Genomic DNA, 115,343 nt, shown 5'->3' with positions numbered 1-115,343 from the left:
TTTCTGTGCTGACAAAGCGTCGTTTGCCTTGGAAACACGCTCTTCAGAAAGACCGAGTTTACTGGCCTGCTGGTTCAGTCCGTCAATTGCGGACTTGATGTTATTGACCGCGTCCATGGAAACCTGTTCGCGGATTTCAGGAGCGATATTGTCCTGAAGGAAGGTCATGGTGGTCATTGCCGTGAAGGCGAAGTAACGCATGCCCTTGGAATTGGCGTTTGTCGATGTTTCGACGACTTCCGTCTGGCTGATACGGCTTGTCATGTTTACATCGCTGGAATCCGAGCCAAAGGCGGTCCAAAAATCGTAGTCCGTACCAGCCGTCAACGTGGAGTGCGGTGGGTTGGTGACCTTGGTTTCGCCGTTGAACTTCTTTTCCATGTCGGACATGAACGTCGCGACCTGTTCCTTGGTCAACTGCGAAGCATCGCCAACTGCAGGCGATACCACGTTCGTCATGTAGTAGTTCAACTCGTCGTCATAGGCCTGCTTCAACTTGGAATCGTCAGCGAAGTAATCATCGACCGGCTTCACATCGGTGTTGATGCCGGAGAACAGGAACTCGCCGTTGACGGACGTATTGGCAAAGCCAATGAAGTTGTTGAATGCATTGGTGATCGTGTTGCGAACAGTGCTCAGCGTCGGTTCTTCCGCGCTGGTGTTCGGGACAAGCACCTTCTGAATTTCATTTGCCGCTTCCGACATGTTCTTCAGTGCCAGCTGCGATGCTTCCAGACGTTGGGTGGCAATCGAGTTTACGCCGATGATCGAAGTCAGGCGCTGCACATCACGGTTGAGGTCCAGGCTGCGTGCCGTGTTGGCACCCAGAGCCACGCCGAGATCAGCGTGCTTGCCTGTTGTCAGTTCCGTGGTCAGATCCGTCATCTCAAGCTGAGCCTTCAGGATCGTGCTACGCATGCTATTCTGCATTGCCAGTGAGGATATGAAAGATGTCTTCATGTTACTTCACCATGCTCATCAGAGATTGCAACATTTCATCAATCGTCGAGACCAGCTTCGTGGCAGCCTTGTAGGATTGTTCGATATCGAGCAGCAGAGACAGTTCCTCGTCCAGGCTGACGCCAGTCGTGTTTGAATAAACCTCTTCTGCGCGCTCATAAGCTGCAGTCTTCACATCGTTGGCGTTGGTCGCGCCCTGACGCATCTGCTCCAGCCAACCCATTGAGTTGGAAGCGTATTTTAGAAGGCTCGTGTCCGTGTCGATACGGGTCGTCGGATCGAAATCGATCGATGTGTCGAGTGCCGTTACATAGCTGCGGATAAGCGCGGAGTAGCCCGTGCCACCGCCATTCGACAGATCATTCTTGACGTAAGCTGCACCATTGATACCTCCATCACGAAGAAGTTCCGGGTTGCCACCTTGGGAAATAATCAGATCCGGGTGCACTTTAATGGCAGCCGCAAGACCTTTGGTGATGGTACCAGCGGCCGGGACCGTGGCTGTAGCAGGATCGTTGTAGGTGAACAGACCTGGCAGATCCGGATCAGTACCGGTGCTGTCTGCCTGCTTTTCAGCAAAAAGAGTGATCAGACCGCGAGCAATTTCGTCCAGCTGGTTCTGCATCGTCGGAACGACGTCGTCACGCAACTGCAGCAGACCGGAAAGGCTGCCGGATGCCGTAGTGTTGCTACCCTCACCGGCTTTGACTGCAACGCCGTCAATATACAGCGAATTGCCGTCCATCGATGCGGTGTAGCCGATCTTCGGTGTGAAGCTGACCTGGCGCGGAATGGTTTCGAACAGAGTGATACCCTGATCGCTGGTGTAAAGAGCCATGTCATTGTCACCGCGCGTCACAACGGACACGCCGACAATGCTTGAAATGTCTTTCAGGAGGCTGTCGCGGATATCAAGAGCGTCGTTTGGATCAGCACCGGATGCTGTTGCCGACTTCACCGCATTGTTTGCGACTTCAAAACGGGAGAGCAACTGATTGAGGCTGTCGACCTGAAGTGCCATTTCCTTGTCTGCACGGGTACGAATAGCCTGCAGTTCATTGGAAGCGGTGTTCAGAGAGGTCGCAAGGTCGGTTGCTGCGTTGACAACTGTTGCTGCGAGCGCAGAGTCACCGGGTTTGCCAGCATAAGTATCGAGGCTCTTCTGGAGCGCTCCGAGATATGCACTCGGAGAGCTTTCGTAGTCATTTCCACCAAAGATACTCTTTACTTCTTCGAGGCCGGTCAGAAGGACATTCTGACCGGAAAAAAGTGAGGACGAAGCAAGTGTCTGCCGCAGAAGACTGTCGTTCTGAACGCGGGCCGTCGTAACAACCGATGCGCCGTAAGCTGTTGCGCTCAGAATTGCAGTTCTTTTAACGTAATTTTTATTACCAACATTAGCGATGTTGCTTGAGACAACATCAGTTTGCTTGCCGGTATTATTAAAAATTGACTGTGCAGTAATCATTGCTGACGAAAGTGACATTCATCTGTCCTCGTGAGATCTATTATCTCTTCAGGTTGACCAGGACATCCAACAATTCGGAACCTGTCTGGAAAACCTTGGAGTTAGCACTGTAGATGCGCTGCGATTCAATCATCTCGGTCAATTCATTGGCGATATCGACGTTCGAGGTTTCCAGCGTCTTGGTCATCAGGTTACCAACGCCCTTTGTGCCGGGATCATTGGCGATCAGAATGCCAGACGTGTTGCTGGCGCTGTAAGCATTGCCGTTAACTGGATTGAGGTTATCTGGGCTGGTAACGGTCGCAAGCATCAGCCTGCTTTCCGTCAACACCTTGGAGCCGTTCTGGTACTGGATGTAGATGCTGCCATCTGTTTCGATGATGACATCCTTGACCGCCGAAGCGCCATTCCCGTTCAAGCCACCGCTCATGATGGTGCTGCCGGTGTTCTGTGTGACAGAGCCCGCGAGATCAACGGTGATGACACCGTTCTGATCAGCGACAGCAGGAATATCAAATGTGCCGGTCGGAGAGGTCAACTCACCAGTGACTGGATCGAACTCAACAGCGATGTCGGGCATAACTGCAGTGCCGGTCTTCGAATTGGTGACCTGCAAGGTCCACTCATTCGCAGCATCCTTGGTGAAGGTGAAATCATAAACGATTTCAACACCCTGGTAACCGAAGCCGGTCATGGACGTCTTCCATGTTGCACCGTCAGCTGTCTGGTTGTTCAGGTTGAACTTCATCGTACCAGCCGTTGTCGGTGTCGACTTGATATCGTTGCCTGGCATTTCAACAACACTGCCCGAGAAGCGGTTGCTGGACGCTGTGGCCTGAGAAGGCGTGAACAGGTAATAACCAGCCGCATTCTTAAGGAAAGTTTTGTAAACGCCCGAGCCTGATGGCTCTTCCACGGTTTCGCGAGCAAAGTTACCTGCACGGGTCAGGAACTGGGCTGCGTCCGGATCGCGGGATTCAGCGACGATAAAGAAGCCACTACCTTCAATGGCCATATCCGTAGCAGTCGTTGTGTAGGAATAACCGCCAGATTCAGAAATGCTGTAGCGAATGTTGGAGCTGACGCCACCGGAATTGTAGTTTCCACCCGAGGACGGAAGAACCATGGACGAGAACGCGGTCGAAGCGCGCTTGTAACCAATTGTGCTGGAGTTGGCGATGTTGTCACCGACTGTAGCCAAGCGGTTAGCCTGCGCATTCATACCGGAAACGCCGGTCTTCATCGTTCCAAAAATACTCATTAAAAGAACCCTCGTGGTGGTCGTTGAATAGCAACTTAAGAGATGGGCCTTGCGTGAAGCTGTCTCATTTGCCGCATTCCGATGAAATGCGGCAAAGGTTCAAAAAATCATTGCCAATCAATGCAATAGCCGAGGAAGCGCTTGGAATCGACAGGGTCGTAACCAAGCTTCTTACGGAGCTTTTTGCGCAGCTTGCTGATGTGGCTTTCGACGACGTTTTCTTCGACGTCATCATCAAAAATGCCGTAGATGGCATTGAAAATCTGTGTCTTGGAAACGCGACGGCCACGGTTGGCGACCAAATATTCCAGAATGCGACGCTCACGGCGTGGCAACGGGAAGACTTCGCTGTTGATTTCAGGATCACGACCATCCGAGAAAACGCGGATCGGGCCGATGTCCGTAAAATTGTTGATGACCTTCAGGCGACGGCGAATAGCCGCTGCACGTGCTAGGATCTCGCGTGGGTGAACCGGCTTACGCACGACATCGTCGACTCCGCTGTCGAACAATGCGAGAGTAGCCTCCAGCGAAGGCTGATCGCTTACCGCGATAACCGGCGCCATGGTTCTGTCGCGAATTGCCCGTGGCAAATTCGCGTACGCGTTACCTTGGCCGATGAGGAATGCCTCAACAGCTGCCAGATCTGTGTCTGCAGCCGTCGTGACCCATTCGCCAAACTCGCGCGGGTCGAAACCCGTCGAGGGAATGCCCTCACGCCCAAATAAAGATGTGTATCCGTTCTTAACAAGCTCGCGCTCATCAACCACTACGATCATTCGTCCGCCTCCGAATCAGTGTGGTGTTGCCAATGTTGGCATTGGTACGAATCGGGGGAATCAGCGACAACTGTGGAATGTTAACTATAGAAATTAATAATTGATTAACTTTTGAGTGCCGATTTGATCTACATTTAGTAGGCATTTTAACTAATCGGCACTATTTTAATGTGGAGAAAGGTACGATTCAATAAGAATCCCTCTTGCCGGACCATATTTGCGGCAAACGATCGCCACAATTCCAGATTCCGGCCACATATAGGGCAACTCAATTTATAGTTGTTATTGGTCGCAAAAATTCTTTGCGTTCGTGGTCCATTTTCCGTACCCGGTCGCGACCAGATTCGATATCACGCGGCACACATATTTCTTCTGTGCCGGATCGTTGTTTGGTCCTGCGTGATATCTGGCAACTGCCATCGTCCAGGTTTCATGCCTGTCGTGCAGATTTTTAAGGAACATCGCCGCATATTCCACGTTGCGCTTCGGGTCAAACATTTCCTGCGGAGAGCTGAAATTTTCTCCATGGAAGTACTGGTTGATCTGCATGCAGCCAAGGTCAATCAGTTTTGCGCCGTTACGTTTTGCCTCTTCAAATGCCGCCATTGCCTCATTGCGCGACGCGGAAAACACTGATTTTCCTTCGATATTCATCGCGTTGGGATCAAGGCGCCCCTTGCGGCCGGTTTCGGTCAAGCCAACGGAATACAAGATCCCCTCGGGCACGCCGTATTTGGCAGCCGCAGAACGGATCTCATTTTCACAAGCACCCTGCACGCCAACCGCTAATGCGTCAGAGGTAAATGCCAGAACTGTGATTACCGGAAGCGAGACCAGAATTCCCTTCAGCAATGACATCAAGTTCCCCTTCGTTGCCCTGTCCCGCGAACTGCCCGCGCTGGCTGCCTGACTCGCCCTGGTTGCGACCACTCAAAGCCTGCTGATTGTTTTGCTGACCTTGCTGTCCATTATTTTGCGAACTCGACTGATCACTTTTTTCTGTCGAAGAAATATTTAGCGTGATTTGATCGACCTGAAGGCCCTGAGCACGCAGCGCATCGACGATGCTTTTGCTGTCGTCACTCAATTTTCTATAGGCGGCAGTGTTCTGAACGGTCACATGGACGTTCAATTCGTCGCCAACCATGCGCAGTGACATCGTCACCATGCCGAGGTCGATCGGCGTCATTTGCAGCTTCAGCGTATGGACGACCCTACCTGTGCTGCTCTGTGCGGCTGCATTCGACAACTCGGAGCCGGGCTGCATGGCGCTGACCCATTCAGGGTCACCAGCGATCAGGCTGGTCAATGCGGACGCATTTGTCGACATGGAAAGGCCGATGAACCGGCGTGAATCGAGAACCGTGACGTTCTCCATCGCTCCACCCTTTGCATCACTGACCTTGAACTCGATACCATCGCTGCCCGAACGGATGGACATGTCCATGTCACGGCCGGAACTGGCGCGCGAGGAGGAAAAGCGAACTGTCAGTGGGTCGGCATTCACATCAACATCTTCGGCGTCACTGTCTGCCTTGGCCGAAGACAGCATGTCGATAGCATTGGATGCCTTTGACTTCGTTGTCGATTTTTCATCGCTGCGCGAGGTTACGCCGGGATTTTCCTTGGCAATGGCTTTTGCCAGCTCGTGCACGGCTGCATCGCCCGCATCAAGGACAGAAAGAACTGTCGGTACTTTCGTGTCGTCGGCAGCAAGATCAGCGTCGGCGACAGTCGCACCCTTGAGCGCGTCGCCTTCATCCATGTCCTTGAGGCGTTTCTTGACCTGGTCGGCCTTGCCCGGCTTGGCAGTCGATGTGTCATCGGCTGTTTTGGTCATCTTGTCATAGGCAGACAGATGGGCACGGAGATTTTCTGCCGAACCATTCAACTTGTTCTTCTGGCCATGTGCACTCACCTGATCTTCCTGCAGCCGGCCATTTGCCGAGTTCGCATCGTCTTCCGATGCGGCATCATCAGATCCACGGTCATTCGCCTGACGGTCGTACGCGTGCGGCCCGGAACGGTCGTTCCGTGCACCCGACATCGCGTCGTCAAACCCGCTCGGCCGAGAGTCGCCCTTGCTAACGCCCGCGCTCGCAGGTTTTGCGTCAGATACTGGTGGCGTCAGTGTAAATGCGCTCGTATCGATCATTGCAAGGAGCCTTCTTTCTTAAGCAGTGCGTCTATTTCATCCAGCTTTGACCGTCCGCTTGAGACGGTGCTCTTGTATTCAGGACTAAGGTCTTCCATGACAGGCGTCGGATTGCGCCAAACGCCAGTGCCCTCGGTGACCTGCGGTTCGCTGCCAGGCGCTTCCGCGACCGGCAGGGTCGCCTCTCCTTCCCAGCCGGCCGTACCGGGCTGCAAGGACACGGCACTCGCCACAGGTGGGCGCACGACCTCTTCAGCAATGGCCTTTGCAGCGTCCCGCAAAATCTTGTCGCGGTCAGATAGATGTTCGTCCGGGATGCTGGTGATGGTTTTGATCGCGCTGACGATATCCGGAGTACCGATGTTTGCGAGACTTTCGTAAAGATTTGCTGGTGCCCCATCCACAACAGGTAGACCCGTTGAAAGGTCCTTGGCTCTGGTTGCCGCCATGCGGGCCAGTTTTTCCTTGCCCGCGACTGTCGCCATGCGTGCCATACGCAAATATGTCTCGCGCTGCCGGTCTGCATCCATCAGGGCGACCGTATCGGTAATCGTCGCCTCTTCAATATGCTCATAACGACGCACAGAAAGGGCCACGATCAAATCAGCGAACTGGCTGGCATAGGGCGAATGCAGAAAACGACGTGCATAACGCTGGGCGTATTTGAAGCCCTGTGTTGCATCTCCGTCCTCCACGGCAATGGCCAGCGAGCGGCGCAACGCCGCTTCTTCAACAATCGTACCGGGCGCTTCAAGCCGGGCGATATCATAGAATTTCAACGCGGCTACCGGATCCTGCGCCAATGTCACGTTACCGCTGATCAAAGCCAGATAGGGTCCGATACGGGTCTTGCGATATTCCGGCACCATGGCGCCCAGACCCTTGGCGATCAGTGTACCTCGGCCGCTGAGATATTTCCTTAGCGCATCTGCAACGCGCGTGTCGAAATTGCCATCGACGTCCTTCGCGACCAGCAATTCCAACGTCGCTGGATTACCACCACTCATCGCATAGATCAGTGCGGCGTCCACGTTGCGTGGGTCAGCGAAAATTGACGGCGGTGCATCTCTTAGACGTTCATCGATGGTCGTCAGCATAAAGCGCTGCATCTCGGCCGCCGAATGGTCACCAAGTACAACGGAATCCTGCACGAACTGCAGTGACCGCAGCATCGAATAGGGCATCAGATTGTCAGGCGACTGGGCAAAGCTTTCGGCAGCACCAACAAAGGTGCTGACCGCAGCCAATAGAGATACCCAGCGTTTTGGAAGCCGCATCCGCATCATCCCCGATCCGCTTCCAGAAGAATTTCGATACGTCGGTTGGAATCAGCCAGAGGATCTGACGGAATCTGCAGTCTACGATCAGCAAAACCGGATACCTGCTTCACGCGGTTTTCCTCAAGACCGCCACGCACCAGCATGTAATAGGCGCTGTGGGCGCGGTCCATGGACAGACGCCAGTTGTCGTTTGAACTGCCCTTGAACTGGCGACCATCGGTATGGCCGCGAATGACAACGCTACCACCCTTGTCCTGCAACAACTGACCGATCTTTTCCATCGCCAGAACCATTTCACGGCGCGGGACCGCAGAACCGACATTGAACATCGGCGCCTGGCTCTGATCGGAAATCGTCACGAGCATGCCACCTTCGGCTGGCGTCACGATCAAGCCTTCTGCAAGCTTACCGCTGACACCACTGATCTGCGCCTCGATCTCGTCACGAAGCTCCTTGGCTTCCTTTTCCTCGAGAGGGGTTGGCTTGTGCTGAGCCTCTTCCGGATCCGGTGTTGGCTTGATCTCATTCGGATCAAAACCAGGTTTCTGCTGCGGGATAACCGCGGCAATTTCTTGCTGCTCGTGGTCATTCTGTTTCTGCTCGTTGAGTTTGGCGACGTCAGCAATGATGTCGTTGGACTGCGGAGCTTCGTTTTGCTGCTGGTTCTGCTGCGATGCAGCCGCCACCTGCTGGTTCTCGGTCGCCTGAGTTTCCTGCTGTGTGTCCTGCGGCTGGGTTTCGGAACGTTGATCAGCGCGGGTTATGCGTACCTGCTGTGTCCAGAAATCAGGGTCGAACGGATCTCGATATGCCTCACCACCGCTTGCACCGGTTGCCGGGCCGGAATCGGCAGCACCGCCCTCACCCTTCGCGCTGACATTGGCCTGCTGACCAACTTCCTGCGCGATTTCAGCAAGAACCGAATAGGGGTTTTGGAAGAAGTCGGCTTCCGAGTAGTTGGCCTCTTCACCGGTTTGCGATGTCTGATCTTCGCCGGTTGCGGCCGCAGACCCGACTGTCGCATTCTCCGCCTTAACCTTGGAGCGTTCGTTCTTCTCCAACCCATCCTTTTCATCGACAGGCTTTTCCAGGCCTTTCGTCGTCGGCTTTTCATCAGAGAGCTGAATCGGGTTGAAGTAACTTGCAACGGATGCCTTGGTTTCTTCGTTTGCGGCGTTAACCAGCCACATAACAAGGAAGAACGCCATCATCGCGGTCATGAAGTCAGCGTAAGCGATCTTCCATGCACCACCATGCGCGCCGTCGTGATCACCACCGCGGCGCTTGACAATAATGACCTCGTTTTTGCCGTGGTGGTGATTTTCGCTTTCACTCATTTCAACACCTTCCGGACGCTAGACGCCCACGCAGACATGCGGGTCACCAGCACGCTGTTGTCCATCTCAACGGATAGATCAACATCCGCGTTTTCAACAAAACGAAACGCCTTTTCATTGCCGCCAAGGACTTCAATCAAACGGTCGTAAAGTGGCTTTGGCCCTTTCACGGTCAAAGTCACGGCCTCTCCATCGGTCAATGATGGGCGAATAATGTCTGCCAACCCGGCCACAGCCTTCTGCGCCAGGGCATCACTCAGGACCGGTGCCAGCACAGCCGAAATCTGTTCATCGAGGTTACTGACCACCAGGTCGTGATTTTCCTGCAGACGGCTTGTGATGAAACCGGCCATCTCGGTATGATAACGCGCCTGAAACTCGGCAATTTCCGCCGCATGGCTTTCAAGCATGGCGCGTTTTTCAGCCTCGAATTGCTCGGTCAATGCCGCAGTCGCCGCTTCGTGGCCTTCGGCATAGGAGATGCGCTTTTCTTCATCGACATCGACAGGTGCAGGCATGGCAAAACTGTCGTCCTCGCCCATATCAAAATCTGGAAATGAGGACGGCAATGCTACGGTCTCATCCATCGCATGCAGGACAGGCTGGCTTTCGCCAAAGTCTTTCAGATAACGGGCAATGGACGCGCTCATCGTCTTCCTCCGCTCATGGCCATGAGTGTGGAGGCACAGTGCTGCCTCCAGAAGCCATGTTTTTTATGCGGTTGTGAAATCATTCCCGTCACCATGTTCGAAGATCGTCAATTCAAGCCTCTGCCTGGAAAAAAGCCGAGGATACTCACTCGAAACGCTAGAACTTCAAACTTGTGCGAGGATGAAGGAGCTCCCTCCTCGCCCTTAAAAATCACCGAACGCCAGCAAATACTTACTTGAAGAGCATCAGGATATTTTCAGCGTTGGAGTTCGCAATGGACAACGACTGGATACCAAGCTGCTGCTGGGTTTGAAGGGCTTTCAAGCGGGTGGATTCTTCGTTCATATCGGCGTCAACCAGACGACCGATACCCTTATCGATCACGTCCATTAGTGCCGACACGAAGTCGTCCTGCATGCTGATGCGGCTTTGCAGCGAACCGAGGCTGGATGCGGCGCTGGTCATGGCTTCTAGCTGGGTGTTCACGAACTGAACCATCACATCCAATGCTTCCGCATCGGTATAGCTTCCGCCTGTGACCATACCGTTCATGACGCCAGCAACCGAGTTGAGCTCGTTGATGTTAAGGGTCGTTACGGAGAACGAGAGCGAGCGGTCCGTCGCCAGAACCGGTGTCGCGCCAATATCGTAGTACCAGTCAGTGCCGGAGCCATCGGTATAGGCCACTTCAGTGCCGGCACCGGTAGACGGCGTACCGGCCATCTTGACCCAGCTGTTGGTCGCTACCTGATAATAGGTGTCCGTACCATCGCTGTAGATATTCGGATCAGTATTGGTATCCGGTGTTGCGGCATTGAGTGCTGCGATCTGTGTGTCGTTCAGCTTCTCGACAACGTAACCGGTTGTTGTCGTTGTGGTGCCTGCGGTGACCTTCACATTGACCTGCGCCTCGTTCGGGCCAACAAAGATCGCCTCCTTGTCCAGAATACCGAACTTGCCGCCGCTCAAATCGAACAGAACGGTCTTTGAATCGAGACTGTAATCAACGGTCGTAACTTCAACGCCACCTGATGATGTACGGATGAAAGACGCCACGATTTTTTTGACGATCGGCTCTTCGGCCGGCAGAGTGCCGCTATTGCCAATGCGCTCCTGGAGCCAGTTTTCACCGGAGAAGGACGCGGATTCGGAAATGCTCTTCAATTGCTCCTGCAACTGCTGCATTTCTTCCTGAATTTTCACGCGGTCGGCGCCAACGCTATAAGCAGCCACTAGCTTCTTCTTGATTTCCTTGACCACTTCAATGGCGCTCTCAAGCGCCTCATAGGCGGTATCAACCTTTGCTGCACCCAAGCCGAGCGCATCCTGCACAGCCGACAAGGCGCTGTTATCTGAGCGCATTGTGGTGGAGATTGACCAGTAGGCGGCGTTATCGGCTGCGGTTTCAACGCGGTATCCAGACGATACACGGCCTTGCGTTGTTTCCAGATTTCTGTCGATCATACGCAGGGTTTGCAGTGCTGCCATAGCGGCGGCATTCGTCATAATACTGGTCATAAATATGGCCTCGGTCGATATGCGTGGGAAATCCGGTTGCGAACCGGAAACGACCAGAGGGCATCATGCTCACCGCGGCGTAAACTCGCCAGGCGGCCTGTCGTTCGTTAACAAATCATTAACGAACAGGTAACAAACATCTGTGCCGTTATGCAAGCACTTGCCACATGCTAAATTGCACTTCCCGCGCGCATGGCAGGTTTCACGCAAGCTACATGGCATTTTCAAACGATTTCACCTGACTTAAGCGGCTCTTTCCATATCACACACGCCGGTCCTGGTGCCTCTTGGTCCGGTGGTCGTTAGTTTAATCGCCGCTGAAGATGCGAAAACCGCGCTCCTTGCGAAGCGCGGTTTCGTTTGCCTGTAACTGTTTTGCCAGGGCGGGACGAAGTCGTCCCCAGCCGGGACGCCGCTTACTGACGGAACAGTTGCAGGATGTTCTCTGCGGTGGAGTTGGCGATAGACAGAGCCTGAATACCCAGCTGCTGCTGTGTCTGCAGGGCCTTGAGACGCGTGGATTCTTCGTTCATGTCCGCATCGACCAAGCGGCCGATACCGCTGTCGATGGATTCCTTGAGGCGGTTTACAAATTCTTCCTGCAGGTCGATACGCATGGAGATCGAACCAAGTGCGGCCGCGGCACTGGTCATCGACTTCAGCACGCTCTCAACGTGGGTCAAAGCACCCGTCAGGTAATCGCCGGTGGTGCTTTCAACGTTCAGCGTATCGAGAGAGTAACCGACGGTGCCGATGGTCGATACCAGTCCAACCAGACCGGTTGTCGTCACGATTGCACCTGCAGTGTTGGTGCCGAACAGAACGTTACCCTGGGAAGATGTCGGGTCGAGGTAATAGCTGGTTGTTTTAACCGAAACATTGCCCGAGGAGTCGCGGATAAATCCGGTTACAACTGACTGCGTTCCAGCATTGCCAGCTACCCAGTTTTCGCCACTGAAAGACGCACCTTGTGCAATCGAGCGAAGCTGCTCTTGCAACTGGCGAATTTCTTCCTGGATCTTCGATTTGTCGACTGCGTTTTCGGTTGCAGCAACGACCTTCTTCTTGATTTCCTTAACGACGTCGATGGCGCTTTCCATTGCAGCGTAGGCGACGTCAACCTTGGCGGCGCCAAGACCAATTGCGTCGGATACGGCATCAAGAGCCATGTTGTCGGAACGCATGGTAGTCGCGATCGACCAGTAAGCGGCATTGTCTGCGGCTTCGCCAACACGCAAACCGGATGCGACACGCTCCTGCGCACCTTCAAGGTTCGTGTTGATACCACGCAGAGTCTGGAGTGCTGCCATTGCTGCGGTGTTTGTCAGAATGCTTGTCATTTTCGTTGCCCCTAAATTGGCTGATAAACAGGGACATTCCGGATTTCACCGGGAACAATGGAGCGGCTTGATGCCCGTTAACCATTTCTTCGTCTTGGTTAACCCATCGTTTCGATGTGGCCATTTAAGGAAGAAATGGTTAACAAAGGTTAAACGGTCGTTTACTAAAGTTAATAAAATCGTAAAAAATTGCTAGAGCAGTTGAAGTCGAAAAACCACGCGCTCGCGTGACAATATATTGTTTTATTAGAATAATTTTGAAATCGACAATGACTCCTCCAAAGAACCAATAAAAAAAGCCGCGCTTTTGGCGCGGCTTTCTTTTTGTGAGCGTTGCTCCGTTTATTAACGGAAGAGCGACAGAATGTTTTCCGAGTTGCTGTTTGCAATCGACAGCGACTGGATGCCGAGCTGCTGCTGTGTCTGCAGAGCCTTCAGGCGGGTAGATTCTTCGTTCATGTCAGCGTCAACCAGACGACCGATACCGCTTTCGATGGACTCGTTGAGCTTGGCAACGAATTCTTCCTGCAGGTCGATACGCATGGAGATCGAACCGAGGTCAGCAGCAGCGCTTGTCATCTGCTTCAGAGCGGTTTCAACGATATCCAGAGCGTTCTTCAGGTAGTCAGTTGCTGTGTTGGTAACATCCAGTTCGATAACCGAGAAGCCAACGCTGCCAACGGTCGTAACCTGACCGAGAATACCTGCTGTTGTTACCAGGCTGCCAGCTGTGTTGACGCCGAACAGAACGTTCGCATCCGTACCAGCGTTATTCAAAACATATTCGGTATGCTTGACGGTAACATTGTTGTTGCTGTCACGGACGAAGCCGGAAACAACAGACTGCGTGCCGGAGCCGATGACCCAGTTTTCGCCGCTGAAGGAAGCAGCTTCCGAAATCGACTTCAGCTGGTCCTGCAGCTGGTCAATTTCTTCCTGCACCTTCTTGCTGTCGACAGAGTTTTCCTGCGCAGTAACGAGCTTCTTCTTAATTTCCTTAACAACGTCGATGGCGGATTCCATCGCGGTGTAAGCGGTGTCAACCTTGGCGGCGCCCAGACCGAGTGCGTCGGAAACGGCGTCCAGAGCCATGTTGTCAGAACGCATGGTGGTCGCGATCGACCAGTAAGCGGCGTTGTCGGATGCTTCACCAACACGCAGGCCGGACGAAACGCGGCCCTGGGTTGTTTCCATGTTGGAATTGATGTTGCGGAGAGTTTCCAGCGCAGACATGGCTGCGATGTTTGTCAGAATGCTAGTCATTGGAAGTTGCCCCTTGAATTGGCTGATTTTAGGGAGGGGACATTCCGGGTACACACCGGTGAACAGCCGTCAGCATCATGCTTACTAACTTATTAATAAATATAGTTAACTGGCCGTTTCGTTGGCCACAGAAAACACCAATATGGTTAAAGAAAACCTAAGCGGATTTTAAAAAAGCGCTTCGGCAGAAAACACAGCATTCTGTTTGTGTGAAAGCAAACGCTGACATGCCTTTCACGCCAAGGCGTTACAGCCTTTGAGTGTATCTGCTATTTTTGGAGATTATTTTTTTGCGACCGCCTGCAGAGTAGCAAGACTTTGCTCTCTACACTTGGTGACACGCAGCGCCAGCCGGAGAAATTATCAAAATACAACGCGGCTCGAAAATCCCGTTCACGTGTCTAAAACTCAGCGAGATAATCACGGGTTTCGGTTTATACCCTAGTGTCAAACTACGAGGTTTTGGGGCACAAATCCGGTAACTGCTTCCGGACCAAGTTCCATCGACTACCGCAAACAGCATTTTTGTCAGCATTGTAGGCCGCGGCGGCTTTTTGTTGTAACTGCGCGGGAGCCGAATTCCACAGTGCAAACCGGCCGAGAATAATATTCTCCTCGGCTGGAGCGAGTTGTCGGGACAGCGATATCGAGTGCGCCAATTCGTCCAAATTTGACGTTCTGGCATAGCGAACCATTGCGAAACGTAACCAGACATTGCCATCAACAGGCAAACACTTCAGAGCATGACGGAGATATCGTTCGGCAAAAATCAAGCCGTTGGATCTGCTCGCAATTTCCTGCAATTGGTAGCGGTAGTCCAGATCCTTCAAAACGAGCGACATACCGGCCTTGACGATGTCAGAGCGGCATACATTGTCATCGACAATTTCTGAAAGACTGTCCATCGAAGCAAGCAGCGTTTCATTGGGAACGCTGCCATAGGTATCCACATCCTGCGCGATTGACAAAACATTCGCAAACCTGGAACTGTACCAAGTCTCCTTAAATGCATAGCTCAGCACCAATAAAGATGCCGCCATAACAATGGCGGCAGCAAAAATAGTCGCTCTCATAATCAGGTCTTTTCCTGGTAATATTCTGAGTAGCGCGAATAATAATATTCGGTCGAGCCGTAAGAGCGGTAAAGGTTCATCTTTTCCTGATCAACCTTATTCAGGATGACACCAAGGCACTTCTGGCGGATCAAAGGCTCAGTCTCGAGTGTCTGGCGTACGACACGCCGTGCCGTTTTGCCCCACTCTGCAACATAGACAAACCCATCGATACGGCTTGCCATGGCGCGTGCATCCACAACGGGCCCAAGAGGCGGTAGATCGATGATAATGTAGTCTGCACTGGAAGAAAGCGTGCTCAACAGCTTCCTCATCGCGACAGATGAGAGCAACTCAGAGGAATGCGGAACGCGATGCTTGACCACTGCTGGCAAGAAAGCCATACCTGTGCGGGCATTATAAAGGAAACAATCTTTCGGGCTCTTCCCGTCCAGCAGGGTTTCAAGAAGACCTTCCTGCGCGTGGCGACCAATGGCGCGCGTCGCACCTGGATTGCGCAAGTCGGCATCAATCAGGATAACACGGGATCCCTGGCTCGCCAGCAACTCCGCGAAATTGACTGAAACCGTGGACTTGCCCTCACCCGGCAACGTCGAAACAATACCTATGACCTTGCATTCCTTCTCAGAAATTCCAAGGTCAGCTGCAATCTTCGCGCTGCGAAGCGTCTCAGCGAACGATGATAGCGGATGGTCAATCACGTAATTGGTGACTTCAGTCGCCTTGCGAATACTGCGAGGATTGCTTTCCGTTGCGTTATCAACAACCCGCAGACCATCATTCATCAACGGAGCGATGCCAAGGAATTCAAGGCCAAGGATATCACGAACCTGCTCTCCCGTACGGAAGAACCGATCCCTGAATTCCCTGAATGCGCCAATACCAGCACCGATACCTGCACCCATTATACAAAATGCCGCCAGCAGAAGCATTTTGCGTGGTTGGCTTGGAGATGATGGCGGATTGGCACTTGAAATCACGCGTGCGTCGGTGACTGGGAACGACTGTTGCTGAACAGCTTCCTGGTAGCGCTGCAAGAATGTTTGGTAGAGATTCTTGTACGTCTCGGCCTCACGCTCCAGTTCGCGCAATTGAACCTGCGTTTCGTTGGCGACAGCGCTTACCCCAGTCGCCAACGAAACGCTATTTTGAAGAGAGGTTTCTCGTGCTTTTGCAATTGCGAGGTCACTCTTGTAGCTCTCAGCAATACGCCCCAATTCTTCAAACATCAAACGTCGATACTCTTCCATCTCTTTTCTGAGACGGATCGCCTGAATATGTTGTGCACCGAGACGAGAGGAAATTTCTGATTCAAGCTTGGATGCCGCAAGATACTTTTTGCGCATTTCGTTGACGATAGAACTATCCAGCGCGTCAGTTACAATAGCATCCGACTGCCCAGCGCTGATTACTTTTTGAATACCATCGAGTTTGGCAGCAGCTTTTGCAGAATCAGACTGTGCAACAATCAACGCACTATTCAACTCAGATAATTGCTGATCTGACACCAGCGAATTACCTGCAGTCACGAGGCCATTGGCCGATCTAAACTTCTGGACCGCCAAGTCCGTTTCCATCGCCTTCTGACGCAGTTCGTCAATTCGGTCCTGCAACCAAACACTTGCACGACGCGTGGCGTCATATTTTGAGTTCAATTTGTCTACGAGATATTCAGAAGCGATGCCGTTAGCCACCTTTGCCGCAAGTTCGGGAGATGGCGAGGTGTAGTTGATTTCAAGAACATAGGTCCGGCCTACACGTGTAACACGGATGTTCTTCAGTACTTTGCCGAGCGCGGAACGGCGCTTCGCCTCAATGGCAACGCTGTCTTCTGCGGCACTGGAAAACCACTGCGAAACGTTCACAACCGACCGGACAAAACGAACGACACTACCCAGGAGCGACGATTGATCCGCCATGAACTGAGCATCATTCGAAAGATCGAGTTTATCCACAACCGCCAATCCGATCGTTTCGGACTGTAACAATTCGACTTGACTGAGGACACTTGATTCATCGTCAAGCACGCTACCAATGGCAGATAACTGCTGGACCACCTGATTAGTATTGCGGTCCATGAGAACCTTGGCCGTCGCGGTATACAAAGGCACTGATGTTGTCGCGACGACAAGGCCGAGCAATGCGGCAAATGCTACACAAACTGCAACAACGATCCATTGACGACGCGCTGCGCCAAGCAATGCATCAATCTGAATGACATCGACACGGCCGTTGTCATCAACGTTCTCATGAGAAATGTTTTCTGAAATGTGTCTATTATGAAGCTGCAAACTTTCACCTCTGAAATACGATACTTCAGGATAATTCAGGCGACGAGAATACCATCCCTGACGTCTTAAAGCAGATGCCGAAAGTTCAAGGCCTAATTATGCCCCATCTTATAACTCGGCCTTTAACAGGCCAAAAGACGGGACATAATTTCAAATTTAGCCTGGGCTCACATCAACAACCGTCGTGGTATTGCCATCAGCAAAACCAGTTACGGTGCTGCCACCAGTTGGAGCAGTTGTCGAATTGGTCTGAGTGACCGGTGACGAGCCTTCGCCGAGACCACCAGTCCCGCCACCGACAGCACCTGCCGCACCACCAATTGCACCGCCGCCACCAGCGCCGGCACCACCTGCTCCTGCGCCACCGCCAGCTGCGGTCGCCGTGAAGTTATCAGAGAATGCCTGAGCGAGTAAACCAGCAGCACCTTCAACGCGAACACGGATCATTCGAGCAAGAGCTGCGTTGTTTGCGTTACTTGCCGCATTTGCAGCCAGCGCCAACCCGTCACCCACAGCTTCGGCAGATGGCGAATTCGCTTGGGCAAATGCAAGAACCTCGTCCACAATTGCACGCGTCGCGTCCGTTACTGTGGTTTCAGGTGGCAACAGCAGTGCAACCTGCTCTGCCATAGCTTCCTCTTGAACGCTTCCGCCAGCGATACCAGCCTGAATACGAGCGAGGAACGCACCGATAGCCTCGCCTTCCGCTCTTGAAACAGCAACTGGCGCCGGAGCACCCTGCTCAGCAGCAGGAGTATTAACTTGCTCAACTGCAGGAGCTTCAACTTGCGGTGCAGTTGCCTGAGCGATTGCCGAAGACTGCCCAGCCACTACAACGATGGCTGCAGCTGAGAGCAACCCAAGCATATGCTTGACAATAACCATGCAAATATCCCCGAAACAAATGGCTATAAGTATCTGTTTTCAATCCATCACACAGACGGACGATTAACGCAATATTAATAAAGAAAGCCTGACCGGCTTCCATTATTATGTTTAATTTTTAAGTGCCCGAACCGAAGTGCGGGTGGCAAGAACGTCACTCGAAACATCAGCTGCAGTTGCAGGTACAGAACCAACCAGATCAAGAACCTTGTACAGTTCGATTGCATCCGAATTGGTAACGTAGACAATGTCCTTGTCCTGCATCGGGAACTTCTGAACGGCAAAGAACGTGGCTGGATCTCTCAAGTTTGCCCGGAAGATCACAGGAACCTCGTCTTTGACGAACTTCGAAGTATCAAGGCCAAGCTTTACCAGCAGGTCGCGATTGACGACGCGGTACAGGAAGACCTGCGCCGGATCGGCTCTTGAATCCAGCAAGCCACCGGCCTTGCCGAGTGCATCAGACAATTTCAGTTCAGACTCTTCGAAATCGAAACGACCGTTCAGACCAGAAGCACCAAAGGCCATGAATGTACGACGTTCACGATCAACCATCACCACATCGCCGGGCATCACATAGATGTTTTCCTGCGGATGGCTGGTCAGATAGTCGTAATGAACCTTCGCAGAGCGACCATTACGAATAAGTGTGACATAAGATTCAATGCCCGGCGAACTCAAGCCCCCAGCTTCAGAGATCACGTCAAGAATACGCTCGCCAGCATCTGTCAGGTCAATTTTAGCTGCGGATTTGACATCCCCCAGAACGGAAACCTGCGCTGAGCGGCTACTGATCTTGTTGATCATGACCTGCGGCTCGATAGCACGGTTTGCCAGGCGCTCTTCGAGATCAGCTTGAACTTCTTCTACCGAGCGACCTGCTGCGCGTACACGGCCGGCGTATGGCACGCTCACGGTACCGTCGCGCGCAATCGTCTGGTTTGGAAGAGAAACATAGTTGCCTGGGCGGCTACCTGCGTCCTGTGGAATGAAAAGACCACCGGCTTGGGATTCAAAGACTGAGACTTGAACAACGTCGCCTACGCCAAGCGGCAGAGATGGAGGACCGCCGCGTCCACCGCCGAAGCCGGTCGCCATGCTACCACCCGTTGCACCACCGATATAACCAAGCACTCGGCTGTTGATTTCAATCAGCGCATAATCGATGCCTGCAACGCCCTTATTGCCACCCTTCTTGTCAGAGACAAGTTTGACGGATGCCTGAGATTCGATCGACCTAAAATCCGGCCCCGAAGAAGAGGTCACAGTGCAGCCAGAAAGAACTGCTGTGCTTAAAAGCAACACACTCGAAAAACGCATAATATAATCAAGTCCCTTTAAATCACAAACTCCATAAGCCACACGGCGTTATGGCGCAATACAGTAGGCTTAAAACAATAAACGCAGGCCTCTCCAACCCCTGGAAGCCGTCACATTTATATCACTCAATTTACCTGCCGAGCAGAAAATTCAATAAGCAAGCAAACTGTCGAGAATCCTTATGGCACTTATATGTCCAGATTGAGTAATTAAATTACAACCATTAAAATTTTAAATACACACTTAACTGGCCCGCAAAAACTACCTGATATCAAGCATCCAATAAAAACAATTCAGGTTGCAATGAAACGGGGCAAACATGCTTATCAAGAAAACAGCAACTGCAACATTCCTGTCTTTCGCTATGTTAATGACAGGTACCAGCAGCCTCGCTGCGGCACCCTTAAGTGGATTGGCGCGCAGCGCTGCACCGAAGCCGGATCAGCATATTTCGACCCGCCGCACAACCATTGCTCCATTTTCTTTCGCGAGTTTCTGCACAACCAACTCTGCAGATTGCGATGTTCAGGGCAGCGGTAAAAAGGTATCTTTGTCACCCGACAAGATGAGCCAGCTGAAAAACATCAATAGCAGCATCAACCGCGCCATAAAATACACGTCAGATCAAGATGATAATGACGCATGGGAGATTAATGTCACCCAAGGCGATTGCGAAGATTACGCACTGACAAAACGCCACAAACTGCTTGCTGCTGGCTGGCCCTCCGGCGCCCTGCGTATCGCGGTCGCTCGCCTGCCAAATGGCGTCGGCCATGCCGTACTTGTCGTGACAACAGACCAGGGTGACTATGTGCTCGACAACCGCACCAATGAAGTAAAGCCCTGGCACAGAGTCAATCTGAAGTGGCTGAAAATCCAGTCACCGGATTCACCGCGCAAGTGGCTCGCCATTTGAAATACGTGAAATTCCGTGACGATTGCGGCCCCGCATCGGGGCCGTTTTTATTTGAGTTGATCCTACCAGAAAAAATATACCAAAATGTCATTTTTTCTAATTATTCACCCAGCAGCACCATATGAGCTCAGGAGTTTGACGGCTGCGAACGCATGTTGTGGCAATAAACTGTGGTAGGCCATTCCATTTCTTTTGTTTTGCCGCATTCCACACCGCTTACCGCCTTGCAGCCGGAAAAATCGCTCCTTATATACGCCCCAGAACAGCAAAAATGCTGAACAGATATCAAGACAATCCAAGTCAAGGAGTTGTCAATGGAATGCCTACCGGGGTTCCGACAACTCGCTTCAAGGAGAGAGTAGAATGGCAAAAGTAATCGGTATCGACCTTGGCACGACCAATTCCTGCGTCTCAGTTATGGACGGCAAGGACACCAAGGTCATTGAAAATGCAGAGGGTGCACGCACCACCCCTTCTATGGTTGCGTTCAGCGACGATGGTGAGCGTCTGGTTGGCCAGCCTGCCAAGCGTCAGGCTGTAACGAACCCGACAAACACACTGTTCGCGGTAAAGCGTCTGATTGGCCGTCGTTATGACGACCCGACCGTCGCCAAGGACAAGGGCCTCGTTCCTTTCGAAATCGTCAAGGGCGATAATGGCGACGCATGGGTAGAAGCCCAGGGCAAGGGATATTCCCCATCGCAGATCTCCGCGATGATTCTTCAGAAGATGAAGGAAACCGCAGAAGCTTACCTTGGTGAGAAGGTCGAAAAGGCCGTTATCACGGTTCCGGCCTACTTCAACGACGCACAGCGTCAGGCAACCAAGGATGCTGGCCGTATCGCCGGTCTTGAAGTTCTGCGCATCATCAATGAACCGACTGCGGCTGCTCTCGCTTACGGCCTCGACAAGAAGGACGGCAAGACGATTGCTGTTTATGACCTTGGCGGGGGCACCTTCGATATTTCCGTTCTGGAAATCGGCGATGGCGTTTTCGAAGTAAAGTCCACCAATGGCGACACGTTCCTTGGTGGTGAAGACTTCGACATGCGTCTGGTCGAATATCTGGCCGGTGAATTCAAGAAGGATCAGGGCATCGACCTGAAGGGCGACAAGCTTGCGCTGCAGCGTCTCAAGGAAGCTGCCGAAAAGGCTAAGATCGAGCTTTCGTCTTCGCAACAGACCGAAATCAACCTGCCATTCATCACGGCAGACGCTACCGGTCCAAAGCACCTGACACTGAAGCTGACCCGCGCCAAGTTCGAAAGCCTGGTTGATGACCTCGTTCAGCGCACCGTTGCGCCGTGCAAGGCCGCTCTCAAGGACGCTGGCGTATCTGCCTCCGAGATCGACGAAGTCGTTCTGGTTGGCGGCATGAGCCGTATGCCTAAGGTGCAGGAAATCGTAAAGCAGTTGTTCGGCAAAGAGCCGCACAAGGGCGTAAACCCTGACGAAGTTGTTGCCATGGGCGCTGCCATTCAGGCTGGCGTTCTGCAGGGCGACGTCAAGGATGTTCTGCTTCTCGACGTAACTCCGCTGTCGCTGGGCATCGAAACACTGGGTGGCGTCTTCACCCGTCTGATCGACCGCAACACGACGATCCCGACAAAGAAGAGCCAGACCTTCTCGACCGCTGAAGACAGCCAGTCTGCCGTAACCATCCGCGTCAGCCAGGGCGAGCGCGAAATGGCACAGGACAACAAGCTTCTCGGCCAGTTCGACCTGGTTGGCCTGCCACCGGCACCACGCGGTGTTCCACAGATCGAAGTGACCTTCGACATCGACGCCAACGGTATCGTTCAGGTATCCGCCAAGGACAAGGGCACAGGCAAAGAACAGCAGATCCGCATTCAGGCATCTGGTGGTCTGTCCGACGCGGACATCGAGAAGATGGTCAAGGACGCTGAAGCCAATGCTGAAGCCGATAAGAAACGCCGTGCAGGCGTTGAAGCCAAGAACCAGGCTGAAAGCCTCATCCACTCGACCGAAAAGTCGGTGACGGAGTATGGCGACAAGGTTTCGGAAGCAGACCGCAAGGCTATTGAAGATGCAATTGCATCGCTCAAGACAGCCGTTGAAGCTTCCGAGCCGGATGCAGACGATATTCAGGCCAAGACCCAGACACTCATGGAAGTCTCCATGAAGCTTGGTCAGGCGATCTACGAAGCGCAGCAGGCAGAAGCCGGTGAAGGAAATGCTGAAGGCGCCAAGGACGATATCGTCGACGCAGACTACGAGGAAATCAAGGACGACAAGAAGTCTGCTTAATGATGGCTTCTGAACGTACTTGATTGAATGACTAAAATCCGGCTGCCTCGTGCAGCCGGAAATCCATTTTGGGGCGTGTTATCTTCATGGCGAAAGCAGACTTTTACGAAACCCTCGGTGTGAGCAAGTCCGCCGATGAAAAGGAGCTGAAAAGCGCCTTTCGCAAACTTGCAATGAAGTATCATCCGGACAAAAATCCAGATGACGCCGAATCTGAAAAAAAATTCAAAGAAATCAACGAAGCCTATGAAACGCTGAAGGACCCGCAAAAGCGCGCGGCCTACGATCGTTTCGGTCACGCTGCCTTTGAACAAGGCGGCATGGGTGGCGGTGGCGGCGGTGGTTTCGCCAATGGCGGTTTCTCCGACATTTTCGAAGACATCTTCGGCGAGATGATGGGTGGCGGTCGAGCACGCCGTTCATCCGGTGGCCGCGAACGTGGCGCTGACCTGCGCTACAACATGGAAATCTCGCTTGAAGAAGCCTTTACCGGCAAAACGGCGCAAATCCGAGTTCCGACCTCGATCACTTGCGACGTATGCACTGGTTCTGGCGCCAAGCCCGGAACGCAGCCCAAGACCTGTGGCACCTGCCAGGGTTCCGGTCGGGTACGCGCAGCGCAAGGTTTCTTCTCGGTCGAGCGTACCTGCCCTACCTGTCATGGTCGTGGTCAAACAATCACCGACCCGTGCGGCAAGTGCCATGGCCAGGGCCGTGTCACGGAAGAACGTTCACTTTCCGTCAACATTCCGTCGGGTATCGAAGACGGCACACGCATTCGCCTGCAGGGCGAAGGCGAAGCTGGTATGCGCGGTGGCCCAACCGGTGACCTGTACATATTCTTGTCTGTAAAACCGCACGAGTTTTTCCAGCGAGATGGTGCCGATCTTTACTGCGCCGTGCCAATTTCGATGACTACGGCAGCTTTGGGCGGTACATTCGATGTGACGACACTGGATGGCACAAAATCGCGTGTCTCCGTGCCTGAGGGCACACAGGCTGGCAAGCAGTTCCGTTTGAAGGGTAAGGGCATGCCGGTGCTGCGTTCTGCGCAGACGGGCGATCTCTATATCCAGATCCAGATCGAAACGCCGCAGAAACTCAGCAAACGTCAAAGAGAGTTGCTACAGGAATTCGAGCAGCTTTCGTCGAAGGAAAACAATCCAGAATCGTCGGGTTTCTTTGCCCGCATGAAGGAATTCTTTGACGGCTAAGCGTCTGACGTAACGGCATAAAATTGAAAGGCTGGAGATTGTGACAATCTCCAGCCTTTTTATTATCCGGCAAATCCACCCTCATCGAGAAACGCCTGTTCTTCTGGCGTCGTGTCGCGGCCGAGAATTCTGTTGCGATGAGGAAAGCGGCCAAAGCGCTTGATGATGTCACGGTGCTCGATGGCGTGGTGTAATGACGGGCCACCAATGATCTCTATCAGGCGGCAGCAGAACTCCTGATCATCCAACTCTTCCGAGTGCATGAGCGGCATATAGAAAAACACGCACAGCGCCTCATCGACCGCCGTATCAAGACCTTGTGCGATGGACTTATGGGCAAAATGTCGAGCAAGCGAATCCGTCGCATACATATGGCCCGTTCCGCGGAAACAGTTGCGTGGGAACTGATCCAACAATAGCAGAAGAGCAAGTGCACTTTCCGCATTGTTCAACCAGTCATCCAGTTCACGGGCAGCCGCTGCAAAATGCGCAGCTTTAAATCGATCATGGAACTCCTGGTCGAAATCCTCATCCTTGGCAAACCACTTTTCAGGACCTGCATTTTTCCAGAAGGTGATGATTTCGGCTGCTGTTGCTATCAATGCTGTTACCTCTGCAATGTGGGGATTTCAGTAATGTGGCGGCTTGGTAATGGCGGGCGCGTCCAATGACTGTTCTTCCAGGCTCAAAAACCGCTCAGTCAAACGGTCCAGTTTGGCACGCGTTTGTTCCACGACGCGCCATTGCTCCGCCAGTTGATCCGAGAGTTCATCAATAACACGGCTTTGATGGGCGACCGTTTCCTCCAGTGACACTACCCGTGCTTCCATATCAGTCGGCATGCATATCCTCATTTATTCCACAGTGCTGCATTCAACCCACACCGGCAGAATGTCAACCGACGGCATGATGTTACCTCACCTTTCCTTACGCCGTTTATACGGCATCAACATGATTGCGGATGCCGTCACGGCACCGGCAAAGGTTGTGACAAGAGGCAGAGAAATCAGCAACATCGGCAACAGCGGATTTTGGGAATGTTCAATCCGGGTTCCAAGACCGCCGATATCAAAGAACATCAAACCAGCCGCGATAAATAGGCCAAGGCTTGCCCCAAATCCGGCATTACGCGCTAGAAACCATAACATGTCCCAATGATCCTGCCGGGCTTCTTCCGGCGTCATCTCAAGGTCGTCGTCGTTTTTCATGGCGCATCCCTTCTGCGGGGTATTTTCAAGATTGTACAACAGCACCCACAAAATCGGAATTGATTTTCAGAATGCGCGCTATGACATGACGGGGCGGACGACACACTCACCAACGAAAAACCCGGCAAGGAATGCCGGGGTTGCGAGTAATGGAAGCTGATGAGGATTATTCTTCTTCCTGAAAAACCTGCTCACGCTTTGCCTTGACGCTTGGCAGGAAGACGACAACCAGAACCAAAGCTGCAATAGCCAACAGGATGGCGCTGATCGGCCGTGTGACGAATGTTGTCGGATCACCACGCGACAAGATCATGGCACGGCGCAGGTTCTCCTCCAACAGCGGCCCAAGCACGAAGCCGAGCAGCAGCGGCGCTGGCTCACAGCGCAATTTCACCAGCACGTAACCAATGAAACCAAAGAAGGCGACGGCGTAGAGGTCGAAGACATTGGAGTTCACGCTGTAAACACCGATAGCACAGAAGGCCATGATGATCGGGAACAGCACGTAATAGGGAATGGTCAGTAATTTGACCCAAAGCCCGATCAACGGCAGGTTCAACACCACCAGCATCAGGTTGCCAATCCACATCGACGCAATGATACCCCAGAACAAGGCAGGCTGTTCGCTCACCACATTTGGGCCGGGCACAATGCCCTGAATGATCATCGCACCAATCATCAGCGCCATAACGGGATTGGCGGGAATGCCAAGCGTCAGCAGCGGGATAAAGGATGTCTGCGCACCGGCATTATTGGCAGATTCTGGACCAGCCACGCCCGCAATCGCGCCGTGGCCGAATTCCTCAGGGTTTTTCGACACACGTTTTTCAACAGTATAGGACGCGAACGAGGCAAGGATTGCGCCACCACCGGGCAGAATACCCAAAGCCGAGCCAATGACGGTGCCACGTAGAATAGGTGCAATCATACGTTTGAAATCATCCTTGCTTGGCAATAGGCCGCTGACTTTGGACATCAGCACCGAGCGGGAATGTTCATCTTCGAGATTGCGCAGGATTTCCGCTATGCCGAAAACACCAACTGCTAGCGCCACGAAATTCAAGCCATCGGCATATTCACGGATGCCGAGCGTGAAGCGCGGTGTACCGCTGTAGATATCGGTGCCAACAAGACCCAGAAGCAGGCCCAGCACCACCATCGCCAGTGCCTTCACGATGGAGCCATGCGCCAGGGCAATGGACGACACCAGGCCGACGACCATCAGTGAAAAATATTCGGCAGCACCGAACTTTAGTGCAATCACCGTCAGTGGCGGCGCAAAGATCGCCACCAGGAATGTCGCAACTGTCCCTGCAAAAAAAGAACCAATTGCCGCTGTGGCAAGTGCTACACCCGCCTTACCTTTGCGGGCCATCTGATAACCATCGATGGCCGTTACGGCAGATGAGGATTCGCCGGGCATATTGATCAGGATAGCGGTGGTTGAGCCACCATACTGCGCGCCGTAATAAATTCCGGCCAGCATGATCAGTGACGAAACCGGCTCAAGCTGGAAGGTGATCGGCAACAACATGGCGATGGTTGCCGTTGCGCCAATGCCCGGCAACACGCCGATCAAGGTTCCCAGCAACACGCCAATCAGGCAGAAGAACAGGTTTCCAAGCGACGAAGCCGTGCTGAAACCAAGTGCGAGATTATCGAAAAGTTCCATCGAAACCTCTTAGAACTTGAGCCATGGACCAAACCGCTGGAACGGCAGGCCAAGACCATAATTGAACACGACGACCGAAAAGACAGTCAGCCCGGCCGCCAGAAGAACGGCGGTGTGGACTTTCATTTTACGGGAGGCGAAGGCGGCTATCAGCGCCGTGAAAAAGATTGCCGGCACAAACCCTAGCCCGCGAACGGTAAAACCGAAGAAGACTGGTGCGGGCAGAATAAGCAGCATGCCGCGCCAGGCGATAGCGCCCAGCGGTTCATGTGCCACCTTGCCGGAACGCAGGAAGATGACCGCACCTAACACGACGAGAACCAATGACAGGACAAAGGGGAAATACCCCGGCCCCATCCGAAATGTCGTGCCGAGATCGAGCTCGAAAGCCTGCCAACCGAACGCCACGCCGAGACCGACAAAGATCAACCCGCAAACGGCTTCGGACATATTGAAGGAAACTGATTTCATAGAAGCTCCGCTTCCGCGCATGCATCAGACGCTAGCGCACCATGGAAAGGGCTAAAGGGACCGGCGGCCTTGCCGCCGGTTCTTTCAGATAGAGGTATCAGTCGGCGTATTGGCCAGCAGACTCGATGACCGGCTTCCAGCGGGCGATTTCGCTTTCAAGCTTGGCCTTCAGCGCGGCTGGCGTACCATCTGCTTCCGGGGATGGGATGGTGCCAAGTTCAGCAAAGCGCGCTGCAATGTTCGGGTCCTTCAATGCGACCTGAAGCGACTTCGAGAGACGATCGACAGCCTCCTGCGGTGTGCCCTTTGGTGCATAGACACCATGCCAGATACCCACTTCAAAGCCGGGCAGGCCTGCTTCAACAGCAGTTGGTACGTCAGGCAGAACATCAAGACGATTTGGCGAGGTCACTGCGAAGGCTTTTACTGTTTTACCCTGGATCTGCTTGGTGGTGTTGGTTGTCTGGTCGCACATGATATCAACCTGGCCGCCGAGAAGGTCAGTCATCGCTGGACCAGTTCCCTTGTAAGGCACAGTCACCAGCGGTGTCTCAATCGCGCTCATGAACAGCATACCGCACAGATGCGAGGCGGCACCGATACCGGCATTGGCAACCGTTACTGTGTCCTTGTTGGCCTTGGCATATTCAATCAGGCCCTTGAGGTCCGTCGGCTCCAGATCCTTGCGTGACAGGATGGTCATCGGCACTTCAGTGACGAGGCCAACATATTCGAATGCATTGAGCGTATCATAGGCCAGCTTGCGATAGAGCGTGGCGCTGGTTGCCATGCCGATATGGTGCAGCAGGATCGTGTAACCATCAGGATCAGCAGCGGCGACGCGACCGGCACCAAGCGTGCCGCCGGCACCGCCAACATTTTCAACGACGATTTGCTGGCCAAGGTCTTTGGACATGGATTCCGCAACCAGACGGGCTACAGTATCGGTCGGACCACCGGCTGCAAAAGGCACCACCATGGTGATACCGCGATCGGGATAGGTCTGCGCAGAAGCAGACATCGCAATCAGCGAAACGGTTGCAGCCATGACGGCAGACGACAGTGTCTTAAAAAAATTCATCGGTTCCTCCCAGAATGTGACGATGATGTTCGCAAGAACCGACTCCTCAATCGGAACCTGCGGATACGTCATTTGCAGCGGGGGGAAACGAAACTGCAATCGGCTTCGCATGACGCCGCAGCATCTTTTGCTATGAACAAATGATAAATGGGTGGAATTCGAAACATTGCGGAAAAATGACGGGTGGAAATCCACCCATCTGGCCAGCTGGCGTTACAAAGCTTCTTCATCAAGTTGGGTCATACTACCCAAATGGCGTTTATCGAGGCCGTATTTCTGCATTTTTTCGTACAGCGTTTTGCGTGAAATGCCGAGCGCTTCATAGACAGCCTTCAGATTTCCGGCATTAAGGGCGATTGAACGGGCAATCAGATCGCGCTCATAAGACGCCACTTTATCCGCCAGACGATGTGGTTGCCTGTTATCATCATCGGTGACCACCTGCTCGGCATTTTCAGATGAAAGGCCAAGCACAAAACGGTCGGCAGCATTGCGCAGTTCACGCACATTTCCTGGCCATTCCCGCGTCGCTATATCCGCGATAACACTTTGCGGAACTTCCCTATCCTCGCGGCCATAACGAGCCGCCGCCTCACGCACCAGATGCAGGAACAGCAGCGGAATATCGGACCGCCTTTGTGCCAGCGATGGCACGTGCACGGTTGCGACGTTTAGCCGATAGAGCAGATCAGGCCGAAAACGGCCGGCAGCCACCTCTGCCTCAAGATCGACCTTACTGGTGGCAATAAAACGGACATCCAGTTCCACAATGTCGTTGGAACCAAGACGGGTAATAACCCGCTCCTGCAGTACGCGCAGGAATCTTGCTTGAATGTCGATTGGCATCGAACCAATTTCATCCAGCAGAATGGTACCGCCACGAGCGTGTTCAAATTTGCCGTAGCGGGCACGAATGGCCCCGGGAAAGGCGCCTGCCTCATGGCCAAACAATTCGCTTTCAATCAGGTTCTGTGGCAAGGCCGCACAATTGATCGCCACGAACGGACGATTGGCGCGGTTGCTGACATCATGCAGGGCACGCGCCACGACTTCCTTGCCGGCACCGGTTGCGCCAATAATCAAGGTATCGGCATCGGCGGCACCAATCGCTCGGATACGATAGCGAAGATCCACCATGACTTGGGTGCGCCCGGGAAGCCTCGTTTCAAGATCATCACGTTTGCCAGCGACGGCGCGCAGGCGTCTGTTTTCCAGAACCAGCGACCGTTTATCCATGGCGCGGTGAATGACACCTGACAGATATTGCGCAGTGAAGGGCTTTTCCATGAAGTCGTAAGCGCCATTGCGCATGGCATTAACGGCCAGCTGCACGTCCCCGTGGCCTGTTACCAGAATAACCGGAATTTCCGCATCAAGCTCCCGGACCTTTTGCAGCAATGTCATGCCATCCATGCCAGGCATTCTGATATCGCTGACGACAACACCATCAAAACTGTAACCGATCAGTTCAAGGGCATGTTCGGCACTGGACAGCATGGTCACGGAAAATCCGGACAGTTCCAGCGCCTGCGCCGTGGAAAGGCGAAGCTCTTCCTCATCATCGATCAGCAAGACACGGGCACCATTCATTCCGCAGCGACCTCCGCAATACGCTCAGCCACCGACAATTCGATAACGAACTCGGCACCGCCGCCGTCGGGGTTCCGTACGCGCAGTTCTCCGCCAAAATCCTTGATAATGTTGTACGAGATGGACAGGCCAAGTCCCAAGCCACGACCGACGCCCTTGGTGGTAAAAAACGGATCGAAGATACGTTCCATGATCGCGGCTGGCACTCCCGGGCCATAATCCCGCACCGAAATCAGGACCCTGCCATCATGCTGTTTCGCAGTAACAAAGATCCGGCGGTCTTCCAAAGTCTCCACCGCATCCGCAGCATTTGAAATGATATTCACCAGAACTTGCTGCAAACGGACGAGGCCCGCCTTGACGCTCAAGGGGTTGGTCCCAAAATCCAAGATAAGATCGGCGTTGGCGGCCCTCAATCGCGCATGCAGAATTTCCAGCGTGTCCTGCATTGCCTCTTCAAGCGAGACAGACGTCATCTTTTCATTCGGCTTGCGGGCGAAGTTACGTAAGTGGCGACTGATTGACGCCATGCGATCGATCAAAGCCGAGATCCTCTTGAGGTTGTCGCTGGCCTCCTCCACCCTGTCACGTCCGATAAGGAGGGCCGCACTGTCGGCGTAGGTTTTTGCTGCCGCCAATGGTTGGTTGAATTCATGCGACAGGGCGGCCGACATCTGGCCGAGACCGGCCAGCTTTCCGGCCTGAATGAGGTCCCCTTGCGTTTTTCGCAGCTGTTTTTCGGTTTGCCGGCGTTCGGCAATTTCACGCTCAATATGGCGGTTGACCCGCGCCAGATCTTGCGTGCGCTCCGCCACCCGTCGCTCCAGTTCTGCCTGTGTTTCAGCCTGCAGCACCATTCGTTCCTGCAATCGCGCCCGGCGCTGCAAAACTGCGGCAAGGATGAACCCTGCAAGGCAAAGGCAGAGCACCACCGCAATGACCGTCGTGCGTACCTGGTTGCGCACTGAACTGGTGTCCATCAACACCCGCACGGTCCAGCCGGCTTCAGGCATCAGTTGCGACAGGGCGAGATATTCCTGCTCCCCCTGCCCGCTGGCGATCTTGAATAGCCTATGTCCGTCACTGCTTTCGATGCTCAATGGCAATTCACGCAATGTCGCATCGGAGTAGCGGCGCGATGTTTCGGTCCGCAACAACCGATCCTTGGTTAGTGGCAGCAGCGAGGCATAGAGCCACTCCGGCGTACCAGTCATGAAGATGATGCCTTCAGGATCAGACACGATGATCCGGTTTTCACCATTGCCGAAGGAAGCCTCAATGCCTTCAATATCGACCTTAAAAACGATCACGCCCTTGATGGCATTCTCGAACAAAATGGGTGAGGAGAAATAATATCCACGCTTATGCGAGGTGGTGCCAAGAGCAAAGAACCTCGATTGCTGGCCTTTTGCTGCCTCTTGAAAATACGGCCTGTAGCTGAAGTTCTGGCCAATGAAGGTGGCCGGTCCATCGAAGTTGCTGGCAGCAATCGTTTCACCGTCCAGCGTCATGACATAGATGTCCGACGAGTGCAGAAGCGTATTGATCTCTTTCAGATAGATATTGGCGCGGTCACGCAGCAACTGGTTGGAAGGGTTGCTGACCAGTTCCTCAATATCGTCGTGATCGGCCATCAGGGCGGGTAAAGGCTCGTAGCGGCTCAGATGCCCACCGAGAGCCGAAAGGGCCAGCCTGAGCGTTGTATGAGCCTGGGAGGAGGCTTCATTCATGAAATGGCGGGAAACAAGTTCGCTGCCCTTGGTCATGGCGACAAGGCCCAGGACCAGACACACGACAGCCACGGGTATCCAGCGATGCTTCACCGGTCATTTCCTCCAATACAGTGCTTTCACGCAATCCCGAACAGTCGCCCGGGTCTCCATCCTCGATGGGAGTGTATGTGGAAGATTGCCGATTTCCAAGATGGCCAATACGCACTGTGCTGCCGTCTGAGTCGTCGGCCAATTGCAGGCACAAAAAAAGCTGGCACAAGGCCAGCTTTTTTTAATCAGTCAGTCAGAAAACGCTTATGCGCTTTCCTTCGGCGTCAGAACCTGACGGCCACGGTACATACCGGTCTTCAGATCGATATGGTGTGGGCGACGCAGTTCGCCGGAGTTCTTGTCTTCAACGTATGTCGAAGCCTTGAGAGCGTCAGCCGAACGGCGCATACCGCGCTTGGACGGGCTTGTTTTTCTTTTAGGTACAGCCATTTGTGTTACTCCACTTAACGGACGAAACGGAGCATGTTGCCACTTATGGCTGAATGCCGCATGTTTCGAAATCGGAAATTTGGCGCGCTTATACATGCCTTACTGGGTCTTGACCAGTCCCCACGCATATTTTTTCAGGTTTTGCAGGGTTATGCCTCACCCTCGGGAACAGTCCACGGCTCAACAATTGCCGCCTGATACCACTTTTGCCATGCAGGATGCGCCTTCATCACCTGCATATACTCCAAAGTATCTTCATTGGAAACCAGATCATAGACATCAAAACGGCAGACAACCGGTGCAAACATGGCGTCTGCAGCCGAAAAAGTCCCGAAAAGATAGGGGCCGCCAGAGCGGGCTCGCAATTCACGCCAGATGTTTTCAATACGCTCGACATCCTTACGAACCGCGTCGGATACCTCAAGTTTACTCTTTTTCCTGCGCATGTGCATTGGACAGGCATGTCGTAAAGCGCGGAAACCGCCCAGCATCTCCATGGAAACAGAGCGGGCGACTGCCCGGTCTTTTATATTTGTCGGCCACAGCTTTTTTTCAGGGAAGAGATCAGCCACATATTCGATGATCGAAAGTGATTCCCAGACACGCAGATCGCCGTGGTGCAGGACAGGAACCAGTTTGGTGGGCGAGATATCCTTGAACTTCGGATTGCCTGCCGCAAAGTCGAAGGGAATCAGAACTTCCTCAAAAGGGATTCCTGCTGCTTCCATGGCAAGCCATGGCCGCAAGGACCATGAGGAATAATTCTTGTTGCCTATATAGAGCGTCAATTTTTCCATTCGCTACTCCTGTCACAACGCTTTTAAAACACGCCTGTGGACAGGCGCGTTTTCAGCTTCTTCCATGACAGATACGCGATCGACTGACGATCCTTTGACGGTGATCCGGTTGATGAAGTTTTTTGATGGATGCCCCAGAACCGGGATTAGTGCGCCTCATCCCAGTTGGTCGCGGCTCTCGCATCAACCTTCAGCGGCACGGCCATGGATACCGCAGGCATTGCCGCGTTTTCCATGACAGACACGACAAGCCCCAACGCCTTGTCGATTTCCGCGTCTTCAACCTCGAATATCAATTCGTCGTGCACCTGCAACAGCATCCGCGCCGAAAGCTTTTCCGCCAACAGTGCCGGTTCGACACGCACCATGGCGCGGCGAATGACATCCGCAGCAGAACCCTGAATAGGCGCATTTATAGCCGCGCGTTCGTTAAAGGCACGGACAGACGGGTTGGACGAGCGGATTTCAGGATAATAGGCCCGGCGACCAAAAATGGTTTCCACATAACCCTTGTCGCGTGCAAAGGCTTTGGTCGCTTCCATATAGTCCTTGATGCCGGGGAAACGCTCAAAATACTTTTTGATGTATTCGCCGGCTTCCGAGCGGCCAATGCTCAGCTGATTGGCAAGACCGAAAGCGGAAATGCCGTAGATGATGCCGAAGTTGATGGCCTTGGCGCGGCGGCGCACTTCTGAAGGCATGCCCTCAACCGGCACGCCAAACATTTCAGAGGCGGTCATGGCATGAATATCGACGCCATTCTCAAAGGCCTGCCGCAGCTGCGGAATATCCGCCACATGCGCCAGCACACGCAATTCAATCTGGCTATAGTCGGCAGACAGAAGCTTGTGACCGGGCGTGGTGATAAATGCCGTTCTGATCTTGCGACCTTCGGCTGTACGAACCGGAATATTCTGCAGGTTCGGTTCGGACGATGACAAACGTCCTGTCGTTGTCGAGGCCATTGCGTAAGATGTATGAACACGCTTTGTCTCGGGATGAATGTAACCCGGCAGTGCATCTGTATAGGTTGACTTCAACTTGGTCAGCTGACGCCAGTCAACAATCTTCGAGGGCAGTTCCGCACCCTCGGCGGCCAGATCTTCCAGCACCTGTGCAGAAGTAGACCATTGTCCGGTCTTGGTTTTGGAACCACCGGGCAGCCCCATCTTGCCGAACAGGATGTCACCAAGCTGCTTGGGCGAACCGACGTTGAACCGTTCACCTGCCAACGTATAGATCTCTTCTTCTGCGGCAGCAGCCTTTTGCGCCAGCTCCCCAGAGAGACGCGACAGGATTTGCCGGTCAATGGTGATGCCGCGCTCTTCCATGCGGCACAGCACAGCTACCAGCGGCCGCTCCAGCCTTTCGTAGACTGACGTCAGGCCCTCAGCAGCCAGACGCGGTTTCAGTACGAGCCAGAGGCGGAGTGTGACATCCGCGTCCTCACCGGCATAGGCGGTGGCTTTCTCAATGTCGACGAAATCGAAGGTGACGCTGGCTTTGCCAGAGCCCGCAACGTCCTTATAGGCAATCGGCTTGTGACCAAGCCAACGCTCAGACAGAGCATCCATGCCGTGCGTGCCTTTGCCCGCCTCCAGCACGTATGACATCAGCATCGTGTCGTCATAACCGTCAATCACCACGCCGTGGCGCTTCATCAGCAGGTAATCGTATTTGAGGTTCTGTGCGACCTTCAGGACGGAAGGGTCTTCAAGCAGGCGCTTCAGCCGCTCAAGAGCATCACGGAAAGGTATCTGGCCTTCGCTCAACTTGATGCCATCGCTGAACAGATCACCACCAGACCCAGTCTTGTGGGTCAAAGGCACATAGGCGGCGCGAATGGTTGTTCCGGAACCATCCTTGTTGTTATCAGCGAGTGCCAGCGAGAAACCGACAAGCTCGGCCTGCATCGGGTCAAGAGACGTTGTCTCGGTATCGAAAGCAACAACGCCTGTCTCGTACGCATCCGCTATCCATCTATCCAAACTCTGCACGTCACGGATCGTCGTATAGCCGGTCGTGTCGATGGGCGATGATGCAAACAACGCAGCACGCGATGCTGCCAGATCAGACGGCGCAAAACCGTCCTTGTGGACGACCTCTACAGCGTCTGCCGACGCCGCTGCCTGCGATGGCTGTGGTGCAGCTGTTGTGCCAGCACCGACATCAGGACCATGGGCATCCGCGCCCCATTCGACGGGTACGACTGCAGCCTCAATCTCGCCGGCTTCCGCACCTGTGGCCTCTGCCACACGGCGGGTCAGCGTCGTGAACTCCATGGCCTTCAGGAAGGCAACCAGCTTGGGTCCGTCCTGCGGCTCCAGCACCAGCTGGTCGAGCTGCATTTCAAGCGGTACGTCTGTGCGCAACGACACAAGCTGGCGGGAAAGCCGGGCAAGCTCGGTATTGGCAATGATGTTTTCACGCCGCTTTTGCTGCTTTATTTCGCCCGCACGCTCAAGCAACGTATCGAGATCACCATACTCTTCCAAAAGCTGGGCCGCCGTTTTCGGACCGATGCCTGGAATGCCCGGAATATTGTCGGTCGAATCTCCCGTCATTGCCTGCAGGTCGATCATCTTTTCCGGCGGTACACCCCATTTTTCGATGACTTCCGGGATGCCGATCTGCTTGTCCTTCATGGCATCGTACATGTGCACGTTGGCCGTGATGAGCTGCATCAGGTCCTTGTCAGACGAAATGATGGTGGTGTCGGCGCCCACCGCCTCGGCCTGCCGGGCGTAGGTGGCGATCAGATCGTCGGCCTCAAAACCTTCCTTTTCAATGCACGGCAGGTTGAACGCACGGGTCGCATGACGGATCAATCCGAACTGCGGGATCAGGTCCTCTGGCGGTGCAGAGCGGTTTGCCTTGTAAAGGTCATAAAGCTCGTTGCGAAATGTCTTTGAGGAATAGTCAAAAATGACGGCAAAATGCGTGGGCGTAACGCCAACATCGGTGTTGCGTGCATCCCTGAGCAATTTCCAGAGCATGTTACAGAAGCCGGAGACTGCATTCACCGGCAAGCCGTCAGACTTGCGGTTCAATGCTGGAATTGCGTGAAACGCCCGGAAAATAAAGCCGGAACCGTCAACGAGGAAGAGATGATCGCCTTTTTTCATGGTGCCATCGTTACCTTGCGCCTCATCTTGCGTCCACAGAAAGTTAGATTTGGCCCGGTTTCATGCCCAGAAAGATTCAGTCAAAATCCGTGCTCACCGCTCACCTTAACGTTACCGATTTGTAATAGTTTCTTCCCTTGAAAAGCCTCATTTGCAGCCACAATTATTACTCAACGGCGCCTGATCACGCCGTAGTCTGATAGCTGGCTCGTCCCCCGCCGCGTCAGACCGGACAAAGGCCTTCCCCCCTCTCCGGGCCTTTGTCCCTCGATAAGCCGCCATGGCCGACCCCCTCCCGGCCGTGGCGGTTTTTTTATTGGCCTCACCCCGCAAAAATACCTCAGCTTTGACGCCTAAAAATGTCGCCGCATGTTTGGGGAAAGAATGGACCATTATGCGTAAGCCGCCCTGCCGATGCCATCGACCAGTGCGAGACTTGTTTTCAGGACCTCAAATCGCATGCGCTTTTCAAGAACCGATTCTGCTGCCTATCTGACTGCCCAGCTGGCCAAGGCCTTTTCACGTGCCTTGCATAAAAAAGCCTCGGCACTTGGCTTTTCTCCAGGCCAATTTCCGATCTTGCTCGAGCTCTGGAATGAAGATGGCATCACACAACGGCAATTGCTTGATCGGCTGGATATCGAGCAGGCAACGCTTGCCAATACATTGGCCCGCATGCAGCGCGACAGCCTGATCACCCGCAAGCAGCACCCCAAGGACAAACGCGCCCAGATCATCGAACTTACCGCGCAGGGTCGCTCGCTCGAGGAACAGGCTATTACCGCTGCCAAAGAGGCGGATGAATTGGCATTTTCCGGCTTCCGTCGCTTCGAGCGCGAGTTGCTGATCGAGTATGTACAGCGCGCACTCAAAAACACTTCCGCGATGTAGGTCGATGCGATAACGTTGTTATCGGCAACTGACTGCGCATTTCGACTAAATGCGCAAGCCCGGCTTCGAATTAAAAAGGCAGCATTCCCATCAAACCCCGCGGGTTTCAGAATGCTGTCCAATGGCAGGATACCCAATGACTGATATTTCCAACGTTTTGGCCAAGGCCGATGAAAATCTGACGTCGAGCCTCGACAGGTTGTTTGAACTTGTCAGAATAAAGTCCATCTCTACCGACCCGGCTTTCAAGGCTGAATGCCGCAAGGCCGCCGAATGGCTGACAGCCTCGCTGTCGTCGATTGGTTTCGACGCGTCGGTTCGTGATACCGCAGGCCACCCGATGGTCGTTGCGCACCATGCGGCAGCGACAGCGGATGCTCCACACGTTCTGTTTTATGGCCATTATGACGTACAGCCGGTCGACCCGCTGAACCTGTGGGAAAACGATCCGTTCGAACCTGCGATCAAGGATCTTGGCAACGACCGCAAGGTCATCACCGGCCGTGGCACATCTGACGACAAGGGTCAGTTGATGACCTTCGTTGAGGCATGCCGCGCCTACAAGGAAATTCACGGCTCGCTGCCGATCCGCGTGACCATCCTGTTTGAAGGTGAAGAAGAGTCAGGCTCCCCGTCCCTCAAGCCATTCCTCGAAGCCAATGCCGGCGAGTTGAAGGCAGAGTTTGCACTCGTCTGTGATACCAGCATGTGGGACCGGGAAACACCGGCGATTGCGGGCGCATTGCGGGGTCTGGTTGGCGAAGAAGTCGTCATCACCGCTGCGGACCGCGATCTGCATTCCGGCCTGTTCGGGGGTGCCGCCGCCAACCCGATCCACATTCTGGCCAATATCCTGGCCGGTCTGCACGACACGACAGGTCGCGTGACGCTTGACGGTTTCTATGACGGTGTTGAAGAAACGCCAGCCAATATCAAAGCTTCCTGGGAAACGCTCGGCCGCACCGCAGAGGCTTTCCTTGGCGAAGTTGGCCTGTCCGTACCTTCAGGTGAACAAGGACGCTCGGTTCTCGAGTTGACATGGGCCCGACCCACCGCCGAAGTGAACGGGATTATCGGCGGTTACACCGGCGATGGCTTCAAGACCGTTATCGCCGCGCAGGCATCGGCAAAAGTCTCCTTCCGTCTGGTTGGCAAGCAGGATCCGGCCCAGGTGCGTGAAGCATTCCGCGCCTATGTTCGCGCCAAAATTCCAGCGGATTGCTCGGTCGAGTTCCACGAACATGGTGGCTCACCGGCTATCCAGCTGTCTTATGATTCTCCGGCATTGACGAAGACAAAAAATGCGCTCTCCGACGAATGGCCAAAGCCTGCCGTTGTCATCGGCATGGGCGGCTCGATCCCGATCGTTGGTGACTTCCAGAAGATGCTCGGCATGGATTCGCTTCTGGTCGGTTATGGCCTGACCGATGACCGTATCCACTCCCCGAACGAGAAGTACGACCTGCAGTCCTTCCATAAGGGTATCCGCTCCTGGATCCGGATCATGGATGCGCTGGCCGCGAAATAAACAAAAGCCCCGCTTCGGATCACCGGAGCGGGGCTTTCTAAAATAAAGGCGTCTTAAAAAATATCAGACAAAGGCCAAAAAATCAGAAGCCTTTGCCACCCTTGAGTTCGGACCACAAAGTTCCGAAAATAATTTTGATATCCAGCCACACCGAGAAATTGTCGACGTAGTAGATATCCGATGCGATACGGGCTCTTGCCTTGTCCGCACGGTCCGTCGGGCCACGAAGGCCACGCATCTGCGCAAGGCCGGTAATGCCTGGACGCACAGTGTGACGCTTGTGGTAGTTTGGTACGAGATCCTCATAAAGACGGCCGCCTGCAAACATGCCAATGGCATGGCAACGTGGTCCGACCAGCGACATGTCACCCTTCAGGACATTGATCAGCTGTGGCAGTTCATCAATGTTGGTCTTGCGCAAAATTGCGCCCATCTTTGTAACACGAGGATCATTTTTCACGGTCTGCGCGACACCCGTTGCGTCGCACAGATCTGTTCTCATTGAGCGAAATTTATAAACGCGGATTTTCTCTCCATTCATTCCCCAGCGAATCTGGGAGAAGAATACCGGCCCCTTGCTATCAAGTTTCACAAGAAGAGCGACGACACCAAAGAGTGGAGACAACATTAAGAGAGCAGAAAAAGCACCAAAGACATCAATAAGGCGCTTAACTGCAAACTGCAATTTCAGCATAGGTGTTTGTTCAACCTGATCATTCTCAAATAAAATATTTTGTGGTTCTAGAACAATACTACCAGACTGCTGAATCTCTTCGAACCCACCTGCGCGAGCCTCGCCAAGTCTAAACATCTTAATCCTCAATTAAAAAAATTTAGTACAGCAACTAAGCATTCCAATAATCATAAGTAATAATTCATTTACCCTGGAAAGTCATCAGAAATGGGGCAGCCAATGAAAAAACAAGCCTTAGGGTTAATTGAAACGAGCCGAACGGGCGTTAGAAATTAGATATTATTGATAAAAATCAGAACTTTAGAAAAACGATTGGAAAAATCAACCAAAACACGAATTCCAAATTTTGAAGGCCGAATGAACGAATTCTGCCCAAGGCGTCGGTAACATCGCTGGCAATCGCCCGGCACCAGGATGTCGCATTAAGAGACAAGACTCACCTGCAGCCTCCTGCTCGTCAATTTCCCATCAGAAAATCGAGAAGCGTCGTCTGTCTTGCCGGCTGAGGACCGCGTTGATCACTTGCTCCAACATCGGCGGGCGGCACCGGCCCATTTGAATAGGATGGCTCGCCCGGATAAGAGCGCTGCGGAATATCCATCGGCTGACCATTGCCCGAACCAACCTGCTCAGGCGGCATGCCTTGCGATGACAGACGGTCACCGAAGGCGCCAGAGATAATGTCAGTTATAGACCCCGGCTGGTTCTCGTTGGGACGATCGGGTGGAAAAACCGGTTCATCGGTCACATAACCCTGACCAAACAATGGTGATGGGGTCAGGCCCGAATGCGCGGCGGTCATGAAGTCATGCCATACTTTTGCAGGCAGGCCACCGCCGGTCACCTTCTTCATGGGCGTACCGTCATCATTGCCGAGCCAGATGCCGGTCGTCAGGTTGCTTGTGTAACCAACGAACAGCGCATCGCGGAATGACTGGGTTGTGCCGGACTTACCAGCAACCTGCCAACCCTTCAGCCTGGCGGCCTTACCCGTGCCTTCATCGACAACACGCGTCAGCATGCTGTTCATGGCGGCGACGATCGCTTCGCTTAGCACACGAGGTGGATTATCATATTTGTTTTCATAGAGGACGTTGCCGTCCATGTCAGAAATGCGTTTGACGATATGAGGCGTGGCCTTGTAACCGCCATTCATGAAAGGCGCATACGCGGCCGTCAGTTCTGTCAGAGAGACTTCCGAAGTACCGAGCGCAATGGAGGCATTGGCTTGCAACTGGGATTCGATGCCCAGCCGATGCGCCACCTTGGTCACATGGTCAGGACCGACCTCCATCACCAATTGCGCAGCGATGGTGTTGAGCGATTGTGACAGAGCGGATGACAGCGTTACCTCGCCCCTATATTTCTGGTCATAGTTCTCAGGCGTCCAATTGCCGATGCGAACCGGACCGTCATTACGGATGGAGTTGGGACGCAGACCGGCTTCCAAAGCCGCCACATAAACGAATGGCTTGAAGGCCGAACCGGGCTGACGCTTGGCTCTTGTTGCGCGGTTGAACTGGCTGTCAGCGTAGCTTGCGCCACCGACCACTGCACGAATGGCGCCGGTGCCATCGATCGCCGCCAGAGCGGCTTGCGAAACGCCTAGCTTCTTTCCTTCGGCAGCCAATGCCTTGGTGATGGCCTCATCGGCCTTTTCTTCAAGGCCGAGATCAAGGGTGGTATCGACAACCAGATCCTGCTTCACCTCACCGACCAGCGATCGGACCTCATCGATCACCATGTCGGCAGCGTAGTGCTGGGCACCCGACCAGAAATGTTTGGCCTTGGTTGGCGGCTGCGACATAGCCGTCGCACTTTCGCTATCGGTGATGTAACCTTCCTCGCGCATGGCAGAGAGAACGATCTGCGCTCGTTCTTCGGCGGCTTGCGGATCTCGCGCAGGCGACAGACGAGACGGCGCCTTCAGGAGGCCAGCCAGAAGAGCCGCTTCTCCAAGATTTACATCCCGTGCAGACTTGTTGAAGTAACGGCGGGATGCGGCCTCGACACCATAGGCATTCGAGCCGAAATAAACGCGGTTCAGATACATCGCAAGAATCTGGTCCTTGCTGTATTTTTGCTCCAGCCAGAACGACAGCAGCACTTCCTGTACCTTGCGCTCAAGCGTGCGCTCTTGGGAGAGGAACAAGTTCTTGGCAAGCTGCTGGGTTAGTGTGGAGCCACCTTGGACCATACGCCCTGAGGTCACGTTGGTGACCACGGCACGCGCCAAACCGAGCGGGTCAACACCAAAGTGCGAATAGAACCGCCGGTCTTCAATGGCCATGACCGCCTGCGGTATGTAAGGAGACATGTCCTCAAGCGCGACAGCTTCACCGCCGGTAGTCCCGCGGTTGGCAATGACTTCGCCATCAACGGAAACGATCCTGACGTTCGGTGGTCTCTCAGGAATAGACCAGGTGCTGGCAGCAGGCATGCGTGCACCATAATAAAGAACCAAACCCGTGACGGCGATGCCGCCCCAGATGCCCAGCACCACACACCAATAAAACAAGCGCCTGACCAAGCGGACCAACCCTCCTGATTTCGCGACTTTTACAGGTGCTGCTTTGCTCTTTCTGGATTTCTTGGGTGCGGCCGCAGTAGCGGCGGTTTTGCGGCGAACGGCGGAATTTCCGGCAATGCGGTCGCCAGCATCAAGGCGCATCTCTTCATCTTCGAGCTCATCATCCTCGAATGAAGGTTCTATTCTGCGACCTGATTTGCTTTTGCCTGCCATATGGCCGAGACCACTCCTGATACGATAAGCCCTTGCAAACGGGCGTGTTTCGACGCTCGATCTGCATTTCATTCGAATGAGAATAAAATACGGCGATTTAAGGTGCGGTTAAACTCACGGGCCTACCAACTTTATGTTATTGGCAGACATCAACCCATTGTGCGTTGGTGAGCGATGCCATCAGGTCCGGCGAGATGCGGACCGCAGCATTGGTGGCGCCAGCGGCAGGCACAACTTCCTGATAGTTCTTCAACGAAACATCGCAATAAACCGGAACATCCGTGGCAAGGCCAAACGGGCACACACCACCGATCGGATGACTGGTAACAGCCACCACCTCTTCCCCATCCAACATGCGGGGTTTAGCTTGAAACTGCTCCCGGAACTTCTTGTTATCAAGCCGCCTGGTTCCGGCTGTTACAACCAAAAGAACAGTCTCACCGGCACGCAGGCAGATAGTTTTAGCAATCTGATCTGGCTCCACACCATGCGCCTCAGCAGCGAGCGCCACCGTTGCGGAGCTTTTCTCCGTCTCGATGACGGTGATGTCAGGGGATCTGGAAGCGAAATATGTACGGACCGATTCAATGCTCATGCTTAAATGATAGGCGGCCGATTGAGTAATGGCAATAGAACAGCCCCAAGCCATGCACTAACTGCAAAGCTGCGCTGCAATCATGTGGCTGTATTTTGTGCGGGTTTCCGGTACATTTAAATCATCGACGCGGCGCACTCCTCCTCCCAGCGCCCGCCGATTTGGACTGACAATACTCCTCCTCCCAATTGTCAGTCAGTTTCAAGAACCCGGTGCACCTCCTCCCGCACCGGGTTTTTGCTTTTCAAGCCTTTGACAAACTTTCCTGTCTCTTGACAAGCAACTGCAAAGCCAATTATGTCGGCGCCATCGATATTTGTTTGACGACCAGACTTCGGCGCCGCATAGACGCAAACGACGATCTTTTTTCTGCAAATTCGACCAACTGCTCTCGAAAGGACTATTTTTCGAGGCTAATTCAATTTGCCAACGGAAGGAAATCGTTATGGCAACTGGTACAGTTAAATGGTTCAACTCGACCAAGGGTTACGGATTCATTCAGCCTGACGACGGCACACAGGACGTATTCGTACACGTTTCTGCTGTTGAGCGCGCTGGCATGAACGGCCTCAAGGATGGCCAGAAGATCACCTACGAACTGGTTCAGGACCGTCGTTCGGGCAAGATGTCTGCAGACAACCTGCAGGCTTAATAAGTCTTCAGTTTTTTGCACACGATTAAAGGCCGGTTTTACCGGCCTTTTTTATTTGCGTTATATTTGAGGTTGCAAAAGCTGTTTTATTTTAGCAGGCCTTGAAAAAGCCCTTATGCGACAGCATATAGGGTTCACATGTATTTCACACGTCGCTCACGGCACAAGATTACTGCATTCGCTGCCTTGACGTTAACTTGATGTTAACCAATTGGCGCGAGGATGTGAGCAACGAGACGAAAACCTCAGGTTGTCGTCCAGAAATACAAAATCGCTTCGCCATGACCACGGATGTACTGGCATGAACCAAAGCGGTTGTGAAAGGTCGGGCTTGCCCGGCCTTTTTGTTTTATGTGCTTTCTGCATAGACAAACGGGGCCTTCGGATATCATCCTGAAAGCCCCATCTACATAATCCCTTATTCACTCGACTCTATACCGAGGCCTCAACGGCCGTAGCGGGAAATCGAAAGATCGGCCGTCTCAATGTCTGGTTTTTGACCGCTGATCAAATCAGAAAGAACGCGGGCGGAACCACAAGACATGGTCCAGCCGAGAGTGCCATGACCGGTGTTGAGATACAGGTTTCCATAACGGGTCTTACCGATAACCGGCGTACCATCTGGTGTCATCGGGCGTAGGCCCGACCAGAACAGGGCCTGCGACTGATCTCCTGCCCCGCCAAACAGATCTTCCACGGAATGGGTCAGAGTTTCCTTGCGTGCCTGGGGCAGATCGTTGCTGAAACGGGCGATTTCCGCCATACCGCCGACACGGATGCGCGAGCCCAAGCGGGTAATGGCAACCTTGTAGGCTTCATCCATCACGGTCGAAACAGGTGCCCGTGCTTCATTGATGATCGGCACGGTAATCGAATAGCCCTTCACTGGATAAACTGGCAGATCAAGGCCGAGTGGCTTGACCAGTGCCGGCGAGTAACTGCCAAGGGCCGCGACAAATACATCAGCTTCAATCCGACCCTTGGAAGTTTCAACTGCCTTGACGACCGAACCTTCTGTAACCAGACGATGGATGGCCGTATCGTAGAGGAAGGTCACGCCAGCCTGCTCCGCCAGCTTCGCCAACTCCGTGGTGAACATGTAGCAATCGCCAGTCTCGTCGCCTGGCAGGCGCAGACCACCCACGATCTTGTCACTCGACGGCGCAAGGCCTGGCTCAACTGCCACGCATCCCTTGCCGTCGAGTATTTCAAACGGCACGCCGCCCGCCTTCAGGACGGCGACGTCCTTGGCAATACCATCAAACTGCTTCTGGGTGCGGAACACTTCCAATGTGCCCTGCGTGCGGTGGTCGTACTGAATACCGGTTTCATCACGAAGTGCAATCAAGCAATCGCGGCTGTATTCGGCAATCCGCACCATGCGACCTTTGTTGGTCGCATACCGGGCTGCCGTGCAGTTGGACAGCATCTTCAGCATCCAGCTCCATGTTGCCGCATCCAGCGTCGGGCGCACGATCAACGGGGCATGTTTCATGAACAGCCATTTCAGCGCCTTCATCGGAATACCTGGCGCTGCCCAAGGCGATGAATAGCCGGGAGAAATTTCGCCGGCATTGGCAAAGCTGGTTTCCAGTGCCGCGCCCGACTGCCGGTCAATAACCGTTACCTTATGCCCTGCCTTGGCGAGGTACCACGCAGATGTCACGCCGATAACACCGGCTCCAAGGATCGTAATGTTCATGCCATTCTCACGCATTGGGGGCACGGTCAGTCAATGCTGCTGCGACGTCCCGAGGTTGGATGTATTTTCTCTGATAACGACGGCCAAGGCTCGTCAGAATTTCATAGGCAATGGTACCGGCATCATCGGCCACGTCTTCGAGACTCTGCTGCGGCCCAATCACTTCAACGAGCGAACCGTGCTGCAAGGTTCCCTCAGGCAAAGCGGATATGTCGACAATGATGCTGTCCATCGACACGCGTCCGACAATCGGCAAGCGCTGGCCATCAAACCACACCGCTCCGCTGTTGCTCAAAGACCGTGGCAAGCCATCCGCATAACCGGCCGCCAGTGTCGCCAGACGCATCTCTTCCTTCGAAACGAAGGAACCGCCATAACCAACCTGTGAGCCTGCGGGGACAATGCGGGTTTGCACCACAGCGACCTGAAGTCCGACAACCGGCTTCATCGGGTTTGGTCGCAGCACCGACGGTGCACCGCCGTAAAGCGCAATACCTGGCCGCATCAGGTGGTTGTGATATCCGCTACCGAGAAAGATACCGCCGGAATTTGAAAAACAGATCTTGGCGTTCGGCAGGCCAAGTGCCGCTTCCAACATGACAGCCAGCTGCGCTGCATTGGCGAGGTTCTCCGGCTCATCAGCGCAGGCAAGATGGCTCATGATATAATCAATGCGCAGGCCCGAAAGACGGCTTTGGTCCTTCACGAGAATTTCAAGTTCTTCCGGCGGCAGGCCAAGGCGGCACATGCCAGTGTCGACCTGCAGGATTGCTGGCAGCGTCTTGCCGATGCTGGTTGCGAAGTCGGACCATTGCGCGACCTGCGCCAAAGAATTGAGAACGGGTGTGATATCGAACGCTTCACAGCTTGCTTCATTGCCGGGCTGCAATCCATTCAACACGTAAAACCGTGCGTCCTGTGCAATCAGTTTGCGAAGGCTGATAGCCTCGTCGATATGCGCAACGAAAAAGTCGCGACACCCGGCGGCGTATAGCGTGGTCGCGACATGGTCTGCGCCCAGCCCATAGGCATCTGCTTTTACCACGCCAGCCACGGCACTTGCTGGTGCCTGCGCCTGTAATAACCGGTAATTGTCGAATAGAGCGCCCAGATCGATTGTCAGCCAACCACTTGCATTACCGCTCGCATGTGTGCGGCTGATTTGCATGTTCATTGTCGTTCACCCTCATTATTAATGAAGGATGGTAATGCACGTATTGTCGAATTTTCCGGCGATGATGTGTTGATTATTCAGATTATTGCTATTTATTGAAACAATCTGCGACGAAATGAAAGAAACCACATGTCAGGACTCGATGCGATAGACCGGCATATCATCAGGGCGCTACGCGCCAATGCGCGCATCAGCAACACCAAACTTGCAGAGGCCGTTGGTTTGTCACCCTCGGCATGCCTGCGCCGTATCAATATTCTGGAACAGTCCGGCGCAATCCGTGGCTACACGGTACTGACGGGCAATACGTCGGGCGAAGAAGGTATTGCGGTCATCGTTCAGATAACCCTTGATCGACAGACGGAAGACTATCTCAACCGTTTCGAAGTGGCAGTGCGCAAACACTCTGAAATTCGTGAGTGTTTTTTGATGACCGGTGGCGCCGATTATTTCGTGCGGGTGGAAATTGAAAGCGCCGGAGACTTTGAGCGTGTCCACAAGGACATTCTGTCAAAGTTACCCGGCGTTTCACGTATTCATTCGAGCTTTGCGATCCGCAATGTGCTGGCATCGCAAAAAGTCAGAAAGTCCTGACATCAAAAATTCCGCAAAACCATTGCTTTCGGTTTTGCGGAACATCTTTTTTGTCTTTTACTTCTGTGCACTCAGGATCTTGAAGCGGGAGTTACGGCATACTTCACCGCTTGTTTTGAATTCGCCGGCAAGAATGGTTTCATAGGGAAGACCACGGTTGGCAACCATCAGCAGCTTGCCGCCATTACGCAGAGCACCTGCCGCTGTCTTGATCAGTGCCTGACCCAAGGCAGGCTCAGCCGCTTGTCCACCTGCATGGAAGGGCGGGTTCATGATGATCAAGTCGTACTTCTCTTTTGGTGGCTCAGCAACTAGATCCTGCCAGAAGAAACGTGTCGTCAGTTTCGGGCAGTTTTCTTCGAGATTGGTCTTGGCGAACTCCAATGCATTCCAGTCTGCTTCGAACAAATCGATGCGGGCGGTACGCGGAGACTTCTCGGCGAGCATGACCGAGAGATAACCCCAGCCAGCGCCAAAATCTGCGGCATTGCCATCAAAATCGGTTGGCAGGCGCGATGCCAGCAATTCGGAGCCATCATCGATACGATCATGCGAGAACATGCCCGGCATCGCCGTGAACCGTCCATCGACCGTGACGGCGTCATGCTTCAGTTTCGCAACGTAAGCAGTCACCTCTTCGGGGCGCTTAAACCACACTGCAATGCCATGATATTTTGGTGTGGATTCGACTTCTACACCCAGCTTCAGCAGCATCTTGCGCATGGTGGCGATGCCATCTTCTTTCGAACCGGCAATCACGATTGTGCCACCTGCCTTGACGCGTTCAAGCGCTTCGGCAACGCGGTTTTCATTTTCACCACGGTGTTTGCCGCACAGGATAAGCGCCGCATCGAACGCCTCGCCTGACAGGTCAGGTGTGACATTGGCATGTTCGGCCTGCAAGGCGCGGTAAAGCGGACGAAGGCTCTGAACCGCAACAATCTCGGCATCAAATCCTTCGAGCCTTGGCGCACCGGATTCGGCTCCAAGAAACAGTACGCGTTCACCCTGCACAGGTGCTTCGACCATGCCTGCGGCGAACGGGTGGAACAGGGTTTTGACGGCGTCACGGCTCATATTTGCGACCTTTTTGAAAATAGAAAAAAGGCGCGGAAATCTTCCGCGCCTCGATATCGGAAAGAAACGAAGGCCTTATTCGGCTACTTCGCCGTCCTTCTTCTCCGCTTCCTTGCCAGTTGCCTGATCGACAACCTTCATGGACAGGCGAACCTTGCCACGCTCGTCAAAGCCCATCAGCTTGACCCAAACCTTGTCGCCTTCCTTGACGACGTCGGAGGTCTTGGCAACGCGCTCGGAAGCGAGCTGCGAGATGTGAACCAGGCCATCACGTGCGCCGAAGAAGTTGACGAACGCGCCGAAGTCAGCGGTCTTGACGACTGTGCCTTCGTAGATTGCGCCGACTTCTGGCTCTGCAACGATCGAGTGGATCCACTTGCGAGCAGCTTCGATTTCCTTGCCGGAAGAAGAAGCGATCTTCACGGTACCATCGTCTTCGATGTTGATCTTTGCGCCGGTCTTCTCAACGATTTCGCGGATGACCTTGCCGCCCGAGCCGATAACTTCACGGATCTTGTCGACCGGAATGTTCATCACTTCGATGCGTGGAGCAAATTCACCAAGCTGGCCGCGGCTTTCTGTGATGGCGTTGGCCATCTCGCCGAGGATGTGCTTGCGACCGCCCTGAGCCTGCTCGAGAGCAACCTTCATGATCTCTTCGGTGATACCGGCGATCTTGATGTCCATCTGAAGCGAGGTGATGCCGTCCGCAGTACCAGCAACCTTGAAGTCCATGTCGCCGAGGTGATCTTCGTCGCCGAGGATGTCGGAGAGAACCGCAAAACGGTCGCCTTCGAGGATAAGGCCCATGGCGATACCGGCAACTGGCTTGGCCAGAGGAACGCCAGCGTCCATCAGAGCAAGCGATGTGCCGCAAACGGTTGCCATCGAGGAAGAACCGTTGGACTCGGTGATTTCAGAAACCACACGCAGTGTGTACGGGAACTGCTCAGCGGTTGGCAGCATTGGGCGGATTGCGCGCCATGCCAGCTTGCCGTGACCGATTTCACGACGGCCTGGGGAACCCATGCGACCTGTTTCACCGACCGAGTAGGGCGGGAAGTTGTAATGCAGCAGGAAGCGTTCCTTGTACATGCCGGTCAGGCTGTCAACATACTGCTCGTCTTCGCCGGTGCCGAGTGTGGCAACAACAATCGCCTGCGTTTCGCCGCGTGTGAACAGCGCCGAACCATGCGTACGTGGCAGAAGGCCAACTTCCGAAATGATCGGACGAACGGTGGACAGGTCGCGGCCGTCGATACGGCTCTTGGTGTCCAGAACGTTCCAACGAACGATCTTGGCCTGCAGGTGCTTGAACACTGCGCCAATTTCTTCGGCTGTGTACTTTGCTTCGCCTTCTTCCGGCAGGAAGTGAGCCTTCACCTTTGCCTTCACTGCGTCGACAGCAGCGTAACGTGCAGCCTTTTCAGTGATCTTGTACGCGGTGCGCAGTTCTGCTTCGGCAAGGCCGAGCATTTCTGTTTCGAGCGCGGAGAAATCTTCCGGTTCGAATTCGCGTGGTTCCTTGGCAGCAACTTCGGCCAGCTTGATGATGGCGTCGATAACTGGCTGGAAGCCCTTGTGGCCGAACATGACGGCGCCGAGCATGATTTCTTCGTTGAGTTCCTTTGCTTCGGACTCAACCATCAGAACTGCGTCCTGCGTACCGGCGACAACCAGATCGAGAACAGACTCGTCCATCTCGTCAAGGTGTGGGTTCAGTACGTATTCGCCGTTGATGTAACCAACGCGCGCGCCACCGACCGGGCCCATGAAAGGAACGCCAGAAAGTGTCAGCGCAGCAGATGTTGCGACCATCGACAGGATATCAGGGTTGTTTTCCAGATCGTGCTGGATAACGGTCACGACAACCTGCGTGTCGTTCTTGTAGCCTTCCGGGAAAAGCGGACGGATTGGACGGTCGATCAGGCGCGAAACCAGTGTTTCGTTTTCGCTTGGACGACCTTCGCGCTTGAAATAGCCGCCTGGGATTTTACCGGCAGCATAGGTCTTTTCCTGGTAGTTTACGGTCAGCGGGAAGAAGTCCTGGCCTGGCTTTGGAGCCTTGGCAGAAACGACTGTCGCGAGAACCATGGTCTCGCCGTAGGTTGCGATGACGGCGCCGTCAGCCTGACGGGCAACTTTGCCTGTCTCAAGCTTGAGCGGGCGGCCTGCCCATTCGATTTCCACGGAATGTTGCTTGAACATATTTTGTCCTTAACTGTCGCTGCGAAATTGTTTCGTCTTCGCAGCTACGACACATCACGGGCAAGACAACTGGAGGCTTTGTTCATTGCAACGTCATCGGCGTTGCAAAAGCATCCGGCAATCCTGCCCCATGACAGGTCATCGGTTGTTTCAGACGGTACCGGCCCATCCGGCCCATCTTCCTGTTCCCCGGCGATACCTGTGTGGTATTCGGGGCATAGTCCGGCAGACTGCCGGATAGAAAAACCGGCGGGCATCGAACCGATGACCCGCCGGATTTTTTTTAGCGGCGTACACCAAGGGCTGTGATCAGCTTTGTGTAACGGGCTTCGTCTTTCTTCTTGAGATAATCAAGAAGCGAACGGCGGCTCGAAACCATGGTCAGAAGGCCACGACGTGAGTGGTTGTCCTTCTTGTGACCCTTGAAGTGTTCCGTCAGATTGTTGATCCGCTCCGTCAGAATTGCGACCTGAACTTCAGGCGAACCTGTGTCGCCTTCAACGGTTGCGTATTCCTTGATAAGGGCGGCTTTGCGCTCTGCAGTAATCGACATCGTACGATCCTTTCTATTGTCTAAGGAAAATCGGGACGCCTAGAGCCGGGATGTCGTCCAGCTCTGGCCATTCATTGGCAAAAGGCAAAAGCCTCAAGCTGGGGCTGCCTATAAACCATCTGCAGCACAAAGAAAAGGGGCGATTACTCGCCCCCTCCTGCATGGTCTTATCCGAAAACCCGCTTGGGCCTGAACTCTCCCTGCCCGATTTCACCGATGGCAACCAGTTTGCCACGTGCCATGGCATAGGCCTCGGGGTGATCGGCCGGGGCATCACGGCCGCGCAGCAGAATTGGATTACCCATCTTCAGGCGATGCGCCTGGTCATCACTAATGACCAGCTGTGGCAGCGACGACAGGGCTTCCGCCGTATCGATCAGGAAGGCATCGAGCGCTGCAAGTCGCTCGTCACGATCTTCAACCGCCTCAAACTCGATAAGCTTTGCAAGCGGCACCATGACGTCTTCACCAAATGGTGCAACCATGGTGCGACGCAGTTCAGAGATATGCCCGAAACAGCCAAGGTCGCGGCCCATATCGCGCGCCAGTGCACGCACATAAGTACCCTTGCCACATTCGACTTCAAAATGCGCATGGTTGTTATCGGTAACAGCAAGCAAGCTCAGACGATTAATCTCGACTTCGCGTGCCGGAATTTCGACGGTTTCGCCTTCACGTGCCAGATCATAAGCGCGCTCGCCGGCAATCTTGATTGCCGAGAACTGCGGCGGTGTCTGAAGAATGGTACCGGTGTACTTCGCCAGAAGGTCACGGATCGCCTGTTCTTCCGGACGAGCCTCGGAACTTTCGACTACTTCGCCTTCAAGGTCGTCGGTCGCGCGTTCTTCGCCCCACGTCACCGTGAATTCATAAATTTTCCGGCCATCCATGACATATGGCACAGTCTTGGTTGCATCACCGAGGGCGATGGGCAACATGCCGGACGCCAAGGGATCAAGAGTTCCCGCGTGACCGGCCTTCTGGGCGTTAAACAGCCACTTGATTTTGGAAACAGCCTCCGTCGAACCGAAATCCAACGGCTTGTCGAGAATAAGCCAGCCGGAAATCGGGCGGCCCTTGGGCTTGCGGTGTTGTGGTTTACGCTGTTTGGACATGCCGTATTTCTATTCTTCGTCTTTATCTTCGGAGACCTTGCCTGCAGACGCTCCAAGATCACGACTGACTTCCGGCGAGCGCAACAGCGCATCGATCTTCTGGTAATTGTCAAAACTCGTATCATCCCGGAAACGCAGTTCCGGCATGTACTTCATCTGACGCAATTGCGCGCCGAGACGACCACGAATATATTTCGCGTGCCGGTTCAAGGCGTCAATCGTCTGGGTGTGATCAGCAACGCCAAGCGGCGTCACATAGGCAGTTGCCATTTTCAGATCAGGCGACATCCGCACTTCTGAAATCGACACGACCGTCTTTTCCAAGAGATCGTCGCGGACTTCACCACGTTGCAGGACCTGAGTTATTGCGGCGCGCACCTGTTCGCCAACGCGCAACATGCGCTGTGACGGGGCGGAAGAAGTTGCTTTTACCATTTTATTAGCCTCAAACGGAGCGAGCGCCGACTAACCGGCGCCCGTCACATTTTCTAGTCGTTTCGAGCAGCGAACTTAGAGCGTTCTGATGATATGCTCTACACGGAAGCACTCGATCGTATCGCCTGCACGGATGTCTTCGTAATTTTCGAAGGCCATACCGCACTCCTGACCGACCGGCACTTCGCTGACTTCGTCCTTGAAGCGCTTGAGCGTCTTGAGCTTGCCTTCGTGGATAACAACGTTGTCGCGCACCAGACGTACACCGGCACCACGCTCGACCTTGCCTTCGACAACACGGCAACCGGCAACCTTACCGACCTTGGTGATGTTGAACACTTCCAGAATTTCAGCGTTACCGAGGAAGGTTTCGCGACGTTCTGGCGAGAGCAGACCGGACATTGCTGCCTTAACGTCATCTACCAGATCGTAGATGATGTTGTAGTAGCGAATCTCAATGCCAGCACGTTCCGAAGCCGTACGGGCCTGGGCATTTGCGCGGACGTTGAAGCCGATGATCGCGGCGTTGGATGCCTCGGCAAGCGAGATATCCGATTCCGTGATCGCACCGGCGCCTGAATGCACGATACGGGCACGCACTTCGTCGGTACCGAGCTTGTCGAGCGATGCGATAATCGCTTCGACCGAACCCTGCACATCAGCCTTGATAACCAGCGGGAACTCTTTCAGTCCCGACGTCTGCAGCTGGCTCATCATCTGTTCGAGCGAACCGCGCTGACCCGTCTGACGGGCAACAGCCTTGTCGCGTGCCAGACGCTGACGGTACTCGGAAATTTCACGAGCACGGCTTTCGTTTTCAACAACCGCGAAACGGTCACCAGCAGATGGCGTACCGGACAGGCCGAGGATTTCGACAGGCATAGCCGGACCGGCTTCCTTGACGTGTTCACCCTTGTCGTTGACGAGAGCGCGGACACGGCCCCACTGGTCGCCAGCCACAATGATCTGACCCGGACGCAGTGTACCCTTTTGAACCAGAACGGTAGCCACGGCACCACGGCCACGGTCAAGTTCAGCTTCAATAACGGTACCTTCCGCCGTACGGCTTGGATCAGCCTTCAGGTCAAGAATTTCGGCCTGCAAAAGCACGGCTTCCAGCAGCTTGTCGAGGTTGAGCTTGTTCTTGGCCGAAACTTCGACGTCCAGAACTTCACCACCCATGGATTCCACGAACACTTCATGCTGCAGCAGCTGCTGGCGAACCTTTTCAGGATTTGCCTCGTGCTTGTCGATCTTGTTGATCGCAACAATGATCGGAACACCAGCTGCCTTGGCATGGTTGATCGATTCAATTGTCTGCGGCATCACGCTGTCATCAGCAGCAACCACCAGGATGGCGATATCGGTTGCCTGCGCACCACGTGCACGCATCGCGGTAAATGCGGCGTGACCGGGGGTGTCGATGAAGGTGATCTTGTGACCGTTCTGTTCAACCTGATAGGCGCCGATATGCTGGGTAATACCACCGGCTTCGCCAGCAACAACGTTCGCCTTACGGATCGCGTCGAGCAACGAGGTCTTACCATGGTCAACGTGACCCATGATGGTAACGACCGGAGGACGTGGCAGCATTTCACCTTCGTCATCAACCACGTTGAAGATACCTTCTTCAACGTCGGATTCCGAAACGCGCTTAACCGTGTGACCGAATTCGCCAGCGATCAGTTCTGCCAGATCGGCGTCAATGACGTCACCCGGCTTCATCATCTGGCCTTCCTTCATCAGGTACTTGATCACGTCAACGGCCCGTTCGGACATACGCTGCGACAGTTCCTGAATGGTAATGGTTTCCGGCAGAATGACTTCGCGCGTAATCTTTTCGCGGGTTTCCTGCATCTGGCTGCGACGGAACTTTTCCTGACGACGACGCATCGAGGCCAAGGAGCGGCCACGCTTTTCTTCGTCAAGACCGGCAGCAGTCACAGTCAACTTGCCACGACGTCGTTCATCTTCTGTCTTCAGACGTGCAGCAGGCTTGGCGGGAACCGGCGTGGCAACCTTGCCACGGACAGGCATACCCGGACCACGGCGCACACCACGATCATCATCGTCGCTGGTGTTTGGACGACGGACACGTGCTGCAGCATTCGGAGCTGGTTCTTCATTTGCAGGAACAGGGCGTGAGCCTTGCGGACGAGCGTCCGGGCGGGCTGCCTGTGGTGCAGCGGCAGAGCGTGGAGCAACAGGCTGCGGCTTTTGTTCAGCCACGGCAGCCTGTGCTGCTGCGGCCTTGGCAGCAGCAGCTTCTTCAACTGCACGACGTGCAGCCTCTTCACGCTCTTCAGCAATACGGCGTTCTTCTTCCACCTTGCGGCGGGCTTCATCTTCAGCGCGCTGCTTGGCTTCAACCACGTCGCGAGCCTGCGCTTCTATCAGCGCGCGGCGACGGGCTTCCATTTCACCGGCTGACAGATCGTGGAGAACATTGCCACGCGGACGATCAGGCTGGCGCGATGGCTGGCTCTGCTGACCCGGGCGGTTCTGCTGCTGGTTCGGACGGTTTGGCTGCTGTCCAGAAGATGGCTGGTGGATGCGTGGCGCAGGCGCCGCAGGCTGCTGCTGCGGACGTGCGGCAACTGGTGCTGCCGGTGCCGCGGGCTTTGGAGCCGGTGCAACCGCTACTGGAGCCTGCTTTTCGTCTTCAGGACGCGAGGGACGACGCTTGCGTGTTTCCACTACAACCGCGTTGGTGCGACCTCGACCCATATCCTGACGCACAGTACCCTGACTCATCCCGCTCGGCTTGAGAGTGAGAGTCTTTTTGGGCTGTGCGTTGAGTGTCTTGTCGTCGTTGTTGTCGGTCATTCCGTTCCCGTTCCTTCGGACGCGGGCCGGATGACAAACATCAGGCCCCGTCGTTCAATTGCTGTATCCGAAACACAGCGTCGACCTTAGCCGATAACCGCGTCATTCTTCATTCCGGCCAGCGCCGCCTTCTGCCCCGGACTGACCGCCATCGCGATACCTTAGGAGCATGTTTGCGCGCTTCACTACACCCTCACCTGCCTGCCCTGCAAGCACGCAAGCGTGGATAAAAGCATTCTGACCCATCAACTCGTCCATTTCTGCCGCAGTAAACGGCCGAATGGACGGTATTGCTGCCTCGGTTTCCATTCCGAGATGCCAGGCCGTCCGGGCCTGATTTATTTTTCGAACGCCGTCCGGCGCCGCATCGGCGGCATGGAAGACGGCAAGGGCTGCACCGGAACGCACAGCCGCATCGACTTTTGTTGCGCCGGTAATGAATTGGCTGGCCTTACGGGCCAGGTTCATCATTCCGGCAAGCTGTTGCACCAGAAGCCTGTCAACCATGTCGACAAGCTCAGGGCCAGCCTTCACTTCCTTTTTGAAAGCGCGCGCGAAGAGCTTCTTCGCGATTGCTTTCTCCACATATTGCCGCTCGGCCTTCACCCAGCAGCCGCGACCCGGCAGTTGACGCTTGATATCCGGGACGACAACGCCGTCAGGACCAAGTGCAAACCGGATCAAATCATCTGGCTTGTCGCTCTCGCGGGTCACAATGCACATGCGACCGTTGATAGCGCCGAAGCCGTCATCCTCGATGACGGCATCCGACTGGCGTAACTTGCCACTCATTCCTGTTCAGCGGCGTCTGCCTCCTCCTCAGCAGGCTGCTGGGCATCCAGGTCTTCCTGGGTGATCCAGCCAGCGAGCAGACGAGCCTGAACAACCATGTTTTCAGCTTCAACGCGCGAAACATCGAGCTTCGAGAAGATACCCTCGAACTTCTTGGTCTCACCGTCCTTGCGTTCGCTCCAACCAATCAGGTCGTCAGCAGCGCAACCGGCAAAGTCTTCAACGGACTTGATGCCATCTTCACCGAGAGCAACCATCATCTGCGATGTCAGACCTTCGATCTGCAGCAGTTCGTCGGAAACGCCGAGTTCCTTGCGCTTGGCATCCATTTCCGCTTCGACGCGCTCAAGATATTCGCGTGCACGGGTCTGGATTTCGTTTGCAGTGTCTTCGTCGAAGCCGTCGATAGAGGCGATTTCGTCGAGGTCGACATAGGCAAGCTCTTCAACCTGGGCAAAGCCTTCGGACGCCAGAACCTGACCGACCATTTCGTCAACGTCGAGTGCATCCATGAACAGGTTGGTGCGCTCGTTGAATTCCTTCTGGCGGCGCTCGGATTCTTCCTGCTCCGTCATGATATCGATATCCCAGCCGGTCAGCTGCGATGCCAGACGTACGTTCTGACCACGGCGACCAATGGCAAGCGACAGCTGCTCATCAGGAACCACAACTTCGATACGCTCTGCATCTTCGTCGAGAACGACCTTGGCCACTTCAGCAGGCTGCAAGGCGTTGACGATGAAGGAAGCCGGATCCTGGCTCCACGGAATGATGTCGATCTTTTCGCCCTGCAGCTCACCAACAACCGCCTGAACGCGGGAACCGCGCATACCAACGCAGGCGCCGACCGGATCGATCGAGCTGTCGCTGGAGATAACGGCGATCTTGGCGCGCGAACCCGGGTCACGGGCAACCGACTTGATCTGGATGATGCCGTCGTAGATTTCCGGCACTTCCATGGTGAAAAGCTTGACCATGAACTGTGGATGGGTACGCGACAGGAAAATCTGCGGGCCACGCTGTTCGCGACGCACGTCGTAAACATAGGCACGAACGCGGTCACCGTAACGCATGTTTTCACGTGGAATCATCTCGTCACGACGGATGATGCCTTCGCCACGGCCCAGATCAACGATGACATTGCCGTATTCAACGCGCTTCACGGTACCGTTGACGATCTCGCCGATACGATCCTTGAACTCGTCGAACTGACGGTCACGCTCGGCTTCACGCACCTTCTGCACAATAACCTGCTTGGCAGACTGCGCAGCAATACGACCGAAGTCCATTGGTGGCAGCGGATCAGCAATGAAGTCACCGATCTTGGCATCCGGATTGCGATCACGCGCCAGTTCCAGCGGGATCTGCGTGGAATAGTCTTCGGCCTTTTCGACAACCTCGAGAAGACGCTGAAGGCGAATTTCACCGGTCTTGGAATTGATATCCGCACGAATGTTGGTTTCAGAACCATAACGCGAGCGGGCAGCTTTCTGGATGGCGTCTGCCATCGCGGCAAGCACGATTTCGCGGTCGATAACCTTTTCGCGTGCCACAGCATCGGCGATCTGCAAAAGCTCAAGCCGGTTTGCACTCACTGCCATTTGTTCGTCTCCGTAAGTCGCATGATTGCGTTAGCTGCCCCCTCTTTGAAGGGCATTACGTTGGAATTATTCTTCGTCGTTTTCTTCGTTCTGGTTGGCTGCAGCCGCTTTCGCCTGCTTGTCAGCCTTCAATGCGTCACGAATGAGATCATCGGTCAGCACCAGCTTTGCGTCAGAAAGAGCATTGAACGGAATAACAACCGTCGGCTCTTCGCCGTAGGCAATCTGATCACGCTCTAACGTAAAATCGTCCGCACCGATTTCGGCAATCTTGCCACGGAACCGCTTGCGGTTATCAACCAGAATCGATGTTTCGATCTTTACCAGATGACCCTGCCAGCGCGAGAAGTCGGACTTGCGCACCAGCGGCCTGTCGATACCCGGTGAGGATACTTCCAGATGATACGCCTTTTCAACCGGGTCTTCTACATCCAGAACCGGAGAAACCGCCATTGAAACTGCTTCGCAGTCCTCAACGTTCATCATTCCATCCTGACGCTCAGCCATAATCTGGAGCGTTGAGCCATTTTGGCTGGAAAGTCGCACTCTGACAAGAACGAAACCCATGCCAGTCAGAACAGGTTCGACAATGTCGGCAATCCGACGATCAACCCCTGTTTCAACGATAAGCCGTGGCTCGGTAGTGTATTCCGACATATGTGTCTTTCTGGTCCGTTTTCTCAACTGGGACCACTTAACGAAAAAGAGCGGAGCCTTGCGGCTCCACTCTTCATCAAGTGATCAAGAATTTGAACCGTATATAACCCGTCATCCCCGCAATTGCAAGGACGGCGGCAGAAAGGCAGTGGATATTGCCATTTGTCACAATTTAACCGCTTCCACACTTCAAACGGTGGCATCCTTCATTTGTGTGTTTATACTCGCACAAAACAACTCACATCAAAATTACTGGACAGGCCGTGCCGGACCGGAAATCGCCTCTTGCTCCCCTTAGACACCAGACCTATCGAACCATCTGGATAGCCAGCCTTGCATCCAATTTCGGTGGCCTTATTCAGGCTGTCGGTGCGGCCTGGATGATGACGTCCCTGTCCAGTTCGGAAAACATGATCGCGCTGGTTCAGGCCTCGACCTCCCTGCCTATCATGCTGTTCTCACTGATATCAGGCGCGCTAGCCGACAGTTTCGACCGTCGCCGCATCATGATCTCCGCCCAGTTCCTGATGCTTGTTGCTTCGGTCATGTTGACGGTGTTTGCCTGGCTTGGCTGGCTGTCACCATGGCTGCTGTTGTTTTTCACCTTCATGATTGGCTGCGGTACCGCCCTCAACAACCCGTCCTGGCAGGCATCGGTTGGCGAAATGGTGCCGCGTGAAGATTTGCCGGCCGCCGTGACGCTCAACAGTGTGGGTTTCAACATTACCCGCAGCGTCGGTCCGGCAATCGGTGGTGCCATCGTTGCCGCAGCAGGTGCTGCAGCAGCCTTTCTTGTCAATTCACTCAGCTATTTCGCGCTGATTTACGCCCTGATGCAGTGGAAGTTGCCAGCACCGACCTCACAATTGCCGCGGGAACATCTGGGCGCTGCCATCTCTTCGGGTATGCGTTATGTGGCGATGTCACCCAATATTGGCAAGGTGCTGGTACGCGGTTTTCTATTTGGCCTGTCAGCCAGTGCCATCCTGGCCCTCATGCCCGTTGTGGCGCGTGACCTGGTACAGGGCGGCGCCTTGACCTACGGCGTGATGCTGGGCGCATTCGGTCTCGGCGCCATTGGCGGTGCGCTGATCAGTGCGCGGTTGCGCGAGGCACTTTCCAGCGAATGGATCGTGCGTGTTGCCTTCCTCGGTTTTGCCTTTAGTTCCGGCATGACGGCCATCAGCACCAACGCCATACTCACGAGCCTTGCGCTTACCATAGCTGGCGCCTGCTGGGTGCTGGCGCTATCATTGTTCAACACCATCGTACAGCTTTCGACGCCGCGCTGGGTGGTTGGACGTGCACTTTCGCTCTATCAGACCCTGACCTTTGGTGGCATTGCACTGGGCAGCTGGGTCTGGGGTGCGCTGTCGGAAATCCACGGTGTTTCCTTTGCCCTTCAGCTTTCCTGTCTTCTGATGCTGTTTGGCGTCCTCGTCGGCTATTTCCTGCAAATGCCAGCCTTCGCTTCGCTGAATCTCGATCCGCTGAACAGGTTTGTCGAACCGCCTCTGCGCCTCGACATCAAACCACAGAGCGGTCCCATCGCCATTCTCATCGACTATGAAATCGACGATTCGGACCTTCCGGAGTTTATGGCGCTGATGACCGAGCGCCGGCGTATCCGCATTCGTGACGGCGCGCGTAACTGGAACCTGATGCGCGATCTGGAAAACCCTGACATCTGGACGGAAAGCTACCATGTTCCGACGTGGGTGGAATATGTGCGGCATAACCACCGTCGCACCCAGGCGGATGCCGAGGCCTGGGACAAGCTGTTGACGCTGCATCGTGGCGCCAAACGTCCTCGCGTTCATCGCATGATCGAACGCCAGACCATTCCGCCAACCGATGACATCTTTCACAAGGCCCACACCGACCATCATTGATGGTCGGCTTGATGGGTCAGCGCAGCTTGGTTTTCAGGGTTTCGTCCGGAAAACAGGTCGGCGCGATATTGGATTTCGATTGCCAGTCACCGAGAGAGCGACGGGTTTTGAAACCAGCCAGTCCATCCGCCTTGCCCACATCATACCCCTTGGCAACCAGTGCTTTCTGCATGGCCAGCACATCTGAGCGCAGCATCGAACCAACCGCCCCCCATTCACCGCGGAACGGACCGGCATTATAAGCGATGCGGTCTGCAAGATTACCAATGAACAGGGCGTAGAGGTCGGAGTTGTTATATTCCTTGATGACATAAAAATTCGGCGTCACCAGAAACTCCGGACCGTGACGACCGGCCGGAACCAACATCATGCCAGCGGCATCCAGATCGTTCGACGGGAAGCCTTTGCCGCTGATGCGGGTGATACCCATCGATGCCCATTGCTTGACGGGTTTGGCCAGATCCGGACCTTCCTGCGCGCAACTGACGTTGGCGGGGATGGAGACCTCAAAACCCCAATCGCGGTTTCGTTGCCAGCCCTTTTTGGCAAGGTAATTGGCAATTGATGCCAGGCTGTCGGGCACCGAGTTCCAGATATCGCGACGGCCGTCTCCGTCAAAATCGACCGCGTATTCAAGGTAGCTGGACGGCATGAATTGCGGCTGTCCAAGGGCTCCGGCCCAAGACCCCATCATACGGTCGGCAGCGACATCTCCGCTATCGACGATATGTAAGGCGGCAATCAATTCATTGCGGAACATGTCCTTGCGGGTCGACATGTATGCCTTCGTAGCCAGCACGTCGATGACGGAATGTGGCAGCTTGGCACGGCCAAATCCGGACTCCCTGCCCCAGACGGCAACAAGAACTGAAGCAGGCACCCCATAGGTCTGCTCGATACGGCGCAGTGTCGTGGCATGCGTTGAAGCTAGCCCGCGGCCGGTTGATGCCAAGGCCTGCAGGCGTTTTTCCGAGAAATAAGCTCCCGGGGATGAAAATTCGGCCTGGCTCTGGCTTTGTTCCTTCGGCGGTTTTTGTCCGGGGATGACCAGATCCGGCAGCTGCCAGTTGATGGAGATGCCGTTCAATGTGCGTTCAAGCGTCTTTTGGGAGACCCCAGCCTTGCGGGCTTGCGGCCAGACCTCCTTTTTCAGCCAGGCATTAAACTCCGCGTCATAACGGGCCGCAGCAGCAGCTGGCGGTTTTGCCGTCTGTGCATTGGCAGCCGATGACAGAACCAATGGAAAAACGGTGGCGGCAAGCATGGAAAGCCATCTGGTTTTCATTTTCTCTCCCAATAAATCAGCTCCGATGCTTCTCGGAAATTTACGGCATATATGTGCCTGAACGCAGGATTTTTACCCGCCGGGACCGGATTTCAGATCGTCGTGCGCGCCCTGAGGGCTGCAGTCAGCGTACCCTCATCCAGATAGTCCAGCTCTCCACCCACCGGCACGCCATGCGCAAGGCGCGTAATCTTGACGGGCAAACCCGCCAGTCTATCGGTGATATAATGCGCAGTTGCCTGCCCCTCGACGGTGGCGTTTACGGCAATGATGATCTCACGAACTTTTTCATCATTGGCGCGGTCGATGAGACCGATAATGTTCAGGTCTTCCGGACCAACTCCGTCCAGAGGCGAAAGGGTACCGCCTAGAACGTGATAGGCAGTGTTCATGGCGCTTGCACGCTCCAGCGCCCACAGGTCAGACACATCTTCGACTACGATGATGACTGAATGGTCGCGGCGATCGTCTGAGCACACGGTGCATGGATCAATCGTATCGACATTGCCGCAGCACGAGCAGATCTTTACCTTGTCATAGGCCTCACCCATGGCATGCCCAAGCGGGCCGAGCAGTTGCTCTTTTTTCTTGATAAGATGAAGCGCTGCGCGACGAGCGGAACGCGGACCTAGTCCCGGCACTTTTGCCAGAAGCTGGATCAGTTTTTCAATTTCAGGACCAGTGACTCGTTTTGCCATAAGCATTCTCTACTGCATAAAAGAGACAACGGGAATCAGGAGCGAAAGCATCCCATGAAAATTCAGGCCATTTGCCTAGCCGATGCACAGATCCTGCCGGGCAAAACCAGCAAGACCGGTATATTCAAACACCCAGTGAACGGCGCCGTCATGGTCGATCGCGAAGGCCTTGTCGGTGATGCTGTCTGCAACCGCAAACATCACGGCGGACCGGATCAGGCCATTTATGCCATGGGCTCGGCCGATCTCGATTACTGGTCTCGTGACCTTGGTCTGACCGTTGAACCGGGATTTTTTGGCGAAAACCTCGTCATCGATGGCATCGACAGCGCAAAACTACATGTCGGCGACCGGTTGACGATGCAAGAGGTCGAGTTGGAAGTGACCGCAGCGCGTATTCCCTGCGCCACCTTGTCTGCCCGCATCGGTGATCCAGACTTTGCACCACGCTTCAAGGCAGCAGGCCAGCCGGGGTTTTATTGTCGCGTGCTAAAAGGTGGATTTCTGCAGGCTGGTGAAGCGGTGGAATTCACGCCCTACCAGGGCACGAAACTGCCCATCCCCATTGTGCTTCAACGTTTTCGGCCCAGTCGCCTGAGCGAACAGGAACGGATTGCCTATCGCGACACGCCGCTTGCATCCCGTTTCCGCGCCATGCTGGAAAGTTGAAGCGGCTTTTGCAAAACCGCTTCAAACATGTCGGATCAATGAGCGCTTAGAACGGGAACTTCATGCCGGGCGGCAGTGGAAGACCGGCGGTGAGGCCAGCCATCTTTTCCTGCGCCTGGGCTTCACCCTTCTGTTTTGCATCCTTGTGGGCTGCAACAATCAGGTCTTCAAGGATTTCAACTTCGTCTTCCTTGAACAGCGAAGGATCAACCTTCACACCACGCATTTCGCCTTTGCCGTTCAGAATAACGGTCACCAGACCGCCACCGGATTTGCCTTCGATTTCAAGGGCGGCAATTTCTTCCTGCACCTTTTCCATCTTGGCCTGCATTTCCTTGACCTTGCCCATCATACCCATGATGTCACGCATGTCGTAACTCCTTGAATTGCGTACTTTCAGAATTCGATGTCGTCGCCCGGCAGAATATCACCTTCACTGGATTCAACGACCGCTGGCGGTGGAATATTCTCGTTATCGTCAGGCAATGGGGCGCGAATGCGCACGTCGGTGATTTTTGCACCGGGATATTGTGAAAGGATCGCCATGATGTCCGGATCCTGGCGTGCGTCGAGCATACGAGCCGTGCGCGCATTGCCTTCGGCTTCAACCAGCGTCGGTTGCCCCTGCTCCTTGCTGAGGCTGACAATCCAATGAATGCCAGTCCATTCCTTGAGCTTTACACCCAGTTCACCTGGCAAGGTTCCCGGCGCGCCCTCACCCAGACGGATATCGAGCTTGCCCGGCTCCAGTCGTACGCCGTGCACGAAGTTGCGCACCTTGGCTTTCATCACCGGATCGCGGTTCTTGCCGCAGAGATCAGCAATATCCTGAATGGAATTGACGGGAACGCTTGGTTCCGGACGTTCTTCCGTGCGGGGTGCTACGACCTGCATATCCTGCGGGCGGCTATCCGGCACTGCACGCAGCATTGCGGTTGGTGCGGGTGATGCCTGCCGCTGCGGTGCCGCCATCGATTGGGCCGAGGCGACCGCCCGGACGGATGAATAGGACGCACGTGCGCCACCACCATTGCCGCCGCCGGATGGCATTGGCGAACCATTGCTTTCGCCAGCAGCGATATCCTGCAGACGGCGCGCAGCATCCTCCGGTGATGGAAGATGCGCAGCGTGGGTCAGGCGGATCAAAACCATTTCTGCCGCACCGGCAGGCCGCGAGGAGTTTTCCGTTTCCGGAATGCCCTTGAGCAGCATCTGCCAGATGCGCGACAAGGCAGATACGGCAACGCCCTGCGCAAATTCGCTGCCGCGGACACGTTCGATTTCCGACAGCGACGGATCGTCGGCGGCATCGGGAATGTATTTCAGTCGCGTGACGAGATGAGTGAAATCGGCAAGATCATTCAATACTACGACCGGGTTTGCACCTGCTTCATACTGGCTGCCAAATTCCGACAGAGCAGCAGCGACATCGCCCTTCATGACGTGGCTGAACAGATCGACGATACGGGCACGGTCGGCAAGACCCAGCATGCCACGGACAGCGTCCGCCTCAACACGGCCACCGCCGTGGGCAATTGCCTGATCCAGCAAAGACAAACCATCACGCGCCGAGCCTTCGGCCGCGCGCGCAATCATTGACAATGCCTCCGCTTCGGCTTCGATGCCTTCCTTGCCGGCGATGGTCGTGAACAGGCCGACGAGATCTGCTGCACTGATTCGGCGCAGGTCGAAACGCTGACAGCGCGACAGAACGGTGATCGGTACCTTGCGGATTTCCGTCGTCGCAAAAATGAATTTTACATGCTCAGGCGGCTCTTCAAGCGTCTTCAACAGGCCATTAAAGGCCTGCGTGGACAGCATGTGAACTTCGTCGATGATGTAAACTTTGTAGCGCGCCGAGACCGGGCGGTAACGCACCTGCTCAATGATTTCTCTGATGTCGTCGATACCGGTATGAGAGGCGGCATCCATTTCAATCACGTCAACATGGCGGCCTTCCATGATCGCCTGACAATGTTCGCCGGGTAGGCGCAAGTCGATTGTCGGGCGGTCAATTTCCGGTGTCTTGTAATTCAGCGCGCGTGCCAGAATGCGGGCCGTTGTCGTTTTGCCAACCCCACGAACGCCGGTCAGCATGTAAGCCTGCGCAATGCGGCCGGTTTCGAACGCATTGGTCAGCGTGCGAACCATCGGCTCCTGGCCGACCATCAGGTCAGAAAAATCCTTGGGGCGATATTTTCGTGCAAGAACGCGATAGCCAGCCGTTGGCTGCGAATCGGTTCCTGCTTTTTGTTCGCTATCGCTCATTGCCCTCGCCAGCTTTGCGTTTTGGCCTGTTTTACGGGCATAGCTGCCCGGCAAAAGCTGAGGCACAGGAAAAAAGGGTGGGAGGCTGGCACGGCGACCCGTGCCTGGCTCGTTAGGGCTGCTTCCTTCCGGACCTGACCCGGTTGGCGAGTGGCTCGTCCACCACCAACCTCCCGAAGGCACATATCGGCAATATCGAAAGCAAATGCAAGCCAAGCATTCAAAAAACTGCTATCACAATGAAAACATCCTATGGAGGAACCACTTGTCCACATTCAAACTGGATGAACGGATCGCGCGCGACAGCGAACTGATCACGACGCTTGGCCTTTGTCAGCTGCGCTTGCAGAACGACAAAAGGTGGCCATGGCTGGTTTTGGTGCCGCAGCGCAACGGTCTGAGCGAAGTTTTTGAGCTGACGCCGCTCGACCAGGCCATGCTGACCTTCGAAACCAACATGGTCGCCGAAGCGCTCAAGACTGTCACCAAAGCCAAAAAGATAAACATAGGTGCACTTGGCAATATCGTCAGCCAACTCCATGTTCACATCATCGCCCGCAATGAGGGCGACACGTGCTGGCCGGGGCCAATCTGGGGTCACGGTACGGCGCAACCCTATGACCATGCTGAAAAACGCGATCTCATCAAAAGATTGACCGGTGCTCTTTAATGAACAAAGCGACTATTTTCGATACTGACGCCCCGCATCCCGAAGCAAGTAATCTCACTGCATTTTCACAAAACGCCCTCGACCGCCAGGCCGAGAAACGCGACGATGATTGCGTCTCAACAGCGCTCGCCATTGAAGGTACGCATATTCTCGCCTTCACCACTGGAAAACTCGTTCTCAAACATGACGATCAGGTTCTCGATCCACTGTTTGCCGCCTATGAGCTGGCTGAACTGAAGCCCGATTTCGACAACGCAATCCTGCTAGGCTACAAGCAGAATGGCGAACCGAGAATTGCCGTACCGGTGCAGACAACGGAAGAAGAACTGGCAAGCCACTTCAAACCCGTGGATGCCCGTGCGCTGTACCGCGATCAACTGCTGGACGAGGACCTGTTGGGCGAAACAGCGCAGGCTGTCAGTCTGTTGCGCTGGAATGATGACAACCGTTTTTGCGGTCGTTGCGCGTCGCGCATGGATTTGAAAATCGGCGGTTACAAGCGAGTTTGCAGCAGCTGCGGCCACATGATTTTCCCACGCACCGATCCCGTGGTTATCATGCTGACAATCGATCTGGAGCGCGATCTTTGCCTGCTTGGCCGTGGCCCGCATTTTGCGCCGGGCATGTATTCCTGCCTGGCCGGTTTCGTGGAACCTGGTGAAACCATCGAAAATGCTGTTCGTCGCGAGACGCATGAGGAATCCGGCATTGCGGTTGGTCGCGTGCGTTATCACGCATCGCAGCCATGGCCGATGCCGCATACGCTGATGATTGGCTGTTTTGCTGAAGCAACCTCATTCGACATTACCCGCGATGAGGCAGAGCTTGAGGATTGCCGCTGGTTTACCCGTGATGAAGTGGCAGCACTTCTGGCTATGACTGGCGCGGACGGTCGCTCACCGCCGCCGAAGGGTGCCATCGCGCACCGGTTGATGCGCGACTGGCTGGAATGGGATCCGCGTGAGGATCAGACCTGACCGTTTTGCAAACGGCCACGCATCGGATGGCCTTTGTAAACGCCGAGAATGCGAACTTTTTCTGAGAAGAAACGCAGTTCCTCGAGTGCATGACGAACCGGGGCATCATCCGGATGCCCTTCAATATCGGCATAAAACTGCGTGGCCACGAACTTGCCACCAATCTGGTAGCTTTCGAGCTTCGTCATATTGATGCCGTTGGTCGCAAAACCACCCATTGCCTTGTAAAGGGCGGCCGGAATGTTGCGTACATTGAAGACAAAGGTGGTCACGATCACCTCGTTGTCGTCCTTGCGCTCTTCCCATTTTTCATCACGCGAGAGAATGACGAAACGGGTGACATTGTTTTCCGTATCTTCGACATTTTCCGCAATGATATCGAGACCATAAAGCTTGGAGGCCAGTCGTGGCGCCAAGGCGGCCATGGTTCTGTCGCCCTTCTCGGAGACCAGCTTGGCGGCACCCGCCGTATCGCCCGCGACAACCGGTTTCCAGCCATTGTTGCGGATAATCTTGCGGCATTGTCCCAGCGCATGAATGTGGCTGTGTACGGTGAGAATTTCATCACGCTTGACGCCCGGCAGCACCATCAGCTGAAAGCGGATCGGCATGAAATATTCGCCGATGATGTTGAGGCGGGACTCCGGCAGCAGGTGGTGAATATCGGCAACGCGACCGGCAATCGTGTTCTCGATCGGGATCATGCCGAGATCGGCCTCACCGCTTTCCACGGCCATAAAGGCGTCTTCAAATGTCGGGCATGGCAGTGGCTCCATGTCCGGGAACATGTCCCGGCAGGCCATATCCGAATTTGCGCCGAAATCACCCTGAAATGCTATGCGGTTGGTTTTCATTGTCATGGACAGTCCGATCAAAGAGATTTTGCTGCCAGAATACGTCTGGCTTTTTCCAGATCCGCTGGCGTGTCGACGCCCAGCGGAACAGATTTCACGATTTCTGCGTCAATGCGCATGCCATCCTCCAGCGCCCGCAACTGCTCAAGTGATTCGCGGCGCTCGAGAACGGACGGCGGAAGTGACACGAAGCGCTCAAGTGCGGCGCGGCGATAGGCATAAAGACCGATATGGTGGTAGAGCGGCCCCTGCCCGTAAGGTGCAGTGGCGCGGGTAAAATACAAAGCGCGAAGGCGGGTGTCCGATAGCGGACTGCCCACAACCTTCACCACATGTGGATTGACCTTTTCTTCCTCGCTAGCAATTTCCACCGTGAGGGTGGCGATATCCACCTGCGGATTTTCCAGCGGACGCATCGCGGCCAGGATGGTTTCTGGCTCGATGGTTGGCAGGTCTCCCTGCACATTGACCACGAATTCAGCCTCGCGATTCGGGTCAACCTTTTCAAGGGCTTCAAAAATACGGTCCGAACCGGACTGATGATCGTCGCGCGTCATCATCACTTCAAATCCGGCAGCGGCCACAGCGTCGTAAACTTGATGATCATCAACGGCTACGACAATGCGTCCCAACCCCGCTTCACGGGCGCGAAGAGCCACTTGAACGATCATCGGCTTGCCACAGATATCCGCCAAAGGTTTTCCAGGCAGTCTAGTGGATGCAAGCCGTGCCGGGATAAGCACCAAAGCTTTGCCTAAATCCGTATTCTTCATTTCGAGACCCTTCAAATCCCGCCCGAAAAGTGTCAAAACGTCACGGAGTGGGGAGCATATTCAAGTTGCGCAAGCTATGCAAAAGCCATAGCTTTCATGCAATTTCAAGATGGCCCGTTTTGTTATCAAACGGCTGTGAGGGAGCGATTGTAGATGAATTCATATGTAAACATGGGCGTGGGGGCTCTTTTGGGCACCGTATTCGTCCTGATGTCTGTTTCGATAGCGTCGGAAGGGATCTTCCATTCTGCTGCTCCTGAAAAGGAAGGCTTCGCGATCGTTGCAGAAGAAAGTGCCAGTGCCGGTGGTGAAAGCGAAGCAGCAGTTGCAACGCCAATCGCGACCCTCCTTGCAAGCGCCGATGCCGCAAAGGGCGAAGTGGTGTTCAAGAAGTGTCAGAGCTGTCACACCTCGGAGAGTGGCGGTGCCAACAAGGTTGGACCCAATCTCTTCGATCTCGTTAATCGTCCAATCGCCGCACATGAAGGTTTCAGCTATTCGGCTGCACTCAAGGATTTTGCTCAGGGCGGCTCAGTCCATTGGGATTATGACCACCTCAATCACTTCCTGGAAGGTCCAAAGAAATACATCAGCGGCACAGCCATGGGCTTTGCAGGCGTGAAAAAGGAAACGGAACGTGCCGATCTGATCGCGTATCTTCGTACGTTGTCGGCGAACCCTGCTCCGCTGCCGGATCCGGCGGCTGCACCGGCCACCAACTGATTTTTTCTTCTGTCGTTCAAAAAAAGCCACCGTCACGCCAGTGCCGGTGGCTTTTTTAATGGGTAATTGCAACTTCGGTCTGTTGTCAGCCCAGCAGCCATGCCCACAGCGAAACCGAGAGAACACCCAGCAGCGTTGATATGCTGATGGTGGATGCTGCGAGGCTATGGCCGGTGCCAAAGCGGTTGGCGAGCAGCCATGCATTGATGCCGGTCGGCACAGATGCCGTCAGTACCAGTGCAGCTGTCCATTGCGGGCTGAGGCCCAACAGATGCCCGGCAATCCACACACAGCCCGGCAACAGGAAAAGCTTGAATGTTGTCATGGTGGCAGCGATGCGTACATTGCCGCGAATGCTGTATTTGTTGAGTGCCATGCCAAGAGAAATAAGTGCTGCCGGCCCGGCCATGCTGGCAATCTGGTCAATTACCGATTTCAAAACCACAGGTACCGGCACATCGATAGCATGCACTGACATGCCGATGATCAGACCAATGATCAGCGGATTGGAAATGAGATTGCGGCCAATCTGCTTGAGGATTGCGCCGGTAGAGCGCTTTTCACCACCGATGGCTTTATGGGTAGCATTTTCCATCAGAATGGTGCCGGCAATCATCATGACCGGCAGATGGATGGCAAGAAGAATGGACAGAGCAACAAGACCCTCGTCACCAACCGAACGACCGACCAGCGGCAAACCGATGAAGATATTGTTGGCAAAGGATGACGAAATACCGGCAATAACGGCAATGCGCAGATCCTGTTTGAAAACATATTTCGCCACGATATGGCCAACGGCCCAGGTCACGGCGACACCGCTGAAATAGGCAATCCAGAGTTTGAACGGCGAAGCTCCGTGGAAATCAGCCTCCACCAACGTGCGGATAATCAGGGTCGGCACGGCAATCTTGAAAACGAAATCCCCCAGGACATCACCGACATCGACCTTGAACCAACCTACTTTTACAATCAGCCATCCGGTGAGGATGAGAATAAAAATAGGGGCAACATTCAGTGCTATCGCGGACATTGGGAGGGAGCTTTCGCGAATATGAGGCGGGAGAATCCAGCTGTAACGCAAATCCCATGGGGGGACAATTCTTGCGCGGCAATTAGCCGAACAGTCACTCACGCGCAGAAATGAAAAAAGCGGGGATCAATCCCCGCTTCATCATCACGGCAAATGCCTGCACCAGTACATCCGTGGTGCGGTTTCGCCGAAAAGCCGGAGAACAATCATGTTTTCCTTACACCGTTCTCTAAAACCGAGAACTATGAATTGGCTGATCCCCGTATAGCCACACCAGATGACAGCGCCATGACGAAGGGGTAAGTTTTTAATCCCTCAAACAACCGGCGCTGCGCGGTTTTTCCTTTCCATGCGGGCAGAAATCGGTATGACGGAATCCCGGATGAACTCTCTCCGGACTGGATATATGGCAAAATATGACGTTCTGACCGTCGGCAACGCTATCGTTGATATTATTTCACGTTGCGACGACAAATTTCTCAATGAAAACGGCATTACCAAAGGTGCGATGAACCTCATCGATGCCGAACGTGCCGAACTTCTGTATTCGCTGATGGGCCCGGCTCTGGAAGCCTCCGGTGGCAGTGCCGGCAACACCGCCGCGGGCGTTGCCAATTTCGGTGGCAAGGCCGCCTATTTCGGCAAGGTCGCGGAAGATCAGCTCGGTGAAATTTTCCAGCACGATATTCGTGCGCAGGGCGTCTATTTCGAAACCAAGCCGGAAGGCACCTTCCCGCCAACCGCCCGTTCCATGATCTTCGTGACCGAAGACGGCGAGCGTTCGATGAACACCTATCTCGGCGCCTGCGTTGAGCTGGGTCCTGAGGATGTCGAGGCCGAGGTCGTTGCCGAATCCAAGGTGACCTATTTCGAAGGTTATCTGTGGGACCCGCCACGCGCCAAGGATGCAATCCGTGAATGCGCGCGTATTGCCCATGAAAACGGTCGCGAAGTTTCGATGACGCTGTCCGACAGTTTCTGCGTTGGCCGTTATCGGGAAGAGTTTCTCGACCTGATGCGCTCCGGCACGGTGGATATTGTTTTCGCCAACAAGCAGGAAGCGCTTTCGCTGTACGAAACCGACGACTTCGAGCTGGCACTGTCCAAGATCGCGGCAGATTGCAAGATCGCGGCCGTGACGATGAGCGAAGAAGGTGCCGTGATCGTACGGGGTACAGAGCGCGTCAAGGTTGATGCCTATGCCGTTCACGATGTCGTGGACACCACAGGCGCTGGCGACCTGTTCGCATCAGGCTTCCTGTTTGGTTACACCACGGAACGTTCGCTGGAAGATTGCGGCAAGCTGGGCTGCCTTGCAGCCGCTGCTGTTATCCAGCAAATCGGCCCAAGGCCAATGAGCTCGTTGAAAACAGCAGGCAGCAAAGCCGGTCTTATTTAAAGGCCTCACCCGGGTAAGCGCCCCAGATTTCCCCCTGGGGCACCCAACCATTTGCCTGGCCGGCTTCGGCGCGACACCAGTCGCCATTGCACTCACCGATTCTGATCATCACGCCGGGCTCGAGCTTGGCGATGACAGACGCAGATGACTGCGGCTCACGGCGCATGTTCACGTAAATGCTTTCACCCTTGCCGCGCATCCATGGAGCGGCAACGGCTGTGCGCTCTCCCGACAAAAGAGCCTGGTTCACCCAGCCTTCGGTACCATCCGCATCGCGGATACGGCGCCAGTTTTCGTATTCCTGCACGATTTCAACCGGCATACCTGCCTTTAGGTACATCCATGACACCGCATAATCGGTGCTTGGGCCGATTCGCATGTTAACGCGCTTCGATTTCAGGCTGACAAAACGGGGAAGCGGCAAACCGCTGGCTCCCTTGGCTGCACCTTGCGCGTGGGCAATCTGCCCCAGATCGCCGACAAGCGCCAAAGATAAAGCCATGCAAAAAACAAATGCAGATCTACGCATGCATGCCTCCGTTTTCTTAACCGGAGCCCTTGCCATCAAAGGAAACCCGGTTTTTGATCTCTAGAATACGCTCATCTCCAGATCGGCGATTAAGGCCATCGAAACCGGAACTCGGTCGGACTTGTCCTGACGAGTTCTGTTGTCTTCCTCGAACGGTCTGGTAGAAACGCGTGAATGAAAGAAATTATCGCTCTTTCTGGTTAACGACCTCTGAACAAGGCATCGGACACATCATGAGCAACAAGAAGAGACCCTCCGTTTACCTCACCCGGAAGCTGCCGGACATGGTTGAAACGCGTATGCGGGAACTCTTCGATGCAGAATTGAACATAGACGACGCCCAGCGCAGCGAATCAGAGCTGGTTGCCGCCATGCAAACGGCCGATGTTCTGGTGCCGACCGTGACCGACCGCATCACCGCTGCGATGATCGAAAAAGCCGGTCCACAACTGAAACTGATCGCCAGCTTTTCAAACGGCATCGACCACATTGATGTCGACGCTGCCGCGCAAAAGGGCATCACCGTCACTAACACACCCAATGTACTGACCGAAGACAGTGCCGACATGACCATGGCGTTGGTGCTGGCCGTGCCGCGCCGACTGGTCGAGGGCACACGGGTTCTGGCCAACAATGCCGATGAATGGGGCGGCTGGTCGCCAACTTGGATGCTTGGGCGCCGTATTTCCGGAAAACGTATCGGGATTGTCGGCATGGGGCGCATTGGCACAGCCGTTGCGCGCCGCGCCAAGGCGTTCGGCCTTTCCATCCATTATCACAACCGCCACCGGGTAAACCCCGCCACGGAAGCAGAGCTTGAGGCAACCTACTGGGACAGCCTCGACCAGATGCTGGCGCGTGTCGACATTGTTTCGATCAACTGCCCGTCAACGCCTGCAACCTACCATCTGATCTCTGCCCGGCGTTTGGCGCTGATGCAGCCGACCAGCTACATCGTTAATACCGCACGCGGCGACATCATTGATGAGGCAGCGATGATCCAGTGCCTGCGCGATGGCAAGATCGCCGGTGCCGGGCTTGATGTTTATGAAAATGAGCCGGCGGTTAATCCCAAACTGATCAAGCTGGCACGTGAGGGCAAGGTCGTGCTGTTGCCGCATATGGGATCTGCCACAATCGAAGGTCGCATGGATATGGGTGACAAGGTCATCATCAACATCCGCACCTATTTTGATGGCCACCGCCCACCGAACCGGGTTCTTCCGGGCAAAAACTGAAGACTCTTCAGAAAAGCGGTTTTTGCATTTCGATGTAGGTTATGCGCTGATAACCTGCATGCGAACGCTCTGCAGTCTTTACAAAACCCCAGCGGCCGAACGTCCCATGATTGCCGACCAGTTCGATACGCGTTTGCAGCCGTAGCGCTTTCAGGCCAAGTTGTTGTGCCGTTTGTTCTGCCACCGCACACAAGGCAGCGCCGATGCCCTTGCCCTGCGCCAACGGGCTAACAGCCAACTTGCCGATGTAGAGGGTTGCAGGTTCCGCCTTGCAGAAAATACAGCCCAGCAGTGTTCCGTTCTCATCACAGGCGACAAAACAGACTTCGTCATTGGCCTTCTGACGCAGGTTTTCAAGCGTCAAGGCATGGGCGGACGACGGTGGGTCGATGACGCCATCCATATAGGCAAATGCTTCGCAGATCAGTTTCAACAGTTCATCCCAACGGCCAAAACCGTCATCGACCTTGCTGATATCAATCACATCACGCCTCTTTTTTGCGTCGTCTCTTGTAGCGCACGGTTTCAAAACGCGCTGACAAGGCATCGTATAACAACAACCGCCCGACAAGCGGCTCTCCGGTTTGCGTTATGAGCTTGATAGCTTCCATGGACATGATGGTGCCGATGACCCCTGTCAGGGCGCCGACAATGCCGGTTTCTGCACAAGATGGAACAAGTCCTGATGGCGGCGGTTCGGGAAACAGGTCGCGGTAGCCTGGATAAATGACACCATCGGGGCCGGTCTCATAGGGCTTCAGCACAGTGACAGAGCCATCGAACCGTCCGACAGCGCCAGTGACCAGGGGAATTTTTGCTTGTTCGGCACTGTCCGCCGCGGCATAGCGCGTATCGAAATTATCCGACCCATCAACGATCAAGTCAAAGCGCGACAAATGCTGATCCGCCCATACGCGTGAATACCGCTCTTCAAACACCACGGTGCGGACATTCGGGTTAAGCCTAGATATCGCATCAACGGCGCTGGCAGTTTTCATTTCTCCGATCGTACCGCTGTCATAGATGACCTGCCGCTGGAGATTGGAAAGCGACACCGTGTCATCGTCAATCAGGCCTAGTGTTCCGACACCGGCCGCGGCGAGATAAAGCAAGATCGGCGCGCCCAGACCGCCGGCACCGATTACCAGTACTTTGGCGCGCTTGAGCCGCTGTTGGCCGACACCACCAATCTCCGGCAGCAATATGTGCCGTTTGTAGCGTTCGATCTCTTCGTCAGTCAGCACGTCCATCACGCTTATCCCCGCATAACCTGCCCGATATTAGGATGAGATCCGTCCATTGGAAACATTGAAGAACTGGGCACGGGAACCCAGCGCTTCAAACATCGAAACATCGGTCCCGGTCATGAAGCTCTGACCACCAAGCACATGGATGAGATCAAACAGCGTGGCGCGTCGACCCTCATCGAGATGGGCAGCAATTTCATCCAACAGCAGGACAGGCGCGTAACCGGTCATGTTTGCAGTCAATTGTGCATGTGCCAGCACCAGCCCCACCAAAAGAGCTTTCTGTTCGCCGGTTGAACACCGTCCTGCGTCCATATCCTTTTCACGGTGGCGCACGAACAGATCGACACGGTGCGGGCCATCCAACGTGCGTCCGGCGGCAGAATCTCTGTGTCGGCTGTCGCGCAACATGGCGAGGTACATGTCCTCCTGCTCGACGGCTGGGCGCAATGGATCGTCATCCATGAAACCGGACAGCTGCAAGCTTGCCGTCGGGAAAGCGGCACTCTCTGCCCGGTCGGCAATCAGTGCGGTGAGAAGACCGAGAATTTCCTGACGCGCCGATGCCATGGCAATGCCGAGAGCCGCCATCTGCGTTTCGATACCATCCAGCCACACCGGGTCAAACCGGCCATCGGACAGCAAGCGGTTGCGGCTGCGCATGGCTTTTTCAAAGTCGCCTGCCCGGCGGCCATGTGATGGATCAATAGACAACACCAGCCTATCGAGAAACCGACGACGGTCTGCCGACGGGCCGCTGAACAGGCCGTCCATAGCCGGCGTCAGCCACAGAACACGCAGGTGATCGGTCAATTCATCTACGGATTTAACACTGGTGCCATTCAGGCGCAGGCGGCGGGTAACCGTATCTCCGGTATTTTCAATGCCGGTGCCAATGGCAACGTCGCCTTCCATGCCTTCAGCATGGGCAAAAATTGAAAAGCCATTGTCTTCGGCACCCACTCTGGTGACTTCCGGCAGGGTCGCACGTCTTATTCCCCTTCCCGGCGACAGGAACGACACGGCCTCCAGCAAGTTGGTCTTGCCGGATCCATTATTGCCAGTGAGCACCACATGGCGGTCGTCCATATCCAGGGCAGCATGAGCGTAATTTCTGAAATCCGCCAACTTCAACTGCGAGAGAAAAACCTTCGATGTCATGTGCATGAGCTAGGACGAAGATGGGCCAATGGCAAGTTTTGAATGATCAAAGCCTGCAAAAGCCCACCAAAAATATGGGCAGATAAATCCGGATACCCAAGCTATGTTGCAAATTACGAAAATCGCTTCGCAGTTCGGTTTCTCGTGTTTATATGAGGGATTATATTTTAAACGCAGTTGCAGAGGCCTCAACTTCTCGCCTGCAGGCATTGTTTAGGACACGTGCTGGCTGACACGCCGGTGCATAATTCAGGTGGTTGATGGCACGCGCATTTCTACTCGTTCTCGATTCCTTCGGCGTTGGCGGAGCTGTCGATGCGATACGATACGGCGATGATGGCTCAAACACTCTGGGTCATATTGCCGAATTTTGTGCGGCCGGTGCCGCTGACCGACCCGGTTTGCGTTCCGGTCCGCTCGATTTGCCCAACATGTCATCGCTTGGCCTCGTGCACATATCCCGCCAGGCGACCGGTGAGTTTCCTTTGGGAATGCGCATTCCCTCACGAATTTTTGGCCTTTACGGCAGCGCCAGTGAAGTCTCCAATGGTAAGGATACCCCATCCGGTCACTGGGAAATCGCCGGCACACCGGTTTCGTTCGACTGGGGATATTTCCCTGGCGAAGGTGATGCATTTTCCCCGGAACTGGTCGAAGCGATCTGTCGCAACGGCAACATTCCCGGTATTCTCGGCAACTGCCATGCCTCCGGTACGGATGTAATTGCCAAACTGGGTGCCGAACATATCAAGACCGGCAAACCAATCTGCTACACTTCGTCGGACTCGGTTTTTCAGATCGCAGCACACGAGCGATATTTCGGCCTCGAGCGCCTAATCGAGCTTTGCAAGGCGGTCCGCGTTTTGCTGGATCCGCTCAATATCGGGCGCGTCATTGCACGACCCTTTGTGGGCGAAACCGCAGCGACCTTCCAGCGGACCGGCAACCGGCGAGATTTTTCCGTTCTACCACCAGAGCCAACCCTGCTTGACCGGCTGGTTGCGGCAGGTCGCAACGTACATGCCATTGGCAAGATCGGCGACATCTATGCCCATCAGGGCGTCAGCCGCGTCATCAAGGCCAATGGCAACGAGGCGTTGATGCAAGCCACACTCAAGACAATCGATGAAGCCGAAGACGGTGATCTCGTTTTTACCAACTTCGTTGATTTTGACATGCTGTACGGCCACCGGCGGGATGTTGCCGGATATGCGGCAGCTCTGGAAGCTTTCGATCTCCAGTTACCAGAAATACATCGCAAGATGCGGCCCGGTGATATTGCTGTCATCACCGCCGATCACGGCTGTGATCCGACATGGCGCGGAACCGACCACACACGCGAGCGAGTGCCGATCATGGTGTTTGGTCCGGGCATCCGTTCACGCAGCATAGGAATTCGCAGCACCTTTGCCGACATTGGCGAAAGCGTTGCTGCACATCTGGGAATAGAGCCGGGAAAATACGGCAGGAGCTTTATGTGACGACGAAACTATTAAAAGCAGAAATTCATTGCCACCTTGAAGGTGCAGCCCCGCCTGCCCTTGTTGCAAAACAGGCCGAAAAATACGGTATCGACAGCAGTCCCTTCCTGCGGGACGGCGCTTATGTCTGGTCAGATTTTGCAGAGTTCATTCGCTGTTACGATGCGGTGGCCGCGGTATTCCGCACTGAGGAAGATTATGCCCTTCTGACCGAGACCTATCTTACAGAACTGGCGGCCGTCGACACGATCTATAGTGAGCTTATCATCTCGCCGGATCATGGTGACCGTATCGGTCTGGGTGCTGACGCGTATCTTGCCGGTGTCGTCGCTGGTATTGAAGCGGCCAAGGAAAAGACGGGCATCGAAGCGCGCATTATCGTGACAGGTGAGCGTCATTTCGGACCGGAAAAGGTTATTGCCGCTGCGGAATATGCCGCACGCGTCAAACATCCGTTGATCACCGGCTTTAACATGGCTGGTGAAGAACGCATGGGCCGCGTCGCCGATTATGCCCGCGCCTTCGACATCGCCCGTGATGCTGGTCTTGGCCTCACGATCCATGCCGGTGAAGTGTGTGGCGCATTCAGCGTCAGCGATGCGCTGGATCTGGTCAAGCCATCGCGCATCGGTCACGGTGTTCGCTCGATCGAAGATGCGGCACTGGTCGAACGACTGGTGGAAACCGGCACGGTGCTTGAGGTTTGCCCTGGCTCCAACATTGCCTTGGACATCTATCCGGATTTTGAAAGCCACCCGCTGCGCCGCCTGAAGGAAGCCGGTGTGCGTGTCTGCATCAGTTCGGATGACCCGCCATTTTTCCATACCTCGCTGCAGCGCGAATATGACCTTGCCGCCGGTGTTTTCGGATTTTCCAAGCCGGAAATCGATCAACTGACCCGCACATCGCTTGAGGCGGCCTTCGTTGACGAGGCCACCCGCACTGCACTGCTTGCCCGTCTGGACGAGAGTGCTGCGTAAAAGGCCATATGACAAGGTAAAACCTTCTGAAACCCTTGCGAAAGCAAGGGTCGGTGACATAGAAGAGCAAGATAACAAACAGAGGGAAGGTCATTTCTCCATGAACGGCGTCACAGTCATCAAGCATCCGCTGGTGCAGCATAAACTCACCATCATGCGCAAAAAAGAAACCTCGACGGCAGGCTTTCGTCGCCTGTTGAGGGAAATCTCAACGCTGCTTTGCTATGAGGTCACACGCGATCTCGAAATGACGATGGAAACCATCGACACGCCGATGGAAACCATTGAAGCACCGGTTCTGGAAGGCAAGAAGCTTGTTTTTGCGTCCATTCTGCGCGCTGGCAACGGCCTTCTGGAAGGCATGCTGGAGCTGGTGCCTTCGGCCCGCGTCTCGCATATTGGCGTTTACCGCGACCACGACACGTTGGAAGCGGTTGAATATTACTTCAAGGCTCCGGAAAGCCTCGATGCCCGCCTGGTCATCGTTGTTGACCCGATGCTTGCCACCGGCAACTCCTCGATTGCAGCTGTTGAAAAGCTGAAGGAACGTGGTGCAAAGAACATTCGTTTCCTTTGCCTGCTGGCCGCCCCTGAAGGCATCAAGAACTTCCAGGAAGCACATCCGGATGTTCCGATTTACACGGCCGCGATTGATCGCCACCTCAATGAACAGGGCTATATCGTTCCTGGTCTTGGTGACGCAGGCGACCGTATGTACGGCACGAAATAATAGAGCCTTCATCGTCTCTTAACCAGAACGGCCATTTGTCCTTATAAGTCAGGACAAATGGCCGTTTTATTTGCATCCAGCAAAACATAACGGACTATATTTACCCGACGATACCTTGCGAAAGCTTGTCCGGTTAAAACGAGATTGTCCCTATGTTTATGCGCAGCGTCTTTTTACTGATCAGTCTTTCAGCCAGCGCAACGCAGGTTCCGGCAATCGTCAAGATGCTGACTGAAAAGCCGCAGGAAACACCCACTGTATCGGCCCCCGTTCGCGAGGTTGCCATTACACCAGGTTCGGTGGTGCTGAAACAGGATGCGCGCGGCCATTTCAATGCGACACTCAAATTGAATGGCAAGGCGGTCGACGGGCTGATCGACACCGGCGCATCGGCAATCGTCATCAACGAAGCAACAGCGCGGCGCTTGGGTTACGGCGTCAACAGCCTCGATTTCAAATATCCGGTATCAACGGCCAACGGTCGTACAAAGGCCGCCTATATCAAGCTGGACCGGGTGGAACTCGGCAATATCCGTGTGCGCGACGTTGAAGCCTATGTCATGAAAAACGAGGCGCTCAGCACAACGCTTATCGGCATGACATTCCTTCGCAAGCTGTCATCTTTCAAGGTTGAAAATGGCACCCTGAAGCTGGTCAGGTAATGCGTGCCACGATTTCGGTCGTTGGTTCCGGCTTTTCATCACTGATCGTATAAAGACCGGCCAGTTTCCCAGCCATATGGCGTGCCTGATCTTGGTTAGCGGCATGAACCAGCGCAATCTCGTCACCGACTTCAACGCGGCTTCCCAGCGGCTTTATAGCGGACAGTCCAACACGATGGTCGATCGCGTCTGTCGCCGCGACACGGCCACCACCGAGTTCGACCACGGCCATGCCGATATCACGGGTTTCACAGGCGGCGAGCCAACCGCTGTCGTTCGCCAGAACCGGATGAACGACAGGCGCTGCGACAAGATATTCGCCAGAGCGTTCGACAAAATCAGCTGGCCCGCCAAGCAAGGTGACCATCCGCGCAAAATGTTCCAAGGCCCGACCGGACGACAGGGCATGCATGGCCTGATCATGGGCGTCAGCTACACCGGAGGCCACACCGGCCTGCAACAGCATTTCGGCAGCAAAGGCCATCACCACTCGCTCAAGCCGGGTGCCCGCTTTCTTTCCCGCCAGAAAATCGAGGCAGTTGATGATTTCCAGCGTATTGCCGGCCGCATCGGCCAACGGCTGGTTCATGTCGGTGATCAAGGCGGATGTGTTGACGCCGGCGCCATTGGCAACCTCGACCAGCGAACGAGCCAGTGTTTCCGCATCCTGCTTTTTTTGCATGAACGCGCCATTCCCGATCTTCACATCAAGAACGAGAGATTGCAGACCAGCCGCCAGTTTTTTGGACAGGATAGAAGCCGTAATCAGTGGCACAGATTCAACGGTCGCGGTAATGTCCCTGATGGCGTAAAGCCGCCGGTCTGCCGGCGCGAGATTGGCCGTTTGGCCAATGATAGCGCAGCCTGCCTGTCGCAACACATCACGAAACAGCGCAGCGTCAGGGGCGATATTATAGCCCGGTATCGATTCCAGCTTGTCCAGCGTACCACCGGTATGGCCAAGACCACGCCCGGAAATCATCGGCACGGCGACACCACAGGCCGCAACAATGGGAGCCAACATCAAGGAGACATTGTCACCGACACCACCAGTCGAGTGTTTATCGGCAATCGGCAGGCCGATATCGCTCCAGTCCAACACTTCACCGCTATCGCGCATGGCCAGTGTCAGGGCGACGGTTTCATCACGGGTCATGCCGTTGAAATAGACAGCCATGGCAAATGCGGCCGCCTGGCCTTCAGAAATTCGCTCTTTGGCCAAGCCATCGATGAACGCTGCTATGTCTGCAGCGTCCAGAATTTCCCCATCACGTTTACGGCGGATGATTTCTTGTGGCAGCAAGATCAGTATCCGTTGGAAACTTTGGCCGATGTGCCGCCACCCAGCACGTTCAAGATGTCATCCAGCAGGCTGGAGGCACCAAAACGGAAGGTGGATGGCATGGCCCAATTTGGCTGCATGATCGTTTCAGCCAGTCGCAGGTAGAGCGTTGCATCGTCGACGCTGGAAATTCCACCCGATGGCTTGAAACCGACCTTCTGTTTGCTGTCGCGAATAGCCTGCAACATGATGTCTGCCGCCTCTAGCGTGGCATTGGTGGATACCTTGCCGGTGGAAGTCTTGATGAAGTCGGCACCTTCGGCGATGGAAATTTCAGACGCGCGGCGAATAAGAACGCGATCCTTGATTTCCCCGCTTTCCAGAATGACCTTCAGCAGAACAGGTGCCGGGCAGACCTTGCGCACTGCAGCGACCATTTCCGAAACGGCCGCCTCATCGCCGGCCAGCAGTTTTTTGTAGGGGATCACCAGATCGATCTCGTCGGCGCCATCGGCAACCGCACGTTCGGTTTCCCTGACCACTGTTGCAACGTCGAGATCACCCGACGGAAAATTAACAACTGTCGCGATTTTCACGTTGTGGTTTGAGCCGAAGGCAGCCCGCGCCTGTGCAACATACCGTGGCCAGATGCAAATCGCAGCCGTGTTGCCATAGGAGGTCTGTGCGCGATTGATCAGTGCGGCAATCTGTTCAGGCGTGCAGTCATCATTCAGGTTGGTGAGGTCAAGCAGTGACAATGCGAGAGCCGCAGCTTCGCGAGAGCTCTGGAGTTCCATGTTATTCTCCTCCTGAAATCATTTCGCGCACGATAGCAGCAAGGCGCTTTCCACCGATCGGTGCCATGTCCTTGGTTTCTTCGTGGCTGAGTTCAGCCCCTGTCATGCCTGCACCGTAATTGGTAATAACCGATGCAGCGGCAACGCGCATGCCAAAAAATCTGGCGAGGATAACTTCCGGCACGGTGGACATGCCAACGGCATCTGCACCGAGAATACGCGCCATCCGGATTTCTGCAGGTGTTTCAAAGCTTGGACCGGAAAACCACATGTAAACGCCGCTCAACATGGGCACACCAGCGCGAATGGCAGCATTGCGCATCGCAACGGCCATTTCCGCATCATAGGCGGTGGTCATGCCCACGAAACGCCGATCACTTTCCTCGCCGATCAGCGGGTTCATGCCAGAATAGTTGATGTGGTCAACGATCTGCATCACCGAGCCGGGCGGCATATCTTCACGCAGCGACCCGGCCGAATTGGTCAGAATCAGCGATTGCACGCCAAGACCGGCCAGTGCCTCGATCGGAACACGCATGGCAGCGGCGTCGCCTTTTTCATAATAATGCACACGGCCAGACAGCATGATGACCGGTTCTCCACCGAGGTAACCGGCAACCAGCTCACCGGCATGACCGGAAACGCCGCTCGCCGGAAAATCCGGCAGTTCTGAAAACGGGATCCGAACCGCATCGGTCAATTCTTCAACGAGCGAACCAAGGCCGGAGCCCAGCACGATGGCGACGCGCGGCATCATGCCTTGCAAACGATCTACCAGCAGATCGAAAATAGCTTGTGACATCAAGGCAGCTCGGTCTTGAAGCTGAAAGGCAGAAGTTCATCCATCGACATGACCTTCTGAACGCCGGTCTCATCGCAAAGATAGACCTTGGTATCCGCATTGGCGAATTCCGCAATCTTCTGACGGCAGCCACCACAGGGCGGGCAGAGCGCCAGCTTTTCGGCAATCACGGCGATTTCCTTGATCTGTTTGGCTCCGCCCATGATCATGGCGCTGATGGCGCTAGGCTCAGCACACCAGCCCTGCGGGAAGGACAGGTTCTCGATGTTGGCGCCCTTGTAGATCTGCCCATCCTCGGCGCGGATAGCCGCGCCGACAGGGAACTTCGAATAGGGGGCATGGGCAAATGACATGGCATCGCGCGCGGCTTCAAAAAGATCGTGAGACATGTTCAGCGTTCCTTCGAATAGGCAACACCACCGGCCTTCGGCGGTTTTGCGACACCAATAAACCCGGCCAGCAGGACGCAGGTCAGAATATACGGCAGTGCCTGGAATATCTGTACCGGTACTTCACCGATCAGCGGCACGGATTTGCCCTGCATGAAGTTGGCAACCGCATCCAGGAAACCGAACAACAGACATGCAAACATGACAGGAACAGGCTTCCATTTGGCAAAGATCAGGGCGGCAAGCGCGATGTAACCCTTACCCGCCGACATATTGGCAATGAACGCAGCCGACTGCGCAATTGCCAGGTAGGCGCCCGAAAAGCCGCACAGGAAGCCGGCAACGATCACCGCACGATACCGCATCCATGTAACGGAAATACCTGCGGTATCGACGGCGCCGGGATTTTCACCCACTGCGCGAAGGCGCAGGCCAAACCGTGTGCGGTAAAGCACCCACCACGACAGTGGTACGGCGAGGAAAGCGAGATAAGTCAGGATATTGTGGCCGGAAATAACATTGGCATAGAGCGGCCCAATAAAGGGAATGTCCCTGACCAGATCAACGCCCGGCAAGGTAATGGGCGTGAAACGGCCACCACCAGTCAGCTGTGGTGTACGACCGCCCTGCCCGAACCATGCCTGCCCCAGCACCACTGTTAGACCCGCTGCAATGAAGTTCAGCGCGACGCCGGACACGATCTGGTTGCCACGATTGGTAATCACGGCAAAACCGTGGGTCAGCGAGAACAGGATCGAAACGGCAATACCGGCAAACAGACCAAGCCACGGGTTGGCCGTGACATAGGCCACACAGGCCGATGCAAAGGCCGCAGCCAGCATCTTGCCTTCAAGGCCGATATCAAACACCCCGGCACGTTCAGAAAACAGACCGGCAAGCGCTGTAAACAGCAGCGGAATTGTCAAACGAACGGTCGAACCAAGAATGCTGACGACGATATCGAAAAAATCCATGGTTTCTCACCCTTTCGTAAATTGCTGGTAGATGCGCACCAGCGCGGGGCGGTACATATATTCAAGTGCACCGGCAAACAGGATCACCAGACCCTGGATCACAACGATCATTTCGCGGGTGATATTCGGCATTTCAAACGACAGGTCGGCACCGCCCTGGTAGAGAATGCCAAACAGCAGCGCGGCAAATAGAATGCCAAGTGGATGGCTGCGCCCCATCAGGGAAACGGCGATGCCGACAAAGCCCGCCCCACCCACGAACTCAACCTGCAAACGTCCCGAGGCGCCCATGACCGGGTTCAGCGCCATCATGCCGGCCAGTCCACCGGAAATCAGCATGGCGATGATCACCGTACGTGCGTAGGGGATGCCGGCATAGACTGCTGCCGAAGGGCTGATACCGAGCGTGCGCATTTCATAGCCAAGTTTGGTGCGCCAAATCAGCACCCAGACAAGGAAACACATGACCAGCGCAATCAGGAACGACACGTTAAACGGTGCCGGGCCAAGCTTCATGCCAAAAATCGCCATCAGCCAATCCAGCTTGGGCAGTTGGCCACCGGGTAGGAATGTGCGGGTTTCCGGCGCCATCTTGCCCGGAACAATAAACACATTCACCAGCAGGTAGACCATCAAGGCTGCACCGATGAAGTTGAACATGATGGTGGTAATAACCACGTGGCTGCCGCGCTTGGCCTGTAGCCAGGCCGGGATGAACGCCCAGGCCGCACCAAACAATGCCGCGCCGATAACGGCGAATGGCATCGTTACATACCACGGCACATAGTGGTCGAGAGACATGGCAACGATGGCCGCACCCAGACCGCCAACATAGGCCTGACCTTCAGCACCGATATTGAAAAGACCGGCATGAAAGGCAACGGCCACGGCAAGACCGGTGAAGATGAAGCTGGTGGTGTAAAACAGCGTAAAACCGATGGCATCACCACGGCCCAGTGCGCCCTGCACCAGCAGATTAAGGGCGGCGAACGGATCTTCACCTATCGACCAGACAACAAGGCCCGAGATCAGAAAAGCCGTCATGATGTTCAACAACGGCATGAGGCCGTAAGAAATCCAATTCGGAAGTGGTACGGAAGCAGTGCTCATAAGGCCCTCATGCGGCGATGCCGGCCATCATCAGGCCAAGTGTCTGTTCTTCGGCATCAGCCGTTTTTTCTCCCACGATCTGACCATCGAACATCACGATGATCCGGTCAGAGAGAGAGCGTATTTCATCCAGTTCCACGGAAACGAGAAGGATGGCCTTACCGGCATCCCGCATTTCAATGATGCGACGATGAATGAATTCGATCGCACCAATATCAACACCGCGGGTCGGCTGGCCGATAATCAACATCTTCGGGTCGCGCTCGATTTCGCGCGCAACGACGATTTTCTGCTGGTTGCCCCCGGAAAAATTCGCGGTTTTCAGATGGGCATTCGGCGGGCGAATATCGTATCTCTCGATCTTCTCTTCGGCATCCTTGCGCATGGCTTCGGGATTAAGGAACGGGCCTTTGCCGTACCGCTCATCGCGGTGGTAACCGAGGATGGAGTTTTCATATTCCTCGAACTTCAACACCAGACCCATGTGGTGGCGGTCTTCTGGAATATGGGCAAGGCCAAGATCACGAAGCAATGCCGGATCGGCCTTGTCGATCGTCTTGCCATCAAACAGGATTTCTCCCGAATGCGGTTTGCGAATGCCGGCGATTGCTTCTAGCAATTCCGATTGGCCGTTGCCAGCAACGCCGGCAATGCCGACAATTTCGCCAGCACGAACGTCGAAGGATACGTTCTTGACCATATCGACGCCGCGGCTGTCCTTGACCGTCAGGTTGCGGACCGACATCAGTGTTTGAGCAGGAGATGCCTCGCCTTTTTCTACACGCAGAAGAACGCGGCGGCCAACCATCAGTTCAGCCAATTCCTCGACCGAGGTTTCAGCGGTTTTGCGGGTCGCGACCATTTCGCCCCGACGCATCACGGATACCGTGTCGGTAATGGCCATGATTTCGCGCAGCTTATGGGTGATGAGAATTACGGTTTTGCCCTGATCGCGCAGCACGCCGAGAATCTTGAAGAGATGGTCGGCCTCGGCCGGAGTCAGCACGCCGGTAGGCTCATCGAGAATGAGGATTTCAGCGCCACGATACATGGCTTTGAGGATTTCAACACGCTGTTGAAGGCCCACCGGCAGTTCTTCGATTACTGCATCGGGGTCAACTTCAAGACCGTAATCTGCCTCAAGACGTTTCAGTTCCGTGCGGGCTGCGTTAACGCCTTGCTTCAGCAGGGGTCCGCTTTCCGCTCCCAGAATGACGTTCTCAAGCACGGTAAAATTTTCAACCAGCATGAAGTGCTGGTGCACCATGCCAATTCCAGCACTGATCGCAGCCTGGCTGTCCTTGATGGACACCGGCGCTCCATTCATTTTTATCTCACCGGAATCGGCCTGATAAAATCCATAGAGGATCGACATGAGTGTGGATTTGCCAGCACCATTCTCACCAATGATGCCGTGGATGGATCCTTTGGCAACCGCAAGATTGATGTTTTTATTGGCGTGAACGGCGCCGAATTTTTTATCGATGCCAACAAGTTCGATTGCAAGCTGCGTGCTCAAATCGGAAAATCTCCAAATCTGGATATGGAAAGGGCGTATGGCACAAAGCCATACGCCCCTCAAATGTCATATCATTTCGGGCAGGAGTTATCCGACATATAGTCGTGGACCTTTACGGTACCGGCAATGATGTCAGCCTTTGCCTTGTCAACGGCCGCAACCATTTCAGGCGTGATGAGCGCCTTGTTGTCGTTGTCGAGCGCATAGCTGACGCCGTCTTGAGCAACGCCGAGCGCCTGAACACCACCGGTGAACTTGTCGTCCTGGGTGTCCTTATAAGCATTGTAGACGGCCAGATCGACGCGCTTGACCATCGAGGTCAGCACGGAGCCCGGATGCAGGTGGTTCTGGTTGGAATCCACACCAATCGAGAACTTGCCATTGTCAGCAGCTGTCTGGAGAACGCCGAGACCGGTTGCACCGGCTGCCGCGTAGATGACGTCCGCACCCTGGTCGATCTGGTTCTTGGTCAATTCACCACCACGAACTGGGTCGTTCCATGCAGCACCGGTGGTGCCGGTCATGTTCTGGAAAACTTCGATCTTGTCGTTGGCAGCCTTTGCACCCTGGACATAACCGCAACCGAACTTGCGGATCAACGGAATGTCCATGCCACCGATGAAGCCGACCTTGCCGGTCTTGGAAGCCATGCCAGCCAACAGGCCAACGAGGTAAGAACCTTCTTCTTCCTTGTAGACAACCGAGCGGACGTTCGGCAGCTCGACAACCGAGTCAACGATCACGAACTTCGTGTCAGGATATTCTGCAGCAACCTTCTCCATGGCCGATGTCCATGCGAAGGAAACGGCAACAACCGGGTTGAAGCCCTTGCTTGCAAAGTTGCGAATGGCCTGCTCACCCTGCGTGTCGCTGGTTGGCTCGAAATCGCGGAATTCGATGCCTGTGTCGGCCTTGAACTTCTCAGCGCCGGCAGCGGCAGCTTCGTTGAAGGATTTGTCGAATTTACCGCCGGTACCATAAACCAGCGCCGGCTTGATATCTGCTGCCAATGCAGATGCAGACATCGCAGCCATGGCGAAGAGAGTCAAAATGGATTTTTTCATTCGTGCAGCCCTGTTGTTGCAATTGATCTTATCAGGTCCTCCCGCAAGCCCTTAACAGGCATGTCTGCGGAACCGCCAGCCCTTTTTGGAGGCTGTGCTTGTTTTTATCCTTGCATGCCTGCACGAAAAATTCATCCGGTTTTTTTACCCGGTGGAAAAACTCGTAAACGTCTGTTTTTTGAGCTTTCCGCCGGGCATTTTGATCAAAAACTAGCCGATATTGCAGCTGACGCCAGTGCCGCGAAGCCCGCAATATCCACCGGGATTTTTAGCAAGATATTGCTGATGATAGTCCTCGGCGTAATAAAACGTTTCTAGTGGCTCTATCTCTGTTGTGATAGGCGCCGGTTTTCCCGCATCCGTCAAAGCTTGCTGGAAAACGTCGCGCGCATGCAATGCTTCATCCAGTTGTTCCTGCGTTGTGGCGTAGATCACAGAACGATAGGTGGTACCGACATCATTGCCCTGGCGCATGCCCTGTGTTGGATCATGTTCTTCAAAAAACAGCTTCAACAGGACGGAAAGCGGAACGACGGACGGGTCGTAAACGACCTTCACCACTTCAGCATGGCCGGTGCGGCCTGTGGTTGTTTCCTGATAGGTCGGGTTTGGGGTCAAACCGCCGGAATAACCAACAGCCGTTACCCAGACGCCGGGCACTTTCCAGAAAAGACGCTCTGCGCCCCAGAAGCAGCCCATGCCAAGATAAATAACCTGCGTCCCCTCAGGGTATGGTTCTTTCAGCGCATGGCCATTGACGAAATGGGTTTCCGGCACCGGCATAACCGTGTCGCGGCCGGGCATGGCCGAATCAATTGTCGGCATTGTTGTTTTCGATGCATAGCTATCGAACGTGAACATATCTCTTCTCCAGCGGATCAAACGATCCGTTTGCTTGAGGTTTCACATGCAGCGTGGAGCGGGACTGTCAGCCAAAGCGGCTGCGGATTTGCGGTTTGCGATAACCGACCATCCAAAACAGCAATGCCAAAGCAAGAAACAGTGCGAAGGCAGGAAGACTGTTCAACCAGGCTACCAGCCATCCCCAGGCGTCGGGATGAATATAGTGCGTCACCGTGCCTTCTGCCATGGTCAGCGATGACGGATAAATATCCTTCCAGGCAGCAATTGTGCTGGTCATATCAACCGAAGAAGTGGCGACGGAGCGGATAGAATCAAAGGTCCCCGCAACAATGGCCACACACAGGAGCACGAAACTCAGGATTCTCGCCAAAGATTTCAATGCCGTATATCCTCACAGGCTGCACAGGGAAAATCATCTCGTCAGAACCTTAGAATTAAAGGCCGAAAAGGCGATTTGCAATCGCGCTATACACAGGCTTTTGCACCGCGATAAAAAAAAGTGTCAAATTGCGGTTGATCCTTTGAGATTCATCGGTATATATCGCGCCGTTCCAGTTGATTTGCAGGTTTCCAAAACATGCAGTCTCTCATGAAGGACAGGTGGCCGAGTGGTTTAAGGCGCACGCCTGGAACGCGTGTGTGCGTGAAAGCGTACCGTGGGTTCGAATCCCACCCTGTCCGCCATATTCTCTTCAAAAACTTCCCTTGAATGCATGCCAAGCGATAGATCGCTCTCGCTCCAATCAAGCTGCCGGCAGGATAGATTGGTTTTCTGAAAGCTCTATGACAGACCTTCTCCGTCTCCCGATTTGAGGCTACGCGCCACCCTTGTGAAATTCAGGGCCGATTGCGATGGCCGTGTCTTGAGATGCGCGACCGCAAGATCGACGGTTGGCTGTTCGTTGCGCAGCGTCAGGAATGCCACGCCCACGACATTGAACTGAGCCATGGAAGCCGGGACAAGCGAAAAACCCAACTCAGCGGAAACCAGAGACAGGATAGAAGCAATCTGCGGCGCAAACTGTCCGAGCAGCGGTTCAAACCCGGCGCTACGGCAGGCGGCGATGGCGGCCTCATGCAGGCTGACGCCGATTTCGCGTGGTGTAACAATCAGCGGTATTGTGGACAGTGATGCCAGTTCAACATCGGAACCTGCCGTAACCGCCGGATGCGCGACAGGCAGAACTGCGACCAGCGGCTCACGTTTCAGCAAATATTCGCGAATTTCTGGCGGATCTGCACTGTTGGGTCGCAGAATGGCGGCATCGAGCCTGCCTTCTATCAGGCCTGCGGTCAGGGCCACAGAATTGGCTTCCTCAAGCGTCAACTCCACCTCGGGATAGTTGCGATGAAAGGCACGAATGGTTGCCGAAACGATGGGGCTGAGCGCCGCCGTGCCGGTAAACCCGAGCCGCAACCGTCCGGTTTCCCCTCGGGATGCCCTCTGCGCTGCACGAATAGCAGTGTTTGCCTGCGCCGGCATTGTATGCACCGCGTCCCAAAAAGCCTGGCCCGCCTCGGTCAGTTCGGCACCGTGCGACAGACGATGGAACAACTGAGTGCCGACTTCAGCTTCCAAATCCCTGATCTGGATACTGAGCGGTGGCTGGCCTATGCCCAACTTGGCAGCGGCGCGGGTAAAGTTTCCTTCCTCGGCGATGGCGAGAAAATAGCGGATGTGACGAAGCTCCATGGTATTTACATAACATATCACAAAAGCCATTTCCATATATTGGACACATAACGGGTAAAGTCGGACAATGCCGGCAACAAAGAAAGTTGCATGTCATGTCTCAAGCTTCTGCACTCCAACTTGATGTTGGAACCGACCTATCTCCAAGAAATCCACCAGTTGAAATTCAGGAAATTCCGCCCGCATGGATCCGGCGCGGAACGCGAGACTATCGCAACGCCGGATACGCGCTGTTTTTTCTCGGCTTTGCGAGTTTTTCGCTGATCTACTGTGTGCAACCGTTGTTGCCAGAATTCGCGCGTTCATTCGGTGTCAGTCCGGCTGAAAGTTCGCTGGCCCTGTCTTTGACCACCGGGCTGCTCGCCGTTTCAATCGTGCTGGCTGGCGCATTTTCGCAGGCGATTGGACGACGCGGCCTGATGTTCGTTTCCATGTCGCTGGCCGCATTGCTTAACATCGTGGCCGGACTGGTTCCCAGCTGGCACTGGCTACTTGTGGCGCGCGCATTGGAAGGTGTGGTGTTGGGTGGCGTACCTGCCGTTGCCATGGCATGGTTGGCAGAAGAAATTGATCCTGCTCATCTCGGCAAGGCAATGGGCCTTTACATTGGCGGTACCGCCTTCGGGGCAATGATGGGCCGTGTCGGAATGGGCCTGGTGACCGATTATGCCTCCTGGCACATCGCCATGATTGTCCTCGGGGCTTTGTGTCTTGCCGCTGCGATTGCCTTTCTGAAGTTGTTACCGCCATCACGAAACTTCGTGCGGCAGCCAGGCTTTAATCCACGCTTTCATATCGAGGCCTGGGGCATGCACCTGCGTAATGGACGGTTGCTTAGGGTCTACGCACTTGGCTTCACGCTCACCAGTATCTTCAGCGCCTTGTTCAACTACACGACCTTTCGTCTTTCCGGCACGCCCTATGCACTCAGCCAGTCGCAGGTCAGCCTGATCTTTCTTGCCTTCGCGCTCGGGATAGTCTCATCCTCGGTGGCCGGTGGTCTTGCGGATAAGTTCGGCCGCAAACCATTGTTGCTTGCCGGTTTCGCGATCATGCTGGTCGGAGTGTTGCTGACCGTTTCAACGTCGCTCGTCATCATATCAGCAGGCATTGCGCTTGTCGCAACCGGCTATTTTATCGGCCATTCGGTGGCGAGCGGTGCGGTTGGTCCGGTCGCAGGCCGCCATAAGGGACATGCGGCATCACTTTACCTGCTGTTTTATTATCTCGGCGCCAGTGTTACCGGTTCGGTCGCCGGCTGGTTCTGGCAGCATGGCGGCTGGTCTGCCGTTGCTGCATTGACCGGTGGCTTTGCCTTGCTCGGCACGGTGCTCGCTCTGACCCTGCCTCGCGCGAATGTAAAACCTAGGCCGAACCAGTTTTCACAATAAAAGTACCATATCATGACGGTCGAGACCGGGGCCGTAACTGTCCTTCTCGACCTTTTCAACGGAAAAACCAAACCGCGAATAAAAAGCGTGAGTGTGCTGGCTGGTATCGAGGCGAACGCGCTGGGCGGATGGCTGTTTGCGGATGGCCTGCAAACGTGCGTCCGTCAGCAACCGGCCAAGTCCTTGGCCATGCATTGATTGATCGACCATGCCCCAGCAGAGGCTAGCGGTTTGGCCTTCATCTTCCATTACATGGCCACCGCAGGCGATGATCACGCCGTCGTTTTCGATTACCAGAAAAGCAGTCCTCAATGAAGGATCCTGCAGGAAAGTTGCAAAAGTCCTCCGCTCGGAAGGGTCGAAAAACTTCGGCACATTGCCGTCGAACAGACGCAGGCACGCCTGCCGGTCCAATGCTGTATAAGGCCGGATATTGGTCATGCGTTTTTTTAACGTTGGCCTGAGCTCGTGTAAACGGCATGCCCTTCCCTGCCGCGTCTTCCGGCAGCCTGTCCAGTCCAACGCAAGCTAGACAAATTAGGGAACGCTGACGACCTGTTACCAAATTCAAGCACTTTCAGTCTGCTTGCCTGTTGTGGAGTACTCATGTCCAACGATCCAGCTCTTGCATCCGATGGCGCAGCAGCTCTCACAGGCGCTTTGCACAAGGCACGCCACGGGCAGCTTTCACTGCTCGAACTGTTCCAGATTACCGAAGCGTTGAATGCCGCCGGTCATCACGGGGCAGCCGGTGATTTCTACAAGACATGGGTTGCCTTTAACGACACAAACCCGCTGCTTCATCTTGCCTACTTCAACTATTCGGTCACGCAGAGCCAGATGGGCGATATTGCCGGTGCCGTGCAGTCATTGCGCGCCAGCGTCAATTTCAATCCGCAATTCGGCGCAGCCCACATCAATCTGGGCCGTGCACTGGAAGATTCCGGTCTTGCCCGTCAGGCGATTGAACAGTGGCGAACCTTTACCGAAGCCACCAACGACATCACCCCTGAAAGGATCAATCATCGCCTGATGTGCCTGCAACATATTGGCCGCGTGATGGAAGGGGCTGGCCTGCTGGAAGATGCAGAAACCACCCTGTGGCAGGCAATGGAATTGAAGCCTGAAAGGACCGAGGCCGGTCAACATTGGTCGTCGCTGCGTCAGCGCCAGTGCAAATGGCCGATCCTGACGCCATCGGAACATGTACCTGTCGACCGGCTGATTGATTCCATGTCTCCGCTGACACTGGGTTGTTATTCCGATGACCCACTATTCCAGCTGGCCAAGGCCTACCGTTATCACAAGTCGCTTGTCGGACGCCCCGATACCAGTGGTTTTGTTCGCAAACAGGTAAAGCAGAAAACCGGTACCGGGCAGCGTTTGCGCATCGGTTACGTATCGTCGGATTTGCGGGAACATGCCGTCGGTTTTGCGCTGTGTGAAGTGCTGGAACTTCACAACAAGGACAGTGTCGAAATCTTCGCCTACTATTCCGGCGACGACCGCCCGCTTGATGCCACCCAAAACCGTATCAAGGCAGCAACCGACAACTGGCGCGACATCACAGCCATTGCCGATGTTGACGCAGCGCGGATCATCTACAATGACGATATCGATATTCTCATCGATGTGAACGGCTACACCAAAAACGCCAGAACGAAGATTTTTGCATATCGTCCGGCACCGGTCATTGTCAATTTCTGCGGTTATCCCGGCACGATGGGCAGCCCGTTCCACAACTACATCATCGGTGATGAACACACCGTGCCTCCATCGAGTGAAATCTATTACACCGAGAAGGTTCTGCGCATTGCCTGCAATCAGCCGGTAGACCGCAAGCGCGTTATCGCACAGCGTCCGGACCGCGCGTCCACCGGCCTGCCGCAGGATGCCTTTGTCTACGCGTCATTCAACGGCATGCAGAAAATCACCGAAAACTGCTTCGGCAGATGGATGGCCATTCTCAAAGCCACACCGGGAAGCGTATTGTGGTTGCTGGCCGGAGACGAGCCCGTCAATCAGCGCCTGCGCCAATTGGCAGAGCAGCAGGGTGTGGACCCGCAGCGTCTGATCTATGCACCAAAAGCTGCCAATCCTGATCATCTTGCCCGGATCGGTCTTGCCGACCTTTTTCTGGATACGTTCCCTTACGGCGCACATTCCACCGCCGCCGACGCCATCACCATGGGCCTCCCGGTCTTGACCATGCCGGGTAAAACCTTTGCCTCGCGTTTCTGCACAAGCATTATCAGCGCAGCGGGCATTCCAGAACTGGCATGCGCATCTCCCGACGACTACGTGGCGCGCGCCATTGCCTTTGCGCAGGATCCCCAAAGCCTGGCAGCAGTCCAAACATCACTGCAGGAACAGCGCGAAACAAGCACACTGCGCGACATGCCTGCACTGGCCGCACGGCTTGAGGAATTGTACTGGCAGATGCAGGTTGCAGGCGAGCGCGGTGAGACACCGGTTCCGGACCTAACAAATCTCGATCTCTATTATGAGATTGGCAGCGAAATCGTGGCTCAGCATGTGGAATTCGAGGACGACGAAAGCCTCAGGAATCGCTACCTCGAAAAACTGGCAACACGCGACAACTACAGCCCGGTTGCCCATGATTGCCGTTTGTGGCTACAGACGAAATAAAGACGGATGGTCCTGCTTTTCAAACACCTTCTGCGGTTGTCGCAATGCGGCAACCGGCCAGTGTCCCATGCCGCCGTCTATCAGCCCCTGTGAATAATAAAACCGTGGGTTTTATCAATCGCCTCAGATCAGCCTCAGGCAAGCATGTTTCAGCATAAATCGCGGCAGTGTGCAGGTGTCAAATCGCATGCATTTTCAGGCTGAACAGGCGGCAGATGATATTGCCAGCCCGAAACTCACGAAAATGACAGTTACTGTTCTGACGTTTTCCTTTCGAAGGCCTGCAAAGCAGCACCTCAAGCGGTGAGATACATCAAAAGGCTTCGTTTATGATTTCGAATATTTCTTCACTGACCGTCAGCCAGATCAAGTTGCTCTCGACTGCCGATATTGCGGCGCTAAAAACAGACGATATTGCCGCCCTGTCGACGACACAGATCAAGGCTCTTTCCTCCACACAGATTGCTGCGCTGGAGACCGAGGACCTGGCAGCGTTTTCGACAACCCAGGTCAAGGCGATTTCTCCCTCTGCCATTGTTGGATTGACGCTGGACCAGTTGGCTATCCTGTCGTCAGACAAGATCGAAAGTCTCGTTACTGCACAGGTCGCGGCACTTAACACCCAACAGATCGTCGGGCTAGATTCGATCCAGATCAGCGCCCTGACCTCCACACAGATTGCCGCCTTGACGGCGCTCCAGGTTGCCAGCCTGTCAAGTGAAGATATTGCCACATTTACACCGGCGGAAATTGCCGCTCTCAGCACATCGGCGCTTGCCAGCCTTTCAACCGCCAATATTGCCGCTTTGAGCTCCGAGCAGGTTGCTGCCCTCAAGACCAACCAGATTGCGGCGCTCAAGACCACGCAGATCGCCGCCTTAAGTTCAGTCCAGCTTTCAGCCCTTTCGACCACACAGGTCGCCGCATTCAATTCTGCACAAATCAAGGTTCTCTCCACCGACAATGTGAAGGCTCTTTCCGCCGAGCAGGTTGCGGCGCTAAACGTCAAGACCATTGCAGGCCTGACGACCGACCAGATTGCTGCGTTTTCGACAACGCAGGCAGAGGCGCTGACCTCGGCGCAGGTCGCAGGGCTCAGCTCCGCGCAGATCGCCGCGCTGTCCAAGGAAGATCTGGCCACCTTCTCGACGGCCGATATTGCGGCAATCAGCACCGCTGCCATTCTCGGTCTTTCCACAGCAAATATTGCGGCCCTGACAACCGCCCAGCTGGCGGCACTGAAAAAGACACAAGTGACGGCGCTGAGCGCCGCACAGATTGGCGCACTGACCTCAAGCCAGATGTCAGCCCTATCCTCGACACAGATTGCCGCTCTGACCTCCACGCAGGTCCGCGCGCTGTCGACGGAAAGTGTGGCGGCTCTGTCGACCGACCAGCTGGCCGCGCTCAGCAACAAGGCAACACCGGGCTTTACGACGGACCAGTTGCATGCGCTATCGACAGCCCAGACGGCTGCCATGAAAACGCTGCAGGTCGCGGCACTGACAACCGCGCAAGTTGCGGTTCTAAGCTCCGCACAGCTTCATGCATTGACATCTGCCCAAGTGGCCGCGCTGACCGCTGCACAGGTCAAGGCAATTACCACCGAGTCCCTCTCAGCTTTGTCGACGGAGCAGGTCGCTGCACTCGCAACAAAGGCAATCCCCGGCCTGACCTCGTTGCAGATCAAGGCACTGTCGACCGCCCAGGTTGAAGCCTTGAATTCGGCGCAGATTGCCGCACTGACCAGCACGCAGACGGTTGCGCTGACGGGCGAATATCTGTCGAAATTCACAACAGCTGAAATTGCAGCTCTCAGTACATCTGCCATCTCGGGTCTTTCGACCGAAGCCTTGGCGTCGTTGAGCACGGCTCATACCGAAGCCTTGAAGACTACACAGATTGCTGCCCTGAAAACATTGCAGATCGCAGCCCTGACATCACATCAGATCGATGGGCTGTCGACCGCGCAGATTGCAGCATTGAGTTCCGCACAGGTGCGCGCACTGACAACGGAAAGCATAGTAGCACTGGATGCCGATCAGATCCTTGCTCTGTCTGCCAAGGCTATTGTCGGCCTGTCGACCGCTCAAATCCAGACACTGTCGACGGCTCAGGCTGCGGCGTTGAACTCGACGCAGATTGCCGCCCTGACGGCTGCGCAGGCTGGCGCCCTGACCGGCGAATATCTGGCCACCTTTACAACGGCCGAAATTGCGGCCCTTAGTACAGCCGCAATTGCTGGCTTGTCGACCTCTGCGGTTGCCAGCCTGCGGCAGGAACATCTGAGCGCACTCAAGGCAACGCAGATTGCAGCGCTGACATCCGGACAGATTACCGCGCTGACATCAGATCAGGTCGAAGCATTTTCGACGACGCAAATTGCCGCTTTGACATCGACACAGAGCAAAGCCTTGTCGACGGAAAGTGTAGCGGCACTGACTGCCGAACAGATTGCCGCGTTGAATGTAAAAGCCATTGCAGGACTGACATCGACACAGATTGCAGCGTTGTCGGCCATTCAGGCGGAAGCGCTGACGTCGTCGCAGGTGGCAAGCCTGACCTCCGCGCAGGTTGCCGTCCTGCCGGGCGAATATCTCGCGACTTTTACCCCGGCCGAAATCGCCGCGCTCACCACCTCAGCCGTGTCAGGTATTTCCACCGACAGTCTTACCGCACTCAGCTCGGAACAGATCGCCGCCCTCAAGACCAGTCAGGTTGCAGCCCTCAATACAAAACAGATGGCCGCGCTGACCACGGGCCAGCTCGCAGCCCTATCGTCTTCACAGGTCGCGGCCTTCTCCTCGACACAGGTCAAGGCGCTCTCGACAGAGGCCGTCACCACGCTGTCGACGGACCAGATTGCAGCCTTGAGCACCAAGGCGCTTCCGGGCTTGAGCTCCGCGCAAATGACCGCGCTGTCCTCCACGCAGCTTTTTGCGCTGGGCACCGCACAGATCAACGCGCTCGGCTCCGCACAATTGGCCGCATTGGCAACCGAAAAAATCACGGTTCTGTCGACAGACCAGATTGCCGCACTCAACACCAAAGCCATCTCCGGTTTGAGCTCGCAGCAGGTTGCGTCACTGTCCACAGCCCAGGCTGAGGCCCTGACATCGGCGCTTGTTGGCGCCATGACATCGACACAGATTGCCGCACTTTCCAGTGAAGATCTGGCGACCTTCTCGACGGCTGACATTGCCGCCATCAGCGCATCCGGCCTTGCCGGACTGTCGTCGGCCAATATGGCTGCACTCAGCTCTGAGCAGATTGCAGCACTCAAGACCACACAGATTGCCGCACTTAATTCTGCACAGATTACCGCACTGTCTTCGGAGCAGATTGCTGCTCTCGCCACCACCCAGATCAACGCATTAAGTTCGACCCAGATCGCAAACTGGTCGAACAGCATGATTGCGGCCCTGTCGACAGATCAGGTTGCGGCGCTTAACACCAAGACGGTCGCTGGCCTGTCAACCGCACAGATTGATACGCTGTCGACCGTCCAGGTCGAAGCGTTGACGGCACTTCAGGTGGCAGCTCTTAGCTCGACACAGATTTCGATACTGACGCCTGAGGATCTCGCAACATTCTCGACGGCAGATATTGCTGCTATTAGCTCGTCGGCATTGGCTGGCCTGTCGACTGCCAATATCGCAGCGCTGAGTGCCGATCAGGTCGCAGTTTTGACCACCGCGCAGATTGCAGCACTGAAAACCAACCAGATTACCGCTCTGACCACCGGGCAGTTCAATTCACTGTCGACCAGCCAGATATCGGCGCTGACCTCAGCGCAGGTTGCTGTTTTGCCAAATGACCGGATTGTCGCCCTGACAACCCAGCAAATCGAGGCACTGAACACCAAGGCGATTGCCGGCCTGACAACGGCGCATATTGCCGCCCTGTCGACCAATCAGGCAGAAGCCCTGACATCTGCGCAGGTCGCAGCCTTGAGCTCGACACAGCTGGCAGTGTTGTCGAAAGAAAAGCTGGCAACATTCTCGACCGAGGACATTGCAGCCATCAACACCGGTGCCATTGCAGGCATTCCGACATCCAACATCGCATCGTTGAGCGACGAACATGTCTCGGCGCTGACCAGCGCACAGATCGCCGCACTGGGTTCGACACAAATTTCTGCCTTGTCAACCGGCCAGCTTTCAGCCCTAACCAATGCGCAGATCAACGCGTTGAACTCCACGCAGATCAAGGCACTGTCGACGGATAGCATTGCGGCGCTGACCCCGGACCAGATTGCAGCGTTGAACGCCAAGGCAATTCCGGGCCTCACGACCGGTCAGATTACCGCCCTGTCGAGCGAACAGGCTGAGGCTCTGGTGTCTTCACAGGTCGCAGCGCTGGGTTCCGCGCAGCTCGCAGCGCTTAGCACGGAAAAGCTGGCAACCTTCTCCACAGAAGATATTGCCGCCATCAATGCCAGCGCCATTGCCGGTCTTTCGACCGCCCATATCGCGAAGCTGAGTGGCGACCAATTGTCAGCTCTGACAAGTGCACAGGTTGGTGCGCTCAGCTCTGCACAGATCACCGCACTGTCCGCAAGTCAGGTCTCTGCCCTGTCGACCGCACAAGTGAACGCGCTCGGATCGGCCCAAGTGAAGGTTCTGACCAACGAGAGCATCAGCGCTCTGTCGGCTGACCAGATTGCCGCTTTGAACACCAAGGCTATACCAGGTCTGACAACGGCACAGATTGCTGCCCTTTCGATTGTTCAGGCCGAAGCGCTAAGCTCTGCGCAGGTGGCAGCCCTTGCCTCGACACAACTGGGTGCATTGTCCAAGGAGAAGCTGGCGGTATTTTCGACCGATGACATTGCCGCCATCAACGCCTCTGCTATCCCAGGGCTTTCGACAGCAAATCTCGCCTCACTGTCCGACGACCAGATTGCAGCGCTGGTCACCGCACAGGTCGCGGCGATGACCTCGACACAGGTCGGCGCCCTGACCACCGGCCAGCTAGCAACCCTGTCTTCGGCGCAGATCGGTGCCCTTACCTCGACCCAGATCAAAGCGCTTTCAACCGAAGGCATCTCCGTGTTAACGACAGGGCAGATTGCCGCCTTGAATGCGGCGGCCATTCCGGGTCTGACCACAACCCAGATTGCGTCACTGTCTACCGCACAGGCCGAGGCGCTGACCTCAACCGTTGTGGCGGTCTTGAGTTCGGCACAAATCAACTCACTGTCTACGGATGATATCGCCACGTTCTCGACTGCCGATATTGCCTCGATCAGCACAACAGCCCTTCCCGGCCTGTCGACCGCCAATGTCGCGGCTCTCTCAAGTGAACAGATTGCGGCACTGACATCTGCGCAGATCTCAGCCATGAGCTCAGCACAGATTGCCGCGTTGACTAGCAGCCAGATCGGCACATTGTCCTCCGCGCAACTTGGCGCCTTGAGCTCAACGCAGATCAAGGCATTGTCGACGGCGAATATCGCGACACTGTCGACCGATCAGATTGTGGCTCTGGGCACCAGCGCCATTCCGGGCCTGACCACAGCGCAAATTTCCGCGCTGACGACCGCGCAGGCAGAGGCACTGACCCCGACGCAGGTCGCGGCCATGCGCTCAACCCAGCTCGGCGCCCTGTCAAGGGAGGCTCTGGCAACATTCTCGACAGAAGATATTGCAGCGATCAGCGCGGCCGCACTGCCAGGAATTTCAACCGCCAATACGGCGACGCTGAAACACGACCAAATCGCGGCACTGACAACCGCACAGATTGCGGCGCTCAGCTCTTCGCAGGTCTCCATTCTCAGCAGTGAGCAAATCGACGCCCTGTCCTCGGCGCAAATCAACGCGTTGACCTCGACACAGGTCAAGGCGCTGACAAGCGAACATCTGGCAGCCTTCTCAACGGCAGACATTGCGGCGATCAATCCGAATGCCATCGCCGGACTGACCTCTTCCAGTATTTCCGCCTTGTCATCCGATCAGGTCTCTGCCCTCTCCTCGTCGCAGATCGCTTCGCTGACCGCCTCGCAGATGGGCGCCATTTCGAAAGAAAAGCTGGCAACCTTTTCGACAGCCGATATGGCAGCGATCAGTGCAAGCGCAATTTCCGGTCTTTCGACAGCAACGATTGCCTCGCTGTCCAATGAGCAGGTTGCCTCGCTAAGCACCAGTGCCATTTCCGGTCTGACGCCTGCGCAGATTGTTGCTCTGTCCACCGCGCAGATCGATGTGCTGTCGTCGGCGCAGATTTCTGCACTGACGGCATCGCAAGTTGCCGCTTTGTCCAGCGAAGATCTGGCAGTGCTTTCAACGGGTGACATTGCGGCGATCAGTGCGTCGGCGATCTCCGGCCTGTCGTCAGCGACAATAGCAACGCTGTCGAACGAACATGTCGCGGCTTTGACCACGGCGCAGATGGCGGCATTGAGCTACCTGCAACTGACATCGGTCACCTCGGCCCAAATCAGCGCCTTGAAGACTGGCCAGATTGCAGCGTTGAATGCCATTCAGGTTGCGGCTTTGGGAACGGCGAACATTGCCCAGTTCTCGACCGAGCAGATCATGGCCATCAGCCCCAAGGCGATTATCGGTCTGACAACGGCACAGATCGGCACATTGAACACCACACAGGTTGAGGCATTGACGCCGGAACAGGTGGCTGGATTGAGCGCTGCGCAGATTGCCGCGCTGAAGACTGCGGATATTGCCACCTTCTCGACTGCCGATATTGCCGCCATCAGCACGGCTGCGCTGGCTGGCCTGTCGACCGGAGATATTTCCAGCCTGTCGACCGACCAGCTCAAGGCAATCACCACATCGCAGATCGATGCGCTGGATGCCGGACAGATTGCAGCTGTTGTGTCCGCCTATCACGCCATTCAGTACGGCTTTAAAGCCTGACAAAAGCTCTGGAACTTAGAACTTTAAGCCCCGCCCACCCGATTAAAGGTGGGTGGGGCTTTTTCATTCGAGATATGGGCTGCGCCTCGCAAGCCTGAGAAAAGCTCGGCATGCCACGTGTAGAGCAGCTAAACGGGATTTTTTCGGTTACCTTCAACCCGGCCGAATGACCTTTTGATACGGACAAGCAGAAACCATGCATGATTTTCAGAATGTCGATCTCATCATTGTCGGTGCCGGATTTTACGGCGCAACAATTGCCGAGAGGGTGAGCAACGAGCTTGGCAAAAATGTTCTGATCATTGACCGTCGAAGCCACATCGGCGGCAATGCTTATAGCGAGTTCGATCAGGAAACCGGTATCGAAGTGCATAAATACGGGGCGCATCTTTTCCATACGCCGAATGCAACCGTGTGGAACTACCTCAACCGTTTCACCTCTTTCACCGATTACCGCCACCGGGTCTATTCCAGCTATCAGGATCAGGTCTATGCGATGCCGATCAACCTCGGCACGATCTGCCAGTTTTTCGGCAAACGCATGTCGCCGGCGGAAGCACGGGCGCTGGTAAGTTCGCAAGCTGCCGAACTGGGCGACCGCGTTCCTGAAAATCTGGAAGAAAAAGCGATCTCACTGATTGGCCGTCCGCTTTATGACGCCTTCATCAAGGGTTATACCGCCAAGCAATGGCAGACCAACCCGAGGGATCTTCCGGCCAGCATCATCACTCGCCTGCCGGTCCGCTACAACTTCGACAACCGTTATTTCAACGACCCCTACGAAGGTTTGCCGACAGACGGTTACACCGCGATTTTCGAACGAATGCTTGATAATCCGCGCATCCAGCTTTTGCTGAACACCGACTTTTTTGAAGTGAAGAGTTCGCTGCCGGCTGGCGTCCCCATCATCTATACCGGACCGATCGACCGCTACTTCGATTACAGCGAAGGTGAACTGGGTTGGCGGACAATCGACTTCGAACAGGAAACGCTTGCCACCGGTGATTTTCAGGGCACCGCCGTCATGAACTATGCAGACGAAGCCGTGCCCTATACCCGTATCCTGGAGTTTCGCCACTTCAATCCGGAGCGGCAATACCAGAATGAAAAAACCGTGATCGTGCGGGAATATTCTCGTTTTGCGCAGCGTCAGGACGAGCCTTACTACCCAATCGACACCCGAGGCGATAAGGAACTGTTCCTGCGCTACAAACAGCGTGCAGCAGCTGAAAAGAACATCCATTTCGGTGGACGTCTTGGCACCTATCGTTACCTCGACATGCATCAGGCAATCGGTGCCGCGCTCAAGGCATATGATACCGTCGTCGTTCCGCATTTCGCATCCGGCAATCCCTTTGAGGCGACGCCGGACGCATGATACGTAAAACCAGGGGCCTGTGATTTTCACAGGCCCTTTTTTTATGGCGATTTTTCCTGATCTCTGGACATAAAAAAACTGCCAGGAAAACCCGGCAGTTTTTGTTTTCTGTCTCTGATCCTGTCAGATCTTGGCTGGTGGCGCGAAGTTGCCTTCGCGTGCCGGGAATGCCGGTACGTCAAAGTGCTCAGGTGCACGACCTGCCTTGGCTTCTTCGACCATCATTTCGTAAGCGCGTTCCAGATGCTGGCAGAAACGCTCGGCATCGAACAACGGTGCTACAAAACGGTTGTCCGTGAGGCGCTGTTTGTACTCAGCAGCCTTCTCGCGGTTTTCGTAGAGAGCAATTGCCTTTTCCAGATATTCGGCATCGTCCTGCGCAACCAGTTCCGGAAGGCCAATTGCATGCAGCAGGCTTTCACTGACGCGCGAGGCAAAGTTGGTGCCGACACGTGTCAGAACCGGCAGGCCAGCCCAAAGCTGTTCCGAGGTTGTGGTGTGACCGTTAACCGGGAATGTATCGAGACCGACATCCGCGAGGTTCAGACGGTCAAGGTGCTCTTCGTAGCTTACCTTTGGAGAGAACAGCACGCGCTTGGCACTGATGCCACGGCTGTCCATTTCCTTGAGGATGTTGGTGCGTGCACGTTCATTGTCCACCATGATCCAGAGCAGGCTGTTTTTGCAGCGCTCTAGGATCGTACCCCAGATTTCGATATATTCTGCGGTGATCTTGCGGTTAGCGTTGAACGACGCGAAAATGAAGGCATCTTCCGGCAGACCGAAGTCCTTGCGCGTTGCGCCACGCGGCGCAGGGCGATGAACTGGATCGTTCGGCTGATAGGTTTCGGGCAGACGGCAGAATTTTTCGTAGAAGTAAGGCTTGGAATATTCCGGAAGCACAAACCTGTCACCGATGATGTAGTCGATATCCAGATTGATCGATGTACCAGGAAAGCCGAGCCAGGACACATGAACCGGGGCAGTCTCGTGATTCATGATCTGGGTACGGTTACCCTTGGTGTGGCCCTTGAGGTCAACGAGGATATCAATGTTATGCGCGCGAATGGTGTTTGCTGCTTCTTCATCCGTCATATCAACGATACGAACCACATTGCCCCACAGGCTGCGGTCGAACTTGTTGAAGCCGAGGTGTTCTTCCGGTGTGTAGCAGAACAGGGTGATTTCGAAACGGTCACGGTCGTGACGCTCGAGAACATTGCCCAACAGCTTCATTGTCGCGTGTGCATCCCACAGGTCGTAGGACAGGTAACCAACGCGGATCTTTTCATTCGACCAGTCGTGTGGCCGCGCACGACGGCGCTCTGGTGTACCCGGCTCGTAAGCGCGGGTTGCCATGGCTGCAATCTGGTTCAGCTTTTCATCGCCACACCACATAAGGCTATAGAACGGGCTGCCCGCACGGATGATATCGAGGTTACCACCGGCAACTTCGGCGTCCAGAATTGGCTGATGCTTGCGCATGGATTCGAATTCGCAGAACTCACGCGAGTGAATGAGATGCAGCAGGCGCACACCCTGATTGTCCGGGAAGAGTTTCAGCGTGCGGCGGATGGTTTTGAAGTTATCTTCATCGTGAGGCGCGTCGGCCAGCAGATGCAGCGCAACGGCAAGATGATTTGGTTTTGCGCTTTCGATCAGAGGCTTTCTCAAGGCGCCCAGAATGTCCTTTTGGCCGCGCTTGATAAAGATGGACGCCATGACAAACGCCACGTCGGCATCCTTGTGAGCCTTGTGAAGGAATTTCTTGGCGATAACGAGCGCTTCATCCTCGTTGCCGCATTCGTAATGCAGCATCATGGCATTGTGTAGATGCCTTTCGGCGTCGGTACCGCCAGCATTGCCAGCAAGCGCGAAAGCAGAGGCAGCCTCTTCCTTCATATCAAGCTTCAGGAATGTCCGTCCCAGCAGCGCGTAGGTTCTGGTGTCCTGTCTGGTGTCCAGCAATCCGTTCAGAACATGCAAGGCGCCGATATAGTTGCCTTTCTGGTATTCTTGGTTTGCAGTGAGAAAACTTGAATTGATATTCACGTTCAGGACTCCGATGAAGCGATGCTTCGTAAATAGACGGGCGATTCCTTCCAGTTTCCACCATGAAGCTTGCCTGTGGCGGGTGTGATTAACTGTTTACGCTTTGATAACCATAAAGATTGAGTGACCGGCATTTAGCTCAAATTTTAATAACTCAGCAAGTTTTGACTGCCAAATTACTTCCACACACAGCAGGTTTGGTTCTTCTGAGTAAATAGAAAGACCGAGTAGCATGATGTATAACTGCTGTGAACCGGTGAATATTTAAGTCCGGTATGTCCCCCAACTAGTATTTCGTATCAAAGGGACAATTCTACTATGGCAAGCATTCTGACTAACGTTTCCGCAATGTCCGCACTGCAGACTCTGCGCTCTATCAACAGCAACCTCGAGAACACGCAGAACAACATTTCTACGGGTCAGCGCGTCTCACAGGCTTCCGACAACGCCGCTTACTGGTCGATCGCAACAACCATGCGTTCTGACAACGGTGCTCTTTCTGCCGTTGAGGATGCTATCGGTCTTGGCGCCGCCAAGGTTGATACCGCTTACTCCGGTATGGAATCCGCTATCGAAGTCGTTAAGGAAATCAAGAAGAAGATCGTTACGGCCCAGGAAGGTTCCGTTGACGGCAAGAAGGTTCAGGAAGAAATCGATCAGCTGCAGGATCAGCTGAAGTCGATTGCAGAATCTGCTTCCTTCTCCGGAAAGAACCTGATCGCTGGCGCACGCACTGAATCGGTTGTTTCCGGCTTCGTTCGTGACAGCAGCGGCAACGTAACTGTCAAGAAGACCGACTACGTCATGAAGGACAGCGGCACCGACGCCAACGTTCTGTTCGGCACCAACACTGCCGGCGCTCTGGTCACGACAGCAGGTATTCTCGGCGCAACCAGCGGTTCGCTCGGCATCTCGGTTATCGAACTGGACGTTACCAACACCTCGACTGGCTACCTTGATCAGGCTCTGAGCGCTGTTGAAACTGCTCTGACTGCAATGACAAGCGCCGGTGCTGAACTCGGTTCGATCTCCATGCGTATCGATCTCCAGGAAGACTTCATCTCCAAGCTGAGCGACTCGCTCGAAAGCGGTATCGGCCGTCTGGTTGACGCTGACATGAACGAAGAGTCCACTCGCCTGAAGGCTCTGCAGACACAGCAGCAGCTGGCTATCCAGTCGCTGTCGATTGCAAACTCGGACTCGCAGAACATTCTGTCGCTGTTCCGTTAATAGAAAAAAAGAGCGGCGTACGAAGGCTGATCGTACTGCAACTCTTGAAAGAAGGCCGCTCCGCAAGGGGCGGCTTTTTTTCGTTTTAAACAAATTTTCGCGCAGTTAGGTTTTCTTTAACCATATTGGTGTTTTCTAGCGTCAACGAAACGACAAGTTAACCATAATTATTAATATGTTAGCAAGCATGACGCTGTCTGTCGTTCACCGGTGATACCGGAATGTCCCTTCCTTAAATCAGCCAATTCAAGGGGCAACTTCCAATGACCAGCATTTTGACAAACATCGCAGCCATGTCTGCGCTGCAGACCCTTCGCAACATCAATTCCAACATGGAAACAACCCAGGGCCGCGTTTCGTCCGGCCTGCGCGTTGGTGAAGCATCCGACAACGCTGCTTACTGGTCGATCGCAACCACCATGCGTTCTGACAACATGGCTCTGGACGCCGTTTCCGACGCACTCGGTCTGGGCGCCGCCAAGGTTGACACCGCTTACACCGCGATGGAATCCGCCATCGACGTTGTTAAGGAAATTAAGAAGAAGCTCGTTACCGCGCAGGAAAACTCTGTCGACACCAAGAAGGTGCAGGAAGAGATCGACCAGCTGCAGGACCAGCTGAAGTCGATTGCAGAAGCTGCTTCCTTCAGCGGCGAAAACTGGGTCATTGGCTCCGGCACGCAGTCTGTTGTTTCCGGCTTCGTCCGTGACAGCAACAACAATGTTACCGTCAAGCACACCGAATACGTTCTGGACTCCAGCACATCTGGCACTGCAAACGTTCTGTTCGGCACCAACACAGTTGGTGGCATCGTCACTTCGACCGGTATTCTTGGTAACATTGGCACAGTGGGTGCAGGCACTGCATCTGTCTTCACGCTGGACGTTACCAACACATCTACCGACTATCTGTCCGACGCACTCACAATGGTTGAAACCGCTCTGAAGCAGATGACAAGCGCTGCTGCTGACCTCGGTTCGATCTCCATGCGTATCGACTTGCAGGAAGAGTTCGTTGCCAAGCTCAACGAGTCCATCGAAAGCGGTATCGGTCGTCTGGTTGACGCTGACATGAACGAAGAATCTACCCGCCTGAAGGCTCTGCAGACACAGCAGCAGCTCGGCATCCAGTCGCTGTCGATTGCAAACAGCAACTCGGAAAACATTCTTCAGCTCTTCCGTTAATAAACGGAGCAACGCTCACAAAAAGAAAGCCGCGCCAAAAGCGCGGCTTTTTTCATGGTTTATCCAGCGCTGTAACTACCCTGAAAACATGATGTCATTCAAACTCGGCGGAGTTTACCGTCACAACCCAGTTGAGACTTGCTGGTGATGCGCTTTCGCTGCCGCGCATACGGAATGCACGGCATGCACTGTAACTTTCACCGGCCGCTATTCTGACATTGCTGCTCTGATAACCATCATAGGCGACTGAGGCACGGAATGCCGGCTCGAAGCCTTCAAGTGTATAACCTAGTTTCAGGATGGCGGAAGAATTGTCGTTCTTGAACGTGATCCGCAGTGGTAATTTCGGATCGGTACAGGTGGGATCGATTGCCGCCGTCGCGACAATCCTCGTCAGGCGCTCGCTGGCTTTCACAGTTTCCCAATAAATCATTGCCGCACTTGCCACCCAGACGATTACCAAGGCCGTCAGGACAAGTTTCATTCTCTGCGGGAATACGAAGGCAAAACCTGCCAACACAATGCTTGCTATGATTCCGACGATCATCTGGTTCTCCTCATCCGTGTGTTAGTGCCACGAACAAGCCGAAAATCATACCTTCTATCTGCCGAGCAAAGTGGTTGGGTGGGTTTTTCCCCTCAAAACAATGTTAGAACGTCACGTCATTTGGAGCTTTACAAAAGCTATTGCGCAGGTGTTGCTGCCGTCTCATATCTATCAATCACCGTCAGCAGATCTTCGCGCACCGTCTCGATATGCCCGCGCAAGAAATGTGCCGCCTTGTCAAATTCCCTGCTGCGACAAAGGTTTATCATGTCCCGGTGCTCACGCATGGCGCGGCTCATCGCTTCAGGATTTGACAGTTGCAAGGTGGTATAGCGCTCACTTGTTTGCAGCAGTGAGGTGACGATTTGTCGGCTTTTGGGCAAATTGGAGCGACGGTAAAGTGCCATATGCAGTTGAGCATTCAACTGGCCATATTGTTGTACGTCACCATTGGCAGTTGCCGTCATGAAAGCTTCGTGGATCTTATCGAGAGTGATGAAATCCTGTTGATCCAATTGTGGAGCCGAACTCAGCAATAGCCTAGGTTCCAGCAACGCCCGCAGTTCAAAAACATCATTGATTTCCGCGACGGAGAGTTCCGACACCACTGCGCCCTTTTGTGGCACAATGCGAACCAATCCTTCTGCTTCGAGCTGAAAAAGCGCCTCACGCACCGGAATTCGGCTTACGCCATAGGCGTCCGCAAGCGCATCCTGCCGTAACTGGCTTCCGGCGGGATATTGCCCTGCCAGAATTCCCTGGCGTATTTTTTCGACAATAGCACCTGAAAGGGTGCGCGGCTTCAGTGATGTCGGCATCAGGGTTGCCCCCTATCAAGTGAATTAAAAATTATTCAGTCTGACAATGCGTAAAACAGAAATCAGTTGCCGCATAAAACGCAACACAACCAAAAAGATGCAAGAGCTCACGGCCAATTGATACAGGAGGCAATCTTCCCCCTCGTGAAAGATCAGATACCCTGAATTTCGACCGCGTTATTCATATCACGGGCGACGTATTCCTGTATCTGACGGACAATCTGTGCGGCATGGGCAATCGCCAGTTCATCGGCCTTTTCAACATCACCGGCGGCAATAGCTGCAATCATTTCTTCGTGCTCATCAACATATTGGCGCGGCAAGCGGTCATCAAATGTCGAATAATAAAGCCGCAGTATCCGGCGGCCTTCATCCAGCAGCCTGGCAAAAAACGCGGTGTAATAGGCATTGCCGCCGAGCGCTGCAATTGCCACGTGGAATTCACGGTTTGCCTCGATCATCGCGTAGGCATTCCTGGCGTCCACGGCTTCGGCAAACTGTTTCTGGTAATCCAGAATGGTCTTCATGCCTTCAGCATTGGGATGTTTTGCTGCCTGCCGGGTGGTGACGCGGTACATCAAGGTCAGCGCATCGAAGTAAGTCGGCAGGGAGGCGAAATCAATCGTTGACACAATGGTGTTGCGGTTGGGAAGCGTGGTCACCAGACCATCAGCCGCCAGGCGCAACAAGGCTTCGCGCACCGGTGTACGTGACATTCCAAAACGTTCGGACAGACGAACCTCATCCAGCGGACTGCCCGGTGGCAGGGCCATGGAGAGAATTTCATTGCGCAACGTGCTGTAAACCGTCTGCGTGCCTGAACCTCTCACCTTTGCTGTATCGGCTGGCTCTTCAAGGTCTTTGGGCTGCATCGCAATCAAACTCGCCGTTTGCTGGTTGTCCGGGTAATGACTTCATCAAAATATGCTGTTCGACGCCGCTTGGCAGCCTCAATCCAGATGTGTTTCCACTCAGACCAGATTGTTACAGCTTTTTCTGGAACGTTTTCAAGAAAACGATCGTATCAGACTGCCAACAAGCAGGTTCCAGCCATCAATCAGAACGAAAAATAATATCTTGAATGGCAGGGAGATCGATGTCGGCGGCAACATCATCATACCCATGGCCATGGTAATCGTCGCCACGATAATATCGATCACCAGAAACGGCACGATAATCAGGAAGCCGATTTCAAAACCGCGTCTGATTTCCGAAAGCATGAAGGCCGGCACCAGAACACGGTAATCGATCAGGTTTTCGGCCATGACTTCCTGCCCTCGCTCACGGGCAATATCCACGAACAGTTTCAAATCCTTGTCGCGCGTATTGGCTGTCATGAATGTGCGGAAGGGTTCGGCAATCTTCACCACAGCTTCCTGTTCGGTCAGCTGGTTTTGCAGCAATGGCTGCACGCCTTCTGTCCATGCACGGTCAAAGGTCGGCGACATGACGTAGAACGTCATGAACATCGCCATGCTGACAAGGATCATGTTGGAAGGTGTTGTTGCCAATCCCATGCCGGAACGCAGGATGGAGAACGCGATCACGAAGCGCGGAAAGCTCGTGACCATGATCAGGATGCCCGGTGCGACGGACAGAACCGTCAACAGGCCGAATGTTCTGATGATCCATGCTGCGACAGAACCGTCAATCTGCGTATTCAGCAAATCAGTCGGAAATTGCTGGGCGTTAGCAAGGCCCGGCAAAACCAAGAGGACAGCAATGGTCAAAAAAAATCGAATCATTCGATCACAAAGGTTCGGAACATAACCTTCGATACTCGCCCTTCCGAACGCAGGTCAACACGTTCCTGTACGTCATCCCGTAGATATTGAAAGCCACGCGGCCCTTCGAGCTGCTGGAGTGAAACGGTGCGCAGATACGCCATCAGATCCTGATGGATATCTTCAGCCATTTTCACGTCCGGTTCGCCGTTGAACATCAACGCGACTTCAAGCCGGATCCAGTTGGTCGAAGGATAGGCTAGATTTGCCGTGACCGGATCAAGCTGCAGAATACCGTTTACCTTGGGATCGATCTTTGGAAGTCCGGTCTCTTCTTTGCCGCCTCCATGGGCCGCGGCCGCAGCATGTTCTTCCACGACCTTGCCGATTTTCGGCGCGATGAAGCCACCCAGGAACCAGCCACCACCGGCGCCAACCAGCGTCAGGATCGCAACGCTTGCTATCGTCATGACAAGAGGCGACTTCTTGGGTTTTTCCTCGCCGGTCTGTGCGTTATCCATGACCTTGTCTTACTCCGGACTTTCTATTTGCTTTGAGCAATAACCGACACCGCCCAAAGGCCATGCCGGTTTAGGACTGCATCAGATTGGCGAGAACAGATCGACGATCTGCTGACCGACCGGTGGCTGCTGTACTTCCGTCAGACGGCCACGGCCACCGTATGAGATACGTGCTTCGGCGATGCGCTCATACGAGATCATGTTATCGGCATCCACATCCTGCGGCCGCACGATACCAGCGACGTTGAGGATACGGATTTCATGGTTCACGCGGACTTCTTGCGAACCGCTGATGATGAGGTTACCGTTTTCGAGAATACCAGTAACCACGGCAGCGACGAGCAGTGTCAGCTTTTCAGAGCGCTTGGTCTTGCCCTTGCTCTGGGTGTCGGTATCGGAACCGTATTTGATGCTGGAGTCCGCGTTCGGCGTCCATCCAAGGATTTCTGCCTGTGCCTTCCAGTTCAGACCGCTGGCATTGGTGCGGTTACGCTCGGTTTCGTTATCGAAATCAGCCTTGTCGTTGATCTGGATATTGACCGTGAGAATGTCACCGATGTTCAGCGCGCGCAGGTCCTTGAACAACGCACCCTGGGAATCGCTCCAAAGGGAGTAACCGCTGGCCATATGCTTCGGCTGCTTGGGATACATGCCCATCTGCGGCGTCTGGCTGAATTGCAGGCCGGTGCCAATCGGGCTCATGGCCGGCGCATTGCCAATTTCCTTCAGCGTCTGGCTGTTCTGGCAGCTCGCGAGCAAAATCAGTGGCAAGATCAGGGCCGGAATACGCATTGTCATGACGGATCCTTCGAGGTGTTCGGATCGGTTGCGCTTGACATGATCCCCGCGACAATCGCGGCTTTCTGCGCATCCATTTCACTTAAAATCAGGCCGGACTGACGTGCCGGCAATTGCATGATGATGGCGGCCGCGATTTCGACATGCATTTCGGCAAGCTGAGGAGCAGCGGCATCCGCCTTCATCGTTTTGTAGATATCGACCAGATTGGCCTTTGCCTGGGCCAGGAAGTGGTTACGGCGCGCCAGCCAGTCCTCGTATTCCGTCTTGCGGTTTTCGAGGGTGGCGATGCGTTCATTGACTTCCGCCTGCAGCTTTTCCAGTTCCTGCTTCTGCAACAGGTAACGCTGGTCACGGGCTGCATCGGCAATGTTCGTGCAGAATTTCTGAATTTCTTCCTGCGTGCTCATTTCCGTCAGGATGGCCTGCTGGCTTTCGGCATTTGCGACCGGAACGAGCAGGATAAGACCGGCGACGGCGGCAAAGCGGCCAAGGGTCTCGAACAGGGAGCGTTTTGGCGTTTCAGATAACATCGTCATTGCAGAACAAGCTCCGCCTGGAGAGCACCAGCCGATTTGATACCTTGCAGGATGGCAATGATACCGTCGGCTTTCAGCCCGATATTGTTGAGACCGGACACCAGCGTGCGCAAATCTGGACCTTCGATGATGGCCACCTGTCCACCTTCCTGCATCGCCATGATGTCGGTCTGGGGCTGGACAGCGGTTTCACCTCGTGAAAACGGCGCTGGCTGAATGATCTGCGGTGTTTCGGTGACCTGAACCGTCAGCGTGCCGTAGCTGACCGCCACTGGCGAGATGCGAACATCCGCGCCGATGACGATGGTGCCGGTGCGCTCGTTGATCACGACCTTTGCAGGCGTATCGGTTTCGACCAGCAGGTTCTCAATTTCGGCCATCAGCCGTGTGAGATCAGCCTCACGCGGCTTCTGCACGATGATTTCCTGAGAATCGCGCGGTTCTGCCACCGTGCCGCCGTAACGGGTGCGGGCAAAAGCGTTGACGACATCGGCCACACGCACGGCGGTCGAGAAGTCAGGATTGCGCAGCTGCAGAACGAGATTGACGCCATCCTTGAACTTGGATGGCAGTTCGCGCTCGATGATTGCGCCATTGGGCACCCGCGCAGCGGTGGTTACACCCTGCGTCAGCGTTGCCGCGTCACCTTGCGCCGAAAAGCCGTTGACGATCACAGCACCCTGCGCCACCGCGTAAATCTGGCCATCGGCACCGGAAAGCGAGGTCATGATCAGCGTGCCGCCGCGCAGCGACGTGGAATCACCCAGCGAGCTGACCGTTACGTCAACGCGGCTGCCGGGGCTGGCAAATGGTGGCAGGTTAGCAGTGACCATGACGGCAGCAATGTTCTTGGCATTTGCCTGGCCACCTTGTGTTGTGATGCCGAGGTTCTGCAACATGGCGCGCATGGACTGTTCGGTGAACGGCGAGGAACGCAGGCTGTCACCCGTTCCCTGAAGACCAACCACAAGACCGTAACCAATCAACTGGTTGTCACGACCCGACTGCAAGGACGCGATATCCTTGATGCGCGATGTATTGGCATGGGCCGGCACGGTGGCAAGCACCTGCGTCATCAAAGCCAGAAAGAGTATCGCAATCGACTGCAAGGCTTTCATTTCGCCATCACCTGAATAGAGCCGTCCCGCATGACCGTGCCGTTGACGATCACGCCGGAATCAATGTTACGCACACGCACCACGTCACCCACGCCACCATCCTGCATGGGAGTACCCGCTGCAGAGATCGTCATATGTCCGATCGTAAAGGTCAGACGGACGCTTGCACCGCGGGTCACAGCATAGGGGATACGCAAGGCGGCAACCGGAATGGTGCGGCCTGGAAGCAGTGTCTGCTTGGAGATCAGGCCTTCGATCTGGCCGACTTCACTGGCATAACCGTTCGAAATATTGGGGTTGGTGACCTCAACCTCTTTCAAGGCATCGGCAGAAATCACCTCACCGGGATAGATAATGCGCGTCGGCACCAGCGCAACTGGTGCCTGAGCAACGGAGGATGTGGCGACCACGGACAAGACGGACGCGATGCATAACCGGACAAGTCCGTTATTAAATCTGCTATTTTTCCGGCTAAACCTCATGTTCGCCCATCCTTTCCCGTTTTTACTTCAGGTTCTTACTGACCACCGAGGCCATTTCGTCTGCGGTGGTGATAACCTTGGAGTTCATTTCGTAGGCACGCTGAGCCGTGATCAGGTCAGTGATTTCCTTGACCGGATCGACGTTGGAACCTTCGAGGTAGTTCTGCTTGATGTAGCCGTAGCCTGGATCTTCCGGCACGCCGACGATCGCATCACCGGACGCCGGTGTCTGAGCAAACAGGTTGTCGCCGAGCGGCTTCAAGCCGGCTTCATTGACGAAGTTCGCAATCTGTAGCTGGCCAACTTCGGTGAATTCGGTGGCGTTACCCAGGCGAACTGTCACCTGACCGGTACGGCTGATCACGGTTTCCGTTGCATCGATCGGAATGATGATGTTCGGGATAACGTTGTAACCATCAATGGTAACGAGCTGGCCGTCAGCGTTCTTGTTGAAGGCGCCGGCGCGTGAATACAGTGTCGAACCGTCAGCAGCTTCAATCTGAAACCAGCCGCGACCAACCAGAGCCACATCGAGATCGTTACCGGTTTCGATGAAGTTGCCCTGTGTGTGAATGTTACGTACCGCAGAGGTCTGTACACCGAGACCAATGTTGGCGCCTTCAGGCACGATAGCCTGGTTGGCGCGGTTGGCCACACCCTGCGCACGCTCTGTCTGGTAGAGAAGATCGGTAAACTCGGCGCGGGCGCGCTTGTAACCGGTCGTGTTGATGTTGGCGATGTTGTTCGCGATAACTTCAAGGTTTGTCTGCTGCGCATCCATACCGGTCGCGGCGATAGCAAGTGCTCTCATGTCTACGTGTCCTTAATGGTGCTAAATCTGCATCTTCGATACTTCGAGATATGCGCTGACAATCTTGTCACGCAACGCAATGGCAGTCTGGAGGGACTGCTCGGCACTCAAAACCGCATCGACGACTTCACGTGTGTTGGCTTTGCCCTGAATACCTTCAAAAGAGGCCACTTCGGCCTTCTTCAGGTTGTTCATGGCGTCGACAGACATGTTGCCCAGCACGCTGGCAAAGCTCATGCTGGTCTGTTCGCCAGGGGTCTTTTCACGCGTTGCACCGGTCAGATCGGTCGAGACGGAAGAAATACCGTCGAGATCACGCGTCAGCGAAAGAGAGCTTAATTGATTAATTTTATCGATCATTGCGAAGCTTTCAGAAGGTCAATCGTCGCGCTGACGAGTTCACGCGTTTGTTTGATCATTTGCAGGTTGGCGTCATAGCTGCGGTTTGCTTCGCGCATATCGGCCATTTCGATGAGGATGTTGACGTTTGGCATTTTGACGATGCCATTGGCGTCTGCCGCAGGGCTGCCGGGATCGTATTCCTCGATGTACTTGCCACGATCCTCGCCGAGCTTCTTCACGGTAACGCGTTCAACGCCCGAAGCGCGGTCCAGCTCAGTACCGAATGTCACCGTCTTGCGGCGATAAGGGTCAGCACCCGGAGTGTCGCCGGTCGAACGCGCGTTGGCGATGTTTTCCGAAACGATACGCAGGCGGGTGGACTGAACTTCCAGACCGCTTCCTGCGATCTTGCTGGCAGCGCTTAAAGGATCCATGTTCTTTACCTCTTCACAGTCATCAGCATCATGCGATGGAACGTCTTCACCAGATTGGCGTTGAGTTCGTACTGGCGCTTGATTTCACCGGTTTTCGTCATTTCTTCCGCAAGAGCGATCGTGTTTCCGGACTCTTGAACGCCGATTTCGTTGTTCACCTTGGAATTGCGAACCTCGATATTGTCGCTCAGCGTACTTGAGCCGAAGTGCGCAGCATGCGTCTTGGCCATTCCCATCGTGGTTCCGGTCGACTGCATGACTGCTTCGAAAGGACTGACGTCCTTGCCTTGGTATTTAGGAGTGTTGGCATTGGCGATGTTGGTCGCCACGACCTCCTGACGAATGCTGAGCCATTCCGCTTGACGGGATGCCAGTTCGAACAGTTGAATCGGTTCCATAGATTTCTCCATATTTTATGGTCAAAACCTATGCTGCTAATCTTGCGTCAGACTTACGGGAAATCCGTTGCGACAGCGGTTATGGCAAATCTCACGCCTTTGCGATTGGGGTTGCCAAAAAACAACAGGCGCAGCTGGTCAGCCGCGCCTGTATACGTTGGAGATTATAGGTCTCCAGAATTGTGATCAGTGACTTTCGTTCTCGTAGATCTCGCCATTCGAGGTCACGATGACCCAGCGGCCGTCGCGCTGCTCGATCTTTGCCAGCTTGGTATTATCGGGCAGGACAGAACCAACCTTGACCATATACATGCCAGCA

Annotated in this window: 103 protein-coding genes, 1 tRNA gene and 1 other RNA gene (2 of these 105 only partly in view); 25 read left to right on the top strand and 80 right to left on the bottom strand. The window is 54.7% G+C overall.

Translation table 11 applies throughout. The annotated features are described in order from the left end of the window. The 16 genes from HGO37_RS12670 to HGO37_RS12595 form a co-directional block, all read right to left on the bottom strand. A protein-coding gene (locus HGO37_RS12670) for a flagellar hook-associated family protein (protein ID WP_259147471.1) crosses the window boundary here: on the bottom strand, positions 1–960 show its 5' portion. 147 nt of this gene lie to the left of the window's left edge; only the first 960 of its 1,107 coding nucleotides appear in the window; it begins with the start codon at positions 958–960; its stop codon lies beyond the left edge, outside the window. A gap of 1 nt (position 961) precedes the next feature. Beyond that, positions 962–2,446 (bottom strand): flagellar hook-associated protein FlgK, encoded by a 1,485-nt coding sequence (gene flgK, locus HGO37_RS12665; RefSeq protein ID WP_250983584.1) that lies wholly within the window; start codon positions 2,444–2,446, stop codon positions 962–964. Between the two features lie 22 nt (positions 2,447–2,468). Next, positions 2,469–3,689, bottom strand: coding sequence for a flagellar hook protein FlgE (locus HGO37_RS12660; RefSeq protein WP_250983583.1), 1,221 nt, complete (start codon positions 3,687–3,689; stop codon positions 2,469–2,471). A gap of 107 nt (positions 3,690–3,796) precedes the next feature. Next, positions 3,797–4,468, bottom strand: a complete 672-nt coding sequence (gene rem / locus HGO37_RS12655; protein ID WP_192487013.1) for a transcriptional activator Rem — start codon at positions 4,466–4,468, stop codon at positions 3,797–3,799. A 282-nt stretch (positions 4,469–4,750) separates the two neighbouring features. Then, entirely contained in the window at positions 4,751–5,326 is a 576-nt protein-coding gene (locus HGO37_RS12650; RefSeq protein WP_250983582.1) for a lytic transglycosylase domain-containing protein, read from the bottom strand. Beyond that, a complete protein-coding gene (locus HGO37_RS12645; RefSeq protein ID WP_250983581.1) occupies positions 5,262–6,623 on the bottom strand; it encodes a flagellar hook-length control protein FliK in 1,362 nt (453 codons plus the stop codon). Before HGO37_RS12645 ends, HGO37_RS12650 begins: the two co-directional genes overlap by 65 nt. Beyond that, entirely contained in the window at positions 6,620–7,909 is a 1,290-nt protein-coding gene (motC, locus tag HGO37_RS12640; RefSeq protein WP_502941415.1) for a chemotaxis protein MotC, read from the bottom strand. Before motC ends, HGO37_RS12645 begins: the two co-directional genes overlap by 4 nt. Beyond that, positions 7,906–9,240: a MotB family protein gene (locus HGO37_RS12635; RefSeq protein ID WP_250983579.1), complete on the bottom strand. Its 1,335-nt coding sequence runs from the start codon at positions 9,238–9,240 to the stop codon at positions 7,906–7,908. The genes motC and HGO37_RS12635 overlap by 4 nt, the downstream gene beginning before the upstream one ends. Then, the gene (locus HGO37_RS12630) at positions 9,237–9,890 is read right to left on the bottom strand and encodes a hypothetical protein (protein WP_250983578.1); all 654 of its coding nucleotides are present in this window, start codon (positions 9,888–9,890) and stop codon (positions 9,237–9,239) included. Before HGO37_RS12630 ends, HGO37_RS12635 begins: the two co-directional genes overlap by 4 nt. A gap of 232 nt (positions 9,891–10,122) precedes the next feature. After that, on the bottom strand, positions 10,123–11,409 hold the full coding sequence (locus HGO37_RS12625; RefSeq protein ID WP_250983577.1) for a flagellin N-terminal helical domain-containing protein: 1,287 nt from the start codon (positions 11,407–11,409) through the stop codon (positions 10,123–10,125). A 416-nt stretch (positions 11,410–11,825) separates the two neighbouring features. Next, a complete protein-coding gene (locus tag HGO37_RS12620) occupies positions 11,826–12,749 on the bottom strand; it encodes a flagellin N-terminal helical domain-containing protein (protein ID WP_192487007.1) in 924 nt (307 codons plus the stop codon). A 345-nt stretch (positions 12,750–13,094) separates the two neighbouring features. Continuing rightward, positions 13,095–14,012 carry a flagellin N-terminal helical domain-containing protein gene (locus HGO37_RS12615; protein WP_192487006.1) on the bottom strand — a complete coding sequence of 306 codons (918 nt, stop codon included), beginning with the start codon at positions 14,010–14,012 and terminating at the stop codon, positions 13,095–13,097. Between the two features lie 452 nt (positions 14,013–14,464). Further along, on the bottom strand, positions 14,465–15,085 hold the full coding sequence (locus tag HGO37_RS12610; RefSeq protein ID WP_250983576.1) for a hypothetical protein: 621 nt from the start codon (positions 15,083–15,085) through the stop codon (positions 14,465–14,467). A gap of 2 nt (positions 15,086–15,087) precedes the next feature. Further along, a complete protein-coding gene (locus HGO37_RS12605) occupies positions 15,088–17,355 on the bottom strand; it encodes a polysaccharide biosynthesis tyrosine autokinase (RefSeq protein WP_502941419.1) in 2,268 nt (755 codons plus the stop codon). 177 nt (positions 17,356–17,532) lie between these two features. Beyond that, positions 17,533–18,261: a hypothetical protein gene (locus tag HGO37_RS12600; protein ID WP_250983574.1), complete on the bottom strand. Its 729-nt coding sequence runs from the start codon at positions 18,259–18,261 to the stop codon at positions 17,533–17,535. Between the two features lie 111 nt (positions 18,262–18,372). Continuing rightward, the gene (locus tag HGO37_RS12595; protein WP_502941414.1) at positions 18,373–19,527 is read right to left on the bottom strand and encodes a polysaccharide biosynthesis/export family protein; all 1,155 of its coding nucleotides are present in this window, start codon (positions 19,525–19,527) and stop codon (positions 18,373–18,375) included. 373 nt (positions 19,528–19,900) lie between these two features. Between HGO37_RS12595 and HGO37_RS12590 the strand changes: the two genes are divergently transcribed. From HGO37_RS12590 to dnaJ, 3 genes are all read left to right on the top strand, one after another. Next, positions 19,901–20,497, top strand: a complete 597-nt coding sequence (locus HGO37_RS12590) for a transglutaminase-like cysteine peptidase (RefSeq protein ID WP_250983572.1) — start codon at positions 19,901–19,903, stop codon at positions 20,495–20,497. A gap of 363 nt (positions 20,498–20,860) precedes the next feature. After that, positions 20,861–22,765 (top strand): molecular chaperone DnaK, encoded by a 1,905-nt coding sequence (dnaK, locus tag HGO37_RS12585; RefSeq protein WP_192487001.1) that lies wholly within the window; start codon positions 20,861–20,863, stop codon positions 22,763–22,765. Between the two features lie 86 nt (positions 22,766–22,851). Next, complete coding sequence (dnaJ, locus tag HGO37_RS12580; protein WP_192487835.1) at positions 22,852–23,979, top strand: molecular chaperone DnaJ; 1,128 nt, start codon at positions 22,852–22,854, stop codon at positions 23,977–23,979. 62 nt (positions 23,980–24,041) lie between these two features. Here dnaJ and HGO37_RS12575 read toward each other — a convergent pair whose 3' ends face one another. The 11 genes from HGO37_RS12575 to polA all read right to left on the bottom strand — a co-directional run bounded on the left by HGO37_RS12575 (position 24,042) and on the right by polA (position 36,136). Further along, positions 24,042–24,581 (bottom strand): DUF924 family protein, encoded by a 540-nt coding sequence (locus HGO37_RS12575; protein WP_285200568.1) that lies wholly within the window; start codon positions 24,579–24,581, stop codon positions 24,042–24,044. A gap of 27 nt (positions 24,582–24,608) precedes the next feature. After that, complete coding sequence (locus HGO37_RS12570) at positions 24,609–24,821, bottom strand: SlyX family protein (RefSeq protein ID WP_192487000.1); 213 nt, start codon at positions 24,819–24,821, stop codon at positions 24,609–24,611. 75 nt (positions 24,822–24,896) lie between these two features. Then, the gene (locus tag HGO37_RS12565; RefSeq protein ID WP_192486999.1) at positions 24,897–25,187 is read right to left on the bottom strand and encodes a hypothetical protein; all 291 of its coding nucleotides are present in this window, start codon (positions 25,185–25,187) and stop codon (positions 24,897–24,899) included. Positions 25,188–25,353: 166 nt separating this feature from the next. Next, the gene (locus HGO37_RS12560; protein WP_250983571.1) at positions 25,354–26,859 is read right to left on the bottom strand and encodes a tripartite tricarboxylate transporter permease; all 1,506 of its coding nucleotides are present in this window, start codon (positions 26,857–26,859) and stop codon (positions 25,354–25,356) included. Positions 26,860–26,868: 9 nt separating this feature from the next. Next, positions 26,869–27,330 (bottom strand): tripartite tricarboxylate transporter TctB family protein, encoded by a 462-nt coding sequence (locus HGO37_RS12555; RefSeq protein WP_250983570.1) that lies wholly within the window; start codon positions 27,328–27,330, stop codon positions 26,869–26,871. Between the two features lie 97 nt (positions 27,331–27,427). Then, complete coding sequence (locus tag HGO37_RS12550) at positions 27,428–28,411, bottom strand: tripartite tricarboxylate transporter substrate-binding protein (protein ID WP_250983569.1); 984 nt, start codon at positions 28,409–28,411, stop codon at positions 27,428–27,430. Between the two features lie 213 nt (positions 28,412–28,624). Next, a complete protein-coding gene (locus tag HGO37_RS12545; RefSeq protein WP_250983568.1) occupies positions 28,625–30,001 on the bottom strand; it encodes a sigma-54-dependent transcriptional regulator in 1,377 nt (458 codons plus the stop codon). Further along, positions 29,998–31,824 (bottom strand): sensor histidine kinase, encoded by a 1,827-nt coding sequence (locus HGO37_RS12540; protein ID WP_250983567.1) that lies wholly within the window; start codon positions 31,822–31,824, stop codon positions 29,998–30,000. Before HGO37_RS12540 ends, HGO37_RS12545 begins: the two co-directional genes overlap by 4 nt. Before the next feature lie 204 nt (positions 31,825–32,028). After that, positions 32,029–32,214 carry a 50S ribosomal protein L32 gene (gene rpmF, locus HGO37_RS12535; RefSeq protein WP_006724402.1) on the bottom strand — a complete coding sequence of 62 codons (186 nt, stop codon included), beginning with the start codon at positions 32,212–32,214 and terminating at the stop codon, positions 32,029–32,031. A 149-nt stretch (positions 32,215–32,363) separates the two neighbouring features. Then, entirely contained in the window at positions 32,364–33,011 is a 648-nt protein-coding gene (locus tag HGO37_RS12530) for a glutathione S-transferase family protein (protein ID WP_250983566.1), read from the bottom strand. Positions 33,012–33,157: 146 nt separating this feature from the next. Then, complete coding sequence (polA, locus tag HGO37_RS12525; RefSeq protein ID WP_250983565.1) at positions 33,158–36,136, bottom strand: DNA polymerase I; 2,979 nt, start codon at positions 36,134–36,136, stop codon at positions 33,158–33,160. Positions 36,137–36,595: 459 nt separating this feature from the next. Here polA and HGO37_RS12520 point away from each other — a divergent pair, with 459 nt between their 5' ends. Beyond that, on the top strand, positions 36,596–37,027 hold the full coding sequence (locus HGO37_RS12520; protein WP_250983564.1) for a MarR family winged helix-turn-helix transcriptional regulator: 432 nt from the start codon (positions 36,596–36,598) through the stop codon (positions 37,025–37,027). A 136-nt stretch (positions 37,028–37,163) separates the two neighbouring features. Then, positions 37,164–38,555: a M20/M25/M40 family metallo-hydrolase gene (locus HGO37_RS12515; RefSeq protein WP_250983563.1), complete on the top strand. Its 1,392-nt coding sequence runs from the start codon at positions 37,164–37,166 to the stop codon at positions 38,553–38,555. An 82-nt stretch (positions 38,556–38,637) separates the two neighbouring features. Here the strand turns inward: HGO37_RS12515 and HGO37_RS12510 are convergent, their stop codons facing one another. The 3 genes from HGO37_RS12510 to HGO37_RS12500 form a co-directional block, all read right to left on the bottom strand. Continuing rightward, entirely contained in the window at positions 38,638–39,366 is a 729-nt protein-coding gene (locus tag HGO37_RS12510; protein WP_250983562.1) for a sugar transferase, read from the bottom strand. A gap of 340 nt (positions 39,367–39,706) precedes the next feature. Then, on the bottom strand, positions 39,707–41,992 hold the full coding sequence (locus HGO37_RS12505; protein WP_250983561.1) for a transglycosylase domain-containing protein: 2,286 nt from the start codon (positions 41,990–41,992) through the stop codon (positions 39,707–39,709). Between the two features lie 136 nt (positions 41,993–42,128). Beyond that, positions 42,129–42,587: a YbaK/EbsC family protein gene (locus tag HGO37_RS12500; protein ID WP_250983560.1), complete on the bottom strand. Its 459-nt coding sequence runs from the start codon at positions 42,585–42,587 to the stop codon at positions 42,129–42,131. A 445-nt stretch (positions 42,588–43,032) separates the two neighbouring features. On the opposite strand from HGO37_RS12500, the gene HGO37_RS12495 reads away from it, so the two are divergent. Continuing rightward, positions 43,033–43,239, top strand: coding sequence for a cold-shock protein (locus HGO37_RS12495; protein WP_192486987.1), 207 nt, complete (start codon positions 43,033–43,035; stop codon positions 43,237–43,239). Between the two features lie 445 nt (positions 43,240–43,684). Here HGO37_RS12495 and HGO37_RS12490 read toward each other — a convergent pair whose 3' ends face one another. Both HGO37_RS12490 and alr read right to left on the bottom strand, forming a co-directional pair. Continuing rightward, positions 43,685–44,941: a D-amino acid dehydrogenase gene (locus tag HGO37_RS12490; RefSeq protein WP_250983559.1), complete on the bottom strand. Its 1,257-nt coding sequence runs from the start codon at positions 44,939–44,941 to the stop codon at positions 43,685–43,687. A 7-nt stretch (positions 44,942–44,948) separates the two neighbouring features. Next, positions 44,949–46,115, bottom strand: coding sequence for an alanine racemase (gene alr, locus HGO37_RS12485; protein ID WP_250983558.1), 1,167 nt, complete (start codon positions 46,113–46,115; stop codon positions 44,949–44,951). A gap of 129 nt (positions 46,116–46,244) precedes the next feature. On the opposite strand from alr, the gene HGO37_RS12480 reads away from it, so the two are divergent. After that, a complete protein-coding gene (locus tag HGO37_RS12480; protein WP_192486984.1) occupies positions 46,245–46,709 on the top strand; it encodes an Lrp/AsnC family transcriptional regulator in 465 nt (154 codons plus the stop codon). 57 nt (positions 46,710–46,766) lie between these two features. Here the strand turns inward: HGO37_RS12480 and HGO37_RS12475 are convergent, their stop codons facing one another. The 9 genes from HGO37_RS12475 to rimP form a co-directional block, all read right to left on the bottom strand. Continuing rightward, positions 46,767–47,786, bottom strand: a complete 1,020-nt coding sequence (locus HGO37_RS12475; RefSeq protein ID WP_250983557.1) for a class I SAM-dependent methyltransferase — start codon at positions 47,784–47,786, stop codon at positions 46,767–46,769. 75 nt (positions 47,787–47,861) lie between these two features. Next, complete coding sequence (gene pnp / locus HGO37_RS12470; RefSeq protein WP_250983556.1) at positions 47,862–49,994, bottom strand: polyribonucleotide nucleotidyltransferase; 2,133 nt, start codon at positions 49,992–49,994, stop codon at positions 47,862–47,864. A 283-nt stretch (positions 49,995–50,277) separates the two neighbouring features. Next, positions 50,278–50,547 (bottom strand): 30S ribosomal protein S15, encoded by a 270-nt coding sequence (gene rpsO / locus HGO37_RS12465; RefSeq protein ID WP_192486981.1) that lies wholly within the window; start codon positions 50,545–50,547, stop codon positions 50,278–50,280. 167 nt (positions 50,548–50,714) lie between these two features. Next, positions 50,715–51,662, bottom strand: coding sequence for a tRNA pseudouridine(55) synthase TruB (truB, locus tag HGO37_RS12460; protein ID WP_250983555.1), 948 nt, complete (start codon positions 51,660–51,662; stop codon positions 50,715–50,717). Between the two features lie 9 nt (positions 51,663–51,671). Next, positions 51,672–52,097, bottom strand: a complete 426-nt coding sequence (rbfA, locus tag HGO37_RS12455; RefSeq protein ID WP_192486979.1) for a 30S ribosome-binding factor RbfA — start codon at positions 52,095–52,097, stop codon at positions 51,672–51,674. A gap of 75 nt (positions 52,098–52,172) precedes the next feature. Next, positions 52,173–54,923 (bottom strand): translation initiation factor IF-2, encoded by a 2,751-nt coding sequence (gene infB, locus HGO37_RS12450; protein WP_250983554.1) that lies wholly within the window; start codon positions 54,921–54,923, stop codon positions 52,173–52,175. 102 nt (positions 54,924–55,025) lie between these two features. Continuing rightward, positions 55,026–55,715 carry an RNA-binding protein gene (locus tag HGO37_RS12445; protein WP_250983553.1) on the bottom strand — a complete coding sequence of 230 codons (690 nt, stop codon included), beginning with the start codon at positions 55,713–55,715 and terminating at the stop codon, positions 55,026–55,028. Next, positions 55,712–57,316: a transcription termination factor NusA gene (gene nusA, locus HGO37_RS12440; RefSeq protein ID WP_192486976.1), complete on the bottom strand. Its 1,605-nt coding sequence runs from the start codon at positions 57,314–57,316 to the stop codon at positions 55,712–55,714. The genes HGO37_RS12445 and nusA overlap by 4 nt, the downstream gene beginning before the upstream one ends. A 66-nt stretch (positions 57,317–57,382) precedes the next feature. Further along, positions 57,383–57,973, bottom strand: coding sequence for a ribosome maturation factor RimP (gene rimP, locus HGO37_RS12435; protein ID WP_250983552.1), 591 nt, complete (start codon positions 57,971–57,973; stop codon positions 57,383–57,385). A 263-nt stretch (positions 57,974–58,236) separates the two neighbouring features. On the opposite strand from rimP, the gene HGO37_RS12430 reads away from it, so the two are divergent. Further along, positions 58,237–59,865, top strand: coding sequence for an MFS transporter (locus HGO37_RS12430; protein ID WP_250983551.1), 1,629 nt, complete (start codon positions 58,237–58,239; stop codon positions 59,863–59,865). A gap of 16 nt (positions 59,866–59,881) precedes the next feature. On the opposite strand, the gene HGO37_RS12425 is transcribed toward HGO37_RS12430, so the two are convergent. Further along, positions 59,882–61,129 (bottom strand): lytic murein transglycosylase, encoded by a 1,248-nt coding sequence (locus HGO37_RS12425; RefSeq protein WP_250983710.1) that lies wholly within the window; start codon positions 61,127–61,129, stop codon positions 59,882–59,884. Between the two features lie 113 nt (positions 61,130–61,242). Then, on the bottom strand, positions 61,243–61,848 hold the full coding sequence (gene recR / locus HGO37_RS12420; protein ID WP_192486973.1) for a recombination mediator RecR: 606 nt from the start codon (positions 61,846–61,848) through the stop codon (positions 61,243–61,245). Positions 61,849–61,902: 54 nt separating this feature from the next. Here recR and HGO37_RS12415 point away from each other — a divergent pair, with 54 nt between their 5' ends. Then, positions 61,903–62,517, top strand: a complete 615-nt coding sequence (locus tag HGO37_RS12415) for an MOSC domain-containing protein (RefSeq protein ID WP_250983550.1) — start codon at positions 61,903–61,905, stop codon at positions 62,515–62,517. Positions 62,518–62,563: 46 nt separating this feature from the next. On the opposite strand, the gene HGO37_RS12410 is transcribed toward HGO37_RS12415, so the two are convergent. The 3 genes from HGO37_RS12410 to ffs form a co-directional block, all read right to left on the bottom strand. Continuing rightward, complete coding sequence (locus HGO37_RS12410; protein ID WP_192486971.1) at positions 62,564–62,887, bottom strand: YbaB/EbfC family nucleoid-associated protein; 324 nt, start codon at positions 62,885–62,887, stop codon at positions 62,564–62,566. 26 nt (positions 62,888–62,913) lie between these two features. After that, positions 62,914–64,785, bottom strand: coding sequence for a DNA polymerase III subunit gamma/tau (locus HGO37_RS12405; RefSeq protein ID WP_250983549.1), 1,872 nt, complete (start codon positions 64,783–64,785; stop codon positions 62,914–62,916). A gap of 77 nt (positions 64,786–64,862) precedes the next feature. Then, an RNA gene (gene ffs / locus HGO37_RS12400) (signal recognition particle sRNA small type) lies at positions 64,863–64,959 on the bottom strand. Between the two features lie 31 nt (positions 64,960–64,990). On the opposite strand from ffs, the gene HGO37_RS12395 reads away from it, so the two are divergent. Further along, complete coding sequence (locus HGO37_RS12395) at positions 64,991–65,455, top strand: HIT domain-containing protein (RefSeq protein ID WP_250983548.1); 465 nt, start codon at positions 64,991–64,993, stop codon at positions 65,453–65,455. Beyond that, entirely contained in the window at positions 65,455–66,432 is a 978-nt protein-coding gene (gene nudC, locus HGO37_RS12390; protein WP_250983547.1) for an NAD(+) diphosphatase, read from the top strand. The genes HGO37_RS12395 and nudC overlap by 1 nt, the downstream gene beginning before the upstream one ends. On the opposite strand, the gene HGO37_RS12385 is transcribed toward nudC, so the two are convergent. Together HGO37_RS12385 and HGO37_RS12380 are read right to left on the bottom strand one after the other, a co-directional pair. Further along, positions 66,423–67,292 (bottom strand): prephenate dehydratase, encoded by an 870-nt coding sequence (locus tag HGO37_RS12385; RefSeq protein WP_250983546.1) that lies wholly within the window; start codon positions 67,290–67,292, stop codon positions 66,423–66,425. The genes nudC and HGO37_RS12385 overlap by 10 nt on opposite strands. Before the next feature lie 11 nt (positions 67,293–67,303). Continuing rightward, the gene (locus HGO37_RS12380) at positions 67,304–68,059 is read right to left on the bottom strand and encodes a 3-deoxy-manno-octulosonate cytidylyltransferase (protein WP_192486966.1); all 756 of its coding nucleotides are present in this window, start codon (positions 68,057–68,059) and stop codon (positions 67,304–67,306) included. 153 nt (positions 68,060–68,212) lie between these two features. On the opposite strand from HGO37_RS12380, the gene HGO37_RS12375 reads away from it, so the two are divergent. Next, a complete protein-coding gene (locus HGO37_RS12375) occupies positions 68,213–68,782 on the top strand; it encodes a c-type cytochrome (RefSeq protein WP_192486965.1) in 570 nt (189 codons plus the stop codon). Between the two features lie 85 nt (positions 68,783–68,867). Here HGO37_RS12375 and HGO37_RS12370 read toward each other — a convergent pair whose 3' ends face one another. Continuing rightward, on the bottom strand, positions 68,868–69,812 hold the full coding sequence (locus tag HGO37_RS12370; RefSeq protein WP_250983545.1) for an AEC family transporter: 945 nt from the start codon (positions 69,810–69,812) through the stop codon (positions 68,868–68,870). Between the two features lie 406 nt (positions 69,813–70,218). On the opposite strand from HGO37_RS12370, the gene HGO37_RS12365 reads away from it, so the two are divergent. Next, positions 70,219–71,211 carry an adenosine kinase gene (locus HGO37_RS12365; RefSeq protein ID WP_250983544.1) on the top strand — a complete coding sequence of 331 codons (993 nt, stop codon included), beginning with the start codon at positions 70,219–70,221 and terminating at the stop codon, positions 71,209–71,211. Here HGO37_RS12365 and HGO37_RS12360 read toward each other — a convergent pair. Next, positions 71,204–71,740: an SH3 domain-containing protein gene (locus HGO37_RS12360; protein ID WP_250983543.1), complete on the bottom strand. Its 537-nt coding sequence runs from the start codon at positions 71,738–71,740 to the stop codon at positions 71,204–71,206. The genes HGO37_RS12365 and HGO37_RS12360 overlap by 8 nt on opposite strands. Before the next feature lie 233 nt (positions 71,741–71,973). Here HGO37_RS12360 and HGO37_RS12355 point away from each other — a divergent pair, with 233 nt between their 5' ends. Then, positions 71,974–72,978, top strand: coding sequence for a 2-hydroxyacid dehydrogenase (locus HGO37_RS12355; protein ID WP_192486961.1), 1,005 nt, complete (start codon positions 71,974–71,976; stop codon positions 72,976–72,978). 7 nt (positions 72,979–72,985) lie between these two features. On the opposite strand, the gene HGO37_RS12350 is transcribed toward HGO37_RS12355, so the two are convergent. The 3 genes from HGO37_RS12350 to recF are packed head-to-tail and all read right to left on the bottom strand — an operon-like array spanning position 72,986 to position 75,386. Continuing rightward, complete coding sequence (locus tag HGO37_RS12350; RefSeq protein WP_250983709.1) at positions 72,986–73,459, bottom strand: GNAT family N-acetyltransferase; 474 nt, start codon at positions 73,457–73,459, stop codon at positions 72,986–72,988. A gap of 4 nt (positions 73,460–73,463) precedes the next feature. Beyond that, positions 73,464–74,228: a molybdopterin-synthase adenylyltransferase MoeB gene (locus HGO37_RS12345; protein WP_250983542.1), complete on the bottom strand. Its 765-nt coding sequence runs from the start codon at positions 74,226–74,228 to the stop codon at positions 73,464–73,466. A 30-nt stretch (positions 74,229–74,258) separates the two neighbouring features. Continuing rightward, complete coding sequence (gene recF / locus HGO37_RS12340; RefSeq protein WP_250983541.1) at positions 74,259–75,386, bottom strand: DNA replication/repair protein RecF; 1,128 nt, start codon at positions 75,384–75,386, stop codon at positions 74,259–74,261. Positions 75,387–75,646: 260 nt separating this feature from the next. Here recF and HGO37_RS12335 point away from each other — a divergent pair, with 260 nt between their 5' ends. From HGO37_RS12335 to HGO37_RS12320, 4 genes are all read left to right on the top strand, one after another. Further along, positions 75,647–76,867, top strand: a complete 1,221-nt coding sequence (locus HGO37_RS12335; protein ID WP_250983540.1) for a phosphopentomutase — start codon at positions 75,647–75,649, stop codon at positions 76,865–76,867. Then, a complete protein-coding gene (locus HGO37_RS12330; protein WP_250983539.1) occupies positions 76,864–77,847 on the top strand; it encodes an adenosine deaminase in 984 nt (327 codons plus the stop codon). Before HGO37_RS12335 ends, HGO37_RS12330 begins: the two co-directional genes overlap by 4 nt. Positions 77,848–77,947: 100 nt before the next feature. After that, positions 77,948–78,577, top strand: a complete 630-nt coding sequence (gene upp, locus HGO37_RS12325; RefSeq protein WP_192486956.1) for a uracil phosphoribosyltransferase — start codon at positions 77,948–77,950, stop codon at positions 78,575–78,577. A gap of 152 nt (positions 78,578–78,729) precedes the next feature. After that, the gene (locus HGO37_RS12320; protein WP_250983538.1) at positions 78,730–79,239 is read left to right on the top strand and encodes a TIGR02281 family clan AA aspartic protease; all 510 of its coding nucleotides are present in this window, start codon (positions 78,730–78,732) and stop codon (positions 79,237–79,239) included. On the opposite strand, the gene deoA is transcribed toward HGO37_RS12320, so the two are convergent. The 10 genes from deoA to HGO37_RS12270 all read right to left on the bottom strand — a co-directional run bounded on the left by deoA (position 79,232) and on the right by HGO37_RS12270 (position 88,419). Continuing rightward, positions 79,232–80,548 carry a thymidine phosphorylase gene (gene deoA / locus HGO37_RS12315; RefSeq protein WP_250983708.1) on the bottom strand — a complete coding sequence of 439 codons (1,317 nt, stop codon included), beginning with the start codon at positions 80,546–80,548 and terminating at the stop codon, positions 79,232–79,234. The two genes, HGO37_RS12320 and deoA, sit on opposite strands and share 8 nt — an antisense overlap. Beyond that, positions 80,545–81,318 carry a deoxyribose-phosphate aldolase gene (gene deoC, locus HGO37_RS12310; RefSeq protein ID WP_250983537.1) on the bottom strand — a complete coding sequence of 258 codons (774 nt, stop codon included), beginning with the start codon at positions 81,316–81,318 and terminating at the stop codon, positions 80,545–80,547. The genes deoA and deoC overlap by 4 nt, the downstream gene beginning before the upstream one ends. A 1-nt stretch (position 81,319) precedes the next feature. Beyond that, positions 81,320–82,120 (bottom strand): purine-nucleoside phosphorylase, encoded by an 801-nt coding sequence (locus HGO37_RS12305; RefSeq protein ID WP_192486953.1) that lies wholly within the window; start codon positions 82,118–82,120, stop codon positions 81,320–81,322. Next, the gene (locus HGO37_RS12300; RefSeq protein ID WP_250983536.1) at positions 82,120–82,509 is read right to left on the bottom strand and encodes a cytidine deaminase; all 390 of its coding nucleotides are present in this window, start codon (positions 82,507–82,509) and stop codon (positions 82,120–82,122) included. Before HGO37_RS12300 ends, HGO37_RS12305 begins: the two co-directional genes overlap by 1 nt. A gap of 2 nt (positions 82,510–82,511) precedes the next feature. After that, positions 82,512–83,483, bottom strand: a complete 972-nt coding sequence (locus HGO37_RS12295) for an ABC transporter permease (RefSeq protein ID WP_250983535.1) — start codon at positions 83,481–83,483, stop codon at positions 82,512–82,514. A gap of 6 nt (positions 83,484–83,489) precedes the next feature. After that, positions 83,490–84,593: an ABC transporter permease gene (locus HGO37_RS12290; RefSeq protein WP_250983534.1), complete on the bottom strand. Its 1,104-nt coding sequence runs from the start codon at positions 84,591–84,593 to the stop codon at positions 83,490–83,492. Between the two features lie 7 nt (positions 84,594–84,600). Continuing rightward, positions 84,601–86,112, bottom strand: coding sequence for an ABC transporter ATP-binding protein (locus tag HGO37_RS12285; protein ID WP_250983533.1), 1,512 nt, complete (start codon positions 86,110–86,112; stop codon positions 84,601–84,603). A 71-nt stretch (positions 86,113–86,183) separates the two neighbouring features. Next, a complete protein-coding gene (locus tag HGO37_RS12280; protein WP_192486948.1) occupies positions 86,184–87,176 on the bottom strand; it encodes a BMP family lipoprotein in 993 nt (330 codons plus the stop codon). A 210-nt stretch (positions 87,177–87,386) separates the two neighbouring features. Then, positions 87,387–88,037, bottom strand: a complete 651-nt coding sequence (gene msrA / locus HGO37_RS12275) for a peptide-methionine (S)-S-oxide reductase MsrA (RefSeq protein WP_250983532.1) — start codon at positions 88,035–88,037, stop codon at positions 87,387–87,389. Between the two features lie 67 nt (positions 88,038–88,104). Continuing rightward, positions 88,105–88,419, bottom strand: coding sequence for a hypothetical protein (locus tag HGO37_RS12270; protein WP_192486946.1), 315 nt, complete (start codon positions 88,417–88,419; stop codon positions 88,105–88,107). A 215-nt stretch (positions 88,420–88,634) separates the two neighbouring features. Between HGO37_RS12270 and HGO37_RS12265 the strand changes: the two genes are divergently transcribed. Then, positions 88,635–88,724: transfer RNA gene (locus HGO37_RS12265), tRNA-Ser, on the top strand. 97 nt (positions 88,725–88,821) lie between these two features. Here HGO37_RS12265 and HGO37_RS12260 read toward each other — a convergent pair. Continuing rightward, positions 88,822–89,733: a LysR substrate-binding domain-containing protein gene (locus HGO37_RS12260; RefSeq protein WP_250983531.1), complete on the bottom strand. Its 912-nt coding sequence runs from the start codon at positions 89,731–89,733 to the stop codon at positions 88,822–88,824. A 95-nt stretch (positions 89,734–89,828) separates the two neighbouring features. Here HGO37_RS12260 and HGO37_RS12255 point away from each other — a divergent pair, with 95 nt between their 5' ends. Then, positions 89,829–91,124 carry an MFS transporter gene (locus HGO37_RS12255; RefSeq protein WP_250983530.1) on the top strand — a complete coding sequence of 432 codons (1,296 nt, stop codon included), beginning with the start codon at positions 89,829–89,831 and terminating at the stop codon, positions 91,122–91,124. On the opposite strand, the gene HGO37_RS12250 is transcribed toward HGO37_RS12255, so the two are convergent. Beyond that, the gene (locus HGO37_RS12250) at positions 91,116–91,565 is read right to left on the bottom strand and encodes a GNAT family N-acetyltransferase (RefSeq protein ID WP_250983529.1); all 450 of its coding nucleotides are present in this window, start codon (positions 91,563–91,565) and stop codon (positions 91,116–91,118) included. The genes HGO37_RS12255 and HGO37_RS12250 overlap by 9 nt on opposite strands. 165 nt (positions 91,566–91,730) lie before the next feature. Here HGO37_RS12250 and HGO37_RS12245 point away from each other — a divergent pair, with 165 nt between their 5' ends. The 3 genes from HGO37_RS12245 (at position 91,731) to glf (ending at position 102,026) form a co-directional block, all read left to right on the top strand. Then, positions 91,731–93,773 carry an O-linked N-acetylglucosamine transferase, SPINDLY family protein gene (locus tag HGO37_RS12245; RefSeq protein ID WP_250983528.1) on the top strand — a complete coding sequence of 681 codons (2,043 nt, stop codon included), beginning with the start codon at positions 91,731–91,733 and terminating at the stop codon, positions 93,771–93,773. Positions 93,774–94,102: 329 nt separating this feature from the next. Beyond that, complete coding sequence (locus tag HGO37_RS12240) at positions 94,103–100,648, top strand: beta strand repeat-containing protein (protein ID WP_250983527.1); 6,546 nt, start codon at positions 94,103–94,105, stop codon at positions 100,646–100,648. A gap of 196 nt (positions 100,649–100,844) precedes the next feature. After that, on the top strand, positions 100,845–102,026 hold the full coding sequence (glf, locus tag HGO37_RS12235) for a UDP-galactopyranose mutase (RefSeq protein ID WP_250983526.1): 1,182 nt from the start codon (positions 100,845–100,847) through the stop codon (positions 102,024–102,026). Positions 102,027–102,149: 123 nt separating this feature from the next. Here glf and HGO37_RS12230 read toward each other — a convergent pair whose 3' ends face one another. Continuing rightward, a complete protein-coding gene (locus HGO37_RS12230; protein WP_250983525.1) occupies positions 102,150–104,078 on the bottom strand; it encodes an O-linked N-acetylglucosamine transferase, SPINDLY family protein in 1,929 nt (642 codons plus the stop codon). A 318-nt stretch (positions 104,079–104,396) separates the two neighbouring features. Here HGO37_RS12230 and HGO37_RS12225 point away from each other — a divergent pair, with 318 nt between their 5' ends. Both HGO37_RS12225 and HGO37_RS12220 read left to right on the top strand, forming a co-directional pair. Next, positions 104,397–105,308, top strand: coding sequence for a flagellin N-terminal helical domain-containing protein (locus HGO37_RS12225; protein ID WP_192486938.1), 912 nt, complete (start codon positions 104,397–104,399; stop codon positions 105,306–105,308). Between the two features lie 263 nt (positions 105,309–105,571). Next, entirely contained in the window at positions 105,572–106,492 is a 921-nt protein-coding gene (locus HGO37_RS12220) for a flagellin N-terminal helical domain-containing protein (RefSeq protein ID WP_250983524.1), read from the top strand. 94 nt (positions 106,493–106,586) lie between these two features. Here the strand turns inward: HGO37_RS12220 and HGO37_RS12215 are convergent, their stop codons facing one another. From HGO37_RS12215 to HGO37_RS12150, 14 genes are all read right to left on the bottom strand, one after another. Further along, positions 106,587–107,039, bottom strand: a complete 453-nt coding sequence (locus HGO37_RS12215; protein ID WP_250983523.1) for a hypothetical protein — start codon at positions 107,037–107,039, stop codon at positions 106,587–106,589. A 137-nt stretch (positions 107,040–107,176) separates the two neighbouring features. Then, positions 107,177–107,857 carry a GntR family transcriptional regulator gene (locus HGO37_RS12210; RefSeq protein WP_250983522.1) on the bottom strand — a complete coding sequence of 227 codons (681 nt, stop codon included), beginning with the start codon at positions 107,855–107,857 and terminating at the stop codon, positions 107,177–107,179. A 152-nt stretch (positions 107,858–108,009) separates the two neighbouring features. After that, on the bottom strand, positions 108,010–108,729 hold the full coding sequence (locus tag HGO37_RS12205) for a GntR family transcriptional regulator (RefSeq protein ID WP_250983521.1): 720 nt from the start codon (positions 108,727–108,729) through the stop codon (positions 108,010–108,012). 135 nt (positions 108,730–108,864) lie between these two features. Continuing rightward, the gene (gene fliP / locus HGO37_RS12200) at positions 108,865–109,602 is read right to left on the bottom strand and encodes a flagellar type III secretion system pore protein FliP (protein WP_250983520.1); all 738 of its coding nucleotides are present in this window, start codon (positions 109,600–109,602) and stop codon (positions 108,865–108,867) included. Then, entirely contained in the window at positions 109,599–110,102 is a 504-nt protein-coding gene (locus HGO37_RS12195) for a flagellar basal body-associated FliL family protein (RefSeq protein ID WP_250983519.1), read from the bottom strand. Before HGO37_RS12195 ends, fliP begins: the two co-directional genes overlap by 4 nt. Positions 110,103–110,183: 81 nt before the next feature. Further along, positions 110,184–110,900 (bottom strand): flagellar basal body L-ring protein FlgH, encoded by a 717-nt coding sequence (gene flgH, locus HGO37_RS12190; protein WP_192486931.1) that lies wholly within the window; start codon positions 110,898–110,900, stop codon positions 110,184–110,186. After that, a complete protein-coding gene (locus tag HGO37_RS12185) occupies positions 110,897–111,433 on the bottom strand; it encodes a MotE family protein (RefSeq protein WP_250983707.1) in 537 nt (178 codons plus the stop codon). Before HGO37_RS12185 ends, flgH begins: the two co-directional genes overlap by 4 nt. Before the next feature lie 2 nt (positions 111,434–111,435). Further along, positions 111,436–112,515 (bottom strand): flagellar basal body P-ring protein FlgI, encoded by a 1,080-nt coding sequence (locus tag HGO37_RS12180; protein WP_246787675.1) that lies wholly within the window; start codon positions 112,513–112,515, stop codon positions 111,436–111,438. 38 nt (positions 112,516–112,553) lie between these two features. Then, entirely contained in the window at positions 112,554–113,039 is a 486-nt protein-coding gene (gene flgA, locus HGO37_RS12175) for a flagellar basal body P-ring formation chaperone FlgA (RefSeq protein ID WP_192486928.1), read from the bottom strand. Between the two features lie 22 nt (positions 113,040–113,061). Beyond that, positions 113,062–113,850: a flagellar basal-body rod protein FlgG gene (flgG, locus tag HGO37_RS12170; protein WP_192486927.1), complete on the bottom strand. Its 789-nt coding sequence runs from the start codon at positions 113,848–113,850 to the stop codon at positions 113,062–113,064. Between the two features lie 21 nt (positions 113,851–113,871). Continuing rightward, positions 113,872–114,210: a flagellar hook-basal body complex protein FliE gene (gene fliE, locus HGO37_RS12165; RefSeq protein ID WP_192486926.1), complete on the bottom strand. Its 339-nt coding sequence runs from the start codon at positions 114,208–114,210 to the stop codon at positions 113,872–113,874. After that, positions 114,207–114,626, bottom strand: coding sequence for a flagellar basal body rod protein FlgC (gene flgC, locus HGO37_RS12160; protein ID WP_192486925.1), 420 nt, complete (start codon positions 114,624–114,626; stop codon positions 114,207–114,209). The genes fliE and flgC overlap by 4 nt, the downstream gene beginning before the upstream one ends. Positions 114,627–114,631: 5 nt before the next feature. After that, the gene (gene flgB / locus HGO37_RS12155; protein WP_250983518.1) at positions 114,632–115,024 is read right to left on the bottom strand and encodes a flagellar basal body rod protein FlgB; all 393 of its coding nucleotides are present in this window, start codon (positions 115,022–115,024) and stop codon (positions 114,632–114,634) included. Positions 115,025–115,210: 186 nt separating this feature from the next. Further along, positions 115,211–115,343, bottom strand: partial view of a hypothetical protein gene (locus HGO37_RS12150; RefSeq protein ID WP_502941413.1) — the final stretch only. 437 nt of this gene lie beyond the right edge of the window; 133 of the gene's 570 nt are visible here — the last part of the coding sequence; its start codon lies beyond the right edge, outside the window — the gene reads right to left on this strand; the stop codon is at positions 115,211–115,213.

The sequence above is a fragment of the Rhizobium sp. CG4 genome (assembly GCF_023701965.1).
Taxonomy (GTDB): domain Bacteria; phylum Pseudomonadota; class Alphaproteobacteria; order Rhizobiales; family Rhizobiaceae; genus Agrobacterium.
This window is presented reverse-complemented; position numbering and strand designations above follow the sequence as displayed.

Excerpts from the sequence above, each read along its gene's own strand:
- msrA (WP_250983532.1), bottom strand. The coding sequence starts at position 88,037 with ATGTTCACGTTCGATAGCTATGCATCGAAAACAACAATGCCGACAATT.
- deoC (WP_250983537.1), bottom strand. The coding sequence starts at position 81,318 with ATGGAACTCCAGAGCTCTCGCGAAGCTGCGGCTCTCGCATTGTCACTG.
- HGO37_RS12425 (WP_250983710.1), bottom strand. The coding sequence starts at position 61,129 with ATGCTTGCCGCCACCGTTTTTCCATTGGTTCTGTCATCGGCTGCCAAT.
- rpsO (WP_192486981.1), bottom strand. The coding sequence starts at position 50,547 with ATGTCGATTACTGCAGAGCGCAAAGCCGCCCTTATCAAGGAATACGCA.
- HGO37_RS12180 (WP_246787675.1), bottom strand. The coding sequence starts at position 112,515 with ATGACGCAGGTGCTTGCCACCGTGCCGGCCCATGCCAATACATCGCGC.
- HGO37_RS12490 (WP_250983559.1), bottom strand. The coding sequence starts at position 44,941 with ATGAACATTACGATCCTTGGAGCCGGTGTTATCGGCGTGACATCTGCG.
- HGO37_RS12280 (WP_192486948.1), bottom strand. The coding sequence starts at position 87,176 with ATGAAAAAATCCATTTTGACTCTCTTCGCCATGGCTGCGATGTCTGCA.
- dnaK (WP_192487001.1), top strand. The coding sequence starts at position 20,861 with ATGGCAAAAGTAATCGGTATCGACCTTGGCACGACCAATTCCTGCGTC.
- HGO37_RS12520 (WP_250983564.1), top strand. The coding sequence starts at position 36,596 with ATGCGCTTTTCAAGAACCGATTCTGCTGCCTATCTGACTGCCCAGCTG.
- motC (WP_502941415.1), bottom strand. The coding sequence starts at position 7,909 with ATGATGCGGATGCGGCTTCCAAAACGCTGGGTATCTCTATTGGCTGCG.
- HGO37_RS12650 (WP_250983582.1), bottom strand. The coding sequence starts at position 5,326 with ATGTCATTGCTGAAGGGAATTCTGGTCTCGCTTCCGGTAATCACAGTT.
- HGO37_RS12495 (WP_192486987.1), top strand. The coding sequence starts at position 43,033 with ATGGCAACTGGTACAGTTAAATGGTTCAACTCGACCAAGGGTTACGGA.
- HGO37_RS12560 (WP_250983571.1), bottom strand. The coding sequence starts at position 26,859 with ATGGAACTTTTCGATAATCTCGCACTTGGTTTCAGCACGGCTTCGTCG.
- HGO37_RS12500 (WP_250983560.1), bottom strand. The coding sequence starts at position 42,587 with ATGAGCATTGAATCGGTCCGTACATATTTCGCTTCCAGATCCCCTGAC.
- HGO37_RS12295 (WP_250983535.1), bottom strand. The coding sequence starts at position 83,483 with ATGGATTTTTTCGATATCGTCGTCAGCATTCTTGGTTCGACCGTTCGT.
- HGO37_RS12415 (WP_250983550.1), top strand. The coding sequence starts at position 61,903 with ATGAAAATTCAGGCCATTTGCCTAGCCGATGCACAGATCCTGCCGGGC.
- HGO37_RS12615 (WP_192487006.1), bottom strand. The coding sequence starts at position 14,012 with ATGACTAGCATTCTGACAAACATCGCAGCCATGTCTGCGCTGGAAACT.
- HGO37_RS12210 (WP_250983522.1), bottom strand. The coding sequence starts at position 107,857 with ATGCCGACATCACTGAAGCCGCGCACCCTTTCAGGTGCTATTGTCGAA.
- HGO37_RS12545 (WP_250983568.1), bottom strand. The coding sequence starts at position 30,001 with ATGAATGGTGCCCGTGTCTTGCTGATCGATGATGAGGAAGAGCTTCGC.
- HGO37_RS12380 (WP_192486966.1), bottom strand. The coding sequence starts at position 68,059 with ATGAAGAATACGGATTTAGGCAAAGCTTTGGTGCTTATCCCGGCACGG.
- HGO37_RS12475 (WP_250983557.1), bottom strand. The coding sequence starts at position 47,786 with ATGAGCCGTGACGCCGTCAAAACCCTGTTCCACCCGTTCGCCGCAGGC.
- HGO37_RS12510 (WP_250983562.1), bottom strand. The coding sequence starts at position 39,366 with ATGTTTAGACTTGGCGAGGCTCGCGCAGGTGGGTTCGAAGAGATTCAG.
- HGO37_RS12220 (WP_250983524.1), top strand. The coding sequence starts at position 105,572 with ATGACCAGCATTTTGACAAACATCGCAGCCATGTCTGCGCTGCAGACC.
- HGO37_RS12345 (WP_250983542.1), bottom strand. The coding sequence starts at position 74,228 with ATGGACGTGCTGACTGACGAAGAGATCGAACGCTACAAACGGCACATA.
- HGO37_RS12260 (WP_250983531.1), bottom strand. The coding sequence starts at position 89,733 with ATGGAGCTTCGTCACATCCGCTATTTTCTCGCCATCGCCGAGGAAGGA.
- flgA (WP_192486928.1), bottom strand. The coding sequence starts at position 113,039 with ATGAGGTTTAGCCGGAAAAATAGCAGATTTAATAACGGACTTGTCCGG.
- HGO37_RS12445 (WP_250983553.1), bottom strand. The coding sequence starts at position 55,715 with ATGAGTGGCAAGTTACGCCAGTCGGATGCCGTCATCGAGGATGACGGC.
- HGO37_RS12630 (WP_250983578.1), bottom strand. The coding sequence starts at position 9,890 with ATGAGCGCGTCCATTGCCCGTTATCTGAAAGACTTTGGCGAAAGCCAG.
- rbfA (WP_192486979.1), bottom strand. The coding sequence starts at position 52,097 with ATGGTAAAAGCAACTTCTTCCGCCCCGTCACAGCGCATGTTGCGCGTT.
- HGO37_RS12410 (WP_192486971.1), bottom strand. The coding sequence starts at position 62,887 with ATGCGTGACATCATGGGTATGATGGGCAAGGTCAAGGAAATGCAGGCC.
- flgK (WP_250983584.1), bottom strand. The coding sequence starts at position 2,446 with ATGTCACTTTCGTCAGCAATGATTACTGCACAGTCAATTTTTAATAAT.
- nudC (WP_250983547.1), top strand. The coding sequence starts at position 65,455 with ATGAACAAAGCGACTATTTTCGATACTGACGCCCCGCATCCCGAAGCA.
- flgG (WP_192486927.1), bottom strand. The coding sequence starts at position 113,850 with ATGAGAGCACTTGCTATCGCCGCGACCGGTATGGATGCGCAGCAGACA.
- recF (WP_250983541.1), bottom strand. The coding sequence starts at position 75,386 with ATGACATCGAAGGTTTTTCTCTCGCAGTTGAAGTTGGCGGATTTCAGA.
- HGO37_RS12550 (WP_250983569.1), bottom strand. The coding sequence starts at position 28,411 with ATGAATTTTTTTAAGACACTGTCGTCTGCCGTCATGGCTGCAACCGTT.
- HGO37_RS12590 (WP_250983572.1), top strand. The coding sequence starts at position 19,901 with ATGCTTATCAAGAAAACAGCAACTGCAACATTCCTGTCTTTCGCTATG.
- rpmF (WP_006724402.1), bottom strand. The coding sequence starts at position 32,214 with ATGGCTGTACCTAAAAGAAAAACAAGCCCGTCCAAGCGCGGTATGCGC.
- HGO37_RS12240 (WP_250983527.1), top strand. The coding sequence starts at position 94,103 with ATGATTTCGAATATTTCTTCACTGACCGTCAGCCAGATCAAGTTGCTC.
- HGO37_RS12515 (WP_250983563.1), top strand. The coding sequence starts at position 37,164 with ATGACTGATATTTCCAACGTTTTGGCCAAGGCCGATGAAAATCTGACG.
- HGO37_RS12660 (WP_250983583.1), bottom strand. The coding sequence starts at position 3,689 with ATGAGTATTTTTGGAACGATGAAGACCGGCGTTTCCGGTATGAATGCG.
- glf (WP_250983526.1), top strand. The coding sequence starts at position 100,845 with ATGCATGATTTTCAGAATGTCGATCTCATCATTGTCGGTGCCGGATTT.
- nusA (WP_192486976.1), bottom strand. The coding sequence starts at position 57,316 with ATGGCAGTGAGTGCAAACCGGCTTGAGCTTTTGCAGATCGCCGATGCT.
- HGO37_RS12635 (WP_250983579.1), bottom strand. The coding sequence starts at position 9,240 with ATGAGTGAAAGCGAAAATCACCACCACGGCAAAAACGAGGTCATTATT.
- HGO37_RS12405 (WP_250983549.1), bottom strand. The coding sequence starts at position 64,785 with ATGAGCGATAGCGAACAAAAAGCAGGAACCGATTCGCAGCCAACGGCT.
- fliE (WP_192486926.1), bottom strand. The coding sequence starts at position 114,210 with ATGATCGATAAAATTAATCAATTAAGCTCTCTTTCGCTGACGCGTGAT.
- HGO37_RS12305 (WP_192486953.1), bottom strand. The coding sequence starts at position 82,120 with ATGTCACAAGCTATTTTCGATCTGCTGGTAGATCGTTTGCAAGGCATG.
- alr (WP_250983558.1), bottom strand. The coding sequence starts at position 46,115 with ATGAACATGCAAATCAGCCGCACACATGCGAGCGGTAATGCAAGTGGT.
- HGO37_RS12395 (WP_250983548.1), top strand. The coding sequence starts at position 64,991 with ATGCAAGCCAAGCATTCAAAAAACTGCTATCACAATGAAAACATCCTA.
- fliP (WP_250983520.1), bottom strand. The coding sequence starts at position 109,602 with ATGATTCGATTTTTTTTGACCATTGCTGTCCTCTTGGTTTTGCCGGGC.
- HGO37_RS12320 (WP_250983538.1), top strand. The coding sequence starts at position 78,730 with ATGTTTATGCGCAGCGTCTTTTTACTGATCAGTCTTTCAGCCAGCGCA.
- HGO37_RS12245 (WP_250983528.1), top strand. The coding sequence starts at position 91,731 with ATGTCCAACGATCCAGCTCTTGCATCCGATGGCGCAGCAGCTCTCACA.
- HGO37_RS12215 (WP_250983523.1), bottom strand. The coding sequence starts at position 107,039 with ATGATCGTCGGAATCATAGCAAGCATTGTGTTGGCAGGTTTTGCCTTC.
- flgH (WP_192486931.1), bottom strand. The coding sequence starts at position 110,900 with ATGACAATGCGTATTCCGGCCCTGATCTTGCCACTGATTTTGCTCGCG.
- HGO37_RS12365 (WP_250983544.1), top strand. The coding sequence starts at position 70,219 with ATGGCAAAATATGACGTTCTGACCGTCGGCAACGCTATCGTTGATATT.
- HGO37_RS12355 (WP_192486961.1), top strand. The coding sequence starts at position 71,974 with ATGAGCAACAAGAAGAGACCCTCCGTTTACCTCACCCGGAAGCTGCCG.
- HGO37_RS12300 (WP_250983536.1), bottom strand. The coding sequence starts at position 82,509 with ATGTCTCACGATCTTTTTGAAGCCGCGCGCGATGCCATGTCATTTGCC.
- dnaJ (WP_192487835.1), top strand. The coding sequence starts at position 22,852 with ATGGCGAAAGCAGACTTTTACGAAACCCTCGGTGTGAGCAAGTCCGCC.
- HGO37_RS12185 (WP_250983707.1), bottom strand. The coding sequence starts at position 111,433 with ATGTTATCTGAAACGCCAAAACGCTCCCTGTTCGAGACCCTTGGCCGC.
- HGO37_RS12570 (WP_192487000.1), bottom strand. The coding sequence starts at position 24,821 with ATGCCGACTGATATGGAAGCACGGGTAGTGTCACTGGAGGAAACGGTC.
- HGO37_RS12360 (WP_250983543.1), bottom strand. The coding sequence starts at position 71,740 with ATGCGTAGATCTGCATTTGTTTTTTGCATGGCTTTATCTTTGGCGCTT.
- HGO37_RS12600 (WP_250983574.1), bottom strand. The coding sequence starts at position 18,261 with ATGGTTATTGTCAAGCATATGCTTGGGTTGCTCTCAGCTGCAGCCATC.
- truB (WP_250983555.1), bottom strand. The coding sequence starts at position 51,662 with ATGTCCAAACAGCGTAAACCACAACACCGCAAGCCCAAGGGCCGCCCG.
- HGO37_RS12375 (WP_192486965.1), top strand. The coding sequence starts at position 68,213 with ATGAATTCATATGTAAACATGGGCGTGGGGGCTCTTTTGGGCACCGTA.
- HGO37_RS12290 (WP_250983534.1), bottom strand. The coding sequence starts at position 84,593 with ATGAGCACTGCTTCCGTACCACTTCCGAATTGGATTTCTTACGGCCTC.
- pnp (WP_250983556.1), bottom strand. The coding sequence starts at position 49,994 with ATGTTCAAGCAACATTCCGTGGAAATCGAATGGGCAGGCCGCCCGCTC.
- HGO37_RS12250 (WP_250983529.1), bottom strand. The coding sequence starts at position 91,565 with ATGACCAATATCCGGCCTTATACAGCATTGGACCGGCAGGCGTGCCTG.
- HGO37_RS12625 (WP_250983577.1), bottom strand. The coding sequence starts at position 11,409 with ATGACCAGTATTATGACGAATGCCGCCGCTATGGCAGCACTGCAAACC.
- infB (WP_250983554.1), bottom strand. The coding sequence starts at position 54,923 with ATGACCGACAACAACGACGACAAGACACTCAACGCACAGCCCAAAAAG.
- rimP (WP_250983552.1), bottom strand. The coding sequence starts at position 57,973 with ATGTCGGAATACACTACCGAGCCACGGCTTATCGTTGAAACAGGGGTT.
- HGO37_RS12335 (WP_250983540.1), top strand. The coding sequence starts at position 75,647 with ATGGCACGCGCATTTCTACTCGTTCTCGATTCCTTCGGCGTTGGCGGA.
- HGO37_RS12480 (WP_192486984.1), top strand. The coding sequence starts at position 46,245 with ATGTCAGGACTCGATGCGATAGACCGGCATATCATCAGGGCGCTACGC.
- flgC (WP_192486925.1), bottom strand. The coding sequence starts at position 114,626 with ATGGATCCTTTAAGCGCTGCCAGCAAGATCGCAGGAAGCGGTCTGGAA.
- HGO37_RS12255 (WP_250983530.1), top strand. The coding sequence starts at position 89,829 with ATGTCTCAAGCTTCTGCACTCCAACTTGATGTTGGAACCGACCTATCT.
- upp (WP_192486956.1), top strand. The coding sequence starts at position 77,948 with ATGAACGGCGTCACAGTCATCAAGCATCCGCTGGTGCAGCATAAACTC.
- HGO37_RS12610 (WP_250983576.1), bottom strand. The coding sequence starts at position 15,085 with ATGAGAGCGACTATTTTTGCTGCCGCCATTGTTATGGCGGCATCTTTA.
- HGO37_RS12565 (WP_192486999.1), bottom strand. The coding sequence starts at position 25,187 with ATGAAAAACGACGACGACCTTGAGATGACGCCGGAAGAAGCCCGGCAG.
- HGO37_RS12530 (WP_250983566.1), bottom strand. The coding sequence starts at position 33,011 with ATGGAAAAATTGACGCTCTATATAGGCAACAAGAATTATTCCTCATGG.
- HGO37_RS12620 (WP_192487007.1), bottom strand. The coding sequence starts at position 12,749 with ATGACAAGCATTCTGACAAACACCGCAGCAATGGCAGCACTCCAGACT.
- HGO37_RS12505 (WP_250983561.1), bottom strand. The coding sequence starts at position 41,992 with ATGGCAGGCAAAAGCAAATCAGGTCGCAGAATAGAACCTTCATTCGAG.
- polA (WP_250983565.1), bottom strand. The coding sequence starts at position 36,136 with ATGAAAAAAGGCGATCATCTCTTCCTCGTTGACGGTTCCGGCTTTATT.
- HGO37_RS12195 (WP_250983519.1), bottom strand. The coding sequence starts at position 110,102 with ATGGATAACGCACAGACCGGCGAGGAAAAACCCAAGAAGTCGCCTCTT.
- recR (WP_192486973.1), bottom strand. The coding sequence starts at position 61,848 with ATGGCAAAACGAGTCACTGGTCCTGAAATTGAAAAACTGATCCAGCTT.
- HGO37_RS12645 (WP_250983581.1), bottom strand. The coding sequence starts at position 6,623 with ATGATCGATACGAGCGCATTTACACTGACGCCACCAGTATCTGACGCA.
- HGO37_RS12555 (WP_250983570.1), bottom strand. The coding sequence starts at position 27,330 with ATGAAATCAGTTTCCTTCAATATGTCCGAAGCCGTTTGCGGGTTGATC.
- HGO37_RS12370 (WP_250983545.1), bottom strand. The coding sequence starts at position 69,812 with ATGTCCGCGATAGCACTGAATGTTGCCCCTATTTTTATTCTCATCCTC.
- HGO37_RS12225 (WP_192486938.1), top strand. The coding sequence starts at position 104,397 with ATGGCAAGCATTCTGACTAACGTTTCCGCAATGTCCGCACTGCAGACT.
- rem (WP_192487013.1), bottom strand. The coding sequence starts at position 4,468 with ATGATCGTAGTGGTTGATGAGCGCGAGCTTGTTAAGAACGGATACACA.
- HGO37_RS12385 (WP_250983546.1), bottom strand. The coding sequence starts at position 67,292 with ATGACAATGAAAACCAACCGCATAGCATTTCAGGGTGATTTCGGCGCA.
- flgB (WP_250983518.1), bottom strand. The coding sequence starts at position 115,024 with ATGGAACCGATTCAACTGTTCGAACTGGCATCCCGTCAAGCGGAATGG.
- HGO37_RS12205 (WP_250983521.1), bottom strand. The coding sequence starts at position 108,729 with ATGCAGCCCAAAGACCTTGAAGAGCCAGCCGATACAGCAAAGGTGAGA.